The organism is uncultured Kordia sp. (genome assembly GCF_947496985.1).
GTDB lineage: Bacteria > Bacteroidota > Bacteroidia > Flavobacteriales > Flavobacteriaceae > Kordia.
Window position 1 is genome coordinate 1 of record NZ_CANMEZ010000012.1, and the last position, 115,343, is coordinate 115,343.

Annotated in this window: 117 protein-coding genes (1 of these 117 running past the window's edge); 54 read left to right on the top strand and 63 right to left on the bottom strand. The window is 33.1% G+C overall.

The features are described 5' to 3' along the window. Positions 1-103: 103 nt before the first annotated feature. Entirely contained in the window at positions 104-2,074 is a 1,971-nt protein-coding gene (locus Q0828_RS21560) for a putative porin (RefSeq protein ID WP_298426438.1), read from the bottom strand. 205 nt (positions 2,075-2,279) lie between these two features. On the opposite strand from Q0828_RS21560, the gene Q0828_RS21565 reads away from it, so the two are divergent. From Q0828_RS21565 to Q0828_RS21575, 3 genes are all read left to right on the top strand, one after another. Next, positions 2,280-2,876: a ribonuclease HII gene (locus Q0828_RS21565; protein ID WP_298426441.1), complete on the top strand. Its 597-nt coding sequence runs from the start codon at positions 2,280-2,282 to the stop codon at positions 2,874-2,876. A 68-nt stretch (positions 2,877-2,944) separates the two neighbouring features. Beyond that, on the top strand, positions 2,945-3,322 hold the full coding sequence (locus Q0828_RS21570) for a hypothetical protein (RefSeq protein WP_298426444.1): 378 nt from the start codon (positions 2,945-2,947) through the stop codon (positions 3,320-3,322). Positions 3,323-3,362: 40 nt separating this feature from the next. Continuing rightward, positions 3,363-3,686 carry a hypothetical protein gene (locus Q0828_RS21575; protein ID WP_298426446.1) on the top strand — a complete coding sequence of 108 codons (324 nt, stop codon included), beginning with the start codon at positions 3,363-3,365 and terminating at the stop codon, positions 3,684-3,686. A gap of 64 nt (positions 3,687-3,750) precedes the next feature. On the opposite strand, the gene Q0828_RS21580 is transcribed toward Q0828_RS21575, so the two are convergent. Beyond that, complete coding sequence (locus Q0828_RS21580) at positions 3,751-3,951, bottom strand: hypothetical protein (RefSeq protein ID WP_298426448.1); 201 nt, start codon at positions 3,949-3,951, stop codon at positions 3,751-3,753. Between the two features lie 213 nt (positions 3,952-4,164). On the opposite strand from Q0828_RS21580, the gene Q0828_RS21585 reads away from it, so the two are divergent. Continuing rightward, positions 4,165-6,615 carry a hypothetical protein gene (locus Q0828_RS21585; RefSeq protein ID WP_298426450.1) on the top strand — a complete coding sequence of 817 codons (2,451 nt, stop codon included), beginning with the start codon at positions 4,165-4,167 and terminating at the stop codon, positions 6,613-6,615. Here Q0828_RS21585 and Q0828_RS21590 read toward each other — a convergent pair whose 3' ends face one another. The 8 genes from Q0828_RS21590 to Q0828_RS21625 all read right to left on the bottom strand — a co-directional run bounded on the left by Q0828_RS21590 (position 6,616) and on the right by Q0828_RS21625 (position 10,880). Beyond that, positions 6,616-7,089 carry a hypothetical protein gene (locus Q0828_RS21590; protein WP_298426453.1) on the bottom strand — a complete coding sequence of 158 codons (474 nt, stop codon included), beginning with the start codon at positions 7,087-7,089 and terminating at the stop codon, positions 6,616-6,618. An 11-nt stretch (positions 7,090-7,100) separates the two neighbouring features. Then, positions 7,101-7,583: a hypothetical protein gene (locus Q0828_RS21595; RefSeq protein ID WP_298426458.1), complete on the bottom strand. Its 483-nt coding sequence runs from the start codon at positions 7,581-7,583 to the stop codon at positions 7,101-7,103. 16 nt (positions 7,584-7,599) lie between these two features. Continuing rightward, the gene (locus Q0828_RS21600; protein ID WP_298426461.1) at positions 7,600-7,980 is read right to left on the bottom strand and encodes a hypothetical protein; all 381 of its coding nucleotides are present in this window, start codon (positions 7,978-7,980) and stop codon (positions 7,600-7,602) included. 85 nt (positions 7,981-8,065) lie between these two features. Next, on the bottom strand, positions 8,066-8,494 hold the full coding sequence (locus tag Q0828_RS21605) for a hypothetical protein (protein ID WP_298426464.1): 429 nt from the start codon (positions 8,492-8,494) through the stop codon (positions 8,066-8,068). 64 nt (positions 8,495-8,558) lie between these two features. Then, positions 8,559-9,035, bottom strand: a complete 477-nt coding sequence (locus tag Q0828_RS21610; RefSeq protein ID WP_298426467.1) for a hypothetical protein — start codon at positions 9,033-9,035, stop codon at positions 8,559-8,561. A gap of 1 nt (position 9,036) precedes the next feature. After that, positions 9,037-9,753: a lipoyl(octanoyl) transferase LipB gene (gene lipB / locus Q0828_RS21615; RefSeq protein WP_298426918.1), complete on the bottom strand. Its 717-nt coding sequence runs from the start codon at positions 9,751-9,753 to the stop codon at positions 9,037-9,039. Positions 9,754-9,941: 188 nt separating this feature from the next. Then, positions 9,942-10,700, bottom strand: a complete 759-nt coding sequence (locus Q0828_RS21620) for a hypothetical protein (protein WP_298426471.1) — start codon at positions 10,698-10,700, stop codon at positions 9,942-9,944. Between the two features lie 21 nt (positions 10,701-10,721). After that, the gene (locus Q0828_RS21625; protein WP_298426474.1) at positions 10,722-10,880 is read right to left on the bottom strand and encodes a YqaE/Pmp3 family membrane protein; all 159 of its coding nucleotides are present in this window, start codon (positions 10,878-10,880) and stop codon (positions 10,722-10,724) included. 173 nt (positions 10,881-11,053) lie between these two features. Here Q0828_RS21625 and lysS point away from each other — a divergent pair, with 173 nt between their 5' ends. Beyond that, positions 11,054-12,742: a lysine--tRNA ligase gene (gene lysS / locus Q0828_RS21630; RefSeq protein WP_298426477.1), complete on the top strand. Its 1,689-nt coding sequence runs from the start codon at positions 11,054-11,056 to the stop codon at positions 12,740-12,742. A 122-nt stretch (positions 12,743-12,864) separates the two neighbouring features. Here the strand turns inward: lysS and Q0828_RS21635 are convergent, their stop codons facing one another. Continuing rightward, positions 12,865-14,274 (bottom strand): SMI1/KNR4 family protein, encoded by a 1,410-nt coding sequence (locus Q0828_RS21635; RefSeq protein ID WP_298426480.1) that lies wholly within the window; start codon positions 14,272-14,274, stop codon positions 12,865-12,867. 532 nt (positions 14,275-14,806) lie between these two features. On the opposite strand from Q0828_RS21635, the gene Q0828_RS21640 reads away from it, so the two are divergent. Beyond that, a complete protein-coding gene (locus Q0828_RS21640; protein WP_298426483.1) occupies positions 14,807-15,856 on the top strand; it encodes a hypothetical protein in 1,050 nt (349 codons plus the stop codon). Positions 15,857-15,889: 33 nt separating this feature from the next. Here the strand turns inward: Q0828_RS21640 and Q0828_RS21645 are convergent, their stop codons facing one another. Then, a complete protein-coding gene (locus Q0828_RS21645; protein WP_298426486.1) occupies positions 15,890-17,392 on the bottom strand; it encodes a hypothetical protein in 1,503 nt (500 codons plus the stop codon). Between the two features lie 179 nt (positions 17,393-17,571). On the opposite strand from Q0828_RS21645, the gene yiaA reads away from it, so the two are divergent. The 9 genes from yiaA to Q0828_RS21690 all read left to right on the top strand — a co-directional run bounded on the left by yiaA (position 17,572) and on the right by Q0828_RS21690 (position 22,756). Continuing rightward, positions 17,572-18,045 (top strand): inner membrane protein YiaA, encoded by a 474-nt coding sequence (gene yiaA, locus Q0828_RS21650; RefSeq protein ID WP_298426489.1) that lies wholly within the window; start codon positions 17,572-17,574, stop codon positions 18,043-18,045. 95 nt (positions 18,046-18,140) lie between these two features. Next, a complete protein-coding gene (locus Q0828_RS21655) occupies positions 18,141-18,626 on the top strand; it encodes a hypothetical protein (RefSeq protein ID WP_298426492.1) in 486 nt (161 codons plus the stop codon). Between the two features lie 55 nt (positions 18,627-18,681). Beyond that, on the top strand, positions 18,682-19,971 hold the full coding sequence (locus Q0828_RS21660) for a DUF2157 domain-containing protein (protein WP_298426495.1): 1,290 nt from the start codon (positions 18,682-18,684) through the stop codon (positions 19,969-19,971). Further along, a complete protein-coding gene (locus Q0828_RS21665) occupies positions 19,968-20,522 on the top strand; it encodes a GDYXXLXY domain-containing protein (RefSeq protein WP_298426498.1) in 555 nt (184 codons plus the stop codon). Before Q0828_RS21660 ends, Q0828_RS21665 begins: the two co-directional genes overlap by 4 nt. A 12-nt stretch (positions 20,523-20,534) precedes the next feature. Continuing rightward, complete coding sequence (locus Q0828_RS21670; protein WP_298426501.1) at positions 20,535-20,750, top strand: hypothetical protein; 216 nt, start codon at positions 20,535-20,537, stop codon at positions 20,748-20,750. Between the two features lie 142 nt (positions 20,751-20,892). After that, positions 20,893-21,054 (top strand): hypothetical protein, encoded by a 162-nt coding sequence (locus Q0828_RS21675; protein ID WP_298426504.1) that lies wholly within the window; start codon positions 20,893-20,895, stop codon positions 21,052-21,054. Positions 21,055-21,060: 6 nt separating this feature from the next. Continuing rightward, a complete protein-coding gene (locus Q0828_RS21680; RefSeq protein WP_298426506.1) occupies positions 21,061-21,663 on the top strand; it encodes a hypothetical protein in 603 nt (200 codons plus the stop codon). Positions 21,664-21,845: 182 nt separating this feature from the next. Continuing rightward, on the top strand, positions 21,846-22,319 hold the full coding sequence (locus Q0828_RS21685) for a hypothetical protein (RefSeq protein WP_298426509.1): 474 nt from the start codon (positions 21,846-21,848) through the stop codon (positions 22,317-22,319). Between the two features lie 104 nt (positions 22,320-22,423). Then, complete coding sequence (locus Q0828_RS21690; protein WP_298426512.1) at positions 22,424-22,756, top strand: hypothetical protein; 333 nt, start codon at positions 22,424-22,426, stop codon at positions 22,754-22,756. 77 nt (positions 22,757-22,833) lie between these two features. On the opposite strand, the gene hemL is transcribed toward Q0828_RS21690, so the two are convergent. The 7 genes from hemL to Q0828_RS21725 all read right to left on the bottom strand — a co-directional run bounded on the left by hemL (position 22,834) and on the right by Q0828_RS21725 (position 33,601). Further along, positions 22,834-24,117: a glutamate-1-semialdehyde 2,1-aminomutase gene (gene hemL / locus Q0828_RS21695; protein ID WP_298426515.1), complete on the bottom strand. Its 1,284-nt coding sequence runs from the start codon at positions 24,115-24,117 to the stop codon at positions 22,834-22,836. 6 nt (positions 24,118-24,123) lie between these two features. After that, positions 24,124-24,639 carry a hypothetical protein gene (locus tag Q0828_RS21700; RefSeq protein ID WP_298426518.1) on the bottom strand — a complete coding sequence of 172 codons (516 nt, stop codon included), beginning with the start codon at positions 24,637-24,639 and terminating at the stop codon, positions 24,124-24,126. A gap of 1 nt (position 24,640) precedes the next feature. Continuing rightward, entirely contained in the window at positions 24,641-25,483 is an 843-nt protein-coding gene (locus Q0828_RS21705) for a glucosaminidase domain-containing protein (RefSeq protein ID WP_298426521.1), read from the bottom strand. Between the two features lie 4 nt (positions 25,484-25,487). Next, positions 25,488-26,399, bottom strand: coding sequence for a pyridoxal-phosphate dependent enzyme (locus Q0828_RS21710; RefSeq protein ID WP_298426524.1), 912 nt, complete (start codon positions 26,397-26,399; stop codon positions 25,488-25,490). Positions 26,400-26,535: 136 nt separating this feature from the next. Beyond that, on the bottom strand, positions 26,536-30,012 hold the full coding sequence (locus Q0828_RS21715; RefSeq protein ID WP_298426527.1) for a VIT domain-containing protein: 3,477 nt from the start codon (positions 30,010-30,012) through the stop codon (positions 26,536-26,538). 188 nt (positions 30,013-30,200) lie between these two features. After that, complete coding sequence (locus Q0828_RS21720) at positions 30,201-33,107, bottom strand: glycoside hydrolase family 2 TIM barrel-domain containing protein (protein ID WP_298426530.1); 2,907 nt, start codon at positions 33,105-33,107, stop codon at positions 30,201-30,203. Between the two features lie 170 nt (positions 33,108-33,277). Beyond that, a complete protein-coding gene (locus Q0828_RS21725; protein WP_298426921.1) occupies positions 33,278-33,601 on the bottom strand; it encodes a hypothetical protein in 324 nt (107 codons plus the stop codon). A gap of 47 nt (positions 33,602-33,648) precedes the next feature. Here Q0828_RS21725 and Q0828_RS21730 point away from each other — a divergent pair, with 47 nt between their 5' ends. The 6 genes from Q0828_RS21730 (at position 33,649) to Q0828_RS21755 (ending at position 39,571) form a co-directional block, all read left to right on the top strand. After that, positions 33,649-33,801 (top strand): DUF5522 domain-containing protein, encoded by a 153-nt coding sequence (locus Q0828_RS21730; RefSeq protein ID WP_298426533.1) that lies wholly within the window; start codon positions 33,649-33,651, stop codon positions 33,799-33,801. Between the two features lie 137 nt (positions 33,802-33,938). After that, on the top strand, positions 33,939-35,927 hold the full coding sequence (locus Q0828_RS21735) for a urocanate hydratase (protein WP_298426536.1): 1,989 nt from the start codon (positions 33,939-33,941) through the stop codon (positions 35,925-35,927). 43 nt (positions 35,928-35,970) lie between these two features. Then, a complete protein-coding gene (locus Q0828_RS21740; protein WP_298426539.1) occupies positions 35,971-36,516 on the top strand; it encodes a DUF4136 domain-containing protein in 546 nt (181 codons plus the stop codon). A 320-nt stretch (positions 36,517-36,836) separates the two neighbouring features. Beyond that, positions 36,837-37,964, top strand: a complete 1,128-nt coding sequence (locus tag Q0828_RS21745; RefSeq protein ID WP_298426542.1) for an alpha/beta hydrolase-fold protein — start codon at positions 36,837-36,839, stop codon at positions 37,962-37,964. Between the two features lie 266 nt (positions 37,965-38,230). Continuing rightward, positions 38,231-38,452 carry a hypothetical protein gene (locus Q0828_RS21750; RefSeq protein ID WP_298426545.1) on the top strand — a complete coding sequence of 74 codons (222 nt, stop codon included), beginning with the start codon at positions 38,231-38,233 and terminating at the stop codon, positions 38,450-38,452. Between the two features lie 390 nt (positions 38,453-38,842). Further along, positions 38,843-39,571 (top strand): phosphatase PAP2 family protein, encoded by a 729-nt coding sequence (locus tag Q0828_RS21755; protein ID WP_298426548.1) that lies wholly within the window; start codon positions 38,843-38,845, stop codon positions 39,569-39,571. A gap of 154 nt (positions 39,572-39,725) precedes the next feature. On the opposite strand, the gene Q0828_RS21760 is transcribed toward Q0828_RS21755, so the two are convergent. Beyond that, a complete protein-coding gene (locus Q0828_RS21760) occupies positions 39,726-41,303 on the bottom strand; it encodes a hypothetical protein (RefSeq protein ID WP_298426551.1) in 1,578 nt (525 codons plus the stop codon). Between the two features lie 113 nt (positions 41,304-41,416). On the opposite strand from Q0828_RS21760, the gene Q0828_RS21765 reads away from it, so the two are divergent. Next, positions 41,417-42,241, top strand: coding sequence for a toxin-antitoxin system YwqK family antitoxin (locus Q0828_RS21765; RefSeq protein WP_298426554.1), 825 nt, complete (start codon positions 41,417-41,419; stop codon positions 42,239-42,241). Positions 42,242-42,298: 57 nt separating this feature from the next. On the opposite strand, the gene Q0828_RS21770 is transcribed toward Q0828_RS21765, so the two are convergent. The 4 genes from Q0828_RS21770 to Q0828_RS21785 all read right to left on the bottom strand — a co-directional run bounded on the left by Q0828_RS21770 (position 42,299) and on the right by Q0828_RS21785 (position 47,716). Beyond that, positions 42,299-42,778 (bottom strand): hypothetical protein, encoded by a 480-nt coding sequence (locus Q0828_RS21770; protein ID WP_298426558.1) that lies wholly within the window; start codon positions 42,776-42,778, stop codon positions 42,299-42,301. Between the two features lie 2 nt (positions 42,779-42,780). After that, the gene (locus tag Q0828_RS21775; RefSeq protein ID WP_298426561.1) at positions 42,781-44,853 is read right to left on the bottom strand and encodes an alpha-ketoacid dehydrogenase subunit alpha/beta; all 2,073 of its coding nucleotides are present in this window, start codon (positions 44,851-44,853) and stop codon (positions 42,781-42,783) included. Positions 44,854-45,273: 420 nt separating this feature from the next. Beyond that, positions 45,274-46,332 (bottom strand): branched-chain amino acid aminotransferase, encoded by a 1,059-nt coding sequence (locus Q0828_RS21780; protein WP_298426564.1) that lies wholly within the window; start codon positions 46,330-46,332, stop codon positions 45,274-45,276. A 67-nt stretch (positions 46,333-46,399) separates the two neighbouring features. Beyond that, positions 46,400-47,716 (bottom strand): dihydrolipoamide acetyltransferase family protein, encoded by a 1,317-nt coding sequence (locus Q0828_RS21785; protein WP_298426566.1) that lies wholly within the window; start codon positions 47,714-47,716, stop codon positions 46,400-46,402. A gap of 198 nt (positions 47,717-47,914) precedes the next feature. Between Q0828_RS21785 and Q0828_RS21790 the strand changes: the two genes are divergently transcribed. The 3 genes from Q0828_RS21790 to Q0828_RS21800 all read left to right on the top strand — a co-directional run bounded on the left by Q0828_RS21790 (position 47,915) and on the right by Q0828_RS21800 (position 49,928). Further along, a complete protein-coding gene (locus Q0828_RS21790) occupies positions 47,915-48,382 on the top strand; it encodes an Lrp/AsnC family transcriptional regulator (protein ID WP_298426571.1) in 468 nt (155 codons plus the stop codon). Positions 48,383-48,571: 189 nt separating this feature from the next. Beyond that, positions 48,572-48,982: a VOC family protein gene (locus tag Q0828_RS21795; protein ID WP_298426574.1), complete on the top strand. Its 411-nt coding sequence runs from the start codon at positions 48,572-48,574 to the stop codon at positions 48,980-48,982. Between the two features lie 10 nt (positions 48,983-48,992). Beyond that, positions 48,993-49,928 (top strand): hypothetical protein, encoded by a 936-nt coding sequence (locus Q0828_RS21800; protein WP_298426577.1) that lies wholly within the window; start codon positions 48,993-48,995, stop codon positions 49,926-49,928. A gap of 67 nt (positions 49,929-49,995) precedes the next feature. Here Q0828_RS21800 and Q0828_RS21805 read toward each other — a convergent pair whose 3' ends face one another. Together Q0828_RS21805 and Q0828_RS21810 are read right to left on the bottom strand one after the other, a co-directional pair. Beyond that, positions 49,996-50,943 carry a hypothetical protein gene (locus Q0828_RS21805; RefSeq protein WP_298426580.1) on the bottom strand — a complete coding sequence of 316 codons (948 nt, stop codon included), beginning with the start codon at positions 50,941-50,943 and terminating at the stop codon, positions 49,996-49,998. 85 nt (positions 50,944-51,028) lie between these two features. After that, positions 51,029-52,138: a helix-turn-helix domain-containing protein gene (locus Q0828_RS21810; RefSeq protein ID WP_298426583.1), complete on the bottom strand. Its 1,110-nt coding sequence runs from the start codon at positions 52,136-52,138 to the stop codon at positions 51,029-51,031. Between the two features lie 342 nt (positions 52,139-52,480). Here Q0828_RS21810 and Q0828_RS21815 point away from each other — a divergent pair, with 342 nt between their 5' ends. Continuing rightward, the gene (locus Q0828_RS21815; RefSeq protein ID WP_298426586.1) at positions 52,481-52,897 is read left to right on the top strand and encodes a DUF2007 domain-containing protein; all 417 of its coding nucleotides are present in this window, start codon (positions 52,481-52,483) and stop codon (positions 52,895-52,897) included. A 5-nt stretch (positions 52,898-52,902) separates the two neighbouring features. On the opposite strand, the gene Q0828_RS21820 is transcribed toward Q0828_RS21815, so the two are convergent. From Q0828_RS21820 to Q0828_RS21895, 16 genes are all read right to left on the bottom strand, one after another. Then, entirely contained in the window at positions 52,903-53,499 is a 597-nt protein-coding gene (locus tag Q0828_RS21820; protein WP_298426589.1) for a transferase hexapeptide repeat family protein, read from the bottom strand. 138 nt (positions 53,500-53,637) lie between these two features. Further along, complete coding sequence (locus tag Q0828_RS21825; RefSeq protein WP_298426591.1) at positions 53,638-54,390, bottom strand: enoyl-CoA hydratase/isomerase family protein; 753 nt, start codon at positions 54,388-54,390, stop codon at positions 53,638-53,640. Positions 54,391-54,488: 98 nt separating this feature from the next. After that, positions 54,489-56,981 carry a phenylacetic acid degradation bifunctional protein PaaZ gene (paaZ, locus tag Q0828_RS21830; RefSeq protein WP_298426594.1) on the bottom strand — a complete coding sequence of 831 codons (2,493 nt, stop codon included), beginning with the start codon at positions 56,979-56,981 and terminating at the stop codon, positions 54,489-54,491. Between the two features lie 282 nt (positions 56,982-57,263). Then, the gene (pcaF, locus tag Q0828_RS21835) at positions 57,264-58,475 is read right to left on the bottom strand and encodes a 3-oxoadipyl-CoA thiolase (RefSeq protein WP_298426597.1); all 1,212 of its coding nucleotides are present in this window, start codon (positions 58,473-58,475) and stop codon (positions 57,264-57,266) included. 84 nt (positions 58,476-58,559) lie between these two features. Then, positions 58,560-58,922 carry a four helix bundle protein gene (locus tag Q0828_RS21840; RefSeq protein WP_298426602.1) on the bottom strand — a complete coding sequence of 121 codons (363 nt, stop codon included), beginning with the start codon at positions 58,920-58,922 and terminating at the stop codon, positions 58,560-58,562. A gap of 42 nt (positions 58,923-58,964) precedes the next feature. Beyond that, entirely contained in the window at positions 58,965-59,372 is a 408-nt protein-coding gene (locus Q0828_RS21845; RefSeq protein WP_298426603.1) for a hotdog fold thioesterase, read from the bottom strand. A gap of 67 nt (positions 59,373-59,439) precedes the next feature. Next, the gene (locus tag Q0828_RS21850) at positions 59,440-60,624 is read right to left on the bottom strand and encodes a 3-hydroxyacyl-CoA dehydrogenase NAD-binding domain-containing protein (RefSeq protein ID WP_298426605.1); all 1,185 of its coding nucleotides are present in this window, start codon (positions 60,622-60,624) and stop codon (positions 59,440-59,442) included. 72 nt (positions 60,625-60,696) lie between these two features. Then, positions 60,697-61,482 carry an enoyl-CoA hydratase-related protein gene (locus Q0828_RS21855; RefSeq protein WP_298426608.1) on the bottom strand — a complete coding sequence of 262 codons (786 nt, stop codon included), beginning with the start codon at positions 61,480-61,482 and terminating at the stop codon, positions 60,697-60,699. A gap of 54 nt (positions 61,483-61,536) precedes the next feature. After that, positions 61,537-62,037, bottom strand: a complete 501-nt coding sequence (gene paaD, locus Q0828_RS21860; RefSeq protein ID WP_298426611.1) for a 1,2-phenylacetyl-CoA epoxidase subunit PaaD — start codon at positions 62,035-62,037, stop codon at positions 61,537-61,539. 67 nt (positions 62,038-62,104) lie between these two features. After that, entirely contained in the window at positions 62,105-62,857 is a 753-nt protein-coding gene (gene paaC, locus Q0828_RS21865; RefSeq protein WP_298426614.1) for a 1,2-phenylacetyl-CoA epoxidase subunit PaaC, read from the bottom strand. Between the two features lie 111 nt (positions 62,858-62,968). Further along, complete coding sequence (paaB, locus tag Q0828_RS21870; RefSeq protein WP_007096629.1) at positions 62,969-63,253, bottom strand: 1,2-phenylacetyl-CoA epoxidase subunit PaaB; 285 nt, start codon at positions 63,251-63,253, stop codon at positions 62,969-62,971. Positions 63,254-63,362: 109 nt separating this feature from the next. Further along, positions 63,363-64,349 carry a 1,2-phenylacetyl-CoA epoxidase subunit PaaA gene (gene paaA, locus Q0828_RS21875; RefSeq protein WP_298426620.1) on the bottom strand — a complete coding sequence of 329 codons (987 nt, stop codon included), beginning with the start codon at positions 64,347-64,349 and terminating at the stop codon, positions 63,363-63,365. Between the two features lie 265 nt (positions 64,350-64,614). Further along, entirely contained in the window at positions 64,615-65,688 is a 1,074-nt protein-coding gene (paaE, locus tag Q0828_RS21880) for a 1,2-phenylacetyl-CoA epoxidase subunit PaaE (protein ID WP_298426623.1), read from the bottom strand. Positions 65,689-65,833: 145 nt separating this feature from the next. Beyond that, positions 65,834-66,013 carry a hypothetical protein gene (locus tag Q0828_RS21885; protein ID WP_298426626.1) on the bottom strand — a complete coding sequence of 60 codons (180 nt, stop codon included), beginning with the start codon at positions 66,011-66,013 and terminating at the stop codon, positions 65,834-65,836. A gap of 121 nt (positions 66,014-66,134) precedes the next feature. Beyond that, positions 66,135-66,710: a TetR/AcrR family transcriptional regulator gene (locus tag Q0828_RS21890; protein ID WP_298426631.1), complete on the bottom strand. Its 576-nt coding sequence runs from the start codon at positions 66,708-66,710 to the stop codon at positions 66,135-66,137. 3 nt (positions 66,711-66,713) lie between these two features. Next, entirely contained in the window at positions 66,714-67,589 is an 876-nt protein-coding gene (locus Q0828_RS21895) for a hypothetical protein (protein WP_298426634.1), read from the bottom strand. A 194-nt stretch (positions 67,590-67,783) separates the two neighbouring features. Between Q0828_RS21895 and Q0828_RS21900 the strand changes: the two genes are divergently transcribed. Beyond that, the gene (locus Q0828_RS21900) at positions 67,784-69,523 is read left to right on the top strand and encodes an aromatic amino acid hydroxylase (RefSeq protein ID WP_298426636.1); all 1,740 of its coding nucleotides are present in this window, start codon (positions 67,784-67,786) and stop codon (positions 69,521-69,523) included. A gap of 79 nt (positions 69,524-69,602) precedes the next feature. Here the strand turns inward: Q0828_RS21900 and Q0828_RS21905 are convergent, their stop codons facing one another. The 5 genes from Q0828_RS21905 to alaS all read right to left on the bottom strand — a co-directional run bounded on the left by Q0828_RS21905 (position 69,603) and on the right by alaS (position 74,481). Beyond that, positions 69,603-69,839, bottom strand: a complete 237-nt coding sequence (locus Q0828_RS21905; protein ID WP_298426639.1) for a hypothetical protein — start codon at positions 69,837-69,839, stop codon at positions 69,603-69,605. 132 nt (positions 69,840-69,971) lie between these two features. Then, positions 69,972-70,157, bottom strand: coding sequence for a hypothetical protein (locus Q0828_RS21910; protein ID WP_298426642.1), 186 nt, complete (start codon positions 70,155-70,157; stop codon positions 69,972-69,974). Positions 70,158-70,225: 68 nt separating this feature from the next. Continuing rightward, positions 70,226-71,176 carry a GSCFA domain-containing protein gene (locus tag Q0828_RS21915; RefSeq protein WP_298426644.1) on the bottom strand — a complete coding sequence of 317 codons (951 nt, stop codon included), beginning with the start codon at positions 71,174-71,176 and terminating at the stop codon, positions 70,226-70,228. Positions 71,177-71,358: 182 nt separating this feature from the next. Beyond that, entirely contained in the window at positions 71,359-71,751 is a 393-nt protein-coding gene (locus Q0828_RS21920; RefSeq protein WP_298426646.1) for a hypothetical protein, read from the bottom strand. 117 nt (positions 71,752-71,868) lie between these two features. Further along, positions 71,869-74,481 carry an alanine--tRNA ligase gene (gene alaS / locus Q0828_RS21925; protein WP_298426649.1) on the bottom strand — a complete coding sequence of 871 codons (2,613 nt, stop codon included), beginning with the start codon at positions 74,479-74,481 and terminating at the stop codon, positions 71,869-71,871. Between the two features lie 267 nt (positions 74,482-74,748). On the opposite strand from alaS, the gene Q0828_RS21930 reads away from it, so the two are divergent. From Q0828_RS21930 to Q0828_RS21950, 5 genes are read left to right on the top strand one after another with little or no spacing between them, the layout of a single operon-like run. Continuing rightward, entirely contained in the window at positions 74,749-75,723 is a 975-nt protein-coding gene (locus Q0828_RS21930; RefSeq protein WP_298426652.1) for a M23 family metallopeptidase, read from the top strand. Beyond that, positions 75,723-76,052, top strand: coding sequence for a MerR family transcriptional regulator (locus Q0828_RS21935; RefSeq protein ID WP_298426655.1), 330 nt, complete (start codon positions 75,723-75,725; stop codon positions 76,050-76,052). The genes Q0828_RS21930 and Q0828_RS21935 overlap by 1 nt, the downstream gene beginning before the upstream one ends. A 49-nt stretch (positions 76,053-76,101) precedes the next feature. Then, positions 76,102-76,701 carry a LemA family protein gene (locus tag Q0828_RS21940; protein ID WP_298426658.1) on the top strand — a complete coding sequence of 200 codons (600 nt, stop codon included), beginning with the start codon at positions 76,102-76,104 and terminating at the stop codon, positions 76,699-76,701. 18 nt (positions 76,702-76,719) lie between these two features. Then, complete coding sequence (locus tag Q0828_RS21945; protein WP_298426661.1) at positions 76,720-77,160, top strand: TPM domain-containing protein; 441 nt, start codon at positions 76,720-76,722, stop codon at positions 77,158-77,160. Beyond that, positions 77,160-78,047: a YgcG family protein gene (locus Q0828_RS21950; protein WP_298426664.1), complete on the top strand. Its 888-nt coding sequence runs from the start codon at positions 77,160-77,162 to the stop codon at positions 78,045-78,047. Before Q0828_RS21945 ends, Q0828_RS21950 begins: the two co-directional genes overlap by 1 nt. A 110-nt stretch (positions 78,048-78,157) precedes the next feature. Here the strand turns inward: Q0828_RS21950 and Q0828_RS21955 are convergent, their stop codons facing one another. From Q0828_RS21955 to Q0828_RS21980, 6 genes are all read right to left on the bottom strand, one after another. Continuing rightward, positions 78,158-80,545, bottom strand: coding sequence for a T9SS type B sorting domain-containing protein (locus tag Q0828_RS21955; protein WP_298426667.1), 2,388 nt, complete (start codon positions 80,543-80,545; stop codon positions 78,158-78,160). Between the two features lie 125 nt (positions 80,546-80,670). Next, complete coding sequence (locus Q0828_RS21960) at positions 80,671-81,573, bottom strand: hypothetical protein (protein WP_298426670.1); 903 nt, start codon at positions 81,571-81,573, stop codon at positions 80,671-80,673. Between the two features lie 17 nt (positions 81,574-81,590). After that, complete coding sequence (locus Q0828_RS21965; RefSeq protein WP_298426673.1) at positions 81,591-82,517, bottom strand: hypothetical protein; 927 nt, start codon at positions 82,515-82,517, stop codon at positions 81,591-81,593. 17 nt (positions 82,518-82,534) lie between these two features. Continuing rightward, positions 82,535-83,428, bottom strand: coding sequence for an alpha/beta fold hydrolase (locus Q0828_RS21970; RefSeq protein ID WP_298426675.1), 894 nt, complete (start codon positions 83,426-83,428; stop codon positions 82,535-82,537). A gap of 32 nt (positions 83,429-83,460) precedes the next feature. Further along, positions 83,461-84,036 (bottom strand): hypothetical protein, encoded by a 576-nt coding sequence (locus Q0828_RS21975; protein ID WP_298426678.1) that lies wholly within the window; start codon positions 84,034-84,036, stop codon positions 83,461-83,463. Between the two features lie 131 nt (positions 84,037-84,167). Continuing rightward, positions 84,168-86,939 (bottom strand): outer membrane beta-barrel protein, encoded by a 2,772-nt coding sequence (locus Q0828_RS21980; RefSeq protein WP_298426681.1) that lies wholly within the window; start codon positions 86,937-86,939, stop codon positions 84,168-84,170. 395 nt (positions 86,940-87,334) lie between these two features. Here Q0828_RS21980 and Q0828_RS21985 point away from each other — a divergent pair, with 395 nt between their 5' ends. Then, the gene (locus Q0828_RS21985; RefSeq protein WP_298426684.1) at positions 87,335-88,942 is read left to right on the top strand and encodes a helix-turn-helix transcriptional regulator; all 1,608 of its coding nucleotides are present in this window, start codon (positions 87,335-87,337) and stop codon (positions 88,940-88,942) included. 96 nt (positions 88,943-89,038) lie between these two features. Further along, a complete protein-coding gene (locus Q0828_RS21990; protein WP_298426688.1) occupies positions 89,039-89,269 on the top strand; it encodes a hypothetical protein in 231 nt (76 codons plus the stop codon). A gap of 65 nt (positions 89,270-89,334) precedes the next feature. Here the strand turns inward: Q0828_RS21990 and Q0828_RS21995 are convergent, their stop codons facing one another. Continuing rightward, entirely contained in the window at positions 89,335-89,598 is a 264-nt protein-coding gene (locus tag Q0828_RS21995; RefSeq protein WP_298426691.1) for a hypothetical protein, read from the bottom strand. Between the two features lie 183 nt (positions 89,599-89,781). Here Q0828_RS21995 and Q0828_RS22000 point away from each other — a divergent pair, with 183 nt between their 5' ends. Beyond that, positions 89,782-90,009: a hypothetical protein gene (locus tag Q0828_RS22000; protein ID WP_298426694.1), complete on the top strand. Its 228-nt coding sequence runs from the start codon at positions 89,782-89,784 to the stop codon at positions 90,007-90,009. 111 nt (positions 90,010-90,120) lie between these two features. On the opposite strand, the gene Q0828_RS22005 is transcribed toward Q0828_RS22000, so the two are convergent. From Q0828_RS22005 to der, 3 genes are all read right to left on the bottom strand, one after another. Continuing rightward, entirely contained in the window at positions 90,121-91,671 is a 1,551-nt protein-coding gene (locus tag Q0828_RS22005) for a choice-of-anchor I family protein (protein WP_298426696.1), read from the bottom strand. 105 nt (positions 91,672-91,776) lie between these two features. Next, positions 91,777-92,376 carry a hypothetical protein gene (locus Q0828_RS22010; protein ID WP_298426699.1) on the bottom strand — a complete coding sequence of 200 codons (600 nt, stop codon included), beginning with the start codon at positions 92,374-92,376 and terminating at the stop codon, positions 91,777-91,779. Continuing rightward, a complete protein-coding gene (gene der, locus Q0828_RS22015; protein WP_298426702.1) occupies positions 92,377-93,684 on the bottom strand; it encodes a ribosome biogenesis GTPase Der in 1,308 nt (435 codons plus the stop codon). Between the two features lie 177 nt (positions 93,685-93,861). Here der and Q0828_RS22020 point away from each other — a divergent pair, with 177 nt between their 5' ends. Together Q0828_RS22020 and Q0828_RS22025 are read left to right on the top strand one after the other, a co-directional pair. Then, entirely contained in the window at positions 93,862-94,395 is a 534-nt protein-coding gene (locus Q0828_RS22020; protein WP_298426705.1) for a GTP-binding protein, read from the top strand. Between the two features lie 259 nt (positions 94,396-94,654). Further along, positions 94,655-96,208, top strand: a complete 1,554-nt coding sequence (locus Q0828_RS22025) for a rhomboid family intramembrane serine protease (RefSeq protein ID WP_298426708.1) — start codon at positions 94,655-94,657, stop codon at positions 96,206-96,208. Positions 96,209-96,261: 53 nt separating this feature from the next. On the opposite strand, the gene Q0828_RS22030 is transcribed toward Q0828_RS22025, so the two are convergent. Further along, positions 96,262-97,758, bottom strand: a complete 1,497-nt coding sequence (locus Q0828_RS22030) for a choice-of-anchor I family protein (protein WP_298426710.1) — start codon at positions 97,756-97,758, stop codon at positions 96,262-96,264. A 3-nt stretch (positions 97,759-97,761) separates the two neighbouring features. Further along, on the bottom strand, positions 97,762-98,646 hold the full coding sequence (gene era, locus Q0828_RS22035) for a GTPase Era (RefSeq protein ID WP_298426713.1): 885 nt from the start codon (positions 98,644-98,646) through the stop codon (positions 97,762-97,764). A 233-nt stretch (positions 98,647-98,879) separates the two neighbouring features. Here era and Q0828_RS22040 point away from each other — a divergent pair, with 233 nt between their 5' ends. The 11 genes from Q0828_RS22040 to Q0828_RS22090 all read left to right on the top strand — a co-directional run bounded on the left by Q0828_RS22040 (position 98,880) and on the right by Q0828_RS22090 (position 107,953). Beyond that, positions 98,880-99,548: a TetR family transcriptional regulator gene (locus Q0828_RS22040; protein ID WP_298426716.1), complete on the top strand. Its 669-nt coding sequence runs from the start codon at positions 98,880-98,882 to the stop codon at positions 99,546-99,548. A gap of 30 nt (positions 99,549-99,578) precedes the next feature. Then, entirely contained in the window at positions 99,579-99,878 is a 300-nt protein-coding gene (locus Q0828_RS22045) for a hypothetical protein (protein ID WP_298426719.1), read from the top strand. 197 nt (positions 99,879-100,075) lie between these two features. Then, positions 100,076-101,671 carry a SulP family inorganic anion transporter gene (locus Q0828_RS22050; RefSeq protein WP_298426722.1) on the top strand — a complete coding sequence of 532 codons (1,596 nt, stop codon included), beginning with the start codon at positions 100,076-100,078 and terminating at the stop codon, positions 101,669-101,671. Positions 101,672-101,698: 27 nt separating this feature from the next. Beyond that, entirely contained in the window at positions 101,699-102,526 is an 828-nt protein-coding gene (locus tag Q0828_RS22055; protein WP_298426725.1) for a universal stress protein, read from the top strand. A 53-nt stretch (positions 102,527-102,579) separates the two neighbouring features. Then, positions 102,580-103,206: a carbonic anhydrase family protein gene (locus tag Q0828_RS22060; protein ID WP_298426728.1), complete on the top strand. Its 627-nt coding sequence runs from the start codon at positions 102,580-102,582 to the stop codon at positions 103,204-103,206. A gap of 2 nt (positions 103,207-103,208) precedes the next feature. Then, positions 103,209-103,907 (top strand): DUF2490 domain-containing protein, encoded by a 699-nt coding sequence (locus tag Q0828_RS22065; protein ID WP_298426730.1) that lies wholly within the window; start codon positions 103,209-103,211, stop codon positions 103,905-103,907. Between the two features lie 275 nt (positions 103,908-104,182). Beyond that, a complete protein-coding gene (locus Q0828_RS22070; protein WP_298426733.1) occupies positions 104,183-104,344 on the top strand; it encodes a Lacal_2735 family protein in 162 nt (53 codons plus the stop codon). A gap of 149 nt (positions 104,345-104,493) precedes the next feature. Then, positions 104,494-105,129 (top strand): Crp/Fnr family transcriptional regulator, encoded by a 636-nt coding sequence (locus Q0828_RS22075; protein WP_298426736.1) that lies wholly within the window; start codon positions 104,494-104,496, stop codon positions 105,127-105,129. A gap of 71 nt (positions 105,130-105,200) precedes the next feature. After that, the gene (locus Q0828_RS22080; RefSeq protein WP_298426739.1) at positions 105,201-105,998 is read left to right on the top strand and encodes a sulfite exporter TauE/SafE family protein; all 798 of its coding nucleotides are present in this window, start codon (positions 105,201-105,203) and stop codon (positions 105,996-105,998) included. Positions 105,999-106,088: 90 nt separating this feature from the next. After that, positions 106,089-107,495, top strand: coding sequence for an MBL fold metallo-hydrolase (locus tag Q0828_RS22085; protein ID WP_298426742.1), 1,407 nt, complete (start codon positions 106,089-106,091; stop codon positions 107,493-107,495). Positions 107,496-107,608: 113 nt separating this feature from the next. Continuing rightward, a complete protein-coding gene (locus Q0828_RS22090; protein WP_298426745.1) occupies positions 107,609-107,953 on the top strand; it encodes a rhodanese-like domain-containing protein in 345 nt (114 codons plus the stop codon). A 69-nt stretch (positions 107,954-108,022) separates the two neighbouring features. Here the strand turns inward: Q0828_RS22090 and Q0828_RS22095 are convergent, their stop codons facing one another. The 3 genes from Q0828_RS22095 to Q0828_RS22105 all read right to left on the bottom strand — a co-directional run bounded on the left by Q0828_RS22095 (position 108,023) and on the right by Q0828_RS22105 (position 109,554). Continuing rightward, positions 108,023-108,316: a DUF1330 domain-containing protein gene (locus Q0828_RS22095; protein ID WP_298426748.1), complete on the bottom strand. Its 294-nt coding sequence runs from the start codon at positions 108,314-108,316 to the stop codon at positions 108,023-108,025. A gap of 174 nt (positions 108,317-108,490) precedes the next feature. Further along, on the bottom strand, positions 108,491-108,826 hold the full coding sequence (locus tag Q0828_RS22100; protein ID WP_298426751.1) for a helix-turn-helix domain-containing protein: 336 nt from the start codon (positions 108,824-108,826) through the stop codon (positions 108,491-108,493). 131 nt (positions 108,827-108,957) lie between these two features. Beyond that, positions 108,958-109,554, bottom strand: a complete 597-nt coding sequence (locus tag Q0828_RS22105) for a class I SAM-dependent methyltransferase (RefSeq protein WP_298426754.1) — start codon at positions 109,552-109,554, stop codon at positions 108,958-108,960. 223 nt (positions 109,555-109,777) lie between these two features. Between Q0828_RS22105 and Q0828_RS22110 the strand changes: the two genes are divergently transcribed. From Q0828_RS22110 to Q0828_RS22135, 6 genes are all read left to right on the top strand, one after another. Then, the gene (locus tag Q0828_RS22110) at positions 109,778-111,163 is read left to right on the top strand and encodes a cytochrome ubiquinol oxidase subunit I (protein WP_298426757.1); all 1,386 of its coding nucleotides are present in this window, start codon (positions 109,778-109,780) and stop codon (positions 111,161-111,163) included. A 6-nt stretch (positions 111,164-111,169) separates the two neighbouring features. Continuing rightward, on the top strand, positions 111,170-112,207 hold the full coding sequence (cydB, locus tag Q0828_RS22115; protein WP_298426760.1) for a cytochrome d ubiquinol oxidase subunit II: 1,038 nt from the start codon (positions 111,170-111,172) through the stop codon (positions 112,205-112,207). Positions 112,208-112,306: 99 nt separating this feature from the next. Next, positions 112,307-112,864, top strand: coding sequence for a YeeE/YedE thiosulfate transporter family protein (locus tag Q0828_RS22120; protein WP_298426763.1), 558 nt, complete (start codon positions 112,307-112,309; stop codon positions 112,862-112,864). Positions 112,865-112,867: 3 nt separating this feature from the next. Further along, positions 112,868-113,281, top strand: coding sequence for a DUF6691 family protein (locus tag Q0828_RS22125; protein ID WP_298426766.1), 414 nt, complete (start codon positions 112,868-112,870; stop codon positions 113,279-113,281). A gap of 81 nt (positions 113,282-113,362) precedes the next feature. Beyond that, positions 113,363-114,496 carry a hypothetical protein gene (locus tag Q0828_RS22130; protein WP_298426769.1) on the top strand — a complete coding sequence of 378 codons (1,134 nt, stop codon included), beginning with the start codon at positions 113,363-113,365 and terminating at the stop codon, positions 114,494-114,496. Between the two features lie 23 nt (positions 114,497-114,519). After that, a complete protein-coding gene (locus Q0828_RS22135) occupies positions 114,520-114,930 on the top strand; it encodes a hypothetical protein (RefSeq protein WP_298426772.1) in 411 nt (136 codons plus the stop codon). Positions 114,931-115,028: 98 nt separating this feature from the next. Here Q0828_RS22135 and Q0828_RS22140 read toward each other — a convergent pair whose 3' ends face one another. Beyond that, positions 115,029-115,343: the 3' end of a response regulator transcription factor gene (locus Q0828_RS22140; RefSeq protein ID WP_298426775.1), read on the bottom strand. It continues 336 nt past the right edge of the window; 315 of the gene's 651 nt are visible here — the last part of the coding sequence; its start codon lies off the right edge, out of view — the gene reads right to left on this strand; it ends in the stop codon at positions 115,029-115,031.

The window sequence follows — 115,343 nt, forward strand, 5'->3', positions numbered from 1 at the left end:
GAGCGACTGACGAAAGCGTGACCGTTTTTTTCTTTTAATTATCAAAAGAAAAAAACGGAAAACCCAAATTCAGTAAATTCCGTGAATGTATTTTGAAAAATATTTATGAGAAAAAGTTCCAAACGAGACCAAAACGCACTATGAAATCGCGATATGGATAGTTTGGCGCAGAGAAAAAGTTGTATCCAGTTATGGATGAATTTAGATGTTCTGCTTTGAGATAGATACGTGTTCGTCTAACTTTCGCATTAATGAACACATCTATACGTGGAAAGTTTCCAATTTTTTGCTGGTTTTGACTATAGAATTCTCCTAATAAAGGATTGTAGCCGTCCGCATTGTATTCTGTAAAGTAACTAAATGTAACTCCCGTTTGGATGAATAATGCTTTTTTGAACCATTGATCTGTAAAGTAGAGCGTATTTCGTGTTACAATTTCAGGAACATTAAATATGTCTCCCGTTTGCGTAACGTTTTGATACATTATTGTATTGTTTAATGCAAATTTCCCATAACGGAATTCTTTCCCCACTTTTACTTTTAAATAGGTTATAGCATCTGTTGATTGCAATGGAGTTATTTGCTGACTTGTATCCAGCCCTGAAAAGTATGCGTAGTTATCCATTGATGTAAAGCTCACATCTGCATTTAACCATTTTTTAGATTTGAAACTAAAATTAAGGCTTTGTGTACGCTCTTTATCGAAGTTAGTTCGCCAATTGTAATTTGTGTAAGCACTTTGATTGATAATGAAATTGAAGTTTGGCGCTTTAGAGTTGATTACGATAGAGGCTTCCACATTTGCGTCATCATTAAATTTGTACTTGGCTTGTCCTTTAAAATAATTCCCGCCGAGTTCTCCTGATATATTTGCTAGTAAATCTGCGCGCAAATCAATTCCTCCTATTTTATGTCGCCATTCTCCTCCTAACGCGATGACATCTCCTTCTATTCTGTTTGGAAGTACATTATTATTAATATATAGTATAGAATTAAAGAAGTAATTGTATTTGGTATGATTTGCTTTGAATTTTACATCACCAAAAGTTTTGGTTCTGTAACTTACACTACCTTCATTGGATAGTTTTCGAAGTTGTGCTCTATCACGCAAGTCTCTCCCCACAAAACTATCTCCAAATAATTCATTTGCTGAACCTTGATTGTATATGTAATATTTGGTTTCATAGTTAAATGTATGACCAACTCTTAAGTTTGAATCGCGCAACGAATCTTTTTGCTTAAATATTTTATAGTCGTGCTCTAAGTAATAACGTTTTCCTACTAATATATTTTCAGCATCAGTAAATTGTATTGCAAGTCGTGATCTATCTGTGAATTCTGCTACACCATTTTCAAAATCAGCTAATCCAACATCTGTTAAACCACCGTTTTCATTATTCAGCACATCTTGCGAATAGAAATGTCCGCGAAGTGCATATCTATCATTTTTCGTTTTGTAATTCGCAGTAAATCTAAAATTCCCTGTACTACTAAGTATGTTTTGATATTTCCCAAGCGATCGCATTCCTTTATAAGCAACGGAAAGATTCATACGCTTCGAAGTATTCATCGTAATAAACGCATCTATTAATTGACCTTGCTCCATAGCCGTTTTGAAAAACAATTCAGTTGTTGGTGTTGGCACATTAAAGTAACGTACATCTTCTACTTCATCATAGTTAAAATGTTTTGCGCGCATTCCAATGCTTGGAAAAGCTGCAGGTCTATCAAATGAATACCCTAAACGGTTGTAGGTTTGTCCTAAGTTAGAAAACGGCAACAATTCAAAATCGTCTTTACGTAAGTAATTGTATTTGTATTCTTTTTCAATTGTTAATGTAGTATCAAGAATTGTAGTATCACGTTGGTGTGTGATTATTTTATACAAATTGATATCGTATTCTTTTCGTTTCCCTGTTTTGTCTTTTTCAGAAGATCCGTTTACATTATTAATGTCTCGTTCTCCTTGTTGATTAATCTTTTCTTTTTTCCCTGCTACAGGATTCAATTTGGTTTGTGCATTTACAGAAGAAATGGAAATACATAGAAATATAACGAAAAGGATATGCTTCACTTGTTTTGTTTTTTTAACCTGTAAATGATTCACAAATAAGTATCTCTTACATGTTTTGTTGACAAAAGTATACTTTTTGAACGAAATAAAAAGCCTAGAATTGTTATTGAAATCATAAATTGTGTTTTTTAGCTGTAAACTGTTTCTATTTTCTATTTTGATTTGAATACAAGATAGAATAGTTTTGTTTGATACGAATTTACTTATGTTAGCATTACAATTACTTGATGGATTAGAAGCAGGAACCGATGAAGCTGGTCGCGGATGCCTTGCCGGGCCTGTGACTGCCGCAGCTGTTATTTTACCCAAAAATTTTAAAAATGACATTTTGAATGACTCCAAACAGCTAAGCGAAAAGAAACGTGATATTCTCCGTCCAGTAATTGAATTAGAAGCTACCGCTTTTGGTGTTGCTCATATTTTTCCTGTTGAAATTGATCAAATAAATATTTTGAACGCTTCAATTTTAGGAATGCACAAAGCTATTGATCAACTTTCTATTATTCCTGAACATATTGTGGTAGACGGAAATAAATTTAAACCGTATAAAGATATTCCACATCAAACTATTATTAAAGGTGATGGAAAGTACATGAATATTGCAGCCGCCTCTGTATTAGCAAAAACATATAGAGACGCGTATATGGAAAAGATTCATGAAGAATTTCCTATGTATAATTGGAAAAAAAATAAAGGATATCCAACAGTAGAACATCGTGAAGCCATTAAAAAATATGGTACAACAAAGTATCACCGCATGTCTTTTCGTTTATTGCCAGAACAGTATTCGTTAGATTTATAAGTTTTTTTTAATATCAGACGCAACCTTTATATATATATGGTATCTACTAAATATTAAAACCGATTATTATGAAATCTAAGTTATTCCTTTTAGTTATCTGTATTGGATTTTTCTTTTCATGTAATAATGACGACAACGGAACTATTATATTGAACCCTATTAGTGGAACTTGGAAATTGATTGATGTAAGTTGTGAATGTGCTCCGGCAAACTTTCAAGCTAATCATCTTTGGAATTTCAACCTATCTCAAAATGCAGTAACAGTTACCAATGCTGCTGATGAAAATTTACAGATATTAGATAGCGGAACGTACCCTTTTGTAATAACCACAAACACTATTACTATAGAATCTGTAACTTATGATTACTACTTTGAAGGCGAAATTTTATTTTTAGCTGATGAACCTGAAAGTGATGGCCCTTTAATGAAGTTTGAAAGACAATAGCATAGATTTTATTATACTATTTTAGACTAAAAAACATATTATGTGGGAAGAACGACTTAAAATTTTTGACGCTATTGTAGCAAAATGTCCTCGCTTTGAACGCAAAGGAAAAAATATGATTTACACATCTGCTAACGGGCACATGTTTGGATTGCTTAACAAAGCAGGCGAAATTGGCTTTCGATATGGAAAAGAAGTTCAAGAAAAATATATTACAGCATTTAATTCCGATTATTACAAATCGTATGGAGCTACCATGAAAGGTTATGTATTAATTCCTGAAGAAATGCTAACTGATTTAGATAAGCTTGCCAACTATTTAAATGAAAGTTACGATTATGTAATGTCGTTAGACCCGAAATAAAAATTACACATAAAAAAACGCTTTCACCTTAGGTAAAAGCGTTTTTCGACATTCATACAATTTCCTATCCACGACGGAAGCAACCTGCACTACCATGACAAATAACTGGAAGTGTAAATGGTGCGCAACCTAATGTTGCAGGAACAGTAACTCCTCCTGATGGTTGACAAGCTCCTCCGCTAATTCCTCCAACAACGGCAGCTGCTCCTAATTCAGAAACTGTACGTTTACTTAATGTCAATTTTTTTAAATTTCGTTTTTTCATAATAATAAATTTTTATGTTATACCTATATGGGTATTATTTCAATTTTCATTACCCAAAAAATGTATATTTATATAAATCACTCGTTTGATTGTTAATAACAACTGTAATTATATCCTGCCTACAATAATTTACAATCGCGTAAGTTTTATACTTTTGTAACATTCATTCAACAAAGAGCCACAATAGCTTTACTGTTTTTAAATAGATTTTTTATGAAAAGAATTCTGCTGTTAATTCTTACCATTTTTAGTATTGGTTGTACAACCGAAGAAACTCCAAAAGAATATGCTTTATTAAAATTTGCTCCGCAAAATGCAGCTGTCATTTTACAGATTAATGATTTTGAAGGATTTCAGAGTGAGCTTAAAAACAATCAACTATTACAATCATTTAAAAAACCAAAGTTTAAGCAAGACTTTACTGTGTTTGTTGACTATTTGAAATACATTAAACCAAATTCAAAATCGTTGTTATGTTTTAATGAATTAGGAAAAGATAGTTTTGAATATACATTCATTACCAAATCACATCCTAATTTAATTGTATCAGACTCACTTCAAAAAGCAGCAACGAAGAAGATTACATATAATGACACGTCTATTATAGAAACAACAATTGGCGAACAAGTAAATTATTCTTTTTTTGCAGATAGCATTTTTGTGAATTCTTCTTCAAAATTATTGATTGAAAATTGTATCCGATCCTACAAAAAAGCAATCATTCCAGAATCATTACAAAAAGTATACGCTACTATTGATGAAAGCAAATCGGCAACTTTATTAGCAACTCCAAAAGACATTTCACCTTTAATTCAGCATATTTTCCCTAATGCAAACACCAAATTTGTAGCAACTTTTGCAGAGCAAATGGCACTTGATATTGATATCCTACAAGATGAAATTAGTTTTACAGGAATCATCACCGAAAACGATTCGTTGTCGCATACATTGAGCCCTTTAAAAAATACGTCGCCACGTGAACATAAAATGGCAAAAGTAATTCCGCCATTCTTCACATATTTCACTTCTATTACATTTGATTCATACACTAATTTTCATCCTGAAAAGGAAAATTCATTATTAGATGCTTTGGAAGAAGTAAGTACATTTTCATTTAATGGAAATACATTTACAGGTTTACGTTTTATATCTTCCAGCAATGAAGCCGCTACACAGTTAAAAAATAATCGTATTCAAAGTAATGCTAGAAATAGTTTTATACGTGAAAATGAAGATCCAGACCTTTTCAAAGAACATTTCACTCCTTTTATAAAAGAATTTAACAATCAATTTTTTTTAATTCTGGATGAATATATCATTTTCACAAATATTGATGGTGTGAAAGATTTGTTGATTTTATCACTCTTATACAGAGATGAACAAACATTACTATATCAAGATAATTACCAAGAAACGATTGGTAATTTAAGTGATGAGTCATCTATATTAACATTCATAAACACTAAAAAATTTAAATCGACAATAGCTGAAAGCACGAAAAAATCGTATCAGAAAGAAATCAAAAGTATTAATCTAGATGATTATCCATTTGCTGCGCTGCAATTCATTAATGAGAAAGGAAGCAATTATGCGCATGTTCACGGCCTGTTGAAACGAAATGATGTAAAACCAACTAAGAATTCAGTATCTCAATTTTTGAATATTGTATTGGATAATCCTGTAGCGACTGATCCACAGTTTGTAAAAAATCATATTACCAAACGAAAGGAGATTGTTGTACAAGATGAATCAAATGTATTGTATTTGATTTCTACACAAGGGAAAATTCTATGGAAAAAACAGTTAAATGGAAAGATATTAGGTGATGTTTCTCAGGTAGACTTATATAAAAACGGACGTTTGCAGTTAGCAATCACTACGCCACAATTTTTTTATATTTTAGATAGAAATGGAAATGATGTAAAACCATATCCAGCTAAAGCAACATCAGGATATACGCAAGCTGTTGCTATTTTTGATTATGATAAATCAAAGAATTATCGTTTTGTATTTACGGAAGGAAATAAAGTTGCTATGCGTGATAAAGCTGGTAAAAAAGTAACAGGGTTTAAATTTTCAGGTTCTGAGAATGATTTCATCAATTCGCCGCAACATTTTAGAGTCATCACAAAAGACTATATCACATTTCAAGAAAGCAACGGAAAGCTTCATATTTTATCACGAACTGGCGCACCAAGAATTACGGTAAAGAAAAACATTCAATTTTCAGACAATAAAATATACATTCATAACAACTTATTTACGACATCTGATCGCAATGGAAATTTGATTCAGGTAGATAGTAAAGGACAGATTGACAAAACAAAGTTGCCTGTAGAAGCAAATCATGATGTAACTATGACAAGTAAAACTTTGGTGAGTTTCTTTGAAAACAAATTACGCATTAAAGACAAAACTATCGAACTTGATTTTGGTTCATATAGCAAGCCTGAAATTTTCTTTATCAAGAATAAAATTTATGTAGCTATTACAGATGTTGATGCGCAGAAAGTATACTTATATGATAGTAATGCAAAATCAATTCCTGGTTTTCCAGCTTTTGGAAGTTCGGCAATTGATTTAGGAAATTTTGACAAAGATCCAAAATTAGAGTTTGTAACAAAAGGAGAAAAAAACACGCTTTTAGTGTATAAGTTAAATTAATTAGTTTCCTATAGTTGCTATTTCATCTTTGGTTTCTTGTTCTTTTTGCAATTGGTTTATCTGTTTGCGTAAAAAGACAGTTTCGTATATACTTAAAATTCCAAATAAAATAACAGGCACAAATACTACTGCTGAAATGATATCGTCACTTCTGTCATTCGTTGTAAAATTACCAATTATGGATAATATTCCAAATAGTATACAATAAACACTATGCGCTATTGCGCAAATTTTTAAAACGGCAATCGTTTTATTTGCTTCTTTATAAGGCTTTGATTTTCTATAATAACGAAAACTTTTAATATGATAAATTAGTGTAAACGCGCTTAATAAAAATCCCAAAACGACAAAAAGTAAGGCAATAATATATCCAGACTTGTTTCCAAATACGTCTTTAAGAAAAATCAACGCAAGTGACATAAAGAATAATAAAAAAATTGTAATTAGAATTAGTATAATTTTAAGTATGCGCATGAATCGTCTTTTTATAAATTTAAACCAATTGTTTCAATATCGTTTTTAGTTTCGTGCTCTTTCTTGAGTTTCTTGATGCGTTTTTTTAACAAAAACAGCTCTAAGAAGCTACACAATGCTGTGCCCAAAAAAAATAACACAAATAATATCTGCTTTAGATCAACATTATATCTCACATAACGTATAACACTATACAATCCTGCACCAGTAACATAAAGTACAAAACTAGAGAAACAGATTGCTCCTACCCATAAAACTTTCGGTAGTTTTTTATTAAGATTTACATTTTCTTTCCGTCTGGAATATTGAAAACTTACAATATGATATACAATATTGATTGTAGCCGTAATAAACCCTAAACTTAAGTATATAAATGCTTCTAAAGGAGCGTTAGAATTTGGCCGACCAATGATTTCATAAAAAAACACGTAGAGTATCATTCCTATCAAAATAATAGAAGCTATTGTTAGCAATATTTTTAATAAGCGTAGCATTATTAGTGACTATTTTTTAAAGTGAAGAAATACCGATATCGTCAATTTCATTTGTTAATAATACTTTTTCTTCTACCCTTTTTATCATTCCGTGTAACTGTATAATTTCAAAAGCTCCCAAAACCGCAAAAATAAAAATGACACAATCAATAAATATACCTGAAAATGAACCATAAGATCCTATAATTCTATCAAATATTGAAAAGAATGTTTCATAAATAAGGTACAAATTAAAGCCAAGCGCACAAAGACCTAATACCAATAAAACCTTTTTTCCGAAACTCTTTAAAACCTTTTCATCATAATAAGTATAGCTTTTATAGTGATATATGACAACAGCAATCATCAACATCAATAAATAATAAATTCTTATTAATACTATATCTCCAACTGCCATTAAAAAAAAGATAGTACCTATCAAGAATAAACAGAGTAAAATTGTAAATACTATAAGTAGATTTTTTATAATTCGCATATCAGTATTATTTTTCTACACCTCTAATATCGTCAATTTCTTCTTTAATGCCGCGCTTAATTTTTAATTGTTTGATACGCTTTTTTAAGAGAGATACTTCTAAAAGGCCTAACAAGGCAGGGAAGAAAATGATGCTCATAAACAAGAAATCATCTGATTTATAATCTAAAGACAAATATCTATTCCAATTATTATAGATTCCTTGTGCAACAAGAAATAGTAAAAAAGCATTAAAACTAGCACTTCCTATCCAAAGAAACTTAGAAAGTTTTTTGTCTAAATTTTGTTTGCTTACTTTTCTGTAAAAACGGAAACTTCTAATTTGATATATAATATTAATTATAGGCAATATAATAGCCAAAACAATGTAGGCATACACCAACACAGGAATCTTATTTTTTGAAAATTCAGCATCTTCTACAATTACAAAAGACATGGATACTATAATAAGTATTGAGAATAATATCAGGAAGATCTTTATAAATCGCATGGATTAAAAGTTACGAATCTGTATCACCACCAATCTCTTCTATATCTTCTTCAAGTTCGCGACGTTCTTTGTATGTTTCTACAAATTTATTGAGTTTATACGTTTCAATGAGTGTTAGCATTCCAAAAACCAAGAACCCAGTTCCGCCAATTAAACCATTTTGATTTAGTGCCAAATCATTCGCTTTTATTGCAGGAATGATCATTCCCATTCCTAATAAAAAAATAATAACACCAAAGGAAACATGAAGCGCCCAATACTTTTTAGAGAGTTCCACAATGGTTTTTTCAAAATCTTGTAATGGATAATACACGAATGTTTTCATGTGAAAAAAAATACTAAACGCACTTGTACATGCTAAAAAGAAGAATGCAGAAGACGCTCCTTGAAAACTACGGCTACTGCTATACATTATAAAACTAAATACAAATAATAATATTGTAATGGCAATCGTAAAAACAAGCAATGCAATTTTTACAACTTTCATATTACGACTGCATTTTTAATTCAGCTTCAAATAATGTTTTAAAATGACGCAATAGTTTTTCTTTTACTTCATTTTCATCTACATGAGTTTTGCCAAGTTCTACTTGTAAAGAAGTTACTGCTTTTCCACGAATTCCACATGGAATGATATTGTCAAAATAACCTAAATCAGCATTTACGTTTAACGCATAACCATGCATAGTTACCCAACGACTTGCACGAACGCCCATAGCGCAAATTTTACGCGCAAACGGAGTTCCTACATCTAACCAAACGCCTGTTTCACCTTCGCTCCTATCAGCTTTTAAACCGTATTCAGCCAAGGTTAAAATAATCATTTCTTCAAGTAAACGTAAGTATTTATGAATATCTGTAAAGAAGTTTTCTAAATCTAAAATTGGATAACCCACAATTTGTCCCGGTCCATGATAAGTAATATCTCCACCACGATTAATTTTATAAAATGTAGCACCTTTTGCAGTAAGTTGCGCTTCATCTAACAATAAATTAGAAATATCACCGCTTTTCCCAAGTGTATATACATGCGGATGTTCTACAAATAAAAAATGATTCGACGTTTCTAAATTTGCATCTTCACGCCTATTTCTAATTTTAGTATCTAAAATTTCCTTAAATAGTTCTTCTTGAAAATCCCAAGTTTCTTTATAATCTTTCGTTCCTAAATCCTGTACTTGTATTGTTTTGTTCAAAGCATGTATATTTTCAACTACAAAAATACGACATTATCAAAAAAGGAGATTCCTTTTAACAAAACTATTTGAAAAGTATAAATTCATTTTCTTTGCTTTACCAACATTTCGAAAGCACTGAATGTGACAAATAAAAACAAAAAAGCGGAAACACTATAATCGTATTTCCGCTTTTATATATAATGTATTACGTTTTATTATTTCTCTAACTCAACTTCTACATTTAGCATTTCTGGGTTTGTAATATATTGCAAAAAGTTCACTTCTAACGTAAAGCTTTTTCCATCTTCATTAATAGTTGCACCTTCTAAAGATACAGACTTAATTTTCTTAGGAAAATGATAGTTTAATGTATAACCAGATGAAGCAAACATCATTTTAGCTTGCCCTAAACTATCTTTTACAGCTGCTAATTTGGCTTTATCTAATACGACTACTTCACGTTTAAAAACATTTCCTTTGAAAGAGTAATTTGTCTCAGTTACACCTTCCGAACCTAAAGCCGACATAGGATTTGCAGCTGCTTGCGAGTTAGGGTTTTTGTTTTTATCTACCTTTCCTGCTGCGTTCATTGCTGAAAACATATCTTGCAATTCACTCACACTATTAAAGTTAGCAAACATATCCATGCCCATTTTCTTTTTTTCAGCATCCATAACCATGTGCATCTGAAAAGCTTCTAAATTCTTTAATTTATCCTGCTCTGCTTGCGACAACTTAGAAATACTATCTTGTTGATCTTTAAAAAGATCTTTAAATGAAATAATAGAATCAATTCTTTTTCCATCATTACTTTTCATCATTTCTTCGCCCATTATGTCCATTAATTCGGCTCCGTCCATGTTAAAAGAAACTTTTCCTGTTCCATCGTCATTGATGTAAATGTTTTCAGAAAATTGACAACTTGTAAATAATGTTAGAAACGCAATTACTGCTCCTAAATAGATTTTTTTCATGTGTTTTAATTAAATATTTATTTATTTGTTTGGATTATTTAAAATAACTAGTGCCGCAATGGTTCCAGGAACCCAACCGCATATCCACAAAAGAAAGACAATTAATATTGATCCACAACCTTTATCTAATACTGATAACGGCGGGAATATAATTGCTAATAATACTCTCCAAATACTCATAATGTTTTTTAATTTGATGATTGATGATAACTATATGACTCATAAACAAGTAAAATGTTACACCAACTACATATCATATAAAATACCATACTGCAAATATTTCAAGATGAGTTCATTGGTATACTAATGAAATGTATTTATCTTTGCGAACTTAAAATTTACACAAAAATACTATGCAATTATCAGAACAAGAAATCGTTCGTAGAGAAAAACTATCAAAGTTGCGCGAACTAGGCATTAACCCGTATCCTGCAAATCTTTATCCTGTAAATCATACTTCGAAACAGATAAAGGAAAAATTTGCTGAAGGTAAACAGGTGGTAATTGCTGGTAGATTGATGTCGCGTCGTATTCAAGGTTCGGCTTCATTTGCAGAATTACAAGATGCTGACGGAAGAATTCAAGTGTATTTTAATAGAGATGAAATTTGTCCTGGAGAAGATAAATCTCATTACAATGATGTCTATAAGAAATTACTAGATATTGGTGATTTTATCGGAATTGAAGGAGAATTGTTTACAACGAAAGTTGGTGAAAAAACAGTAATGGTAAAAGGATTTACTTTATTAAGCAAAGCTTTAAAACCATTGCCACTTCCTAAAGAAAAAGATGGAGTTGTCTATGATAAGTTTGATGACCCTGAACAACGTTACCGTCAGCGTTACGCTGATTTAGTGGTAAATCCAGAAGTGAAAGAAGTGTTTGTAAAGCGTACAAAATTATTCAACGCTATGCGTAATTTCTTTAATGAAGCTGGCTATTTTGAAGTAGAAACGCCAATTTTACAACCAATTCCTGGTGGAGCTGCGGCACGTCCGTTTGTAACACATCACAACTCATTGAATATTCCATTATATATGCGAATTGCCAATGAATTGTATTTAAAAAGATTGATTGTTGGTGGATTTGATGGTGTTTATGAATTTTCTAAAAACTTCCGTAACGAAGGAATGGATCGTACGCACAATCCAGAATTTACAGCTATGGAAATCTATGTTTCATACAAAGATTACAACTGGATGATGGATTTCGCAGAATCTTTGTTAGAACACTGTGCTATTGCCGTAAACGGGACAACAACAGCGACATTTGGTGAACATACAATTGATTTTAAAGCGCCTTATAAGCGTGTTACTATGACACAATCAATCATTGACTTTACAGGATTTGACATTACTGGAAAATCTGAAGACGAATTACGTGAAGCTGCCAAAGGCATGGGAATTGACGTTGATGAAACAATGGGTAAAGGAAAATTGATTGATGAGATTTTTGGTGAAAAATGTGAAGGAAATTATATTGAACCAACGTTCATTACAGATTATCCAAAAGAGATGAGTCCGCTGTGTAAAGAACACCGTGAAAATCCTGAATTAACAGAACGTTTTGAATTAATGGTTTGTGGAAAAGAAATTGCAAATGCATATTCTGAATTGAACGATCCTATTGATCAACGTGAACGCTTTGAACACCAATTAAAATTAGCTCAAAAAGGTGACGATGAAGCAACTGAATTTATAGATCATGACTTTTTACGTGCGTTAGAATACGGAATGCCTCCAACTTCTGGAATGGGAATTGGTATGGATCGTTTGATTATGTTTTTAACAAACAATCCTTCAATTCAGGAAGTATTATTCTTTCCTCAAATGAAACCTGAACGCAAGCAAGTTGCTTTGACTGACGAAGCAAAAGCAGTGTTAGAGATTTTAAAGAAAACTGAAAAATTGCCATTAGCCGATTTAAAAGTGCAAGCTGGATTATCGAACAAAAAGTGGGATAAATCTATAAAAGAACTGACAAAAAACAACTTAGCAAAAGTTGAGAAAAACGATGATGGACTTTTTGTAGAAATCGTCTAATTTCAAATTAACTCAACTTAGTAGTTAAAGTATATTATAAAAAAGCGGTCAAAAACATACTAAAAGCCTCATTCTGAATTTAATTCGGTTTGACGAAAATGTTACCTTTTAGACCGCTTTTCTTAGTTACGCCAAGCTTCAAAACTTGTAGGTACTTTTTCGTCGTGAAATAGCTTTAAGAACTCTGTCATGTTTTTTGCAATATATCTCGGCTTCATTCTAGGTTTTACTAAAATGATTTGACCTACATGTCCTTTTTTTCCTGGAAGCATATCTACAGCATAGGAAAATGTGTCATCATCATAAAAAGGAATCCAATACGGACTTGCGTATACAGGCAATAATCGTTCGTCAATTTCATCTTTTTTCGTAAGTGCATCAAGGGTTGCGTACTCATACCTTGCATATGATTTTTTTGTCTTTGAATAGAAAAAATTCCAATTAAGAAACGGACCATTTCCATCATGTCGTTTAAACATTCTTCTCAATTCATCTGGAAGTATATTGCCCGTTTCCAACGTAAATTTACATTCATACAATCCTCTTCTCTCTTCATTTGCTGGTCTTGAGCTATATGAAAATCTAAATTTAGCACGCATCTTTTCCCATGCTTTTTCTTCTTTAACAAGATCAACTGCTGCAATTTTTTCATCTTTTTTACCGTAGTCAGCAAATAGTTGTAGTTTTTCTTGCTTGTTTTTAAATACATCTTCACTTTTTTCATAATACCAATCATTTGCATAAAAACCATATAGCGGAGTTGGCGACTTGTATTCTGTTTTATATGCTTCAGCAGGCGTATGCAACAACTTCAAGTTATCATTTTCATAGAGTGCAATGAAGTAATCATAATACTTTTTTGGATATTTCTGTATTAAAAAGTTTTTAATTTGACTTACCAATACACAACCTTCTGCTCCTTTTAACTTTCCTGTTTCCTTTACGTCAATTAGCAACAATAACTTGTGATCTTCAATTTTAGATAAAAGTGCAACTTGATCTGTGTTTAGGTGATATTCAGAAAACTGAAACTCTTCTTTTATGGTATACGAGATAGAATCTGTAGCAAAACTAGGTGTAAGCTGTATACTTTGTTTATCGTTTGCAAACACTTCTTTCCTTTGTTCAACTCTTACCGCTTCTGCCGCTTTTTCTTCTTCGTATTTTGCTTCTTGCATCACTTCTTCTACATAAGCAGATCCGAAAAAGAGTATAGCAGAAACTAGTTTATACAAAATAAATATTGGCGCAATTAAATGCCATATTGGTCTTCTGATTTTCTCCTGTTGTACAGCTTTTTTAATGTCTTCTGGGAAATTTTCCTTCGCGACCGTATTATGACAGTCTATACATTTTACATATAGTTCCTTTCGCAAAGGAATTACAGGAATCCAAAAGAAATGAAAATAGTGCGCTCTCCCTTTTAACATGTATGATTTTTTTCCCTGACAATAGGAACAGTTTGTATTTGCGTTCAAGTATTTTTCGGTAAGCTTCGTTGCTCTGGATCCAAAAATTAAGAAATATGGCATGCTCTTGTGTAAAAGTGAATGAATTTCAAAACTAATTTTTTTGATTCAATTAAAATAAAAGTTTATTGATAAATTTTCTAAAGTACAATTCGATTTTTGGCAACAATTTCTCAGTTTTTAATTCCTTCTTTTATCGTTTACACTCGCTAAATTGCGACCACAACTCTTTTGTTTCATTTTTGATGTTTGATACTTTTACTTCATTATTAAAACAAACTTTTATATTATGAAAAAGAAATTTAAACAACTTGATATTAAACAAAAAGTCAATTTCTAATCTAAGCGAAAAATTTGTAATTATTAGGTGGAAGAAATAAAATGTCTATCATTATTAAATGTCTAATTGGGCCATCAAATGATACTTTAGATCGCGACTGCCCATCTTCTTGGTGTCAACCAATACAATTTAATCAAATTATAAAGAAGCCTAGGAAACTATTTACTTGAGCTTTTTTATTTACAATACATCTCGACTAACTAGAATTGTATTTTTCATATCTTTAACACAAATTAAAACTCAAACTACAATTAGGTGAAGCGTTCTCGAGATTCCAGATATGATAAAAAACGTTCGCGCGACAAGAAAGACGATAAGCGAAAATTAAAATTTAGTACGAAAAGTACTGAAAGTAGAGATAAAAACGAACGCTCTCGATCTAGTAATAAGGATGAAAGAAGAAAACTTCCTGAAAAAAGAACGCCAAAATCTGAAATTCAGAATGTTCCTAAAGAACAACCTATACTTCAAGAAAAAGTACTTCCAACGCCAGAACGTTCTGTAGATTATGAAGTTTTTTCACAAGGAGATAAGAAGTATCAAGAACGTACTACACATCGGAAAAAGAAAAGTGGTTATCCTAAAATTGCATTGCCACTTGCTGTTGTTGGGATTCTTTTCCTTTTTAGAATTTTATTAAATATTGGCGGTTCTGATTCTGGATCAAGTTCTACTAATATTCCTGAAAGGTACGATCCTGTATATGAAGATAGAGTCACAACAACGACAACGACACCCACAAGAAAACGCAAAAAAATCAATGCTGCTGCCTTTATCATTGGAAAAGGAAAGCGTTTACGAGAGATTACACAACTTGAAAAAGATTCTACCATCCCTATTATTCCGAATGTAAAAGTTCGTTTATTTAAAGGATTTCATGTATATGATTCGAAAGAGTTTCCTAGTATTCCAATACTAGCTTCGTATTCTAAATATCACTTTTTCTATGATGTTCAAAAGAAAAATCCTGAGCAATCCATGAGTGAACAATGGAGCATTATACGTGAAAAACTTGCCGAAAGAGCGTATAAGGGATATTTTGTATATCAATATCCTAAAGAATATAAAGTTGACGATTTGTTAATAAACGAAACTGAGTTTTCAATTTCGACAAAAGGCAATATTGTATATGGTGTAGCTACGCTTGTCGAATATAAAAACAAACGTTATTTCTTTCAATTTATCTCCAAAGAAAAAGAAGATAAAGAGCCTAATTATAATTATCTACGAAAGTACCTCAACTATTATTTAAAGATCAAAGCTGCAAATGGATCATATGATAGCGCTGATGATTTGAGTAGTTAATATCTATTTGAGATAGCTTCATTTACTTTCAGACTAACTTGCTTTCACCAATGCTAACGTAGTTTGATATAAATCGGTTTTGTTCATTTTGGCTTTTAGCCAAGCATAAAAACTCATCACAAAAATATCTTCTTGTTCTGGAGATTTCCATTCAAAAGAAGCTTCTACTGTTGACAAAAATTCTTCAGAAGTTACATTTTCTGGTGTTTGATAATAACTTTTCACAAACTTCAAAAAAGTAATTACACGTTGTTCTCCAGATTTTTTTAAAAATGGATAATACTTGCGTTGGAAACTTACAAAACGTGAATCGACATAGGAAATATTTCCTAATTCAATATGTAATAAGAGCTCAATTAAGTTTTTCTTAATCACCCATTCAACTCCTGCTTTTTCTTCATACCATTTGTCTGTATGATAGAATTTTGAAAATACTTGTTGTGCTTTTTTAAATTCTCCTTGTTGAAAGTAAAATACAATCAAACTCAAATGCACATCTAGCATCACTTCTAAATCAAACTTCTTTACTTGACTTATGGTTTCCAAAATTGAAATAGCCTCTGTGGCATTTCCTGAATAGTTATGATTTAGCGCCACCAAACATTGATATGGCAACAACGAAGCTTTGTAAAATTTTCGCTTTTGCCGTTCCATTTCTTGATGCATCAAGTCTAAATACTCCAAGCTTTCCGCGAATGCTTTCTTCCTAAAAAAGATATTCGCAATAATATATAATACTTTTATATGATAAAATAAATGCTTGTCGGTTTGTTTCAATCGGTTGGAAATATCTTTGTAGTTCTCCAATAAAAATGGTGTAATTGTAAAAAAGTCTTTCGTTACTGAAGCTGCCGAACTTACCATTTGTGCTAATTGATACAACGATTTATAGGTTAATCCTATTTCTTGTGAAATTCCAAAACGCGTATACGTTTCTTGAATCAATTGCTGAAATGAGATAATTTCACCTTTATACACCACTTTTTGTACATTTTCTTTTATCACAGCATATGCCATGTTCAACTTTTCTTCTTGTAGAAAATCTTTTTGATTTGCAGTAAACTTTTCAATTAATTTTTCTAATGGCGGTGCAAACGAAGTTGTGTGTGCATATTGTATTTGTGTATGATATACTTCATTTAACAATGAAAAATGCAAAATATCGCGTGCTTTCTTTTCTGCTTTGTTTAATACTTTGAAAGCCGTTTTGTACTGTTTCTGTAATAATAAGTTACGAGCAACCAACACTCGCTTGGTAATATCGAGTTCATCTGAAACTTCATGCGTCAAACTTTGTGTTGCCATAAAATCAAGTAATGAACTCCACAAACGTTTCCGCAAAGCATGATACGCGCTCTTATTATCCTTTCCATATAGCTTTTTAGGAATTTCCTTAGCAGGATAATTTACTAATAACAACTTAAACAATTGTACATTTTTCGTATCGTGTCGCTTGTTTTTATAAGTAAGATATTTTACAAATTCTTGTTGTTCTTCTTTAGAAAACTGAGAAATCATCACATCAATTGCAATCATTATATCGTTTGTTTTAAAATATTCAAATGACTTATAATCAATAAATTAAATTATTTATATCAATATAAATATAGTCCTTTTTATTGAAAAATTGAATTTTGCAACTAAAAATCTCACCGCATATTTGTCCTGTAATCAAAAACAAAAATTAAATCAAGTAACATTTAAATTATAGTATTATGGAAAATCAAACATTTTTAAATTCAGAAGAAGAAAAAAAGAATTCTATAAACATTAAAAAAGAAGAAAAAAACCCTTTTAAACCAACACCTGCATTTATTTCAGCATCATGGGCAGCCTTATTAATTGGAATGGTTGCGTATTGTGTAGGATTGTGGAATGCAGGCATGGAACTCAACGAAAAAGGATACTACTTTACTATATTATTATTCGGATTATTCTCGGTAGTTTCTGTTCAGAAAGCCGTAAGAGATAGAATGGAAGGAATTCCAGTCACAGACATTTATTATGGAATAAGCTGGTTTACAACTTTAGCCTCTGTTCTATTATTAATTGTCGGATTGTGGAATGCCGAATTAGAATTGAGTGAAAAAGGATTTTACGGAATGTCATTCGCCTTAAGCTTATTTGCTTCCGTAGCCGTACAAAAAAATACCAGAGATTTACACGCATTAAAACAACAAGAAGCTTAAATGTTGGTTGATTACCAAGAACCTCGTAACGATATGATTGTCGATTGTTGCGAGGTTTGTTTTTAATAAAACGCTTTCAACCTAAATTTAACACAATGAAATATCTCAAACTATTTTTAGCACACATACTAATATTCGCATTATCTAATTTCATTTTTATTTACTTTCATTCATTCTATGAAAATACGCTTTTTGAAATTACAGCTATTGTTTTTCATCTAGCATTAGTTATAGTGATTTATATAGGAAGCGGTTATTATGCTACAACTAAAACAGAGAAATTTAAACCTCTGAGTTATTCAATTATTGCAATTATTGGCATCTGTATTTGGCTTATTGCTTTTATAGATTCACCAACAGACTTAAATTGGAAAAATGGAAATGGAGGCTTATTCTGGCTACTTTATAGGATTTATATAATTCCTACTGAGCTACCTTTTTGCTTTTCTGATTATGTATCAATTGATAAATTTAATATTATCATGAAACATATCAGCTTGGTTACTTTTACGATACTGCCTTCAATCTTTCAAGCATATGGTGGATTTTTAAAAACAAAAAGAAATATTAAACCAGCTTAACAAAGCATTTTATAATGTATTGACTAACTTAGTTTTACTTATTAATATTCAACATATGAGTTCAAAAATTAAACAAGCACTTCCGGAATTGGTCGAAAACGGCATCATTACGGAAGAAATTGCTCAAAATATAAAAACCTATTACCAAAAAAATGAAGCATCTGGCTCTAGTCGATTGTTTACAGTTTTTGGAACTTTAGGAGCTACCTTAATCGGATTAGGAATTATCTTAATTATGGCGCACAATTGGGATAATTTTTCACGCTTAACAAAAGTATTTTTAGCTTTTCTACCCATGCTAATTGGGCAAGTTGGATTAGGTTATAGTATCTATAAAAACAAAAGTAATACTTGGAAAGAAACCGCTACTGTGTTTCTGTTTTTCAGTGTTGGCGCGTGCATTTCTCTAGTAAGTCAAATTTATAATATTCCTGGAGATTTGGAATCGTTTTTACTCGCCTGGATTGTGTTGTGTCTTCCTTTATTATATGTTACCAAGTCTAGATCAGCAATCATTTTACACTTAGTATTTATTACATATTACGCGTTTGAAGCAGGTTATCGTTTTTACGGACATAATTCTACAATTCCGCACACGTACTTTTTATTGCTCTTGTTTCCATTGTTTAGCTATTTTAAAATGATGCGAAACCACGTGAAGTCATCAATCTTACCTATTTTACATTGGTTATTTCCGTTGAGTATAATTATTTCTTTACCTGTTTGTATTGATAGAAGTGAAGGTGTTGGATTCTTAATGTATATGTTTTTATTTGGAATACTATATAATATTGGACAACTTTCGTACTTTAAAAACAACTCATTACTTCAAAACGGATATCGCTTTTTAGGTTCATTAGGAACTGTAATTGTATTGCTTATTTTAAGTTTTCGCTATATCTGGAAACATGAATTTAATGATGTAAATTTTTACTCTCTAGAGTTTTGTTGTGCTGTAATTTTGTTTTGTATTGCGAGTATTGCCTTGTATACCAGTGTCAGGTCTAAACAAGAGAAAGGTGTGAATTTATTTCAATATGTATTCCTCATATTTAGTGTCATCTTTATGCTTGGCCTTTTTGACGATGTAATGCCTACTATTTTAATAAACATTTTGTTATTCATTTTAGGAGTGATGGCTATAAAAATTGGCACAGACTCATACAGTTTTGGAATTCTAAATTACGGAATGCTCATTATTGCCGTATTAATTGCATGTCGATTTTTTGACGACACCATTCCTTTTGAATTAAGAGGATTACTATTTGTATTGGCTGGTGCAGGTTTTTTCACTGCAAATTACATCATGCTAAAAAAACAAAAATCTAAACAACAAGAACAATGAAAAAATCATATATATACGCACTTTTTGGTTTAATGGTATTAGCTCAAATCGTGGCTTCCGCGCAAATTGTTTACAAATACGAACGCACTATTGCTTCTAATAATGTATACAAATTCAAAACAGCTCCAGTAGATCCAAATGATCCATTTAGAGGAAAATACATTACACTAGATTATCAGATCAATTCTTTTAAAACCTCAGACGAAAGTTGGGATGATTATGACGTTGGTTATGCCTATTTTTCAAAAGATGAAAATGGTTTTGCCGTATTAGAAACGCTCGTTAAAGAACCGTATTCAGCTAGCAAATTTGATTATATACAAGTAGAAATCAACAATCATTATGATGGTTATATTCATTTCGATTTACCCCTTGATCGTTACTATATGGAAGAATCAAAAGCCTATGATGCTGAAGTGCTTTCCAGAGAGTTAAATCGTAATGGTACAACAGATGACATCTATGCGGTTATACATATTGAAAGTAATATCCACGTATTAACGGATGTTGTTGTAAATGGCGTTTCTATGAAAGATGCTGTTGCCAAATAATTTTTGATTGTTATGAAAGAACTCTTAAAAAAACAATGGAAATACACTTTATATGTCAATGAAGTTGGCGCATACATTTTAACAGTAATTTGCGGAACTATTGGTTTGTATGAAGTAGAACATGTGTTAACAAACGAACAATTACTAAAATACAAAAACCAAGGAGAAACTTTTATAGATGCTTTGGCAAATGATATTAGTTATACTCCAAAGAAGTATTTAAAGTAAAGTCATAGAAAATCTTGCATACTTAAATAGTAATCAAAAAATGGAATTGTTATTTGACATTAGTAACTTCTACATTGAATTACCAAATGACTCAATGCAATAAGGTTATTCATCAAAACGAATCAGATCTGTTGATGATATCATGTTTAACGAGCTTACTACAACATACACGTTAAAAAAAATCATAAAAAGATTCACTAGTCTATATCAATCATTTTCAGATCTTAAAGGAGAGAAACTAGAAATTATCGGATTTAATGGTTTTTCTAATATTTCTGGCGATATTCGTATCTACAAAAAATAATACCAAATGCAAAACCTCTGGACATTTCCAAAGTCTACTGATAACTCATTAATCTTTATAAAGGATAATACAATCTATATTAGTATAAAACAAGGAGAAACATTAGTCAATCAACTCAAAAGTATTAAAGCGGATCGACTTCCTAAAGATTTAACTGAAATTCATTTTGAGGATATTGAACAGGTTATTTTTCACAAAAACAAAATCGAAATTCACCAAAAAGATGCTAAAAAGACTCTTTTTATTGATGATAATGATCAAATTAATGAAGTCTTTTATTCCCTAAAAGAAGAAATTCTAGCATTAAAATACACAGTTACACAATCAAGTGTCATAAGTCATATTAAAATTCATTTGTTATTTGCCATTTTAGTTTTTGCTCGTTTGATGTATTATCTATTTGAAATTGCAGACATTGGTCAAAGAGCAGAATTATCGTCTTTACAAGAATACTATGGTGTTGCGTATGGTAACTTTGTTCATGGTTTTGCAAGTTTTGGGCTTACTGGAGTTGTTATAATTGGAATTGTATATATCTTAATTGCGTTATTCTTTTTAAATAATTCTGCAGAAAAAAGACCGTATACAAAAACACTAAAGCGTGTATAAACTTTTAATCTTCTAATCCTTTTATTGAATCAATAATAGCAAGAATACGATCATTATTTACGAGCTGAATTACGATTTAAAAACTATTAATTGCTTGTTAAACAAATCCTAAAATCATTTTTTAATTAAACCTTCCGAAATGTTTTAAGTCATAGAAGCAAATAATTTAAAACAACAGAAACATGAAAAACATTGTATATGTACTCGCTATAATTTTCACATTAAATGTAGCTGCACAAGAAGGAACGGATCAAACAGATCGTCGTGAACGAAAGGAAATGAAGAAAGGAAAAGGTAAAAAGTTTATGAAAGATTTGACGCCTGAACAAATGGCCGAATTGAAAACAAAACAACTAACATTAGCGTTAGATTTATCTAAAAATCAACAACAACAAATATTGGCATTAAATACCGCTACAGCTAAAGTTAGAAAACAAAAAATGGAAGCTCGCAAAGTAAAAAAGGACAAAAAAGAAAAGCCTACAAGCGAAGAAAAGTATGCCATGATGAATGAACGCTTAGATGCTAAAATTGCATATAAGCAAAAAATGAAGCAAATTCTATCAGAAGATCAATATCAAAGATGGGAGAAAATGGCGGCACGCAAAGGCAAAGGAAAGCAGCGAAAAAAAGGAAAACATAGCAAAAGAAAATAACGAATATCAACGAAGAGAAGTTAAAAAGCTTCTCTTTTTTGTTATTTCTCTACAATTTTAGTATTATTGAGTTATTATTTAGCTAACACCAACCAACAACAGTTATGAAAAAATATATTACACTATTCACTTTTGTATGTGTATTGTTTTTAGGAATTCAAACAGCAAGTGCACAAGAAAGTGCTGAATTAAAAGCAAAGAACAGAACAGTTCAGTTACAAAAAACACTAGAACTTGACACAGATCAATCAAAGAAAATTTACGAAATCTTCTTAGCATATGAAAAAGAAAATCGTGTGTTAAATGCAGATGCGCTTGACGCAGCAAGAAAAAAAGTTAGTGAACTTTTAGAACCTGCACAACGTATTGAGTTCAAAAAATCTTTCATGAAAGAGAAAATGAGACATGAAAAGATAAAAGGTGCTCGCGCAAATTAAAAAGATAAATACTCTTTATATATCAAAAAAAACTCGGCAAATTGCCGAGTTTTTTTATAACTATATTTTTCTATCATTTATAATGTTTTAGCCACATCTTCTATTGCTGTAATGGTTTTATCTAAATCCTCATATGATAAGGCATCTGACAAAAACCATGTTTCAAAAGCTGATGGTGCAATGTACACTCCTCTATCTAACAATCCGTGGAAAAACTTTTTAAACGTATCATTATTTCCTTTTGCTGACGAAGCAAAATCAACAACAGCTTCTTCACAAAAATGTACTGAAATCATAGAACCGATACGATTGATTTGATATGTAATTCCTGCTTCAGTTAAAACTTTGTCGATTCCTTTGTGTAGATATGCTGTTTTATCATGTAGCCTTTGAAAAACGTCACCTTCATTCAGCTCTTGCAACATTGCCAATCCTGCGGCCATTGCCAAAGGATTCCCGCTTAATGTTCCTGCCTGATACACAGGTCCAAGCGGTGCTAAATGCTCCATAATTTCTTTTCGGGCTGCAAAAGCTCCTACAGGTAATCCGCCACCAATTACTTTTCCAAAGCAAACAATATCAGCATCAACACCTAATAACTCTTGCACACCTCCTTTTGCCAACCTGAATCCTGTCATCACCTCATCAAACACTAATAATATATTGTGCGCATCACATAACGTGCGTAATCCTTCTAAAAATCCTTCAACTGGTGGAATACAGCCCATGTTTCCAGCTACAGGTTCGATAATAATACACGCTATTTCGCCTTCATTCTGGGCAATAATTTCTTTTACATTTTCTAAATCATTGAAACGAGCCAACAAGGTATCTTTTGCAGTTCCCTGTGTAACACCTGGACTATTTGGACTTCCAAAAGTAACGGCTCCACTTCCTGCTTGAATCAAGAAAGCATCACTATGCCCATGATAACAACCTGCAAATTTGATCATTTTATCTTTTCCTGTAAACCCTCGCGCCAAGCGAACAGCACTCATACACGCTTCTGTTCCACTATTTACAAAACGAATCATATCAATATTTGGCACCATAGAAACCGCTAATTCTGCGATCTCCGTTTCAATTGCAGTTGGCATTCCAAAGGAAGTTCCTTTTTTAGCTTTTTCTACAACGGCATCAATAACAGGTTTGTGTGCATGCCCCAGAATCATTGGACCCCACGAATTGATGTATTCTATATATTGCTTATCATCTTCATCAATGATATAAGCACCTTTGGCTTCTTTTGCAAAAATTGGTGTTCCGCCTACGGCTTTGAACGCACGAACAGGTGAATTTACACCACCTGGAATCACTTTTTGTGCTTCTGCAAATAGCGCACTGCTACGTTTATATTCCATTCTATTTTATAATTTATATATTTCAACATCTAAAGAAGTTATAAGCTCTTCAAATGTATCAGCATTATTTATTGTATTAATCAGTTCTTTTATTATTTCCTCCTTTTCAGGATATAAATCTTCTATAAACTCTTTCAAACTGTCATTAACAGTTCTTTTAAACTTCGGCAATTCTACACAACCTGCAATTTCTCCTGCATAAGAACAACCTTGCGCAAATTTTGCACTATATATTTTGTGATCTACAGTATATTGAATCCCGTTACTATCCGTAATGAGTTCATTATTATCATTCACATCTTTCTCTCCTGACAAATCCCAGCCCCAATGTCCACTCATTGATTCTGTCACTATTTCTTCACTATTATAAAATACTCTAAATTCATTAGGAAAGTCATCATTCCTATGCAGAATAGGAAACTGAATTCCTAATGAATGATTTTGTGAATCAACAGTTTTCTTTTGTGATATGAGTTGATTATTTTTTGTTGTAAAGAAAAATTTCCTCAGTTGACTGAACATTTTAAAAGTCCTTTGGAAGTGGTTTTATAAATAAAACTTGACCTACGAATATCTCATTCGTTTCAAGTCCATTTAACGATTTTAATTTGTCTACAGACAGTTTATGTTTTTTAGCAATACTGTACAAAGTATCTCCTTTCACAACCGTATAACGATCGTTGTGTGTTGTTACTTTTTTTGCATCTTCTGGTTTTTTTCCCAAAACTTCTGCATCATATTTGTATAATTCGTAACGTTCTATTAAAGCAATTAATTTTTTAGGATACTTACGATCTGTAGCGTAACCTGCTTTTTTCAAGCCTCTCGCCCAACCTTTGTAATCGTCTTTTGGTAATTTGAATAATGATGCATAACGCGATCTTCCTGTTAGGAATAAGGAATGATCTGTGAATGAGTATGCTGGATTTGCATATTTTCGAAAACATTCTTGATCTTCGTCATCATCATGATATACACGTTGTCCTTTCCAACCTCTGTGACATTTGATTCCAAAGTGATTATTTGATTTCATTGTCAATTCTCCTTTTCCTGAACCCGATTCTAAAATTCCTTGTGCAAGTGTAATACTCGCAGGAATCCCATGACGTTCCATTTCTTTTTTGGCAACTTCACTATAGGTTTCTATATACAATTCTGTTTTGCTTTTTGTAGACGTTTTTGGAGTTTTCACCTCAACTTTCGGAGTCGTTTTTACAACTTCTACAGGTTCGGTTTTTGGAGTTGTCGTTTTGACTACACGCGTTGTTTTTTTAGTTTTCTTTTTTGACTTTGCTACACGGTTTTGCGTTCCGCAACTTGCTAATAAGAATAAACCTAAAAGTGTATATATTATGTGCTTTTTCATATGACTATAGGATTGTTTTTTGTCCTTTTCTTTGTAGTTTTCTGTTCATACCTTCAATACCCTGCAATCCACCTGTATGAATTGCTAAAATACGGTTTTGTTTGGCAAAATGCCCTTTTTTGATTAAATCTATGATTCCATACAGCATTTTCCCTGTATATATTGGATCTAATGGAATTTCAGTTTGATTTTTAAAGGTATTGATAAATTGAATTAATTCATCCGTTACTTTTCCATAACCTCCAAAATGATACGCATTGATCAATGTCCAATTATCTGTAGAAACGTATGGCTTTATTTCTTCCTGTAAAAAATCACCTTTCAACGCAGGAAATCCTATTACTTTTTGATGCGCATACGCACCTTTACTTATTCCTGCAATTGTTCCACCAGTTCCTACGGCACAACAAATGGTATCAAAATCTTTTTCAGTTTCAGTAATGATTTCAGCACAACCTTTTACAGCCAAACTATTTGTTCCACCTTCTGGTATGGTATAAAAACGTCCAAACTCTGCTGTTAATTGTCCTAAGAATTCTTTTGATGTTTTTTTACGATAATTTTCACGGGTTATAAACTTTAATTGCATTCCGTTATCGACAGCAAATTGTAATGTAGGATTGGTTTCTACTTTAGAGATTAATTCCTCTCCTCTAATAATTCCGATTGTTTGAAATTTATGAATTTTTCCTGCTGCCGCAACTGCTGCAATATGATTAGAAAATGCACCACCAAAGGTTAGTAATGTTCTTTGATTTTGTTTATTGGCTTCCGCCAGATTGTACTTAAGTTTTCTAAATTTATTCCCAGAAACAAACGGATGAATCATATCTTCCCGCTTGATAAACAAACGGACGTCTGCATCAAAATTGAGTAGAACTTCTTGAATAGGTATATGTGCTGTTTCAATCTGCATTGAGTCTACAAAAATACTGCAAATTTGGCAATTCTCAAGTGTTTATAAAACATAAAAAAATCACTCAGAAACAACAAACCAAATTGTTACTTAGAGTGATTTTCAATCCAATAAACATAATTTTATAAACCGTATGCTATTGAATTTCTTTTGTGAAGAATAAACTTCCTATTTCCAATTCACCTGACGCATCTGCCAATCGGACAATGGATACTTCTTTTTGCTCATCTTTTGTTCCGTAATTTTTATAAAGTGTCACTTTTAAAATAGTCGGCCCTGATATTTTCTGAACATTATTTGAGTAGTGATTTACGTATACTTTATATTCTCCTTTGGAAGCTTTCTTCAATAGGAATTCTTCCGGACCATATCCTTGTGTCAAATCATCAGACATACGTCCACCAATTACTGTTTCTTTATGACCATAGAATGCTTTTTCTCCATTTGGGTCAAATACCCACAAATCTATATCGGTATTATTATGATTCCAATCGATTGTAATACGAACATCTACAGGCATTTTAGTAAATTTATTTTTCACTTCTGCAGGTATATTCAGTTTATTCCCATACATAGTGATCAATCGCGTAAGCTCTATAAATACAATCTTCTCAATTCCTGTAAATCGACTTCCTTCATCTTTTCCTAGCAATTGCCCATCGTATAATTGGAATAATAAATCATAACTTTTCTGGTAGGCACCAACCTGTTCATACGCCAATGCCAAATCGCGATACGATTGTGGTTCTTCAGGACGTAATTCTAATACTTTTTCATATGCAATCACAGCCATATCATAACGTTTGAAATATTCTAACTTGTACGCCATTGCTTTTAACAATTCATAATTATTCAACTCTACTTCCATCAAATTTGTAATGACAGTTGTAGCGATTGCTGATGCTTTTCTTTCGTTGAAAAAATCAGCAACATCTAAATAAAATGTTGGCATGTTTGCATACGATTCTCTTATTTTTAAATATTTATTGTAAGCGTCCTCAATAGTAGTTTCTTTCTCTAATTCTATAATATACGGTTGATTTGCGTTCCAAGGTTTCATTTCTATAGTATTGGCAATTTTTTCTTCTAGAGCTTCTATTGCTGCTTTATTTTCTTCAAAACCATTTTTAGTAGTAATCACCATTACGCCATTTGCGCCCCTATTTCCATATAATGCTGTAGCTGATGAATTCTTTATTACAGACATTTCCTTAATATCCTCTTGTTGTAATTTTTTAAATGTACTTGCATCAGAAGGGACTCCATTAATAACATATAATGGCTCTGCATTTCCGCTGATCGAAGCTCTTCCTCTAAGTACTACATTATCACTGTGCCTTGGTTGCCCTGAGTCTTCAGAGCCATTTGAAATTCGGAGTCCAGCTGCTTGTCCTTGTAATATTTGCTCCCTTGAAGCAGTTGGAACTTGCTCTATAGATTCAGATTTTACAACAGAAACCGCAGAGGTGACACTTCTACTACGTTTTTCTGTTCCGTAAGCAACCACCACAACTTCTTCTAAAGTGCTACCAGGTTTTAATTCCATATGTAAAGTATTTTCAGTTGCATCAACAGTATGCGCTATCGTTAAATATCCAACATAGCTAAACACAATAACTTCTCCTGTACGCATCCCAATACTGTATTTCCCGTCAAAATCAGTAGTAACTCCAACGGAAGTTCCTCTAATATTAATGGAAGCGCCAGGCAATGGCAAACCAGATTCATCTGTAACAGTTCCTGAAATAGTACGCAATGAATTGGCATTATTTTGTTGTGTATTATTTTCAGCACGAGTAGTTTCTGTATTTGTATTTTCTTGCACTACTACTTGTGTTCTTTCTTCAGTTTGTTTTTTAACTTCCTTTACAGTTTCTTTTACTACATACTCTTTATCATACCATCTTAAAAGATCATTGTATTTCTTTGTCAACGCTCTTTTTTGATACGCAATTCGCTCTTTTTTAGCGGTTTCTCTATTTTTATCATTCGCCAAACGTTGTTTGTACTGCTCCATCAATTCTTTTGGCGGCTCTATTCGGTAACGCACATAATCTTGTAACCTGTCTAAAATTAACATTGATGTATAATCTGTGATTAAATCATACTGTTTCCCTAATGAAATAATTTGTTGTTTATTTCGTTTTTTATTTCGATTTAAATCAATCAATTTTTGTTTTGCCCACAAACGTTTTACAACTTTAGTTCCTCGTCCTCTTAATATCTTTACAGAAACTTTCTCAGTAACTTTTCCACCATAACCAAATAACAATTCAACTGTAGTTGATTCTTTAAACTTTCCTGTAATGACAAAATCTTGATATACATTTGTACGCTGTTTAGGGTATATTTCTCGTACTGTTTCATCATGATTGGCGCCTAAAAACTGATAGATTTCTTCTTTTAACATTTTTGTTGCTTCTGATGCTGCCACACGTGTTAGGTTGATATAGCTTCCGCCAGATTGTGTTGCCACGTCAATTAAGTGTTGATGATTGGAAGAAACCAATGAATTTATTGTATATACAGGTACTTTTTTATGTAATAGAAATTCTCCTAAATTCCCCAAGCCATCTGAAAACAATAATACTTCGTCCGCCTTTATTTTTATATTTTTAAAGACATCTAGCTTTGTTCCTCCATCATATTGGACACTTTTTATACGATCAATTAATGTTGAAACACCTCCTTTTCTAATTCGGATTTCTTCTGTTTTCTGAATTGTATTATTAAACGTAATCAAAGTCACCTTTAGATTTTGTAAATAGTCAATATAATCTGTTAGTACCTTTAACTCATTATCAAGGTTTCTATTTCGCAAAGAATACGACGCATCCCAAAGTATGGTTACTTTTTTTGGCTTCGATTTTAATCGGGAAGCTGGTGTTAATGCTTTGTAATATTGAAAATATCCATTGTATGTAGAAAGACTTTCTTGATTTTCCTTGTTTGGAATTTGCACTACAATTGGTTTTGTAGGCGCATGAGTTGTTTGCGTAATTTTGGCAACATACGATGCATTGCTTTTCTTAAAAAAGAAATCTTTATACGGCGTTTTGCTTACTATAGGTTGCTGTGCATTGAATACTGAGATAGCTACTGAAAAGTTATCTAACGTTTCAGTAATACCCAAAGGCAACTCATATGTTTGCATTCCATTTAATGTACTAAGCTCTTGTTCAAATTTGATGACAATATGCTTGTGTTTCTTGGCAAATATTGGATATACACGTGCTTTGTAATTGTTACCTTCTGTTTTTTCTAACAAGCCAGGATCTATTTTTCTTCTAATTGTAGTTTCAAAAGCAACTCTTGCCAATTCTTTTTCTACAATTACCGCGTCTCGCAGCTTACCATTTACATCCATGGCAAACCCTGAAACTACTTGTCCTTCTCCCAATGGAAATACTAATTGTCCTTCTAAAGTTCTATCCAATTCATTATAAAACTTCATGTCATAAGTTGTTACTGCGAGGTTTCCAACAATATCAACATGTACTTTTAAATCTGTTAGCTTTAGTTCTTTATCACCTGAAAGTGTAACTTTAGGTAGTTGCTGTGCCAACACCGTTAAGCTGATGAAGTAGAACAAGAAATGTAACTTTGTTTTCATGAGTCCTTATTTTATAAGTTCGTCACAAAACTCCTGATTAATAAGACGCTAGAAAAGGGATAATGAGTAGGCAGGTTGTTTGAATGAGTTAATGGTGTTTTTCTTTACCAAAAAAGTGAAATGCTTTATTTAATTAATAAAGCCCTCATTTCTTAAAACAATGAAGGCTTATATTTAGTACCATTAATTTACTTAGTCCAAGCAATAGAAATTTGTAGCCACTCCTGATTCCAACCTTTTAACCACAACTCTGGAGTTCCTTCTTTTCCATCGTATTGAAATTCTATCTGATTAGATTGCGTTTCTATACTTTTTAAAGAAAAATAATTATGCTCATAAAATACTGGCAATACACGTTCTCCTACTTTTCCTGATGCTACAGGTTTTCTAACTTGAAGTCTATTCCAGAAAGAAAGTTGGTCTGAATTGTTTTTAAAGCTTGTTTGCAACACATAATTACCGTTTGCGTCTTTGCTTCCTTTCGCAATTGTCATTATTGATGGTGTTGCGTATTGCCCTATTTCTTGGTAATGCCCAGTTTTACTCAACCAATACATGTTTCTAGAAAGTACTTTGCCTTCTTGCTCCAGTTCCAACACTACAAAATAGATATCAGAAGTCAATTCTGATAGAATTTTAGTTAAATCTAAATCGCCAATTTTAGTGGTCGAAGATCCTAAACTCTTGATTTCGGCTAGTATCTTTCCAGAACCAATAGCTCCTTTCAGTCCATAGGCATTCCAATTCAATTTTAGGTTCCCTAGTTCTTGTAGTGTATGGTTAACCACGTTTACTTCATATGAGGTTTCTTTAGGATAATTGATAAAGTTCAATTGTACATGAATGGGTTCACAAGCATCTTTAACGCCCCAATATCCACCATTTTGTTCTAAAAACCAATCATAAAGTTTAGCCCTTACGCCTGTCCAACAACCTTGGGATTTCCAAATAATTAAACCTGTATACCAGTCCCACATGTTCGTTAAATATCCTTCCCACAATCCTTTATATTGCATGTAATTAGTTAACTGTGCCTGATCGCAAAAGGCATCTATATCTTTAGGGGCTCCATAAGTATACAATTGATCATCAAAATCTTTAGTTTGACCACCTACATTAAAATCAACAAAATATTGACTGTATTTTAATTGTTGCCAACTTTCATTTACAACAGGCAAATCTATGTGATAAGCGCTATATTGAGCAAACTTTTTGGGAGGTTTGGTTAAACTAGTTCCTCGTATCATACGCCGAATACTTTCAACAGGTGGAATTCCCAAAGACCCAATTTCTGGGTTTAAAGGATTCGTCCAACCATTTGGCATTTCTTTAAAATAGTTATTCAACTTTAAAATTCCATAAGGTCCATCTGTTCCGACAAAATCTCCATGAACCATTAATGAGTTTTTAACTAATAAACGAGTATCCAATGCTTGCGTTCCTTGACCGATATATCCTTCTAATTTAGTCATTAATGAAGCAGGTGGTTGCGATTCATTGGCTGCGCACCAAAATAACAAGCTAGCATGATTTCGTAACATCAAAATAGTATCTTGAGCACATTGAGCAAATAGCTTTTTATAGCTTTCGGGCAATAACTTATAAGGTCCTCTATAACCTGGATTCGGATTTACATATTTTGGAGTTGCTTGCTCACTAAAAATAAACTCACTAGAAAACCAAAATTCCTGCATTACCATAATTCCTAATTCATCGCACGCCTGGTAAAACTCAGGACGCTCTATAAGTCCGCCACCCCAAACACGTATCATATTCAGATTCATCTCTTTGTGCATACGAACTTCATTTCTGTATCGAGTAGCATCACCTCTAAACAAGGTATCCATGCCCATCCAATTTCCTCCTCTGATAAATACTGGTACTCCATTCACTAAGAACTGACGTTTTTTAGGAGCATCCAAAGGTATCATCGTATGTGTAAATTCTCTCATCCCAACACGAAGCGTATGTTGATCAGATAGCGAATCTGTATTCACTTCATTTGTCATTGATGCGTACAAATTCAATGTATATAATTCTGGAGGATTCTTGGGGTTTTTAGGATCTGTTCCATTCGGCCACCACAAACGTGCATTTCCAATTTCGAAAGGATCAAATTGTACTGAAATTGTTTTACCCGCGGCAACTGTTATGGATTGTTGATGTGTATTTCCTTCTAATTCATAGCTAACAAAACCTGTTTGTACTACAGCTGTTGAATTATGCACCTGGATTTGAATAGTAACATTAGCCGTAGTTCCTTTTATTTTTGTGGTAACTTTCGGGTTCTTTAGCTGTAATGCCTTCGTAGTAGACACAGAAACTTGATCCCACAAACCTGTACTTCTGTCGGGAATAGAAATGGTCCAATCCCAACCAACAGTATGACGTATAGCTATATGCTCTCCAATATTGGGTTTACCAGGATCGCCACCATTTCCTCCATTTGGTGTACCTGGTGCGTCTGGTGGCACAATTCGAATTGCAAGTCGGTAAATCCCATCTTTGCTTGGATACTCGGTAATATCAAAAGAATTACGCAAAAACATTCCTTGCAATTGTTTTTCTTTATTTAATTGAACTCCATTTATAAAAACATTTGCTGTATAGTTGATTCCTCTTAGGTTTAACCAAAAACGTTGATTTTTAGCGAACGTGTCTAACGTAAACTCTGTATAATACCAATAGGTATAAAGATCTACACCTCCATCAATGGAAGCATCTGGTATAAATTTTTGATTGATATCGAAAAACGGATCAAAGAAATCGGTATCAATACTTGCAGCTCTTTCCTTGAACGGATGTACTGTACCATCTTTGTCTGTATATGATTTCTTTATATTCGCTTTCAACCAATTCCTATCTCGTAACAATGTATTTAAGATAGTTCCAGGAACAACAGCTGGAATGGTATTTTCTGTTCCAACTCCATGTATAGAATAGGCTATCCCTTGTTTTGTAATCGCTGGCAAATCTTGATCTCCCGATGGAGTCTTAGAAATTTTGTCCTTCACCACTACCCAGTTATTATTGGTTGAATTCAAAAGATGTGGCTTTGTAATTTTAGGACATACTGACTCCATTAGTATTGGCATCTGCTAGTAGTTTATAAGGTGATTAATAAGTATGGTTTTGCCCTAATATAAGTTTAATAATTTCATTTGAGACAAAAATTAGAAAAGAAAGCGGTTGATAAATTATGATCATGAAATTATTGAAAAATCACTTTGAGACTAATGACATTGTATATAAAACTCATACATTCTTATAAATAACGGAGAAACTGAAACCATTTTCGTTGTTTCAAATACTCTAAATTAGCTTCGTTTTGATAGGCTTCACGTTCAAAACTAAGGTTTTTATATGCCATATATCGATTTCTGTAATAACATAGTTTTACCAACCATTCTAAAAAATAGAAAATATAGAAAGGAAGTATTAATAACTCTAATTGTTGTCGTAAATGAATCCGTTCATGATGTATCAAAATCGCATTGCTTTTATCTTTAACTTCACGTATAAAGATAAAAGGATACAAGGTTATTCCTCGAAAACCTCTCGGAACTAGATATTTTGACACAAAAACCATAGCTAAAGCCATTCAAAATTCAAGCCAATTTAAGTACCTTTGTAGAAATGAAGAAATTAATTCCCATTGAAGAAGGTGATTTTTATCTTTCGCCTGAAGGTTATAAGGTGTTTACAGAACAATTTCACCTTAAAAGAGGCTACTGTTGTGAAAGCGGTTGCCGTCATTGTCCATACGGATTTAACAAAAAAAGAAACTAATTATTTATGGATCATATCTTTATGAAATATAAAAAAGCTACTGCACATTTTCATCGTGTAGATATTCGCTATCCCTAGCATATGTTAAAACATCTATTTTTTTAACATCATGAATAACTACATAATTTTAAACAGAAATGACAGTACAAGAACATATTTTACAAGGAATACCAGATACATTACCAAATCTGAAACCATACGATCCTGCTATCAATCACGCGCCAAAGCGTAAAGAAATATTATCTCCAGAAGAAAAAAAGCTAGCATTGCGAAACGCACTGCGCTATTTTGACAAAAAACATCACGAAGTATTATTACCCGAATTCAAAAACGAATTAGAAACTTATGGAAGAATCTATATGTATCGTTTTCGTCCTGATTATAAAATGTATGCACGTCCGATAGATGAGTATCCAGGAAAGACGAATCAGGCAAAAGCGATTATGTTGATGATTCAAAACAATTTGGATTATGCAGTCGCACAACATCCACATGAGTTAATTACCTATGGTGGAAATGGCGGTGTGTTTCAAAACTGGGCACAATATTTATTGGTCATGAAATATTTGGCTGAAATGAACGAAGAACAAACTTTGGTCATGTATTCAGGACATCCATTAGGTTTGTTTCCTTCGCACAAAGATGCCCCGAGAGTTGTAGTTACCAATGGAATGATGATTCCCAACTATTCGCAACCTGATGATTGGGAAAAGTTTAATGCACTTGGTGTAACACAATACGGGCAAATGACTGCAGGAAGTTACATGTACATTGGTCCTCAAGGAATTGTCCACGGAACAACGATTACGGTTTTAAATGGTGGTCGAAAAATTTCTAAAAATGGTGAAGGCTTAGCTGGAAAACTATTCTTAACTGCCGGATTAGGTGGAATGAGTGGTGCACAGCCAAAAGCTGGAAATATTGCAGGTTGTATTACCGTTTGTGCTGAAGTAAACCCGAAAGCTACCGAAACGCGTCATTCACAAGGTTGGGTTGATGAAGTAGTGTATGATTTAGACAAATTGGTCACAAGAGTAAATTCTGCAAAAGCAAACAAAGAAATCATTTCCATTGCTTATCAAGGAAACATTGTAGAGGTTTGGGAAAAGTTTGATGAAGCAAATGTATATGTTGATTTAGGAAGTGATCAAACATCCTTACACAATCCGTGGGCTGGCGGTTATTACCCAGTGGATTTGTCATACAAAGAATCTAATGAAATGATGGCTAATAACCCTGAACTGTTTAAAGAAAAAATACAAGAAACTTTACGCAGACATGCAGCTGCCGTTAATAAACATACTGAAAAAGGAACCTACTTTTTCGATTATGGAAATGCTTTCTTACTTGAAGCTTCACGTGCTGGTGCCGATATTATGGCGAAAAACGGTATTGACTTTAAGTATCCTAGTTATGTGCAAGACATTATGGGACCTATGTGTTTCGATTATGGTTTTGGACCTTTCCGTTGGGTTTGTGCTTCTGGAAAAGCTGAAGATTTAGCAAAGACAGATCAAATTGCTTGTGAGGTTTTAGAAGAAATCATGAAAGTTTCTCCTCAAGAAATTCAACAGCAAATGGCGGATAATATTCGTTGGATTAAAGGCGCGCAAGAAAATAAATTAGTCGTAGGATCGCAAGCACGTATTTTATATGCAGATGCTGAAGGGCGTATGAAAATTGCACAAGCATTTAACGAAGCTATTGAACGTGGAGCTATTGGACCTGTAATTTTAGGACGAGATCATCATGATGTCTCTGGTACTGACTCTCCATATAGAGAGACTTCTAATATTTATGATGGCTCAAAATTCACAGCAGATATGGCTATTCACAACGTAATTGGTGATAGTTTTAGAGGTGCTACTTGGGTTTCCATTCACAATGGTGGAGGCGTTGGTTGGGGCGAAGTTATGAATGGTGGATTCGGCATGGTTCTTGATGGTACTAAGGAAGCGTCAAGACGTTTACATTCGATGTTATTTTGGGATGTAAATAATGGAATAGCAAGAAGAAGTTGGGCACGAAATGAAGAGGCTATATTTGCTATAAAACGTGCTATGGAAGTAGAACCAAATTTAAAAGTAACACTTCCAAATATCGTTGATGATGCTTTGTTAGAGTAGTATATGAAAAAGAAAAATACATTAACCCAAAAAAAGCAGTGATATGAAAACAATTAAATTACTTTTCCCGGTAGTCGCGTTACTACTTGTTACCTCTTGTGTCTCGATCAGAGTTGCCTCTGATTACGATCAACAAACTGATTTTAATTCATACAAAACATTTGCGTTTTATAAAACTGGAATTGACCAAGCTGAGATTTCAGATTTAGATAAGAAAAGAATTCTTCGTTCTATTGAGAAAGAAATGTTAGCGAAAGGTTTTGTCAAATCGGACAATCCAGACCTTTTGGTAAATATAATGACAAAAGCGAATAAGCGAATTAATATAAATAACAATGCCTGGGGCGGCTGGGGCTGGGGAATTAATCCTTGGTTTTGGGGCGGTGGTCCAATGATGAATACCGTGAGTACTCGTACCGAGGGTGTATTGTATATTGACTTGATAGATACCAAACAAAAAGAATTGGTTTGGCAAGGAAAAGGAACAGGAACATTGCTTCGTGACGATAGAGAAAAGAAGACAGAACGTATACAAAAGTTTGTTTCTGAAATTATGAAAGAATATCCCCCAATGGCAGAAGCTAGATAACTAGATTCACATATGAAAATTGAAACCTCGAAGTTAAAACTTCGAGGTTTTTTTATGCATATACCTCAATTCTACACCGCTGCAGAGATTTTGAGCAGCCGTGCAAAAAAAGTGCTACACCTTTACTCTGATTCTGAGCTGCTGTACTCAACACTTTTTCCTCCTTTACTCATGAAAACGAGTTTCTGAGCGCATAAAATCCTCTTTTTTTAACGCAAAATTTCCTTTTATTCGCTTTGATTTTGAGCAGAATTCGTTTAGTTTTAAAAACAAGATTTCCTATTATATATACATTATAGAACTTGATAAAAATCTAACACATGAAGCTATTATTTCTTTTCGTTACTTTCTCTTTTCTAACTACAATATCTCTAGCACAAGAAAACAATTCTCAAATTACTGTTGGGACAAATCATATTATTAAAACACCTTTTTTGAATGAAAAAATAGCAATTCAAGTGTATACACCAGATGGATATTCTAAATCAAAACAAAAATACCCAGTACTATATATATTAGATGGCGAACGATACTTTTTAAGTGGCGTAGGTATTCAAAAAGCCTTACATAGACCTCGTGCTATTCCGAAAATGATCATTGTAGGTATTACCAGTAAAGAATCATTAAGGTGGTCATGGTTTGGAGATGAAAAAGAGAAGTTCTCAAACTTTTTGATTGATGAAATTACACCTTTTATCGACACTAATTATCGAACAAATGAAGTCCGTATTATTTTTGGTAGAGAAGCAGCTGCTTATTATGTTAGTGAATTGATTTTAAAACACCCTGAAGTTTTTAATGGGGGAATCACAAGTAACGGAGGTTATGCTTCTAAAGAATTACTCAAAGATTTCAATACTGCCAAAGCTACTTATTTATATGTAGCTAATTCAAAAAAAGACATTTATAACATAAGCTACACCAATGAATTTCATGAGATTTTAAAAGAACATAGTCCACAAAACCTTGTTTGGAAATACCATTTAGACAATGAAGAGATACATGAAAGTTTAGCACACTCGGCACTATATAAAGGGTTGAAATTTTACTACCACAACTATAATTCACTCGTTTTTGAAAGTATACAACAGTACATTGATTTGGGCGGAATGGATTATTTAAAAACATACTTTAAAGAACGAGCAAAACGATTTGGTAAAGACGAAACCATAGACGATGGCACAAAAAACTCATTAATTTGGTTGGCATGGAACAGAGATAATTTTGAACACTTCAAGCTGTTTATGACTGAATTCAAAGATGTGTTAACAACAAAAAGATATGCTTCTGCATATTGGCAAAATCGTTTTGGACAATTCTACTTAAAACATAAAGACTACCAAAATGCTATTAAATATTTTAATGCAGGACTTACTACATATCCAAATTCAAGATTTGAAAAGCAGATGAAAGAAGGACTCATTGAAGCAAAAAACAGGAAAGATTAATAGAAAGAAAATATACTATTAGTGCTATGGATAATCTTCGGGTTTATTTTTGTAAATGCCGTTGATTCAATATTATATTTCATTATTTATTTGTTTTATTTTGGTTTAGCGGAATTGGAAGTTTCATATACTATAATGACATATCTCTTTCCTGTAGCTTCGCTGATCCTATATTCTCTTACAGCTTTCTTTTAAAGAAATTCAAAACAAAATCAAAAGCTTCTGGAATTTATCTTACTGAATTCCCTAAAAAGTCAATCATTATATTGAGCATTGTAATTTTCACACTGACACCTTTGACAAATAAATTATCTGGAATGTATGCCAAATATATTTATGAAAACACAAATATAGAAATGACAGAATATTTAATGTTTTATGGTTGGTTTAATGTCGGGTTTGTTATTTCTCAGGCACTTGTATTAATTACTATTTTCGGGTTTTTAATAACAAAACTGGATGGTATGAAAATTGACAAAGTCACATAAAGAAGTCAAAAGAAATTATCTAACTCATGAACCCTATTACATCATTAAGTATCTTCTTCTTTATATTTACTTCAATTCAATTGAATGCGTACGAATCCGTTTCTAATCAAATGATGTTATTATTGCTTCTGTAACTGAAGTCATATCTAAAGGACAGCATATTGGAATTATTCATGGAGATTATGACGGCATAAGTAAACTTAAAGTTTGTTCTAAAAAAATAAAAAAAGAATGAAATTCCTAAGGATGAATTGTCTGAATGGGAAAAGATTGAAACCTGAAAATAAAGAATTTGATTATTCTCAGTATCAAATTTCTTTCATTTACTTTGATTTTGAGCAGAATTCGTTTAGTTTTAGGACAAATCAATCTTATCATACATAAATTGAAATGAATAAAATAGCTAAAGTAATTTCAATTGTAGGGCATCCTTTATTATTTTTACCCATACTGATCGGATTAACATTAATTTCATTAGAAGGTATTAGAACAAGTATTCAAAGCCTTGGAATATTGGCTGGTTTGTCTATAATTCCCACTACAATTTGGGTATTTATTAAAACAAAGAACGGATCGTATACAAATTTTGATGTTTCTAATCAGCGACAAAGAAGAACACTGTTTCCTTTTATAATTATACTTCTCACACTCACAACATTCGTATTATATATTACAAACATGCCTGAATATTTATGTTTAGGGCTTCTTATTTGCACAGGACTTATTCTAATTTCGTTCTTTGTTAATTTTAAAATTAAAAGCTCTTTACATGTTTCTATGACTGCATACGCAGCACTCTGTATTAGCTTTATAAGCATTTCTTTATCAATAGGATTGTTTCTTTTTACTATTAGTATAGCTTGGTCTAGAGTCGTATTAAAAAGACATAGCGTTCTTGAAGTATGCACTGGATTGCTATTAGGTAGTATTGCAGGATTTATTTTCATAAACATGTATCAAGCTGAGAATCCTCAAGGAAAATTATCAAATTCAGCTATTACTTCTTGTACTTTTATAGAAACGATATCGACATCAGCACCTGTATTTAAAGTATTTCCTAAAGAATCATTTATTGATGAACCTGTAAACATAAGCGTCTCAAGATTAGCTTCTTTTTAAGTGGTTACACTATATATAAAAGTAACTAACGGAATGGTATACAGTGGAATTCAGAAGCATGTTACAAAGCTGACAAACTACCCAAACGGGTAAAAAACAAAAACCTCGAAAGCTGTACTTTCGAGGTTTTTTTATGTTAAAAAAAGTAAGTCTACTATAATTCTAACTTTAGAATCCTAGTTTTCTTTTTCTTTTTCCCTAATAATATAATTTCAGCACCATTAGCACTTACTTCACCTTGATTTACTTTATAATGTACTTTAGACTCTTTATCATCTACTAGTTTTTTATAACTAATTTCCCCGCTTTCATCTATTTTCAACATATATAAATTTGATTTTTTAGGAGTTGCCTGTTTAAAAAACAAACGTCCATCTTTCTTTTTCTTAATTTTATCTGCACAATTAATAAAGAAGTAAGATGATCCACCTATTGATGTTGAGGTAAAAGAACTATTGTTAGGATTGGTTTGTGCTTTGTTTATGTTTCTAGCCCATTTTAGGTTTCCTTCTTTATCCATACGGATAGACATGATATCATTAAAATGAAATCTTGTTCTTGTATTGGTAAAACCACTACTATTGGTTGTAGTGTAAGTTGTAACAAAAAACTCTTCAGCATTTACAACAACATCTCCATTACTTAAAACATGTAAAGATTTAAAGTCCATATTGTAAATCCCTTTATCTTTTTTTCTTTTCTTCTTACCTTTTCTATCTCCATATTTATCCGATAAAAACTGATCAGAAAATTCGTTGAATTTCTTGTTTTTTATAGTCAATGTCTTCGGGTCAATATCAAACAAACACACTCCGTGGTAGCGCCCTACATCTTTTTTCGCATAAAACCCAACACATGTTAGCTTATCATCATTAAACAATAAAGTCATTGAATTTATTAACTTTTCAGACGTTTTAAAATTAACTTGTGTCTCTCCGTCTTTGTTAATTTTATTCAACTCATAATGATAATTGACTTTTCCTTTTTTCTTTTCTCTTCGTGATTTATTTTCATACGCCTTTCCTAAAAAGTATAATGTTCCATCATTGTCATCAATATCAACACTATTATAAGAGAAAAGTTTATCCTTTATATCTTTTACAATCAGTTTCTCATATATTTTATTAAAGTCAGTATCAAATACAAATACTTTATGTGATTCTTTTTCTTTGTTTTTGAAATCAAAGTTAATCGCAACATACTTCTTATTTTTCGATATGATTACTTCTCCTAAATGATCTCCATCCGCCTGATTAATTCCATTGGTGATGAAAACTGGGATCAAAATCGCAAATCCAAAGTATTGTTTAACGTTGTCGTCTGAGAAGGTTAGCAACTCCTTTTTGGTAAACTTTAGGTCATTCAAATTTGCAGTTGCAGCAGACATGGTAATTCTATCTTCTTTTTTGATATGCTCAAACTCTATCAAATTTAATTTTCCATCTTTTATAAAGGCATTTCGGATACTGTTTCCTTCATACTTATAATCCAATTCTTTTATTAAATTCAAATTCGAATCAAAATATTGGATGTAATATCCTTTTAACTTTTTAAACAAGCCACCTCTATAGCTTCGGATGGTTACCAAACCTCCATTATCATCAGATAGTGCAAATGATAAATAACTGTGTTTCTTTTTGTCTTTAAATATATCACTTTTCGTTATTTTCACTTCTTGCCCAAAAGAAATAGAAAAAACAAATAATAATATAACTAGTAATTTACTTTTCATATTTATAAACGGTTTTTATTTGTGGCACAATAATAGAAAATTATTATCATTGTATATTATAATTCCGATTCAAATTACTATACACTACACTGTTTTTATAAACTATAAACGCTATGACTAAAAAATTCTTACTTTCTTTAACCGTATGCTTTATATTTACAACTTTTTTATTTGCTCAAAATGAGTTTTATATTAAGCTTGATAGGAAAAATCGGGTACGAGAAGCTGGTTCGTTGGTAAATGATAAAAAAGAAGGGGTTTGGTTTTCGTTTAAGCGCAATGGAAAACATAAGAAGAAATATTACATAAACGGAAAAAAGCAGCAACTTTCAGATGTTACCATTGAAAAACGACATGATATTGAAAAAGATGAGAACAGCTTCGGTATTTTCAAAAATGGAAAGAAGGAAGGTATTTGGTTTTCGTTTAATGCTGACAATGTAATATCAAGTATTCAATACTACAAAGCAGGAATTCTTGAAGGCGTTTCTTATCGTTTTCATTCTGATGGAGAAGTACTCGGCATTGACAACTATGCAAACGGCAAGAAACATGGTATTTGCAAAGAATTTCATAGTGGTCGTGTGTTGCATTATAGTACTGAATATATAAACGGAGAAATTGCAGATGGAAAAAACATCTACTATTATCCAAGTGGAAAGATCAAGTTTGTCGACTATTATAAAAACGGATTTAAATTTGGCAGAAGTACTTCTTATTATAAATCAGGTGCGCTTGAAATAGAAGGACAATATGGTACTGATGGTGTTGAAGAAGGACTTTGGAAAGAGTATTTTGAAAACGGCACTATTAAAGAAGAATATAATTATAAGAACGGACTTTTTCATGGAAAATATACAATTTATGATGAAAAAGGAACAATTACGCAACAGTATTTATACGAGAATGATAAGTTGATTAAAACAATTGTGGAGTGACTCGTTGCGCTTTTGATATTCATTTCTAAAATGCCGTACTAAGTTTGATTCAGCATCTCAATATTTCATAAAGTCATCTATCTTATTCTTTAAAAAGTTTACGAGTTTTATCAAATTATTATTGATCTCAAAATCCGAATTCCAATTGATTTTTTTCTCCTTAGTGGCAAATTGACAATAAAAACCATCTAACATAATTCCCTTAAATTCAACTAAATCTAATTTCTTAGCCAACAATACATTCAATTGATTTGATTCAGTTTGACTCAAAACGATAGTATGCTCACGAATTGCCAAGCGATCTAAGTTAAAAACGCCTGTTTTAAAGCGATTCCAATCGTAATCAGCATCCCAAATTTTCACAAATAATTCAGTTGCGTTTTTTTCAAAACTACTTACAGAAAGACCATAGGTCATAAAATGAGGAATCTCCAAATAGGTAAATCGTGGAGAAATACCTTTTGGAGATTTAACTGTTGAGAGTTCCGTTTTTATTTGATTGAAAAATTCGTCTTTGTTATTTGTAAAACGTTCCATTCTTAATAATTCATCAACTCTGCTATTTTTGCTTTTACTTTTTCCGTAGACGGAATCATGGTTTGTTCTAAAGTACTATTTAATGGAATTGCTGGCATGTTTTCTGAACCAATAATCATTACTGGTGCGTCTAAATATTTGAAACATTTTTCCTGAATCATTCCACATAAAGCTCTTGCAAACGAATTGTTTACAGGTTCTTCTGTAACAACTAAGCATTTTCCTGTTTTCTTTACAGATTCGATGATTGTTTCTTCATCTAATGGAAATAATGTTCGTAAATCAATAATTTCAATGTTTTCACGCTGTCCTTCCGAAGCGTTCATCGCCCAATGTGTTCCCATTCCATACGTAATGACTGTCATGGTTTCTTTTTCGTCCTGTTTCCAAATTTCTTGCAATACATTTGCTTTTCCAAATGGCAACATATAATCTTCTGATGGTTCTACCGAAGTTGCTCCTTTGGTTCCTGGTACTTTAGACCAATACAAACCTTTATGCTCTAAAATTACTACCGGATTTGGATCGTGATAGGCAGCTTTCATCAAACCTTTTAAATCGGCTCCATTACTTGGATAGGCAATTTTGATTCCTCTTATATTTGTTAATACAGATTCTACCGAAGAAGAATGATATGGTCCACCACTTCCATAGGCACCAATTGGCACACGTAAAATCATGGAAACTGGCCATTTTCCATTTGATAAATAACATGAACGACTTACCTCTGTAAATAACTGATTGAGTCCTGGCCAAATGTAATCGGCAAACTGCACTTCTACAATTGGCTTCAATCCTACAGCGCTCATTCCTACGGTTGAACCGACAATAAATGCTTCCTGAATTGGTGTATTAAATACACGATCGTCTCCAAATTTTTGCGCTAAGGTTGCTGCTTCACGAAAAACTCCTCCTAAACGCCCACCAACATCTTGTCCGTATAATAAACATTCTTTGTGTTCGCGCATGAGTTCCTCTACGGCAAATAAAGCACAATCAACCATGACTACTTTTTCTTCACGCTCTGGACTTCGTTCTCCTACTTCTGAAGTTACAGGCGTTGGTGCAAAGTCATGTGTGAATAAATCAGCTGGTGTTGGATCTTCTGCTTTTACTGCTTCATCAAAGTCTGCTTGTACTTGTGCAATTGCGTCTGCTTCTATTTCTGAAACATCAGCTACTGAGAAACCATTATCTAATAATTGTTGTTTTATTACTGGATACGGATCACGTGAACGCGCTTCTTCCAAATCATCACGATACCATTCCATACGTACACCAGAAGTATGATGATTTAGTAATGGAACTTTGGCATGTACCAAGATTGGTCGACGCTCTTCACGAATTGTTTTTATCACTTTTTCAAGTGTTTCATAGCTTTCTGTAAAATTAGCCCCATCAATAGAAACGGCATCTAATCCTTTGAAACCTTCTGCATATTCAGCAGCGTTTTGCGCTCTAGTTTCTGCGGCATTCGCCGAAATATCCCAGCCATTATCTTGTACTAAGTATAATATTGGCAATTGCTTCAAAGCTGCCATTTGAAACGCTTCTGCAATTTCTCCTTCTGTCACCGATGCATCTCCTAATGAACATACCGTAATTGGATTCAAATCACGTGTTTCATCAAAGGGAGAATCTTTTGCCGCCTGATCTGCAATGCCTTGCATTTCTTTGTATTTCATTCCCATAGCAACTCCTGTAGCAGGAATGGTTTGCATTCCTGTAGCTGAAGATTGATGTGGAATTTTTGGTTTATCAGCATCTTTTAAACTTGGATGCGAATAATAGGTTCGTCCACCCGAAAAAGGATCTTCTTTTTTTGCTAAAAGTTGCAACATTAAATCATACGGACGCATTCCTATAGATAATAACATAGCGTCATCTCTGTAATATGGAAATGCATAGTCTTGAGGAACTAATTGCATTCCTAACGCACACTGAATTGCTTCATGTCCGCGCGATGTTGCGTGTACATATTTAGATACTTGCTTGAAGTTGTCTTCGTATAATGTTGCCATTGCTTTAGCTGTGCAAAGCAATGAGAATCCTTTTTGTAGTGTGTTTTTGTTCATATTATTTTATAGTAGTGAGATTTTAGTAGTGAGTATTGAGACATTATTCTCGACTGCGCTCGAACTGACATTATCGTATTTGAATAATCGCAGTGTTCAATACTTAATACTAATAGCTCATTTCTTTTTACTTTTCCTTCTAAGTTCTTCTCAATAGATACTGAATCAAGTTCAGCATGACGGTTTTTGTTTTGATTTGCCTCAATACTCAATTCTAATATCTCATATCTCTTTTCCGCGTTAGCGATTGAGGCGGCATCCTTTTTTGCTTTGCTACGTTATTACGAGGAGTTAGCGACAAAGTAATCTGCTTCTTTGTTAGAGATTGCCACAACATAATTATAAATTTGTCTCGCAATGATTTCTTTAAAAAAAGATATAGCCGAAAGCGCGACCCGCAAGGGAAGCGCCCAAATTATATTATTTCACAACGGAAACCATCCAATTGTGCTTGTCTTCTAGTTTTCCTGAACGAACGCCATTGATGGTATCCATTACAAGTTGCCCTACAGGACTTTCGTCAGATACGTGAATTTCATCCTCTTTGTGTCCTATAGTCTGAATCATAGCAATACCAACCGCCGTTCCTGTTCCAAACGCTTCTTCTAGTGTTCCGTTTGCTGCAGCTTCTTTTATTTCTGAAAGTTTTATTGGTCGCTGTTCTACTTCATAGCCATTGTCTTCTAAGATTGTTATGACACTTTTGCGCGTGATTCCGTCTAAGATAGCGCCGTCTAAACTTGGTGTGATGAATTTCCCATTGATTTTAAAGAAAATATTCATCGTTCCTACTTCTTGTATGTATTCAAATTCGTGAGCATCTAACCATAATACTTGATCAAATCCTTTTGATTTTGCAATTTCTGTTGGACGAATGGCCGCCGCGTAGTTTCCTGCTGCTTTTGCTTCTCCTGTTCCTCCTTCGGCTGCACGAATAAATTTTGTTTCAGCATATAGTTTGATGCGTTTTGTAAAGAACGGTCCTGCTGGTGATGCAATAATCATGAAATGATAGCTTGTTGCTGCACGCATTCCAATAAATGGCTCTGTTGCATACATAAAAGGTCGTAAGTATAAAGCGCTTCCTTCTTGTGGAGGAATCCAACCGCGTTCCATATTGACAATTCTTTTTAACCCTTCTACAAATAATTCTTCTGGGAATTCTGGCATTCCCATACGACGTGCACTAAAGTTTAATCGCTTTGCATTTTCTTCCGGACGAAATAACAATGGTTCACCTGTTGCATTTACCGTTGCTTTCATTCCTTCAAAAATAGCTTGTCCGTAATGCAATGCCATTGCTGCAGGATGCGTAGGAATCATTCCTAATGGTTGAATTTTTGGTGTTTGCCATGCACCATCTTCATAGGAACAAATAAACATATGATCTGTAAAAGTTCTTCCTAGTGGAATGTTGTCAAAATCAAGTTTTGATACATTTGATTCCGCTGCTTTTGTGATTTCTATAGTTTGTGTCATTTTTTGTTGCTTGTTGTTGGTTGTTAGTATTTAGGGGTTAGGTCGTTTTCTTCCTATTTTTGAACTTTTATATTTTCCTTTTTGGATCGAATTCTTCTAGGTAATCTCCAACTTTTCTTAGGAATGATCCTCCTAAGTAACCATCAACGACTCTGTGGTCAAATGATAATGAAAGATACATCATGCTACGAATAGCAATTTCATCGCCTTTTTCGGTAGTGATTACTTCTGGGCGTTTTTTGATGATTCCTAAGGCTAAAATTGCAACTTCAGGTTGGTTAATGATAGGTGTCCCCATTAAACTACCAAAGGTTCCAACATTAGAGATTGTGAACGTACTCCCTTGAATTTCTTCTGGTTTAAGTTTGTTATTACGTGAAGCATTTGCTAAGTGATTTACTTCTGCAGCTAATCCTTTTAGATTTTTGTCATCTGCATTTTTCACCACAGGAACAATTAGGTTTCCACTTGGTAATGCCGTTGCCATTCCTATATTGATGTCTTTACGTTCTATGATTTTCTTTCCATCTTCTGACACCGAAGCATTGATTCCTGGGAAATCGATGACTGCTTTTGCAACAGCTTCTACAAATAATGGTGTAAACGTAAGTCGTTGATTGTATTTTTCTTGAAAAGGAATTTTATTAGCATTTCGCCAATTTACCATATTGGTTACATCTATTTCAATGTATGCTGTTACGTGTGGCGATGTATGCTTTGAATACACCATATGATCTGCGATCATTTTTCGCATACGATCCATTTCAACTACATTGTCATGTCCTTCTACATATTTTATTGGTGGTGGATTGTAACTACTTTTAGCAACTTTTGGAGTTGCTTGTGGGCGACTTGTTAATGGATATTGTCTATTTTTTAAATAGTTAAACACATCACTTTTACGAATACGTCCTTCTGCACCAGTTCCAGGAATGCTTTGCACTTCCTCAATGGTCATGTTTTCTTTTTTTGCGATACTTACAATAAGTGGCGATAGGAATGCATCTGGGTTTCGTATAAACTCCGTATTTCGAGCATTCAATTCAGAATTACTCGAAGTTGACTTACTTGCCGTTTTTGGTTCTTTTGAAGATTCTTTTTTTACTTCTTCATTCGATATTTCTTGTTGAATATTCGAAATTTCAGAAGCGTCAATTAATGCAATCGTTTCTCCAACAGGCACTACATCATTTGGCATAAAGAGTAGTTCGGTAATGACACCTGTACATGGTGATGGTACTTCTGAATCAACTTTATCTGTCGCTACTTCTAAAATGGTTTCTTCAATTTCAATCGTATCTCCTACATCTTTCATCCAACTTATGATAGTGGCTTCTGAGATACTTTCTCCCATTTTGGGCATTTTCAGCGGTATTATAGGCATGAGCGCGTGTATTTAAATTTATTCCTGCTTTGAAGTAAAAAGCGAACAAAAATACTAATTTTCTACTTTATCAAAATGAATACACTATAATTGATTCTTATTTGTAGTGTTTTTTTCTTTATTTTTGACTTTTAAATGTATTTTTTTCTTTTAGAAGCTATTTGATATGGTTTTTATATAATTTTTATCCGAATCCTTATGAAATTAGATCAAGTCGATTTGAAGATTTTGAAATTATTGCAACAGAATAGTAATCGGACAACCAAAAGTTTGGCTGAAGAATTGCAAATGTCAACAACTCCTGTTTTTGAGCGAATTAAAAAGCTTGAAAAAGAAGGTTATATTGACGATTATGTTGCTTTGCTAAATGCTAAAAAATTAGGTTTAAAACAAACCGTTTTTATTGGAATTACGCTACAAGGTCATACACGCAGTTATTTGGAGAAGTTTGTAAAACAAATAAACGATTTCCCTGAAGTGGTAGAATGTCATCGTGTAACAGGAAATTTTGATTATTTGTTGAAGTTAATTGTAGAAGATGTAGAAGCGTATGAGAAGTTTATTATTACCAAACTAACACTACTTCCGTATTTGGGAAGTGTACAAAGTTACATTACGTTGTCAAAAGGAAAACAAACGCACGAGTTGAATTTGGCTGATTTATAATATTCTTTTTCATTTTTGGTTTGATTCAAAAATGAAAAAATTAAGTTTTAGATAGAAAATCGCTACGTATCATTCATACTAAAGTTACATGCGTTAAACTCCGCTTCGTGCTTTCACTTTGTTGTTCATTATTTCTTACTAAAACCATTACATGCTCATTATATTTGGAATAAATAGTATTTTTAAGTTATGGTAAACTTTAAACTTGATTTTTTGGATCATGTTGCGATTCGTGTAGAAGATATGGACGCTTCTGTTGCTTGGTATAAAAAGGTTTTAGGATTGAAACGGTATCGACTTCCTAAATGGGGCGATTTTCCAATTTTTATGTTGTCTGGAAAAACAGGAATTGCACTGTTTCCTGCAAATACGAACGATCCGAGATTTGACAAAATATCTAAGAATGTAAAGATTGATCATTTTGCGTTTCAGGTAAGTCAGGAAGCATTCGCGAAAGCACAAAAGCATTATCAAGATTTAGGACTCACGTATTCTTTTCAAGATCATCATTATTTCCATTCAATTTACACCAAAGATTTAGACGAACATGTTGTTGAATTGACAACATTGGTCGTAAATGAAAAAGAGTTTTATACGTAAAATTTAATCCATGAAATTCTCTTTAATAACTATTTTAAGTTTTTTTTCAATTCATTTCACGTATTCACAAGTTACAAACACAAAAGAAGCAATCGTAAAAAACAAAGTGAAATCGTCTACAGAAAGATATTGTTTTACTAATTCTTCAGAAAGCTGTACTACGGTTTATCAAGCATATGATAAACGCGGAAATACTGTTGAATGGGATATGCAACGTTTAGGAACTAAATATAAATATGTGTATGATTCCAAAAACAGAAAGATAGCTAAATTTTGGATTAACAAATCTGCTACTACAAAAATTGACACTACACAGTATATCTATGACACATACAATCAAATTATTTCTAAAAAAACTCCTGAGTATAACAAGGTTTACAAGAATAGTTATGATGAAAAAAATCGCCTAGTCAAACGAATTTATACATTTACAAATCAAGATAAAGATTCTACAGCAGAAATAGAAATTTATACATGGACGTCTTTTAATAAAATCAAATCTGAATATTTTTTCACCCTAAAAAAAGGGCAAGAAAAAGACACTTTGCATTCGACCTTTAACTCTTTTGAATATGATATTTATGAGAATTTGACACGTGAAATACATTATAAAGACAACAAAATCATAAATACAATTTGTTATGATTATGACACTTCTTTAAGATTGAGTGAACAAAAAGAATATGATGATGAAAGTATTGAATTTTGGAACAGTGAGTATGCTGAATATAAAGATCGAATTGAATATTACGTAACTAAAATAACCTACGATTCTAAAGGAAGAATTGAAGAAAAATACACTTATTTTAATGATCCTTGTATGAGTTTGGACGATCATTTTACGTTTAAACATTTTTATAAGAAAAATGATTTATTACAAAAAATAGAAGTTATTGCTAAAGATAAAATTATGTTTACAATAAGTTTCACATATACTTTTTATTAATTACTTCCATATAAAATCAGACCATAAAAAAGCCATTTCTAAAGAAACGGCTTTTGCTTTTGAATGTTTAAAAACCAGTAATCATACGAATGCTACCTGAACCACCTTGCGCTACATATAAGGTATTTCCATCTGCGGAAGCCACAATACCATTGGGCGTATTGAATGTTGCTACATCACCATTACCATCTACGCCTCCTGCAATGCCTTTTTTTCCGGCAATGATTTCCGCGACTCCTTGCATATTAATCTTATAAATAACATTATCTGTAATAGCCGTTGTATAGAAGTATCCATTGGAATATATAATAAAACCTATTCCTCCATTTATTGGTAGGTTTACAAATGTAGATTTAGCACCACTTATTGCATCAATTTTAATAATTTTCCCAGAAGCATAATCAGAGACATATATGTTATTATCTGCATCTAATGTAACACTGCTATTGTTATAAATGGAATGACTTATAGTGGCTTTTGTTCCGTTAGGATCAATTTTTGTTACTGCACTATTTACATTGTTGTTTGTGTACAGGTTTCCATCTGAATCAAATGCCAATGCTATTGTTCCTAACACATTGTCTGCAATGGTTTGTATTACGGCTCCTTGACCTGAAATTTCAACAATATCTGATACATTGTACCTTGCTAAATATAATTTCCCTTCATCGTTAAATACCATGCCTGCAGCTCCATGCTGATTTTGAGCAAATAGAGAAACCGATTGATTTGTGTCTATTTTATATACTTTAGAATCCCCATAATTGGATGCAAACAAATTTCCGTTGCTATCAATTGCTAATCCATCTGCAGCGAATAAAGAAACATATGTAGAAACTTGTACAGAAGACGTTGGTGGGTCGACAGGATCAACAGGATCTGGCGGATTTTCTCCAATATCAGGATTTTGAGGCATTATACTTATATCATCCGAACTGCCATCAGAACAACTTAATATTGGTACAAGAAAGAGAAGTAAAATGACGGTTTTAGTTACTGTTAATGTGTTTTTCATAATTGCATTTTTATAGTTTTAATACCGCAATTATATAAACTCATCTAGTGGAAATCGTTCAAAATCATGATTTGGAACCCATTATTTACTCTTTTTCTTGTTCTTTCACGAATTGAAATGGTGTTTTCCCCATATACTTTTTAAACTTTGTATTGAACGTTGTTTTTGAATTAAATCCAGCTTCATACGCTAAAGCTAAAATTGTCATTTTTTTACTTTCTCCTTTTCTAACAAGACTCATAAATTCTTGAATACGATATTCATTTACAAAATCATTAAAGTTTTTTTTGAATTCTTCATTAATAACATACGAAACAATATTGATCCGAACATTCATCATTTCTGCTAATTCTTGAAGTGTTAATCTAGGTTTTAGATATGGTTTTTCAGCTAACATCAAAGCAGTCAATTTTTCCTTTAATAATGTAGATTCACTACTACTCAACAACAGCTGTTTCTCCTTTTTAGTTACTACTGGCATTTTGAATAATTTAGGTTGAATCATTGCAAAAAATGCCAATACATACGTCAAGAACACCATTGTAAACCATATAACTATATATCCATACATACTTAACGGATTGTAATATCCCGAAACCCAAGATATATAGGAAAAAAGCCAAGCTGTTAAACACACTCCTATTAATATCAGAATTACCGAAAGATAGGTTGGAGATTGTTTAAAAGAGAAGTTATTATGAGTGCTTTTTTTGTAACGACGTAATTGTATTATATTTAACAGTAAGTAAAATATATTTAAGAAAACAGCAGCACCTTCTATAATAATAAAGCGAAGTCGAATATGCTGTGACCATAGTATTCGCAAGGGATTTGACTCTTCTAACAGCAATGGAATTTCAGACAGCAAAAATATACATGCTGGAATCAAGTGAATTAAGAATTCTTTCTTATTAAAGCTATAGGTTGATAAGAGTTTTTTAAAATAAAAATATAAGATTGGCCCATATAAATATATAATTGCATCTGGTAGTGCTAAAAAATTTGGTAGTTTTTTTATTAGGTTTGTATCAATAACAACTCTGCCCAACATTGTACAGACGAGCATACATATAAATACAGATAGAAACTTATTTGCTTCTTTGTTTCTATCTTTAATTCTAAATAAAAGTATGACAAAAATGGAACCTTGTAAGATCCCTAAAATCAATAATACAGTAAAAAAAGTAAATTTCATAGCACTCAAATATACATTAAAGTATATGTGCATATTTTATAACAATTGTTAAAATTTATCAGAAAAGAGCTTCTTTAGCACTTCATGAAATCGTGTAAGGTTTTGTAAAATGCATCTTGCTTAGGGCAATTATTTTACGCTTAAATATTTTTATAAGAGAAGTGATATACTAGATAGAATAGAGGTTTTTGAAGAAAGCAAATCAAGATTTATGATTAGCTACGAGCATCCTTTTTATTTAACATTTGGTTAAATTGACATCTTGGCTTGAAACAAAGAAATAATTCTTTTTTGTAACAAGATTATTTTTACAGATACATATACAATAAAGCCATTTAAAAGATGAATTTGATAACACTAAAAACATTTGATAATTTTATTGACGCTCACTTACTAAAATCTAAATTGAAAAGTGAAAACATTGATAGTTTTTTATATGATGAAAACATTGTCACTTTAGATCCTGTTATGAGCAATACTTTTGGTGGAATCAAACTTAAGATTAATGAATTTGATTTTGAAAAAGCTAATGAAATCATATCTTTTATTGAGAACAAACCTTTTATCGATGATAACAAAAAAGTGTTGATTTGCCCAAATTGTAATTCTCAAAAATTATATGCTGGATTTAAATCCATGAAAGGAATTAAAGGAGTCTTATCCATTATTGTTTCATTTGTTTTGCTAGTATTTCCAATCTATCAAAAATCTGTATTTAAATGTAAAGATTGTGACACTGAGTTTACCTACAAGAGATAATTATACTACTTCCCCATAAAATCACGCAGTGTATCATAAAACGCTTCTTGTGTTGGACGATCTTTTGGAACTTCGCGTAAAGGCTGAACTTCGCGTAAAGTTTCATGACAATCTTTTGGCAATTGTTGATAGAGTTGTGTGCCTTTGGTTTTCCAAGCAATCATTTCGTCGCTTACTTGCTTGATCACTTTTGCAGGATTTCCAACTACTAAACTACGGCTTGGAATCTCAGTCTTCGCTTTCACAAATGCCATAGCACCAATGATACTTTCATCTCCAATTTCGGCATCATCCATGATTACAGTATTCATTCCAACCAAAACATTACGACCAATATTTGCACCGTGAATGATAGCACCATGACCAATATGTGCACTTTCTTTTAGTACAATAGATTTCCCCGGAAACATATGTACCGTACAATTTTCTTGCACATTTACGCCATCTTCTAAAATAATTTCTCCCCAATCGCCACGAATTGCCGCTCCAGGACCGATATAGCAATCCTTTCCAATAATTACATTTCCAGTAACTGCCGCTAATGGATGTACAAAACTACTTTCGTGTACAACTGGTATGTATCCTTTGAATTCGTAGATCATGTTTTTAGTATTGAGATTTTAGTAATGAGTATTAAGACATCGTAATATGAAAAAAGATTTCGCATCAAGTGCGAAATGACAATTTGTATTGAGTAGTAAGAAAATCTTAATTCTCCCTACTCAATATTAGTATCTATTTTACGCAAATCGCTTCAAAGTCTCTTTCGTAAACTCAGAAAGTACCAAACGTCCTGAGATTGCAGCGCGTTCCGCCAATAAGTTATCCCAATCTTCCGTTCCTGTCCAAAATGCTTTTTTCATTTCTGCCATCGCTTCTGGGTTGTACGTACATAAATGGTTTGCAAAAGCGGTTACAGCTTCATCTAATTCTTCATTGGTTTCGTATACTTTCATGTATAAACCTTTGCTTCTCGCCCATTCTGCATCATAGAAACTGTTGGCATCAATAGCAATTTGCGACATTCCACTTAAGCCAAGTTTACGTTCTACGGCTGGTCCAACCACAAAAGGTCCAATTCCCACATTTAACTCACTTAGTTTGATGGATGCAAATTTAGATGCCATGCAATAATCTACAGCAGAAGCTAATCCAACGCCGCCACCAACTGTTTTTCCTTGCACACGCCCGATGATAAATTTTGGACATTTACGCATCGCGTTGATCACATTTGCAAATCCTGAAAAGAAGATCCTTCCAGTTTCTGCATCGTTGATATTGATGAGTTCTTTGAAACTTGCGCCTGCGCAAAATGTTCTATCTCTTCCGCTTTTTAGGACGATCACCTTGATCTCATCGTTGGTTCCCGCATCAGTAATAGTTTGTGCTAGTTTAGCTAGTATATCTCCTGGCAACGAGTTGTGCGCTGGATGAAAAAATTCGATGGTTGCTACACCGTTTTGTATGTCTTGTTTTACGTATGGATCACTCATAATTTAGATGTTAGTAGTGAGTCATTAGTATAGAGACTCGCTACTTGTGTTTATGTTATCTTTTTTCTTTTTCAATTCTAACTACTCAATTCTCAATACTATAAAAGATTGAATTGTTCGAAATGGTGGTTGAAGTGTTTCGTATTCATCAAACTCCACTCAAATTTATCTAAGTTTCCAAAAACTGCATTTTTCGTAGTTGCTTCAGGGTTTTCTTTGAAGTATAACTCAAATGCATCGTATGCTTCTAACAATTTCGTTTTGGCTTCCGCCAGATTTTCATAACGCGATTCACTAATTAATCCTTCTAATAGTTTTGGCGCGTCAAAGTTTCTTGGCATTTTATCGTGCGTATACAAACTGTCTTGTACTTTTTCAAGATATTTTTCTGGTGTTTCTATTTCGAAATCTTGGATTTCTCCAGAAGCAACTTTCAACGTATATTCTAAATGTTCTACCATTTGTTGCGCAGACATTGTTCCCCAAACTGGTTTTGTGTCTTCTGTCAATTTTCCTAAGTAGTTTTGAATTGTTTTTTTGTTGATCGTTGCAAACGGGTTTTTCTTTTGAACCATTGTCAAAATCGTCGCAATGGCAACTAATTCATCTTCCTGATCGAATACCTCAACGAACCATTTTACAATTCCACTTGGCAATTCTTTCCCACGTGAATCTCTATCAATTCTTTCTTTACATGTCAAACGTACATAAATGGTATCATTATGATAAATTGGACGTAAGAAACGACATTCTTCTAAACCATAATTTGCAGCTACTGGACCTTTGTTTGGATATACAAATAATCCTGCGGCAGCAGCAATGATAAAGTATCCGTGTGCTGTACGTTTTTCAAAAATACTTCCCTCTAACGAAGTGATATCTGTATGTGCATAGAAATGATCCCAAGTCAAGTTTGCAAAGTTGATAATGTCTGTATCAGTAACTGTACGCTTGTGCGTTTTTAAAGACATTCCTGCTTCGATATCTTCCCAATGATATGCAAATGGATGTTTTGGTGTTTCTTTGTATTCGGCATTCGCCTGATAGATTCCTGTGACTTCTGTTAATGTGGTTGGCGAACCTTGAATGGCGCAACGTTGCATGTAATGTTTGATGCCTCGCATTCCACCCATTTCTTCTCCTCCACCTGCACGTCCTGGACCACCATGCACCAATAATGGTAATGGCGAACCATGACCTGTACTTTGTTTTGCCATGTCGCGATTTCCGACTAAGATTCTTCCATGATGTGAAGCCGCTCCAACTACATATTCTTTTGCACGTTTGTCATCATTTGTGAAGATTGAAGATACTAAAGATCCTTTCCCCATTTGTGCTAATTCAATAGCTTCATCCATGTTTTTGTACGGCATAATGGTACTTACAGGTCCAAATGCTTCTATTTCGTGAACTGCTGTATTTTTGAATGGATTGTTTTCTCTTAGTAAGATTGGACTTAAGAAAGCTCCTTTTTCTCCATCCGCACCAACGGCATCAATGGTATCTAAACTTCCGTATACGATATCTGCAGTTTGTGCTAGTTTAGACACTTGGTCTTTTACAGATTGCACTTGCGCTTTGTTGATTAATGCGCCCATACGTACTTCTTTCAGTCTTGGATCACCAATCGTAACTTTATCTAACTGTTTTCCTAAAGCAATTTGCACATCTTCTACTAAGTTTTCTGGAACGATAATTCTTCGAATAGCCGTACATTTTTGACCTGTTTTTACGGTCATTTCTTTTCGAACTTCTTTGATAAACAAATTAAATTCTGGAGTTCCTGGCACTGCATCTTCTCCTAAGACTGAACAGTTTAAGGAATCGGCTTCCATTGTGAATGGAACTGCTTCTTGTGTCAATCTTGGATGTGCTTTTAAGATGCGACCTGTATGTGCAGAACCTGTAAAGGTTACTACATCTTGCGATTCTACGGTATCAAGAATTGATCGTGTCATTCCACTTAGTAACTGTAGTGAACCTTCTGGTAAGATCCCAGAATCAACAATAACTCTTACAACGGCTTCTGTTAAATATGCTGTTTGTGGCGCAGGTAACACAACTGCTGCCATTCCTGCCATCCAGTTTACGGCACATTTTTCTAACATTCCCCATACTGGGAAATTGAATGCATTAATATGAACTGCAACTCCACGTTTTGGTACTAGGATATGATGCGCCATGAATCGTCCACCACGAGAAAGATCGATTGGGTCGCCTTCTACGTGATATGGCTGATTTGGAAATAGTTTACGAAGCGATGCATTTGCGAATAAGTTTCCGAATCCACCTTCAATATCTATCCAACTGTCTACACGCGTTGCTCCAGTTTTGTAACTGATATCGTAGAATTGTTCTTTTCGTTTGTTGAGATATAAAGCTAATTTTTTAAGCATGTTTCCACGCTCTTGGAAGGTCATTTTTCGAAGTTTTTCGCCTCCTTTTGTTCTTCCATACGCAAGTGCCGCTGGAATATCAAGTCCTTCTGTAGTTGCAAATCCGATAGTTTCTCCTGTTACGGCATCAAACATTGGTGAACCGTCGCCAGTTCCTTGTGTCCATTGTCCGTTGATATAGCTTTGTAGAATCATGTTTGTTGTTAGTTTTTTGTTGTTGGTTGTGTCGCTTACTCAGATGTTTTTTGTCACGAATTCACAAATTGTTTTGTTTCTCTTTATTTTAAATTGACTCGAATTGCGCTTTGAAACCTCTCAATACTCAATACTAAACTCTCAATTCTAGTTTCTCGCGTTAGCGATTGAGGTTTTGTTGGAGCTCCTCACTTCGACTCCGCTCAGTGAACTCGTTTATTTAAGAGTTGTGAGAGCGACTACCGAAAGCGCGACCCTTGCGGTAACGCCCAAATTTATATTTTAATTATTTACGTTTTCAATGATGGCAGCATAGCCTTGTCCGACACCAATACACATGGTAATTAGTGCGTAACGTTTGCCAGTTTCCTGCAATTGCAACGCCGCAGAATAGGCAATACGCGCGCCTGTAACTCCGAGTGGATGACCAATTGCAATGGCACCACCATTTGGATTGATTCTGGCATCATCGTCTGCCAATCCCCATTCGCGAATACAGGCTAAACTTTGCGCTGCAAAGGCTTCATTGAGTTCTATTAAGTCCATGTCATCCATGGTTAACCCTGCTTTTTCCAATGCTTTGTTGGAAGCATTTACAGGACCAATTCCCATGATACGCGGTTCTACACCAACAACTGCCGAACTTACAATTCGCGCCATAGGCTTGAGATTGTATTTTTTGACGGCTGCTTCGGAAGCCACGATTGTTGCTGCTGCTCCATCGTTTAAACCTGATGCATTTCCTGCCGTGACACTTCCACCTTCTTTTTTGAACGCCGCTCTTAGTTTTGCTAAGATTTCTGGTGTTGTGGTTGGTTTTATGAATTCATCTTGATTGAAGATGATTGGATCTTTTTTACGTTGTGGAATTTCTACCGCTACTATTTCTTTGGCTAATCGTCCCGAATTTTGTGCTGCAGTTGCTTTCATTTGACTTCTGTAGGCAAACGCATCTTGATCTTCACGAGAGATGTTATATTTCTCAACTAGATTTTCCGCCGTTACGCCCATTCCGTCTGTTCCATAAGCCGCATGCATTTTTGGATTGATGAATCGCCATCCGAAACTCGTATCATACATTTTAGCATCCGTACCGAAAGCGCTTGAAGGTTTTGCTATTGCGTATGGTCCGCGTGTCATATTTTCCACTCCGCCAGCAATGAATAGATCGCCGTCGCCAGCTTTGATTGCTCTATTGGCATGAATGATGGCAGATAATCCAGAACTACAGAGTCTGTTTACCGTTTCGCCAGGAACCGTATATGGCAATCCTGCTAATAGTAACGACATACGTGCTACATTTCGATTGTCTTCTCCTGCTTGGTTTGCACAACCGATAATGACATCGTCATACGCATCTTTTGGAATGCTTGGATTGCGATCCGTAACTTCTTTGATAACTATAGCTCCTAAATCATCGACACGTGTGGTTGCCAATGTTCCTTTGAATTTTCCTATGGGAGTTCGAACTCCGTCTATGATGTATGCTTCCATTTTTGAAATGTAAAACTCTAAATGTAAAATTTTAAAGTGTTTGTTTTGATTATCAAACTGTATTTAGTGTTTTATCTTTGATATTTATTTTTTGTTTGACGTTTTTATGCTTGTTGTAAAGATAGCTACTAATTCGCTACACTCTTTTTGATTTTTTTCAAACTCAATCTTGTTACTTACTAAGTTTGCCGCTACCATGATCTCCATGTTGACTTGAGATTCTCTTAATTCTTTTAAGCAGATTTTCATTTTATGGATGAAATCTCTTTTTGATTCAGCTGATTGTGCTTCTCCATAGTTTAAAGCTGCTGATGTAGACGAACGAATCAATTGTTTAATTAAATGCTCGGATGCATATTCTTTTTTTAAAGCGGAAGAATTTACGATAACATTTGCTGAAAATTTCACCAAACGTTTTTGTAAATCATATTGTTTCTTTTTTTCCACTTTATAATTTTTAATTTAAAATTTTACATTTAGCATTTATTTTTATTCTTCCCAATCTTTTTGTGTTCGGTATACAACGCCTTTGAATAGTGCAATGAGTTCGTCACCACGTTTGACTTCAATGATGTTGAAACCGAGTTTGTTTTTTACTTTTTCTATGACTGATTCTGCTACAATGAAATCGCCTTCTTCCAAAGCTTCTATGTGATTGATAGATGTTTCTATAGATACTGCATATTTACCGTGCGTATTTGCGGCAAATCCAAATGCTGTGTCTGCTAAAGAATAACTGATTCCTCCATGCGCTTTCCCCATACTGTTGAGCATGTCTTTTTTGACCGTTAACCCAACTTTGCATCTTCCGATTTCACATTCTAATATCTCTATTCCAAGCCATGTACTGAATGGGTCGAGACTAAGCATTTTATGTGGTATTTTGTTTCCTTGCATTTATGTATTTTAAATGTTGAATGCTAAATTTTAAATTAAACATTTTACATTTTGACTTTTAGATTTATTATTGAAAAAACTTCGTTCCTTCTCTATTTAATTTCCTAAGCAATGGCGAACAACGATATCTATCTTCATGGTATTCGTCGTATAAAGCATCTAATGTTTTCACGCACCAATCGATTCCTTTTTCATCTGCCCAAGCGAGTAATCCTTTTGGATAGTTGACACCTTTGGTCATTGCATTGTCAATGTCTTCCGCGGAAGCAATGTTTAGGAATAATGCATCGGCAGCTTCGTTGATTAACATAACTAAGACACGATCGAATATTTGATTTGCTAGCTCATTGTTATTTGATTCTGAATCAAGTTCAGAATGACGTGTTATTTGTTTACCATTTTCATCATAGTCATAGTATCCTTTTCCAGTTTTTCTACCTAAATATCCAGCTTCAGATAAACGTTTTTGCGTGAATGATGGTTTGTATCTTGCATCAAAATAGAATGCTGTAAAAACCGTTTCTGTTACCGTATAGTTTACATCGTTTCCAATGAAATCCATGAGCTGAAATGGTCCCATGCGGAATCCACCAAGTGTTCGTAATGCTTTGTCAATCGTTGCGAAATCAGCTAAACCCTCTTCGTAGATTCGTAATGATTCACCATAGAAAGGACGTGCAACTCTGTTTACAATGAAACCTGGTGTGTCTTTTGCGACAGCAACTACTTTTTTCCAATCGGCAATCGTTTGTGTTGCTTTATCAAGTACTTCTTGTGAAGTTTGAATCGCTGGAATGACCTCAACTAATTTCATCAATGGTGCTGGATTGAAGAAGTGAATCCCGATACAACGTTCTGGTTTTTGTAATGATGAAGCGATAGAAGCTATAGATAGTGACGATGTGTTTGAAGCAATGATTGCCTCGTCTGAAAGATATGTTTCTAGTTCTGAAAATACTTTTTGCTTGATATCCAGATTTTCAATGATTGCTTCAATCGTAAGATCTGAATCGCCTAAATCCTTAAGTGAATCTACATAGGAAATATTTCCTTGAATTCTACTTTTTTCAGCTTCATCGATACGTCCTTTTTGAATGAGACGATTTAATATTTTTTCTAAAGCAGCTTTACTTTTGTCCAAAGCAACTTGTTTTGTATCGTATAGTTTTACAATGCATCCTGCGGTTGCAGCTACTTGTGCAATCCCGCTTCCCATTGTTCCTGATCCAATGATCCCAACTTTTTTGATCATAAATTTTAAATGTTAAATTATGAATGTTAAATGTAGTTTTACATTTAAACTTTACATTTTACTGTTTTGTATTTATTTCCCTTTGAAGTTTGGTTTTCTTTTTTCAACAAATGAAGCTACACCTTCACGATAGTCTTCTGATTCACTTGCTTCTATTTGATGTTTTGATTCTAAAGCTAATTGTGATTCTAAGTCGTTTGAAAGTGATTGATTCAATACTTTCTTCGTTAAACCTAATGCTTTTGTTGGCATTTTTGCTAGTTTTTCAGCTAAAGCTGTAACGTCTTCTTTGAATGTTTCTAGTGGCAATACTTTGTATAGCATTCCTAACTTTTCTGCTTCTTCTGCACCTACTTTATCGCCTAACATCATGAGTGCTGATGCTTTCTGAAATCCGATTAATCGTGGTAAAAAGAATGTTCCTGCACTATCAGGAATTAGTCCAATTTTACTGAATGCTTGAATGAAACTTACTTTTTCATGTGCAACTACAATATCACATGCTAACGCAATGTTTGCTCCAGCTCCAGCAGCTACTCCATTTACAGCACCAACAATTGGCTTTTCAATGGTACGAATTCGCTGAATGATTGGATTGTAATGTTCTTCTAGTATTTTTTTGAATCCTGGATTGAGTTCTGGATGTGTGACTTCTTTTAAGTCTTGTCCTGCACAAAATGCTTTTCCTTCTCCAGTTAATACAATCGCTCGTACTTCATCATTTTGCTCACATTGATCTAGTGTATCTTGTAAACGCAATGCCATTTCACGATTGAAACTGTTGAATACTTCAGGACGATTTAGCGTTATATACGCTACATTGTTTTCAATTTTTAATTCAATTGAATTGTTACTCATACCTTATTTTTTTATTTCTATTTTAAATAGAGATTCCCACTTGCGTGGGAATTATTATTTTAAGCATTTAAAGTAATCAAAAGGCTCTAAACAGTCTTCGCATTTGAATAATGCTTTGCATGCCGTGGAACCGAATTGACTGACTAGTTTTGTATTTGTTGAATTACAGTTGGTACATTTTACAATGCGCTTGTCTCCTAGCAACGCATCTTTGTCTGCATCTGGATTTAGTGGCGGTGCAATTCCGTATTCTCTGAGTGCACTTCTTCCGCGTTCTGTAATCCAATCGGTTGTCCAAGCTGGCACTAAAATTAGTTTTACTTTGGAATCATATCCACTTTCTTTTAATGCTTTTGTGATATCATCACCGATTACATCCATTGCAGGACAACCTGAATATGTTGGTGTAATACTTACTTCTGCAATTCCATTAATCAACTGAGCTGAACGCACAACTCCCATATCCATAATAGAAAGCACAGGAATTTCTGGATCCGATACTTTTTCTAAGATTGGAATTAGAATTTCGTCTATATGTTGATTAGTTGCGATCATAGTTAGATAAATGTCGAATACTGATTTTTGATTGATGAGATTCCGCATCAAGTGCGGAATGACGTTGTCACCACTTCATATTCGGATAGGTTCTTTGCATGTATTGCATGTCTGAAAGTAAATATCCCATATGTTCTGTGTGAATCCCTGCTTTCCCTCCTTTTTGGAAATATTTTGACTCAGGAACTGTTAAAGTTCCTTCTTCCAATAAAGCTGTTACTTTTTCGTAATATGCTTCTTTTAATGTTGAAACATCAACTGCAATTCCTTCTTCAGCCAATTCTTTTGCTTCTTCAGTCACTTCAAACAACTCATTTGTGTATATCCAAAGTCCGTCAATAGCTGTTTGCATTTTCTCATGACTTATTTCTGTTCCATCACCTAAACGCTTGATCCAATCACCTGTAAAACGCACATGATACGATACTTCTTTGATTGACTTTTTTGCAATTGCACTTAGTGTTAAATCTTGACTAAACTGAAGCTTTTCTAGTAATAATAAATGAAAAACATCAAATAAATATTGTCTTGCTATTGTATATGCAAAGTCGCGATTTGGCTGCTCTACTAGTAATATATTTTTATATTCACGTTCGGTACGTAAAAACGCAATGCTATCTTCTGTAGCATCTTTACCTTTGATTTCAGCTGCATATTGAAAATAACTACGTGTTTGTCCAAATAAGTCTAAAGAAATGTTTGTACATGCAATGTCAGTTTCTAAACTTGGTCCGTGACCACATAATTCTCCTAATCGCTGACCTGCTATTAAACAGTTGTCTGCTAGCTCAAGTATGTAGTTGTATAGATTTGTTTTCATATTTATTTCCCGTGAAAACGGGAATCTTTTTGTTGTTAAACTTTAGAGTACACTTCGACTCGTTCAGCGTACAGATTTGGATTCCTGCCTTCGCAGAAATAACGCAAATCGTTACATATGTTTTATCTCGTCTGGTAACGTATAAAAAGTTGGGTGACGATATATTTTGTCTTGTGCTGGTTCAAATAATTCTCCGTTATTTTCAGGATTTGAAGCTGTAATATTTTTAGATTCTACAACCCAAATACTTACACCTTCGCTTCTACGTGTGTACACATCTCTAGCATTTTCTAATGCCATTTCTGCATCTGCAGCGTGTAAACTTCCAAAGTGTCTATGTTCTAATCCGTTTTTACTTCTTACGAATATTTCCCAAAGAGGCCAGTTTTTTTCCATTTTCTATGCCCACGTAAGTGGGTAACTTTTAGTTAGTTTTCTATTTTTTAGTAGCTGTATCTGTCTTGATGTGTCTCGACTGCGCTCGACATGACATTTACAGTAATATTTATACCGCTTTCGCTGAATTTTCTTTTTTGATTTTTTGTTTTTCTGCGTAGCTCATTGCTGCATCACGAACCCAAGTTCCACGTTTCCATGCGCCAACTCTGGCGTTCATACGTTCTTTGTTACATGGCCCATGACCTTTAACTACTTGCCAGAATTCGTCCCAGTCGATTTCTCCAAAATCATAATGTCCTGTTTTTTCATTCCATTTTAGGTCTGGATCTGGAACTGTTATTCCTAAAATGTCTGCTTGCGGAACGGTTTGATCTATGAATTGCTGACGTAATTCGTCGTTTGTTTTACGCTTTAGTTTCCACTTCATAGATTGTTCTGTATGTACAGATTCTGAATCAGTTGGCCCTAACATCATTAATGATGGCCACCACCAACGATTTAGTGCATCTTGTGCCATTTGCTTTTGTTCTTCTGTTCCGTTGCATAAAGACATCATGATTTCAAATCCTTGACGTTGGTGAAAACTTTCTTCTTTACATACACGAATCATTGCTCTTGCATATGGTCCATATGACGTGTTACACAATGGTACTTGATTGATGATTGCTGCACCATCTACCAACCAACCAATTGCTCCCATATCTGCCCAAGTTACTGTTGGATAGTTAAAGATACTAGAGTATTTTGCTTTTCCTGAGTGTAATTGCTCGTATAATTCGTCACGAGAGATTCCTAAGGTTTCACAAGCGCTGTATAAGTATAATCCGTGACCAGCTTCATCTTGCACTTTGGCTAGCAAAGCTACTTTTCTACGTAGTGAAGGTGCTCTGGTAATCCAGTTTCCTTCTGGTAGCATTCCTACGATTTCAGAGTGCGCGTGTTGCGATATTTGACGGATGTGTGTTTTCCTATATTTTTCAGGCATCCAATCTTTTGGTTCAATCTTTTCGTCATTTGCAATGCGTTGTTCAAAGATTTCTTCTAAACTTCGACTGCGCTCTGCTCCAGTGTTTTTTAATTGTGCTTCACTCATAATTATGAATTTTAAATTAAAAATGCTAAATGTAACTTTTTGAGGTTTTCATTTAGACTTTATGTTTTTTGTATCATACTGAATCGAGTTCAGCATGACGTTTGATTTTTTTTTTTGACTTCCGCTTTCGCGGGAAGTTTGGCGTTAGGGATTGAGCAATTTGTGTGAGCTACTTGTGAGATGCTGAATCAAGTTCAGCATGACGAACAAGAGCGAGTTGCGAAAGCCCGACCACTTTTTCAGTGGTAACGCCCAAATTATTTGGCTACACATCAAAGTCTACAACGACTTTTTCTGTGGTTGGAACGGCTTGGCACGATAGTACTAATCCGCTTGCTAGTTCTGATTCCACTAATGCATAGTTGATTTTCATTTCTACTGAACCTTCTAAAACTCTACATTTACATGTACTACAAACACCTCCTTTACAAGCAAATGGCAAATCGGCTCCTGCAGCTAATGCGCCATCTAGAATGTTATCGTATTCATCTTCCATGATGAAGTGAAATTGTTTTCCACCATCAACAATGGTAACATCTGTTCCTTCTACTTTTTTCTCAAGTATTTCAGCGATGTGTGCGTTAGACTCTTTTTTATCTCCAGAGAAAAATAATTCGTAATGAATATTTTCTTTTGGCAATCCAGCCGCTTCTAGTTCGTCTCTGATGAGAAAAATCATTTCTTCTGGTCCGCAGATGAAACAATCAGCTGTATCATTGATATCTATAAACGTTTTTGTGAGTGTTTGAATTTTTTCTGGCGTAAATCGTCCATTTAAAAATTCGATATCACGTTGTTCTTTCGTTAAGAAATAAAAGATATTGAAGCGCTGTAAGTATTTGTTTTTCAGCTGTTCTATTTCTTCCTTAAAGATAATGGATTTTACCGTGCGATTCAAGTAAAACAGTTTGAACGTGCTTTCTGGCTCTAGTTCTAAGTGTGTTTTTATGATGGATAGCATTGGTGTAATTCCACTTCCTGCCGCGAATGCGATATAGTTTTTCTTTCCGTTTGGATCAACTTCTACATAAAAACGGCCTGCTGGCGCCATTAAATCAAGTGTATCACCTGCTTTTAATTCTGTATTTGCATAGGTTGAGAATATACCTCCTGGAATTTGCTTTACTGCCACTTTCCATTGGTTGTCAACGGGACTTGAACATAACGAATATGATCTACGAATGTCTTCGTCGTTGATTATTTTGCGTAAGGTTAGGTATTGTCCTTGAATATATTTGAATTCTTCCTGAAGATGCTCAGGAATATTGAATGTAATTACGGTACAATCTGAAGTTTCTTTGTATACTTCAGCTACTTCGATTTCATGAAACTTTGCCATGTACTTTTTTAGTTGTTTTACACAAAACTAACGATTGTTAGTTTGACTTGCAACTAATTTCTTGTTAAATATTACATGTCAGCTAATTACCAAAGAAAAAGAGCACAACATTGTGCTCTTTAGTATTTAAGATTGTTTATATAAATTAACATGCGCGACCACATGTTTCTCTTTCACATGTTATTCCTTCACAGGTTACACATGTTTGTTCTTGCACGCAAGTGTTACTTCCAGGTGGCGTTGGTGGTCCGCCAGCAATAATAGTGTTAAGGTTTGAGATTAGACTTTTTTTAAATCTCAACTTGTTCATGGATTCGTTCTTCATAATGGTAGGTTTTTAAAAGTTTATAACTACCAATTTACAAATTATACTTTACAAAAATTTAATGCTTTTCATTAGTTCTATTAACGCATTTATTTGCTTATTCCCGTTAGTTTTCACTATTTTATAGAGTAATTCCTTTTAGTAATACATTACTCAATGAAGATATCAGGTCTTGTTGATCAATATCTTCTTTTTTGGGAAGCCAAAGATATAACGAACGTAATGTGGAAAGAATAGAGAATAGTATTATTTCAGGATTTACTGTTTTCAGTTCACCTTTTGAGATTCCTTCTTTTAAGATTTGCCGAAAGCTTTCCTCATAGTTTCTACGCAACGTAAGGTAATAGTCAATTTTTTCTTCTAGATGCATCCAATCGTTATTCATCGTTGCCATTCTGGAAGGATTTTTCATGGTAATGTGTACGTGCAATCCAATAATTTGCTCTAGTTTTTCAATACTTGTATTTTCTGTTGCAACAATTGTAGCCATTCCTTCTGTAAATTCTTCTCCAATAGCGATGATAATTTCAGAAAGGATTTTTTGTTTGGATTGAATGTGGTTGTATAAACTTGCAGCTTTGATTCCCATTGCTTGCGCAATATCTCTCATGGTTACCGCACTGTATCCTTTTTTTTTGAAAAGCATTTCTGCAATTCGCACTATTTCTTCTTTTCGAGTTTCAGGTTTTAATGACATGTGTTAAAAATAATCAATTTTTCTATTGAATGTAAACGTTTCATTTTCAGTTATGTTGTTGTATAACATTTGCGTCCAATTTCCTTTTCCATCATATGTATATGCAATTATATATTCTCTTTTTAATAATGGTTTTTCAAGATATATGTTATCTTTTTTCCAATCTAACTCTACAATGTTAATGATATTTTTTTGTGAATCATATTTGTATATAACTTCGGAATAGATACCTCCAGCTTGACTGTAAACAATTTGTATTTCCTTTTTTTCTTTGTCATGATTTATCTTTTTCCGATGCCACATGAGGTTTCCTAATCGGCTATATATTTCATAGCCATTTTGCGTGTCTGTACAAGTTGCAGTAGTTGTATTTCCTACCATTTTGACATAGTCTATAAGTTTTTCAACTTTATTGTCTTTTATAAAGTATTTATTAACTCTTTTCATCAAATTGGTATCTTCTTCTCTTTCAAGTATAATTATTGAATCTTTATAATGCATTAATTCATATAAATATTCATATTTCTCTATTTTTTTATTGTCTAGATATATTTCTTTGATCTCTATACGCTGTAATTTTTGCTCTTCATTATATGTGAATTTTGTCTTTTTAGCAGAGTCTGCATCAGTATCTTCTCTAGTTATTAAACTTTTTTCCATGTTAAATTGATCAATTCTAGTACCAGAATGTTTTTTTTTAGACGTTTCTGAATCAATTTTAAAAACAGTTGTTTCTATTTTTGAGATATTTCCGTAACGCTTTTCATTATGTAATAAGAAGTTTTCAAAATTATGCCCAAGGAAGAAAAAGTAGTCATATATATCCAATTCATCTAAATAAAAATCTTTCTTAAAATCATTTAGAGATGTATTATTCATGAAAGGATTTGGATTTTGAGATACTACCAAATTACTTATTAGCATGAAAATACTAAGGAAAATAAAACGAATTGAAAATCGCATTGTATATTTTTATTTTTTGCTAAGATAGTATTATTGCTGAACTGTGTTTACTAACAAAATAGAATACAATTGTTATTGTATATTTTAATAGCTTTGTCCAAAATTGCAGTATGAATCAGAATATTGAAACGAATCCTTTATTGGATAGACTTCCTCCGCACTTACAACAGTATATAAAACCACAAGATTATAACGAATATACAGCTATTAATCAAGCAGTTTGGCGTTATGTAATGCGAAAAAGTGTTTCATATTTGAGTACAGTAGCGCATCATTCATACTTGGATGGTTTACAAAAAACTGGAATTTCTATAGATACTATTCCAAGCATGTATGGCATGAATCGTATTTTAAAAGAAATTGGTTGGGCAGCTGTTGCCGTTGATGGTTTTATTCCTCCAAATGCTTTTATGGAATTTCAAGCATATAAAGTTTTGGTGATTGCAAGTGATATTCGTCAATTGGAACATATTTCGTACACGCCAGCACCTGATATTATTCATGAAGCTGCTGGGCATGCGCCTATTATTGCAAATCCTGATTATGCAGAATATTTACGTCGTTTTGGAGAAATTGGCGCCAAAGCAATTTTATCCGCGCATGATAATGATATGTATGAAGCTGTTCGAAAACTTTCTATTGTAAAAGAAGCGCCTGGAAGTACAGAGTCTGAGATTGAAGCCGCAGAAAATCGCGTAAACGAATTACAAGCAAAAAAAGTAGAATTGTCCGAAATGGCAATGATTCGAAATTTACATTGGTGGACTGTTGAATATGGTTTGATTGGAGATGTGAATGATCCCAAGATTTATGGAGCTGGCTTACTTTCTTCTATTGGCGAGAGTAAATGGTGCATGACAGATGAAGTGAAAAAGATTCCATATTCCGTAGATGCAGCTTATAAAGAGTTTGATATTACACAACCGCAACCACAATTGTACGTAACTCCTGATTTTTCATATTTGATGCAAGTTTTGGAAGAATTTACAAATACGATGGCATTGCGCAAAGGAGGTTTTAGAGGGTTACGCAAGTTGATTGAATCTAAGAAGATTGGAACTATTGAACTAAGTACTGGCTTGCAAGTTTCGGGTGTTTTTACGGAAATGATTACAAATGAAGATAATGAAGTTGTATTTTTTAGAACAGAAGGACCAACGGCTTTATCCAACCGAGAAAAAGAATTAATCGGTCATGGTGTTGCTACACATCCACACGGTTTTAGCTCTCCTTTAGGAAAACTGAAAGGCATCAATTTGGCTATTGAAGATATGAGCCCAAGAGATTTAAAAGCCTATAGTTTTTATGATGGTGAGCGTATTGCTTTTGAATATGAAAGCGGTATTAAAGTAGAAGGTTTGAACGTTACTGGAATTAGAAATATTAACGGAAAGCTGATCTTGATTCAGTTTACAGATTGCACAGTTACTTATAAAGATAAAGTATTATTTAAGCCCGAATACGGAACGTTCGATTTGGCTTTAGGTAAAAAGATTGTCTCTGCCTATGCTGGTGCTGCAGATTATAATTCGTTTGATGCCACACATTTTATCTCAGAAACTCAAACCGTAAAAGCGGAAATTTCTCAAGAAGATCAAAATTTGGAAATGTTGTATGGAAAAGTTCGTGATTTCAGAACAGAAAAAGATACTTCAATTGCTTTAGAATCAATTTTTGAAACACTGGTAAATGAACACCCAAAAGATTGGTTATTATTGGTAGAATTGTATGAATTGACAAAAAACGAAGAAGATTTACATCAAACTATTAAAAATCGTTTGTACCATTTACAAGAAACGCGTCCTGAAATTGCAGATTTGGTTACTGATGGAATCGAGCTGATTGCTTAAATCTTAGGTTGTTTTGAAAATTGTATAAAAAAAGCGAACCGAAGTTCACTTTCCATTTTTACGATCAAACTACTTATACTTAACAAAGAGCTTCTGTATCTGTGTTTACTTGATATGTATTTGGTACACATCCGCTCACTTTTGTATGCCAACAATTTTTGTCGGTTTTATAGCAAATATTTTGTCCTTGTATATATTTTGATTTATAACAAATATTCACTGTATTTACATTTCCTCCTATTATGTTTTGAGGAGTTTCCAATGCAGAAATTGACTTTTTATTTAATACTAAGTTTTTTAAATTTTTCTTTTTCATATTAATTAAATTTTGAGTTTATATTATTATGGGTGACATTCTGAAATTCATTACCCATAAAGCATAAAAAAAAGCAAACCGAAATTTGCTTAATCACACAAAGACATAATAATCAGTATTAAAAAGATCATATTATTTACGCTTTTCATTAGGCACTATACAAATACGAGGTTGTGTAAGATTGTGTCGCACATCTTCATCTTCATCATCATTATCCAAATCATTAATTCCTCCTGTAACTGCAGAAATCACTTGCTTATTTAATATATACCTCGTGAAATTTCTTGTGCCGATTGTTGTAATTTTTTGTTTTTTCATAATCATTTGATTTTATGTTATGATTATTAGGGGAAAATTTCAAAATTCATTACCCATAAATCATTACATTAAAATTTCATGAAAGGATATTGCTGTTGAAGTTTCGTGATTTTAGCTTGGAGTTTTACTAAGAAATCTTGATGTTTTATTGAATTTGGATTGAACGGTTTGTGTGCGAGTCCTTTTTGAATGGTTTCTATTTCTGCCATTGTCATTTCACTTTCGCGCGCTATCCAACCTGCTTTAAATTTCTCCCAAATGTAATTAATGGCTGTATTATTGGGATGAATCATATCTTCCGCATAGAAACGATAATCACGCAATTCGTCCATCATAATTTCATAAGAAGGGAAATAATGAATTTGATGTCGGACATCCACAAATTGATGAATTCCTGCCAATAAATGTGCTTTACTTTGTTGATTTTCTACAAAACCATCTTTTAAATGTCGTACTGGTGAAACCGTAAAAATGGTTGTTATTCTCGGATTGACACTTTTTAGCAAAGCGATACAATTTTCTACACTTGCCGAAACTTCTTCTACAGACAATAATTCTTTAAGAAATTTCTTTTGTGGCACTTTATGGCAATTTGCAACAATTGCATCTGTCTCAATATATCGATACGTCCACGCCGTTCCTAAAGTGATAATAATATGTGATGCTATTTGTAATGTTTTATAGGTTTCCTTTACTGCGGTATTTAAACTTGCTAACAAAATCTCTTTATCGGAATTACTTAATGCTGAATGCGCTTCAAAACAATGCCAACGTTCATTTATGTAGAAAAGATCATCAGTTGTAAATTCTTCTTGATTGATCGCTTTTATTAATAAATTTTCAATTGCATTTGGATGAAATAGAATTCCAAATGGATTTTGAAACGTGTCAAATTTGTAATATGACAACTTTTCCCCAATATGTTCAGAAAAACAAGAACCTAGCAAACATATTTTTTTAGTATGTATTATTGGATGATACAATTCTTTTTTAAACGAAATATTGGTTTGTAATATCATACAGTATTATTTTTCCTTTTTTTTACAAATAACATGATGTCCCTATTAGAACTTCTAACATAGGACTATTGCTCGTTTTTCAAAATTCTAAGTTACTTAAAAATTAAGAACCCAATAACATAACTTTAAAAGTGTGTTATTGGGTTTTGTATGCTTCTTTAGAATAGAATATTTAGCTTGTATTATTGCTTGCCTTCTTGTGCGCGTTTTGCAGTGTAATATGCTAAAATCAATCTATTTTTCATTCCTTGTGTAATTCCTGTCAATTCATTTGTATTATACGTAACGCCTCTTGCTTTTTCCATCCTTAAGATCGCATCACTTGTTGCTCTGTTAAAAACACCTCTTTCTGTAACCTCTTCTTTATCTAACAATTCAAGATAGATTAATTTATCCTGAAAATCAGCAACTTCTCCTGGTGTTGGTATCTTTAGCGTAAGCCATTGTCCTTTGTTCTTTCCTGGCATAGTGCACAATACTGAAACTTCTCTTGGAGTTTCTTTCTTTTTTGTCTCCTGTGCCAAAGCCGGTATAGAAAAAAGAAATGCTAAGATGATAATATAAACGTTTTTCATTTGTTTGTTTTATTAGATTATTTTGTCAAATGTAATTTACCAATTGTCATATCAGTTGTAATCAACTTATAATTAGTCTGGCTTATTTCATAAGGCTATTTATAAATTATTGTTACATTATTTCACATAGTCTTTTACACGCTCAATCGCTTTTGGAATTCCACCAGGGTTTTTCCCTCCAGCAGTTGCAAAAAACGGTTGTCCGCCGCCGCCGCCGTGGATAAGCTTCCCTAATTCACGAACCACTTTTCCTGCATCATATCCGCGTGCTGCTACTAAATCTTTCGAAATATAGCAGGTCAACATTACTTTGTTTTCGTTTGCTGTAGCGAAGAATAAAAATAAATTATCCATTTCACCACCAAGTTCAAACGCTAAGTTTTTGATTCCATTTTGATCTAAGTCCACTTTTTGTGCCAAAAAGTTAACACCATTGATTTCTTCTAGTTGATTTTTTAAATCTCCTTTTAAGTTTTTGGATTTATCTTTTAGTAAACTTTCAATTTCCTTACGCAATTTAGCATTGTCTTCTTTTAAATCAACAACTGCTTTTACAGCATCCTTCGGATTATTTAGAACATCTTTTATTTCGTAATACGCTCTGTTATTTTCAAAGTAAAATTCTTTGGTAGCGTCAAATGTAATCGCTTCAATTCTTCTAATTCCTGCAGCAACTGCACCTTCCGATTTTATTTTAAAATGCCATATATCTGCCGTGTTTTGCACATGTGTTCCTCCACATAATTCAATTGATTGTCCAAAACGAATAGAACGCACTGTATCACCGTATTTCTCACCAAATAAAGCCATTGCACCATCTGCCATTGCTTCTGCAACAGGTCTGTTTCGTTTTTCTTCTAGTGGAAGTTTGCCTTCTATTCTTGCGTTTACAAAGTTTTCCACATCGCGTAATTCTTCTACAGTCAATTTTGAAAAGTGAGAAAAGTCAAAACGTAAATATTTTGAATGTACTGCCGAACCTTTTTGCTCCACATGTGTTCCTAGTATTTCACGTAATGCTTGGTGTAATAAGTGTGTTGCTGTATGATTTGCAGCTGTACGTTCACGCTGTTTTTTATCAACAACAGCACGCAATGTTTCGTTTAAGTGTTTTGGTAAATTCTTTGTAATATGAATGATTAAGTTGTTTTCTTTTTTAGTATCTAAAATATATACAACATCACCATTTGGCACTTCTAAATATCCTTTATCTCCAACTTGTCCACCACCTTCTGGATAAAATGGCGTAAGGTTAAAAACTAATTGATACTGAACACCTTCTTTTTTGGTTTCAATTTTACGATAACGTGTTAATTTTACATCAACTTCTAAGGTATCATACCCTACGAATTCTTCGTCTTCATCTTCTAAAACAGTTACCCAATCATCTGCTTGAATTGCCGTTGCCTCACGACCTTTTCCTTTTTGTTCTTGTAGCAATTTTTCGAATTCTTCTTTGTTGTATGATAAATCGCGCTCACGCAGAATTAATTCTGTTAAGTCTTCTGGAAAACCATAGGTATCTTTCAATTCAAATACTTTTTTACCAGAAATCACCGTTCCATCTACATTTTCAATCACACGATCAAGCAAAATTAATCCCTGATCTAGTGTACGTAAGAATGATTGTTCTTCTTCTTTTATTACATTCTGGATTAGTTGTTTTTGCTCTTTCAATTCAGGAAATGCTTTCCCCATTTTTTTATCTAATACATCTACTAAACGATAAATAAACGGTTCCTTTTTGTTTAAGAATGTAAATCCATAACGAATTGCTCTACGCAAAATTCTACGAATTACATATCCAGCCGCATTGTTACTTGGCAACTGTCCGTCAGCAATAGAGAAAGATACAGCACGCACATGATCTGCGATCACACGAATAGCGACATCTATTTTATCATCATTTCCGTATTCTGTATTTGTAATGGCCTCAATTTCACGAATAATTGGCGTAAACACATCTGTATCGTAATTCGATTTTACATCTTGTAATACCATACATAAACGCTCAAACCCCATTCCTGTATCTACATGATTTGCAGGCAGTTTTTCTAGCGACTTGTCTGCTTTACGATTATATTGCATGAATACTAAATTCCAGATTTCCACTACTTGCGGATGATCCATATTTACTAAATCGGCACCTGGTGTTTTTGCTTTTTCTTCATCTGTACGAATATCTACGTGAATCTCAGAACAAGGTCCGCAAGGTCCTTGACTTCCCATTTCCCAGAAATTATCTTTCTTATTCCCCATCAAAATACGTTCTTCTGGAACAATTTCTTTCCATAAGTCATATGCTTCTTGATCGAGTTTTAAACCATCTTCATCACTTCCTTCAAAAACGGTAACATATAAAATGTCTTTATCTATTCCGTACACTTCTGTCAATAACTCCCATGCCCAAGCAATGGCTTCTTTCTTAAAGTAATCACCAAAACTCCAGTTTCCAAGCATTTCAAACATTGTATGATGATATGTATCATACCCAACTTCTTCTAAGTCATTATGTTTTCCACTCACACGCAAACATTTCTGCGTATCAGCGATACGATTGCTTTTTGGCGTTCCATTTCCTAAAAAATATTCTTTAAAAGGTGCCATTCCAGAGTTGATAAACATCAAAGTTGGGTCATTTTTCAAAACCATTGGCGCCGAAGGCACAATTTGATGTGTTTTAGATTTATAAAACTCTAAAAACTTAGCTCTAATATCCTGAGATTTCATGTGTTTATATATTATTGACTTTCAACGGTTACATGCTTTTCATTATTCATTATTTAGTTAACTAATGATACTTTTAACATGCTCGTTTCATGTATTTATACTCCTATATTTACTGTGTAAGATAATTCGTGAATCACTCATAAATTTATCTTAACCTACTTTAAAAAACTTAAAAACTGTAAAACAATAGCTATATTTGTTCGTTTTTCAGCTATTTTATGATCTAATTTCATAAATAATCTGTGCAAAAATAGTATAATTTAAGGAATGAGTAAGGTAAAATATTATTACGATTCAGAAACATTATCATATCGAAAGATTGAAAGCAAGCGTGGACGCAAAATCGGGTATGTAATTTTGTTCATTACATCTGTTGTTTTATGCTCTTTTTTACTGTTAACTGTTATGTTTAATACGACTTTAGAAACGCCAAAAGAGAAAGTATTACAACGTGAATTGGCTAACATGAAGTTTCAATATGATTTATTGAATAAAAAAGTAACACAAGCTGAAACTGTACTTGCGAATATAGAAGAAAGAGATAATAATATTTACAGATTATATTTTGAAGCGAATCCAATTCCGGAAGAACAACGAAAAGCAGGTTTTGGAGGAGTAAACAGATATGAAGCGTTGTACAATTATGAAAATTCAGACTTAATTGTTGAAACCACAAAACGCTTAGAAATTTTACAAAAACAATTGGTTGTTCAGTCTAAATCTTTAGATGAGATAGCTAAATTAGCTGAAGATAAAGAAGAGTTTCTAGCCTCTATTCCCGCTATTCAACCTGTTAACAACGAAGACTTAACACGTATGGCTTCTGGTTACGGATTTCGAAATGATCCGTTTACGAAAGCTCGAAAAATGCATTGGGGAATGGATTTTACAGCACCAAGAGGAACGCCAGTATATGCTTCTGGAGATGGTGTTGTGGTTCGCGCTGATAATTCGGCATCTGGTTTCGGAAAGCATATTCGAATTGATCATGGATATGGATATGTTTCATTATACGCACATTTAAGCAAGTATAATGTTCGAAAAGGAAAAAAAGTAAAGCGTGGTGATTTAATTGGTTTTGTTGGAAGTACAGGTCGATCGCAAGCACCACATTTACATTATGAAATTCGCAAGAATGGCGACAAAATAAATCCAATCAACTTCTACTACGGAAATTTATCTGCAAAGGAATTTGAAGAGTTGTTAAAAAATGCTGCTAAACAAAATCAATCGCTCGACTAATGCATATTGATTTACCCGAAAAACGATATTATAGTATTGGCGAAGTCGCCAAGGCATTTGACGTAAACGCTTCTTTGATTCGTTTTTGGGAAAAAGAATTTGACGTAATTCAGCCTAAAAAAAACGCAAAAGGGAATCGTAAATTTACTCCAGAAGACATCAAAAACTTAGAACTCATTTACCACTTGGTAAAAGAACGCGGCTTTACACTTGAAGGCGCAAAAGTTCATTTAAAAGAGGAAAAGAAGAAAACCCTTTCCAATTTTGAGATTATTCGTAAATTACAGCATATTAGAGCTGAACTTGTAAAAATCAAGGACAATCTGTAACGTTTGAACCAAAAATAACACTATACTAATACAATAAACCCGAATAATTATGAAGAAATGGTTAATCCCTTTAATCGTTATCGTACTTATTGGTGTTGCTTTCTATCAATGGTCAGTTAACATCAATAATACTGCTGTAGAATTAGAAGCAAATGCTAAAACTGCTTGGTCTAATGTTGAAAGTGAATATCAACGTAGAAACGATTTGATTGGCGACTTAGTAAAAATAGTAAAAGGAGCCGCTGACTTTGAACGTACAACACTTAGAGAAGTCATTGAAGCTAGAGCCAAAGCTACTGCAACAACAATAGATGTTGGCGATTTAACACCAGAAAACATGGCAAAGTTTCAACAAGCACAAGCTGGACTTTCAGGTGCTTTAAGTAGACTATTAGTTTCTGTAGAGCGATATCCTGAATTGAAAGCTAACGAGAATTTTTTAAAGTTTATGGACGAAAGAACCAGTACTGCAAACTCCATAAGAACAGCAAGAAATAGGTACAATGAAGCTGTAAATAAATATGATATTTACACTACACAATTTCCTAACAAACTTGTCGCAGGAATGTTTGGGTTTAAAGAAATGGCACGTTATAAAGCTGACCCAGGCTCTGAAAAGACACCTGATATTGATTTAGATTTTAACTAGATAACACATAACAAAAACATGTCTAAAGTAGAAGATTTCCTTTCTGTTCAAGAAGAGCAGGAAATCATAACTGCTATCAGAAAAGCAGAGCGAAGTACTTCTGGCGAAATCAGAATACATATCGAAACACATACAGATATTGATCATTTTGATCGCACGCTGGAAGTATTTCATTTGCTTAAAATGGACAATACACGATTGCAAAATGGTGTATTAATTTATGTTGCTGTTGATGACAAAGCATTTGTTATTTATGGTGATGAAGGTATTAACAAAGTTGTACCTCCTTATTTTTGGGATACAACTCGCGATGTTATACGCAACCACTTTTCGCAAGGAAACTTTAAACAAGGACTTATTGAAGGTGTTTTACAAGCTGGACGCGAATTAGAAAAGCATTTCCCTTGGGATGTTGACACGCATGAAGATGAACTACCAAACGAAATTTCTAGAGGCTAATGCATATCATTCCCAAAACATATATTAAATCATTACTCTTTATTTTAGGAATATTTTTCTTGAATGCTGCCCATGCGCAGTATAAAATTCCTGAGAAACCAAGTGATGAAGATCAAAAGTTTGTATATGATTATGCAAAACTACTTTCGAAAGGTGACAATTCTTTTTTAGAGTCTAAGCTAAATAGATATGCCGATAGTACTTCCACACAAGTAGTGATCGTTATTATTGAATCACTTAAAGGTGAAAGTATTGGTATGCTGACTCCTAAATGGGGACATAAATGGGGAATTGGGCAAGCGGAAGATGATAATGGCGTTATTATTCTTTTAGCAAAAAATGAACGTAAAATATGGATTTCCCCTGGTTATGGAGCTGAAAATAAACTAACTGCAGGAATTACAGGACAAATCGTTCGTAATAGAATTATCCCACATTTTAAACGCGGTGATTATGCAAGCGGTTTAAATGCTGGAATTAATAGTATTATTGAGGTGCTTAGTGGTGAATTTAAAAACACCCGAAAACGTACCAGACAGAGTAATAGCAATAGTGATGGAATTCCGGCTGGCGTTGTTATTTTCTTAATTATATTTTTTATAATTCTCATCTCTATTTTAGCCAATAATAAACGAAACGGCGGCGGTGGAAATCATGGTGGCGGACGCCATTCTACAGGAAGCGACTTACTCGATATTATTATTTTAAGTAACATGGGACGTGGCGGATTCGGTTCTGGAAGCAGTAGCAGAGGCAGTAGTCGTGGTGGTGGATTCGGTTCTGGAAGCAGTAGTCGTGGTGGTGGATTCGGCGGTGGCGGAAGCTTTGGAGGAGGCGGTTTCGGCGGCGGCGGATTTAGTGGTGGTGGTGCTGGTGGAAGCTGGTAGCTTCGACAAGCTCAGCTACCGTATTCAAAAGGCTCAGCTATCTTATATTCAACAGACTTTGCTTATTTCAACGATTTAAAATTCAATGATTTAAGTTTTTTTTATTAAAATTATCTTTTTAGTGTGAAATGCCCTGTAAATGCTCTTCCATCTTCTAATTGAACAGAAAACCAATAATCACTTGATGGCATTTTTGCACCTTTATTGGTTCCATTCCAAGCATCATCAGCATTTATTAATACTCTAAGAAGTTTCCCGAAACGATCGTAGATGTATACTTGTGTTTTTGATTGAAACATGTCTGATATTCCTTTGATTTGCCATGTATCATTTACACCATCATTGTTTGGTGTGAAAAATTTCGGGTATCCTATTACTGCGATTTCTTCGTTTACAATTCCACAATTATTTTTTACATCTTTTATATATACCGTATGAAAACCTGCTCCTACATTTTCAAATATATTTGATTCTTGATAGACTCCATTTGGATTATCTAATGCATATACATATTCACCTTCTCCAGAGACCAACACAGTTACTAGGTTTTCATCTGAAATGTCATCAACTTTAATCGTATTGATCGTTGCTACATCTGAAGGTTGTACCATAATTGTATTCGTTTTGGAACAACCGCCAATTTTTGTAACTGTTACAGTATAATTTCCAATTTGATTGACTTGAATTCCGGGTGTTGTTTCTCCTGTAGACCACAGAAATGTATATTCACTATAGTTACTAGTAATTCCGCTTTGTAATGTTATCAATTGTGGTGTATAGTTGACACAATAGTATACTGTATCCGAAGTTGGAATATTTGGCAAGTTAATTACATTTAACATCACTTCTCCGATTCCGTAACATTCTCCATTAAGTTCCACTCGCGCATAAATGGTTTGTGAATATGCTTCTGTATTAGAAAAATTTGTGCCTAACGGATTCGTCAACAATAGTGCATTTTGAAGTGTTTCATAATACGCCACAGTAGTTCCTGCTGGCAAGCCATTTAAGATTTGCCCGTCTGCCAATGATAAATCAAATATTGTTAGTCCGACTTCTTCTTCCGCATCGCAGGCATTTAGACTTGCATTGTTTATTGCATTCGAACTTACTGATAAGACGACTTCAGCTGTATGTACACAGCCAGAAACTAAATCGGTTACTTCGGCATATACCGTTTGCGGATTGGACAGATTTGTATACGCATTTGTTGTGATTTCTTGCGTAAGCGTACTATCTTCATAATAACGCACTTGACGTTCGGCTAAAATTCCTGCTGCAACTTCTTGCGCATATTCAAATAGATTGAAGACTGTTGCTCCTGTTGTTGATCCACATTGCACTATTGAGATGTCCTCTGTAGTTGGCAATCCGTAAATGGTTGCCGTAATTGGACTTCGAACACCACCAGTACATCCTGAAAATGCTGGCAATACCCAAAACGTAGTAGTTTCCGAAACCGTAACCGTATAACTTTCTCCATTGTGAATTGGTGTCGTTGCCGTTTCTGAATCGAACCATAAAATAGTATCTGCATTGGTATCCACATTTAAAACAATTGTATCTTCATCACAACTTGCGCCTTCTGTCAATGTTGATTTTGGTGTTTCAATTCGTGTACTTGCAGATAGATTAATCATTGGTTCACCTGGCATTCCTCCATATTCTATAATGTATCCTTGCGGATGATATGGATTGTTTGGATCCATTGAACCTGCATTTGGCAAATCGTTCCAAGAACCTAACAATCCTATACTTGGATCTGTAATATGCGCATAATGTTCTTCTCCAAAGTTGTTTGGCTCACCTGAATTCCAAAAGGTATATGAACCGTTTTGCGCCGTTCCATTGACTTGCCCTATCCAAAACACCGTACCAGCTTCAGGTCCTGTCACCCATTGCCAAGTTCCTTCCTGATTTACATCTGAAGCGCCAATCCAACCTGTTCCAGAACTTTGCGAACCTGCCAATTCAGCTTCCTCTTCCGTTGTCAGTGTTGCTAGATATCCCTGTAATCCAAAATAGGTTTGTGATTCGGCAGCTGCGCGTGCTTCCGTCCATGTGATTCCTGTGCTTTGCACATAAAAGTAGTAGTGTCCTGTAGATGGCAAATAGTTGGCATCTCCTAGATTTATAGAAAAGAATTTATCTTCCGTAAAGATTGTTTGTGTTGTTTCAAAAACAACAGCTTCTATTGCAGCTTCATATTCTGCAAATGTTGCTGGTCCAACAAGTGCTAATCTTCCTAGAGCTGGTGTCCAAAAAGCATTTATATTTGGATGTATTCCTGTGAGTGATAATTGATCTTGTCCATTAGTGTATCCTTCTGAAATTTGAATATATATAACTGGCAGTGTTGTATCCGCAGGATCTGGGTCAGTGATGGAAACACTTGTAACAATACTCATTGGCATATTTCCACAATATTGCTGATCGCCTTGCGCTGTAATTGTTGGCGGTGTGTTTTGCGCATGCAAAATCATGGTAGTTAATAGCAAAAAGCATGTTAATATTGATTGAGAAAAACTGCGCATGTTAGTCTTAGTATAACTCTAAAAATAGCTATTTTTTCCTAGCATAACAGCTTACTAGTCATTTTTTAACAACTACAACGTTGTAGTTGTTAAAAATTTGTTCGCACGATCTTTTCTGGGTAGATTTTCTTGATTTCTTCCTGAGCAATTTCTGTTAACTCGTTAAATAAAAGTTGATGTTTTTTCATTGCCAATTCATCTCGAAATCCGCTAATGACTTTAGCTATTTGTTGTTTGATCGCTCCAAGAAATTGTTTGGATATATTGTATTCTACTTTTAAAGCGATTAAAGTATTCGAAGTGTTTTTTCGTACATATTTTTTTACTTCTTCAAGCAATTCTCCAAAAGAAACCGTTGTATTTTTTATTATAATTTCATCTTGTGTTTTGATGTGGATTTTTAAGGCATTTTGTAAAGTTTCTTCGCTTAGCTCAATGTTTTCATTAGGTTTTTTTAAACTTTTACTCCCATTAACTTCTAAAAAATTTAGAATTAATAATCTGTAATATATATGATCAAAACTTTCAGGAGTGAGGATTTTTGCCACTTTTGAAGTTACATCTTGTACATTGTTTGCTGTTTTTATTTCCTTTAAAATTTTATCGAGCTGATTCATTTTAGAGCTTTCGTATCCTTCTTGCTTTTCTAAAACAGCTGAACACTCTCTGAATGTATCCATATCAAAATTACCAGCACTCAGTTGTCCCAACATAAAGTTCATGAAACCTAATTTTGAATATTTAATACTTGTGTATCTTCCACTATTTTTTAGAAAATATATGTAGTTTTCACCGCTGGTTCCTTTAAACACATTTGCTTCTGACAGCATTTTTTCTGCTTGCTGTACATATTCACGGAGTGCTTTTCCTTCATCTTTAAAATTACTATCGTAACATTTCATGTATGCATCTTCAAAACTCACATTGTTTGATTGTGCTGAAAGTATTGAAATTGAGCCAAGAAAAATAATGAATAACTGTATTAATTTCATGAGCATTTTGTTTTTCTTTATTTAATAATATCTATAATCTTAACTGGAAACTCTCTATCTATCCATACTTTTTGATCAAATTTCAATTCATTGTATACTGAATTATACTTTTTTATTGATAATTGATCTCTGAGCTCCCAATACACTTTATTTACCTCATCTTCTACTTTTATATAAAATTTTAATAACACACTTTTAGATATTTTAAAAGCAATAATCTTTGCATTTATATCCGTTTGCAAGTATGTTTTAACACTTCCATTCAATTGCTGAAGAGTCATTTTTTTGTTCTTTATGAGAATCACATCTTCTTCTGTTAATTCTATTATCAATGCAGTTTCCATTTCTTTAGCTGAAGGTTTTTTATTTAAATCAACCTCTTCCACTGTTGGTTTTACATGGTATGCTTCTATAAATGTAAAAGCTATCAATTTGTAGTAATCATGAGTAAAGTCTTCAGCTGTGAATCTTTTTAAAATTTCATCTTGTATTTCAGCAATACTCATTGTCACTTTGTTTTCTCTAATAGATTTGATGAAATTCGTATTCTCATTCATACGAGATTCTGTGAACCCTTTTGAATTACGCAGTGCTTTTACACATGGTTCAAATTTACTTTTATCGAATTCATTAGTTCCAATCATAAATTTTATAATATAATCTTGAATTCCTAAACTTTTAACATCGGAGCTCTCGATTTTTTTTAAATTCCGAAAGAAGTTTAGATAACTTTCACCTGAACTATCTCTTAGTAATTTATTTTCAATTAGTGTAGTTTCTGCATTTTGAATAATATTTTTAAACTTAGCGCCATTGTCTCTAAAAGCATTGTAAAAACAATTCAATGCAGCGGTTTCTTTTTCAAAATTTCCTGTTTGCCCAAAAATATTCATTGAACCACATAAAAGCAGTACACATATAAGTTGCTGAAATATTGTTTTCATCATTTTTTATCTTGAGTTTACTTCAATTGCTTCTTTATAAAACTCAGCAGCTTATTTTCATAGTTTTTTCCGCCTTTAGCGTATACATCAAAATGTCCTGCATCTTTTACTAATACAAATTCTTTTTCGGCGGAAGCCAAATTTTCATAAAGTTGTTCTCCGTAGGTGTAGTGTATATTTTCATCATTATCTCCATGCCCAATAAAAATCGGTTGCTGAATATTTGCTACTGAAATTACAGGTTTTACTTCATCAGGAATAAAGTTCGCAATTTTGCCTGCTTCCTGCAATGCAGCATCCGTAATGAAACGCACACCAATGCCTTTACATATCTTTTTTTGATAATCGTATACAGTTTGATTTAATTCTGTAAATGTACTTTCTATAACACCAAATTCAATGCGTTTGTCATGTTCTAAAGCTTGAATTGCAATAGCGCCACCAAGTGAGTTTCCCCAGATTCCAACCGAAAGTTTTGGGTTTTTCTGTTTTATGAAATCTACAATTTTAGAAATATCTTTTTTCTCATAGAAACCATATGTACAGTATTTTCCACCGCTTTCACCATGCGCTCTTCCGTCAAATACAATTGAAGCGATTCCTTTGTTGGCTAAGTTTCCTGCGAGTCCTAAAAAATGTTCTTTACAACCGCCAATTCCATGAAGGAGAATCATGATTCCTTTAGTTTCTGTAGTGTTCGATTTTACCCAATAGCCTTTTAATTGAATACTATCTTCTACTTGTATCGCGAGCGTTTCACTTTCTAAATTGAGCGATTTTGGTGTTATAGCCAAGTTGATTCGTTGCGGCTGTATAATAGCATACGGAGCTATATGAATAGCAAGCACATAACTTGCAATTCCTACGAAAATTAAAAGTCCTAACAGTAGATATAGCAACTTTTTTTTCATGCTATTTACGAATCAAACGTTTTCTGTACATGCTAATTTTGTCCTTTTGGCGGATTGCTTTGCTTTTTGTTTGCAGTATTAAATTTGTCAATTAATGAAAATGTAAGGTATTTGTAAAAGTCGTGATCAAAATCTTTTGCTTCAAAAATTAAAAGTAATTTTTCTGTTATAGCAGTTATTTTAGGGTTGCTACTTCCTGAAGAAGATAGTTGTATCAATTTGCTGAGTTTTGAACCTTCAAAGTTTTCCGATTTCATCATTACCTGCATACAAGTCATGTTTTCTTTTACTTTTACTTTGTCGCTCATTCCTTCAATTACATGATCACTTACACCTAAACTTGAAATGCGTCCGTCCACTGCTTTTTCTATATTTTTAAATAATGCTATGTAACTTTCGCCACTTGTATCTTTTAAAAGCTTTGCTGCTACTAGTTTTTGTTCGGCGTTTTTGATGAGCTCTTTTAATTCAGCTCCATCATCTTCAAATATTCCATACATACAGTTCATGTATGTAGCTTCTAATTCATAGTTTTTATCTTGTCCAAAACTTACACATGAAGTGAATAAGATAATGGCGCATATGATCGGCTTTAGCATTTTATTCATGATTATTTTCTGTTTGACGATTGTTTTCAGCAATTAGTTACATTTTGTTTTCAATATACAAACTCTATTCCATAAAAAAAGCTTTTGAGAATATTCAAAAGCTTTTTTGTATTTGTTAGTTTTTATTTTGTCTAGAAAAATTCCATTCCGCCACTTTTTTTGCCACCTACTTTACTGATTTTATAGGTAAACCCTAACATAAAGTAACGTTGCAATACGGTACTTTGCGAATCTTGAATGTAATCAGCAGTTACCGATCTACGTGTGTTTATATTTTGATTTAATAAATCGTATGCCGTTAGTTTGATGGTTCCTTTTTCTTTTAAGATTTTGATTCCTAAACTCATATTCCAAAATAATGCACTTCGTTCAAAACCTGGCGCTACATTGGTTCGATATGTATAACGTAAATCGTTTCCAAAGACAATGTTTTTTGGCCAAAATGTAGTTGTTTTTAACCCTACATTATGTGTTTGAAATGTTTCATCATTAAAGTTATCCAAGCTGTACTTTGTTGAGTTTAATGATACAGAATATCTCGGTTCTATTTCTAATAATTCTTTGTAATTGTAATTAACACTTGCTCTTGGTGTTAATGCATTTCGTTTTGTTGAAAATTTCACACCATTACTAAAGTTAAATTCTTTATTGTAATTATTATATATTCCAACTCTAAAACGCACTGAAGAACTATCGCGTTTTATTGTTTTATTATATGAAAAGCCTCCGCTTCCTCTTAATACTCCATCAACATTTGTGTAAGTTGTCGTTCTAATTCTGTTTTCATCTGTAACAGATATTGGTACAATTCTATCATTTGTTAGTCCTCCCGAAACCCATAAGAAGAATCCACTTTTACTTTTGAAATCATAGTTGTTATAATTTGCATATAAACGATGATTGAATTCACGATTTAGACTTGGGTTACCAACCGTAATGTTTAGCGGATTACTTACATCTGCAACAGGCTGTAATTGTCGTGCACTTGGTGCTTGCGTGTTCGTATTATAGTTTAACGAAACACTTGTTCCTTGTTTGATACGATAACGAATGTAACTATTAATATTGATATCTGTAAAATTTGATGTTACTTCCGTATTTTGGATGAATTCTTCATTTTTCAATTCAGAGATACGCACACCAGTATTCAAACTTAAATACAGTTTTTCAGTTTCGTAGTTGATTCCAATTTTTGGTAAATGTGTTTGAAAGTTTACTTTTAAATCTGAACTCAACGTTTCATTAAAATCATCATATTGATTTGTTGTATTATCAAAATCAAACACTTTTTTATCATTGCGTTCACGTCTATTACTGAAACTATATCCTACATCTATGAAGAGTTTTTCTTTTAACGGAATTCTATATTCAATATCTGCCGTAAGTGTTCTTTCTTTTGAATCAATATCAGTTAATTGGTCTCTTGTTTCGAGTGATGGAGTTGTTCCAAATATTTCGTTCGTTGTATTTAAAAAGTTCTCAGAAGTATTGTTAATTATTCCATTATTTATATTAAAACTTAAGTATGAACCTTTACTTCCAAACTTTTTGATAATGTCTATATCACTTCCAAAATTACGACGTTCAGAATCTGTTCTGTTACGTGAATCACCTCTGTTTAAAATCGTTCCAGCATCGTCTAATGATTCTTCATTTCGTGATGAAAAGTTTTCTCCTTCTGTAAATCTAAAACTTGGCGCTACTACTACTTTAAATGTAGAATCAATTTCAAATTGCAATTCTGCAGTTGCTCTATGACTATCATTTAAGTTTGTAGATGTACTTCTTGAGTTTGTAAAGAAACTTCCGTCTGGCAAAATGTTTTCACGCTCTACTCTACTTTCGTTTTCCGAATCGGCTCGTGAGAAGAAGTAATCTGCTATAATTTCCGTTTTATCTTTATATTCATCGACAAAACTTGCACCTACATTTGAAGATGTTGTAATTCCTTGTCCGCCACCAAAGCTTAATCCGCCAACAGAAAATGAGCCATTTCTACTCCAAGAAATTCCGCCACCTGCATTCCCCATCATATCATAGATTTCATCAAAACTAAACCCTGAACTGTTGATGTTATTTTTACTTGCTAATACGCTTACTCGTTGTTTATCATTAAAATAGTTTCCTATTCCACTCATTGCATAGCGTTCATCCGTTCCACCACTAATAGTACCACGTCCAAAGAACCCTTTGTTTTGGTCTTCTTTGAGTTCTATGTTTATCGTTTGTTCTTCTGAAGTCCCTTGTTTTCCGGTAAATTCTTCAGATTCACTTTTTGTAGTCGTTACTTGAATTTTATCAACGATTTCTTTCGTTAAGTTCTTCGTTGCAATATTTGGATCATTCCCAAAGAATGGCTTTCCGTTTACTAAAATTTTGTTTACTTCTTTACCATTTACCGTAATTTTTCCGTCACTATCCACCTCAACACCTGGTAATTTTTTAATTAAATCTTCTACTGTTGCATCTGGTCTAGCTTTAAAAGAATCTGCATTAAATTCCAGGGTATCTTTTTTTACCGTAATTGGTGCACGCACAGCTACCAATTGTACAGCGTCTAACTCGTTTGAAGCTGGCTCCATAATAATATCTGGTAATTCAATTACTGATTTATCCAACGTAATTTTTTGCTTGTACGTTTGAAATCCATTAAACGTTATAAACAAGTTCACTTCTTTGAGTTTGGTCCGTGTACCCAATTCAAACATTCCTTTTTTATCACTAATTGTATATGTGATTAATGTAGTGTCTTTGATGGATTCTAAATATACCGTTGCAGATTCTAACGGTGTTTTTGTAGTGTTGTCAATAATTTTTCCTTTGACTTCGTATTCCTGTGCAGCAATTTGTCCAGAAAATAAACTGATCATAATAACCAGTAGCGTAATAAATGGTTTATTCATTTTAATTTTTTGATTGATGGTAATCGGTTTGTCCCACAAACAAACAGAAAAAAAGGTTATTTATTATTAAAATAATCTTAAAAATATTTTTTAAATCTTAAAATATAGGAATACATCAAAGCTAAGCTTACATTTTAACGTTTTTGCAAGTATTTTATGTCATTGAATTTTTATTTTTTAAATTAAAGTTCGTATTTACACATCGCTGATTTACTTTTTTAATTTGATTTTCTTTATTGATTACTTTTGTTTGTCAGCTATACGTTTTAATTCCTACTTTACTTATGATAAAATATGTCCTTTTAGTTTGTTCTTATTTTTTATTTTCTTCATTTCTGTATGCACAAGAAAACATTATACAAACGGACAGTTTAGCTCAGTTTTCTTATGAAAAATTGAATAATCAATATGATTTTCATAAGAATACAAATCCAATCATTGCAAAAGTATATTTAGACCAAATGCTTTTGAAAGCAACAACTTTAGAGCAACGCGTAACTTCACTTTTATTGGCTTGTAGGCATGAAACTTTCTATGGAACATCAGCAAAGGCATTTTCACATGTTGATGCAGCAATTTTAATGTTACAGACTCAAAAAAACGCAACACTATTAGGGAAAGCATATGAACGAAAAGGGTTTGTTTTTTATCATAGAAAGATAGCATATGATACTGCATTAGAATTCTATTCGAAAGCACTGAAACTTGCAACAGAAACGAATGACCAATTATTGATGATTACTGTAGAACATAAAATTGCAGCCTTGTATTTTATGATTGATAATAAAAAAGTTGCTTTACAAAAGTATCGTGCTTTATACCACAAAGCCTATGATAAAAAAGAGATTCCATATGCTATAAAGATTCTTTTCCTGAAGAGTTTGAGCAATGTGTATTTAAAAAAATACACCATAGACTCTACCGCAACAAAATTTTTAGATTCTTCAAATTTTTTTTCTGAGAAAGCATTAAAGCTCGCTTTCGCAGAACAGAATAAAAAAGATATTGCGTATTTAACCAATTTGCTAGGAATTGCTTCTTTTACAAATAAAGCATATGATGAAGCCTTGACTCATCTCGCGAAAGCGGAAACAATAGCCACCGAAATAGGTTTGAAAGAACGTTTGAAATCTGTTTATCATTATAAAGGAATCGTATTTTTAGCCAAACAACAATCGGATTCGGCTATTTATTATTTTCAAAAGAACGCTGTCCATTTAGCAGATACTACAAAGTTGTTTCTGTATCCAAACACTTATTCTCTTTTGTCAGAGAGTTATAAACAACAAAACAATTTGAAAGAGGCATTGCATTATTCTCAACTTGCTATTGAATATACAACAAATACATATTCTAAAAGAGCTGAATTGCAATATACGTTAGATACTAAATACGACATTCCAAAGTTGAAAGAGAAGTCGAAACAGCTACAGCAAGCATTACTACAAACATCGTATACAAAGAATATTTGGACAGTTTTAGCATTGTTTTTAGTGGTTATTTTAATCGGTAGTTTTTTGTTTTTTAGAAGAAGAGAGCGTATAAATAGAACTAATTTTGAAAAAACAGTAGCAAACTTATCAAAAGTAGAAAAAGTAATCTCAATTCCTAAAAATTCGGCAAGTACTCATGTTTCAGAAGCGCAAACTGAAAGTATTTTGAAAGCATTGACTCAGTTTGAGCAAAGTGTTTTGTTTGTAAATCCTGATTGTACTTTGTCTTTTTTAGCACAAGAATTAAATACAAACACAACGTATCTTTCTAAAATCATAAATACACATAAAAAACAAAGTTACACTGAGTATTTAGTAAATTTACGTATTTCGTATGCATTGAAACGATTGAAAAATGAAAAACGTTTTAGAGCATATTCTATTGCTTCTATTGCTGAAGAATGTGGCTTTAAGAGTGCAAAATCATTCTCTAGAGCTTTTAAAAAGCATACTGAAATTTACCCTTCATATTACATTAAAAACATAGAAGCAAAAATGTTATCAGTGTAAATTATTTGTGGTCAATTTATAAATGGGCACTAGTACTTTTTATACCATGAAGGTTTTACTAATACATTTGAGAACACATTTGAAAACATTAATTTTATGAAAAGAAAACTCGTATTGAAGAAACGTTTAATTTCTAATTTGAATAGTTTTAAAATTGCTGGTGGAACTGGCGGAAACTCTTTGGATGATGAAACAAACCAACAACCTACAACGCAGTGCACCCCTAACCCTACGCAAAATCAGAATACCTGTGTTTATACAGATTGTCATGATACTTGTAGCATAGATCCTATGCGATGTATGGTAGATCCGCCTACACATCCATAATTTTTTTATGATGAAAGGCAATTCCATTGTCGCTATTATTTAACGACAATGGAATTATTTATAAATTATGGTCCCATTGGTTCACACATACCATTGAAACATGATTCTGCACAGCTTACTGCTGTTGGACAATTGTTATTTGTTGGACATGTTACCGTACAATTAGCTGCTGATGGACAATTTGCCACACTTAGGCATACAAATATTAGTGATGTATCACAATCAACTGCTGCAGTGAAGACTGTTCCTCCTTTTAGCTGTGAAGCGTTAAAGTTGGATACTGTACTTTTGGTCAATAAAAGTTTTGCTTTAAGATTTCTCTTTTTCATGGTTATAAATTTAATGTTATATACTTTGAACTTCGTTTATGCAGTCAAAGTTTCTGCATTTAAACGCAAATGATTCTGAACGAATTTAGCTATTCAGCGTCCACTATAAAAGAAAAAGGTGCGCCCATTTATAAATGGGCACTACAAACATATCTTTAAAACCTTATGATACATTACATTTGAATGAATCGTATAAAAACATTCTATATCATGAAGAAAAAACTTGTATTGAAGAAAACTTTAATTTCCAGTATGAATACTCAAAAAATATTAGGTGGAACTGACCGCGGAAATTCTTTAGAAGATGAAACCAACACAGATGCGACATACATTAATTGTCTTGAAACTGAACAACTTAATTGCAGTGCAGATCCAAGAAAATGCATGGTAGATCCACCAACGCATCCTTAATTTTTTCATATTAATAAACAATTCCATTGCCGCTATAGTTTAACAACAATGGAATAAATTATAGTCTCATTGACTCTAATATACTATTGAAACATGATTCTGCATAGTTTACTAGTTTTCATTTTCATAGATAGAAACGGTTCCACTATCTTCATATGAAATGATAAGCAATGCATTTCCTGTTGGACTATCTTCTGCTTTGATTGCTAATAAACCTTCAGGTGCATAATCTGTATCACGTTGTAAAAATTGTAAAAACTGTGGCGCAACTGGGTTTGTAATGTCGTATACCATTACCTGACTGTTACGCTCTAACCCTACAAATAAGATGTAACGTTGGTTAGCTATGTTTAAGATTTCTACAGATTCAGGTTCAGCTCCTTTGTCATCACTTCTCTTGTCTGTTTCATTGTCTTCCCAATCCCAATTGAAACGATTTGGTGTATCTGCTAATACACGTGTTGCAATTTCGTTTCCACTATCATATAGTAAGTTTCCATCAGCAGACCAAACACTGAATGAACGCGCTCCATAATTGTAAAGTTTATCATAATCGCCATCATTATCTGTATCACCTAAATCTAAAGCAATTTTTAATCGTCCAATATTTTCATTGGCTTGATAGTCTTCTGCTACAGGAAAAGCAATTTCATCCAATGTAATATCTTTCACACGATCTTCTCCAACATATCCCGGAGTTCCTTCGTATTCTCTTGAATCGCCTTCATTTGCAGAAAAGATATATTCTATTCCATTGATATTTACAGAAGTGATTGCGTCAGGCTGATACATTCCGTATACAGGCCAATTTTTGAGTTCATTTACACCATCTTTATCACTTGCATCGATAGCATTTCCCGAAACACTATAATCTTTATATCCTAATGGATAGATAGCTTCAATTGTTTTCGTTAATAAGTTAATCTTGGCAATTCCATTGTTTTCTTGTAATGAAACCCACGCATATTGTGAATCTTCTGAAACTGTAATATATTCTGGCTCTACATCCGCAGCCAAGTTTGCATTTGGTCCAAAAACTCTAAAACCTTGACTTTCTAATGTTGCTTCTTGCGAATTGAACGCTGCGAAGTTTAAGGTAGTTACGTTATTATTTACGACATCTATAATACTAACTGTTCCATCTGGATCTACCGTATAATCGTCATTTGGTTCTCCTTCATTTGCTGACAGAATAAAGTTTCCGTCTTTTGTGAATGTTACCATATCTGGTAATGCACCTACTGTATATTCATTTGCTAAAGAAGCATCTGCTGTATTGTATACATATATTTTCCCCGAAGCTTGTTTGTTTGCAGCCTCTACTGCAATTGCGAGTTTTCCGTTGTGAACAGCAACACTATTTGGCGCTCCAAAACCACTTACATCAATAGGCGTTTTTTGAATTGGCAATGTAATGTCTGAAATATCATAGATTGATATTTGATCAGCTTCTGTATTTACGGTAAAAATTTGATTTGTTATTGGGTCAAATGCAGAGATTTCTGCTGAACCTTCTCCACCTACATTGATTGTATTTTTGAATTGAAAGTTTACAGAAGTATCTACAGATGTGGTTGAATTTTGACTATCGTCATCATTTTCACAACTTTGAAAAGCAACGATTGTCATTGCTATAAGAAGTGATTGTTTTAAGATTTTCATTGTGTTGATTTATGTTTATTTCAACAAAGATGAATCTCGTATTTTATTGGAATGTTAGTGAATTATGATAGAATTATGTAGCTTTTGATAATTTAATGTAAAGTTTTACTTCGCAGTTAACGCAAACGTAATGATATCTTTTCGTTTAGTTTCAATAGTAGCTTCCATAGCTGTCAATTGTGTATATACAGCTATCGCTGGAAAGTCTTTAAAATTGTACACTAGCCAATCTTTAGTTTTGTCTGTATTACGTAGTTTTGAGGATGTCGTTTTCGTTTCTGGAAATTCTAAATTTACAATAACAAGCATATTTTCATATGCTTCAATTTTTGTCATTAAGTTATTTCCTTTTTCAGTATATCCATTTGAACCTTTTATGAAGAGGATTTCATTTTTATGCGCATCCATTTCTTCATAATTATCACTCTTAGCTATATAATCCTTTTTTAAATTCTGGATATATTCGAGTAAGTCTTTTGCTACTCTCTCGTATTGTTGTATAATTTCCGGATACGTATCAGCAGTAGCTTCAAATTGCCTTTCTTTTTCTTGTTCTAACGAAGTATTTGTATTTTTAAACTCTTCTTCCATTGTAGAAAAATCGTCCAATATCGTATTCATTCTCACATCTGCAATCAATAACATCAATCCTAATAATAGAAGACTGACAATAAATACAGTTATGAGAAATACCTTTTTAGACATTTATTTTTTCCTAAAGTATACCGTTACAGGTACACCGTTAAAGTCAAACTGTTCACGGAGTTTGTTTTCTACAAATCGTTTATATGGATCACGTACATATTGCGGCAAGTTGGCAAAGAAGGCAAATTGCGGATATCCTGTTGGTAATTGCGTACAGAATTTAATTTTCACATATTTTCCTTTGTGTGCTGGCGGTGGCGTACGTTCGATAATATCTAACATAACGTCATTCAGCTTGCTTGTCGGAATTCTGTTTGATCTGTTTTTGTATACTTGAACTGCCGTTTCAATAGCTTTGTAGATACGTTGCTTTGTTAAGGCAGAAATAAATACAATTGGCACGTCTGTAAAAGGTTCTATTTGTTGACGAATGTGTTTTTCAAATTCTTTTACTGTAGATGTTTCCTTTTCTACTAAATCCCACTTATTCACTAAGATAACAACTCCTTTGTTGTTCTTTTCTGCTAGCCAAAAGATATTTTGTACTTGCGAATCAAATCCACGTGTGGCATCTACCACTAACAAACATACATCACTGTGTTCAATAGCACGAATAGAACGCATTACTGAGTAAAATTCTAAGTCCTCTTTTACTTTTGCTTTTCTACGAATCCCTGCGGTATCCACTAAATTGAATTCAAATCCAAAACGATTGTAACGTGTATCAATTGAATCACGTGTAGTTCCAGCAATGTCAGTTACAATGTATCGATCTTCTCCAATTAAAGCATTGATTAAAGATGATTTTCCTGCGTTTGGTCGTCCAACAACTGCAAAACGTGGTAGTTTTTCTTCTTCCTCTTCTTCAACATCATCAGGTAATGCTTCTACCAAAGCATCTAATAAATCACCTGTTCCACTTCCATTGATACTTGCTATTGGGAAATATTCGCCTAAACCTAAGGAATAAAATTCCGTAGCATCGTGTAAACGATTTGCAGCATCTACTTTGTTTACTACTAAAAAGACAGGCTTGTTAACTCTACGAAGTAGGTTTGCTACTTCTTCGTCCATTCCTGTAATTCCAGATTCAACATCTACTACAAAAAGAATCGCATCTGCTTCATCAATAGCCAATTCTACTTGTTTGTCAATTTCAGCTTCAAAAACATCGTCACTTCCTATGACATATCCACCTGTATCGATTAATGAAAATTCTTTTCCATTCCAGTCTGATTTCCCGTAATGTCTATCTCTTGTTACACCACTCACAGCATCAACAATGGCTTCTCTACGTTTGATCATTCGATTAAACAAGGTCGATTTTCCAACATTTGGACGTCCAACTATGGCTACTATATTACTCATTTCGTTCTTTTTGTGCCTGCAAAGGTACGTTTTCTGTTGATGAGTAAAAAGTAATTTTAAGTAAGTCTTTCGTGAAGTTTATATTTTGATACGCTTATTGCCAATTATCCTTGTTTTTAATTGTATTTTAATAGTTATCTACTACAATTGATATGATATTTATCAGTTCATATATATATGAAAAACAGTATTATTGAAATTAACAAATACTGTATCATGAGTTTAGGAGAAGAAATTGTATTACGTCCACGATTTAAGCGAACGATTTCCGAAAGTAACGAAACAATTCTGAAACGTTTGGAAAGTTCAAAAAACACACAAAAAGATTTTATTGTTACACGTGTGGACAATCATGTTTTTATCAAAATTCCGAAAAATAAACAACATTTTTGGTCGCCACAATTACACGTAGAAGTGGATGAAATTGACGCACAAAGTTGTGAATTAAATGGTTTATTTGGTCCAAGTCCGACAGTTTGGACATTTTTTATGTTTCTTCACTTTTTAGTAGTTTGTTTATTTATCGGTTTTGGTATTTGGGCATATACCAACGCTACTTTAGGAAACTCATATGCAATACAAGTAGCCTTGATGATTTTTATGATATTTGTTTGGTTTGTGCTTTATTTTGGTGGACGAATGGGAAAAGCTACAGGAAAACCTGAGATGATTGATTTGTATACGTTTTTGAAAACAACAATTAATATCTAAAAAATACACCTTTAACACTTTCAGGTTTCCCCGAAAGTCTATTGCATAACTGCGAAAAGGTTTCGGAAGCGATTTTATCGAGAATTATTTAATGAAATTACTGAAAATTTAATTTTTATTACGAGTTTCGCAAAAATACCTTTTTAAAGCATTTCATTATATTGCATTAAAAACTTCTGTTACTTTTGATTGCGTCATATTGTAACAAAATTACCATGATGCATACTGATATACATACAACTCAATCATTCCCTTTTCATTGCAAAACCTCAAATTAAAGTTTTTTAAAATTTACATTCCCTTTCTGACAATTGCCTTTGGCTGCATTCTTTTTTATTATGGCTTTCGATTGTTGTTTGATATCAAGCTTGGTTTATTACCTCTTAAGGAAGATGTACTCAACATTTGGATCCCAATAACTTTCATATGGATTCCTGTATTTATTTGGCTTCGCAAACCCATACGAATTGTAAATCTAAGAGGAAAAAATGGTGATGGTCACTTTTTGACACTATTACTTATGTGTATTGTAATTGTGATTCCGACAGTTATCAGTCAGAAATACTTAGAAAAGAACGCCTATAGTATAAACGAAATTGCCACGAGTGTTGAGTTGGATGAACTTCCCAATGAAAAGTATTTTAAGATTAATCAGTTTGAAGTAGTCAATACTTTAAATCACACTTATGTATCGACACGTATTTCTGGCAAGTACAATGAACATTTGAATGTTACTATGTACATTGCATGCCCTTTTAATAAATCAAGTCTTGCTTGGTATGGCATTCAGTATGATTTACAACTCAGAAATAAGGATACCGAAACGAATAAAAGACAGGCTATTCGACGGTTTTTAGTCAATTCTAATAAAGATTTCAAATCGCATGACTTTCAAGATGTTACTTATTTTGAAAAGCTTAACCATTCTGATAATAGAGACGGATTTATTAGAGCTATCAAGGAAAAAATACCAATTATTAATGAAGATGAGGAAATTATTTTAATTCCAAAAAAGAAACTTTTTGAAACGCGCTTTGGAAGTTCCATTTCAGCTGGTTTTATCATTTTTGGTATTGGTCTGTTGATCATTTTATTGTTAGTCATGATTCCTAAGATTGACAAAAAAGAATTAGCCAATTTTAAAAAAAATAAACCACCTAAAGATGATGATTTCACAGATACGCTAAGTTATTTTAATCCATTTGGCGCACACAAAGCCACGGCTATTTTACTAATTTCGAACATATTGGTTTTTATTATCATGGTTTTAAAAGGGATCAGTGTTGTCTCGCCAACTGCTGTCGAATTACTTGAATTTGGTGGAAATAGGCAATCTGAAATCGCAATTCATGGAGAACTTTGGCGTTTGTTTACCTCAACATTTATACATGCTGGCTTTATGCATTTGGCATTAAACTTATTTGGGATTGCAGTATACAATAGCTTTTTGGAAAAAATACTATCTCCTACAAAATTGATTTTAGCCTATGTAACTTGTGGTTGTACGGCCAGTATTGCAAGCGTTATGTTTCATGAAAATACTGTTAGTGTTGGTGCTTCAGGAGCTATTTTTGGACTTTCGGGAATAATTTTAGCTTTTATCATTTTTAAAGTTTATCCAAAGTACTCTAGAGGGATGATTTGGACTTTATTAATTGCATACGGTGGTTTGAATCTTGTGATTGGATTTTTGTCTGCAGGTATTGATAATGCAGCGCATGTAGGTGGATTGCTTACTGGGTTTATTATTGGAACTTTTCTTTCCATATTTTGTAAAGAAGAACTTGTACAAAAAGCTTCGAAAAAATATTAATGATTGTCCACAAGTAAGAAGTGTGTTTGATTTTAGAAAACTTATCGACTGTGTTACTTTACTTCAAACAAACTAATAGTTCCACTAATTTCGTTAGAAACGACTAAGATGTTTTCGCCTGTTGGACTTTCCGTAGCTGGAATAACAAATAATCCTTCTGGAGAAATGTCGCCTTCATGATTAATCCATTTTAAAAACACAGGTTTTCTAGGGTTAGAAATGTCATACATCAACACTCCACTTGTACGTTCTAAACCTACAAAAAGCAATGTCTTATTTTTTAATTGCAATGTTGCCAAAGCTTCAGGCTCTGAACCTTTGTCATCGCTTCGTGAATCATTTTGATTAAATGCTTTTGGATTAGTTTGCGTTTGTTTGGCAATATCATTGCCACTATCATAGACTAAATTTCCTTTGGTTGTCCAAATAGAAAAAGATCGTGTTCCAAACATATACAATTCATCATAATCACCATCATTATCAATATCACCTTGTGCTTTTGTAACTTTTAAACGACCTAATTGATCATCTTTTTGTAATTCTGCAGCATTTGGAAATGCTATTGCATCTAATTTTATTTCTGAAACGCGCACTTCTTCTGAAAATCCTGCATAATTTCTTGAATCACCTTCATTTGCGGTTATAATATATGTATCGCCATTTATTTGTGCATTTGTAATAGCGTCAGGCAAATAGAATCCTTTTAGGTTTTTCCAAGTTTTAAACTGTATTTTTCCATCTTTATCGCTTACGTCCAATGCATTTTTAGGCAAACTAAAATCTTTTACACCTAATGGATATATATTATTGAGTTCGGCATTTACAATATCAATTTCAGCAATAGCATTGTTTTCTTGCAAAACAACCCAAGCTTTTGTTCCATCTTTGGAAACAGTTAAATACTCAGGTTCAGCATCTTTGGAAAATGTAGCGTTTTCACCAAAAACTCGCAATCCCTTTTCTTCCAATACGCTTATTTGCAAATCACTTAATTCAAAACCTAGCGTAGTCGCTTTATTTTCTTTTAAATCTATAATCGTAACCGAACCGCTTGGATCAATAGTATAATCATCATTTGGCTCACCTTCATTTGCAGAAATGATATATCTTCCGTCAGGAGAATATGCAACCATATCTGGGAGAGCATCTGCGAAATGCACTTCTATTTCCTCAAGTTTTTTTGTATCGTATACAACAACAAAACCGTATTCTTGGCGATTTGTGTTTTCCACAGCCATAGCAACGTTTCCATTATGTATAGCAACACTATTTACATTTCCTCCATATTTTGAAATATCAATAGTAGCTACTTTTATAACATTTTTCACATCAGACATGTCATATACTAAGACGCCTTTATATAAAGTGCTTGCCGTAAACAAACGCTTCGTTTTAGCACAATAGGCGCTAATTTCGACAGCGTTCATTCCGCCTGCATTAATTGTATTCAAATGTGTAACCTGAACCGTTACGGAAGTTTCATTTTTTGGCTGCGAGGCACAACCAATTAATAAAAGAAAACTTAGGAAACCAAAAACTTTTTTAATCATGTACTACTTATTATTGTAACCAAAACGGCGTAATTGCTTGGAATTACTACGCCAATTTTTATTGACTTTTACGTATAATTCAATATGAATTTGCTTTCCAAAAAACTTTTCTAAGTCTTTTCTGGCTTGCATCCCAACTCTTTTTAACGCGCTTCCTTTATGCCCAATGATGATTCCTTTTTGCGTTTCGCGCTCTACCATTATTACAGAACGAATACGAATAATGTCTTCTTCTTCAAAAAACTCCTCTGTTTCGACTTCTACGGCGTATGGAATTTCTTTTTTGTAATTAATTAAGATTTTTTCACGAATAGATTCGTTAACAAAGAAACGTTCTGGTTTATCGGTTAATTGATCTTTTGGATAGAATGCTGGTGAAGCTGGTAACAGTTCCAAAATCCTTGAAAACACTTGTGACACATTGAAGTTTTCCAATGCTGAGATTGGATAAATTTCTGCCGTTGGCACTTTTTCTCTCCACAATTCCATTTGTGTTTCTAGTTCTTCTTGCGAAGACTTGTCAATTTTATTTAATAATAAAATCACTGGAATTTTTGAATTGATGATTTTTTTGAAGAACGCTTCATCTTTTAAGCTTTTTTCTCCAATTTCAACCATATAAATCAACACATCAGCATCTTCAAAGGCCGACTTTACAAAATCCATCATAGATGATTGTAATTCGTATGCTGGTTTTATGATTCCTGGTGTATCTGACAAGATTACTTGAAAATCATCTCCATTGACAATTCCCAAAATTCGATGTCGTGTTGTCTGTGCTTTTGAAGTAATAATGGAGAGTTTTTCTCCAATAAAGGCGTTCATCAATGTTGATTTTCCAACATTTGGATTCCCTATAATATTTACAAATCCTGCTTTATGTGTCATGTATTTTTATGGTCATCAAGCATATACATAGCATTATTGCGCCGTATACACTTGTCATTCGCAGGCAAAAGTACATATTATTTCAGAATAACATATATCCTCATTCTTACAAAACAGTGCTTTTCAAACCTTTTCACAGTATTACCAATAATATTTAATACTATTTTTTTCAAAAAAATTAGTTAAACTTTTATTTTTTGATAGTATTACTATTATATTTGTAGTTACTGAATATGGAAAATCTTCAAATACATATTGTCATTAGCGATGAGCTTTACACTAAAAATCCTGAGTCATCAGAATTAGGAAAGAAAATTGTATCGCGAAGCATTGAAATGATTGATGAATTAGGTTTTGAATGTTTTACATTTAAAAAATTAGGGCAATCAATTGGCTCTAATGAAAGTTCTATTTATCGTTATTTCGAAAGTAAGCATATGCTTTTGGTATACTTAAATTGTTGGTATTGGAGTTGGGTTGAATACAAATTAGTTTTTGCAACTACCAATTTACAATCAAAGGAAGATAAGCTTTCTTCGGCTATCAATATTTTGACAAGAAAAGTAGATGTAGATAATTCGTTCTCATACATTAATGAAGTTATTTTAAACAGGATTATCATTGCCGAATCTTCAAAAGCGTATCATACGAAAGAAATTGATTCTGAAAATGAAAAAGGATACTACAAAGTTTACAAACGTGTTGTACAACGTGTTAGCAATTTTGTTTCAGATATGAATCCGAGTTTTGAATTTCCTCACATGTTAGTTTCAACAGTTATTGAAGGTGCGCACAAACAGCGTTACTTTTCAGAACATTTACCATCGTTAACAGATGTAAAAGAAGGCGTTGATGTAATTGTAAAATTTTACACCGATCTAGTTTTTAAAGCCATAAAATAAATGTCGTATAAAGATTCACAAATATTTAATATGTTGAAGCAAATTTCTTTTGCTTTGGTACTTTTTGTGATGGTTTTACAACCTATTTCACAGGCTTTTTCTTCTTACACATATATAAATTATGAACTTGTAGATACTGATTGGGAAGATGATACTGATAATGAAGAAACCGAAGACAAGCTTGAAGAAGATCAAAAAGTTAGACCGTATGCAACTAGTTTTGCTGTAACTGACACAGATCTTTCCCATTACACAACACATTTTTACATACTACAAACAGATGCTTCTCATAGCATTGAAATATTAATTCCACCTCCGGAATTCGTATAAAAATACAAACTCATAAAAAATACACGTACGTCTTTCAATGAAGTATGCGTTTTAGAATGTTCTCCACTCATCACAAATTAAATGGGGAATTGTTCTTCTATTCTATTATAAATACAACAAAAATTAGCTAACAACGAATTAACTTAAAGCAACTATAACATTGCTTTTCCAATTCAAAAAAAAACATTATCACTATCATGAATAGTTCAAACCCATTCAAAAACTTAAAAGCGGATTTCCCCGCAAGTATTGTCGTTTTCTTTGTCGCCCTTCCTCTCTGTTTAGGTATTGCCTTAGCCAGTGGTGCTCCATTATTTTCTGGTTTAATTGCCGGTATTATTGGAGGTATTGTTGTTGGAGCCTTTAGTGGCTCGCAAGTTGGTGTCAGTGGACCAGCAGCAGGTTTAGCTGCAATTGTATTAACGGCTATTACAGCTTTAGGTGGTTATCAAAACTTTTTAGTTGCCGTGGTAATTGGTGGTGTAATTCAAGTTGTTTTTGGTGTTTTAAGATTTGGAATTATAGGATATTTTTTCCCATCATCTGTAATTAAAGGAATGCTTACCGGAATTGGAATCATTATTATTTTAAAACAAATTCCACACTTCTTTGGTTACGACTCTGACCCAGAAGGAGATTTTGCTTTTGCACAAGTAGACGGACAAAATACTTTTTCAGAAATTTTTGACACTATAAACCATATTAGTCTTGGTGCTACAACAATTGCAATAGTTGGATTGGGAATTTTAATACTTTGGAATACCGTTTTATCTAAAAAAGGAAAGATATTTCAATTAGTACAAGGTCCATTAGTTGCAGTAGCTTTAGGAATCATTTACTATATTTTAACAAAAGATAGCGAAACATTTGCTATTTCATCTGAGCATTTGGTTAAAGTACCAGTTCCTGATAGTTTTGACTCTTTTGTGGGACAGTTTAGTTTTCCAAATTTTGCTGTCATTGACAATCCTGCAATTTGGGTCACTGGTTTTACAATTGCATTAGTAGCAAGTTTAGAGACGTTATTATGTGTGGAAGCTACAGATAAGTTAGATCCATTAAAACGTGTAACACCAACAAATAAAGAATTATTAGCACAAGGAACAGGAAACATTCTTTCTGGATTAATTGGTGGATTACCAATTACACAAGTAATTGTAAGAAGTTCGGCTAACATACAATCAGGTGGAAAAACAAAAATGGCTGCTATTGTTCACGGTTTCTTATTATTGATTTCTGTGATTTTAATTCCAACATTATTAAACATGATTCCACTTTCGGTACTAGCAGCAATCTTATTAATTGTAGGATACAAACTAGCAAAACCAACACTATTTAAAAAGATGTACAACGCAGGTTGGAAACAATTTGTTCCGTTTATCATCACCATTTTAGGAATCGTATTTATTGACTTGTTATGGGGAATTGGTTTAGGATTAGCTGTTGGAATTGTAGTAATCTTAATCAAGAGTTTCCAAAATTCACACTTCTTACATATTGAAGATAAGAGTAATGGGAAGCATAAAATTAAAATGACATTTGCCGAAGAAGTTACTTTCTTTAATAAAGGTGCTATTTTAAAAGAATTAGACAGTTTACCAAGAGATACATTCTTAGAATTGGACGTACGTAAAACACGCTTCTTGGATAATGATATTATTGAAATATTGGAAGATTTCTCAGAAAAAGCACGTAATAGAGACATTGATATTAAGTTGATTTCTGAGCGTGGAACTGTTGAAAACCCAAAAAGTTTTATTGAGTTTTTCCAACTCAGACCAAAAAGTGCCTAAAAATTTTAACCATTAAAATTAAGCATCATGAGCAACCCGAAGTATAAATTACTTGTTTTAACTGATCTATCTAAATCATCTACCAGAGCTTTAGATAACGCTGTAAATCTTGCAAAGATTATAGACGGAAGTATTGACGTTTTTCATGTATTAAAACCTTCGGATGTTGCTGAATACGAAAACCAATATTCAGCTATGCGAACGATTGATGAAGAACGCTACTCAACCAAACATAAGCTAAGAGCATTAGTTAGAGAGATTGCCAAGCGAGAAAATATAAAGATAAATGCAAGTTTTCGTTTGGGTCATTTAAAAAGCGAAGTACTTGATGAAATTGAAAGTACAAAACCTGATATCATTGTATTAGGAAAACGCACAAAAAAACTCATCAACTTTTTAGGAGATAGTTTTACAAAATTCATCTTGAAAAATTTTAATGGTTCTGTATTAATTTCTGGAAAAAACACTGCTATACATACTACAGAAGAAATGTCTTTAGGTTTATTAAATACAACGACAGCAGATTTACCGCAAGGAATTACTGCCGATTTACAACGACTTGTTAAAAATCCGATTAAGCAATTTCATGTACGTAAAGCTTCAGAAAAAAACTCTGAAAAAGCAATACCAAAAGCAGAAAACGTAATAACTTATGTATTTGAAAATAGTTCTAATGCTATGGATAATATTGCAACTTACGTCGCAAAAAACAATATTGGGATATTATGTGTGAATCAACAATCAAAAACAAATTCACGCTTCAAAAATCTTAAAACAAACATAAAAGAAGCCATTCATAAAATTAATGTACCTATTCTAATTGTAAAGAACTCATCAACTATACAATTACAATAATAACGGTACATAGTAATATATTAACAACAAAAAACTAGATTAAACAAAGCTATATGAAAGCACAAACAAAAGAAACACAAGCTGTAATGACTCCAGATTCATCTTTGCAAGCATTAAAAGATGGGAATGAAAGATTTGTACAAAGTACACAAGTAAGTCGTGATTTATTAGATCAGGTTTCTGACACAAGTACAGGACAATACCCGTTTGCTACGGTATTGAGTTGTATTGATTCTAGAGTTTCTTCAGAATTAATTTTTGATCAAGGAATTGGAGATATTTTTAGTGTTCGTATTGCTGGAAACTTTGTCAATGAAGACATTTTAGGAAGCATGGAATTTGCTTGTAAATTGGCAGGAACAAAATTAGTAGTGGTCTTAGGACATACTGCCTGTGGAGCGGTAAAAGGAGCTTGCGATCATGCACGCCTTGGGAATTTAACTGCTCTAATTAACAAAATTGAACCTGCGGTAGAAGCTGTTACAGAACCAACAGATGAAAGTTTACGTAATTCAAAAAATATTGATTTCGTAAATAATGTAGCTGTTAAAAACGTAGAAATGACTATTGAAAATATTCGCAAGCAAAGCCCTGTATTAGCAGAGCTTGAAGCTAATGGAGAAATTAAAGTTGTTGGCGGAATGTATGATATCAACAATGGTAAAGTAACGTTTTTATAGGAATGAATTTAAAACAGAAACTAAGTATCGTTTTACTGGTACTTTGCATGATTCCGTTCGCAAGTTGGAGTCAAGATGAAACAGGTAACTGGCTCATGTATTTTGGTTCAAACCGTATTAGCGAGAAGTTCAGCATACATACTGAAGTACAATTTCGTAATCACACCGTTTTTCCAAACAATACAGAACAATGGTTATTGCGTACAGGACTAAACTATCATTTTACCAAAAATGCCTTTGCTACTGCTGGTTATGCATACATTGGAAGTTTTGTATATGATAGTGAACGTGACAGTCCAGAAACGGAAGAACATCGTATTTGGCAACAATTAATTACAAATAATAAGTTAGGACGCGTAAAATTTGAACATCGTTACAGAGCTGAACAACGTTGGGTTGAAGACGATTTTAAAACACGTTTTCGTTACCGATTAATGTTATTTATTCCTGTAAATAAACCTGTTATAGAAAAAGGAACATTTTTCTTCGGAGCGTACAATGAAATTTTTGTAAACGGACAAGAAGAACTGTTTGATAGAAATCGTTTGTATGGTGGTATTGGATATCAATTAAATAAAAATATAAACCTACAATCAGGAATGCTATATCAACGTGTAAGCACAACTGGAAAAGGATATTTACAATTTAGTATTGTGTACAACACTGATTTACGCAAAAAACAAAAAGAAATAAAAAAATAAAACTTTAGTTAGTTTATTTTTTGTTGTTACGAAAAGCTACAACAGCAAATGTTGAAGTTGTAGCTTTTCTAACACGCTAAAATAGTTTACAAAAACCACATTATATGATGTGGTTTTTTCATTTCTAAACAGCACACAACTTCTTTGTTTATAATGTTTTAACAATTGTTGTTAAAATAATAATAAACTATGCTATCTGCAGAACTTCATGCTAGCAATCGTAGTTTTTAAGTCGTATTTTTACAGTATAATAAAAATTAAGAAAAAGATAAATTATGTTCGGATTATTCAAAAAGAAATCAGTAAAAGATAAACTTTACGATCAGTATACAAAATTGACCAAGCAAGCGTTTGATCTTTCTACTTCCAACAGAAAACTTAGTGATCAAAAAACAGCAGAAGCAGAAGCTATTATGAAACAAATTGAAGCGTTATAAAAAATTTTCCCGAATCAAGTTTGATGACTTTATATTGAACGGCATTTGTAACCATTGTTACTGAGTACTTTTACAAAAAACTATAATTTTGGATTTTAAATACTTTCAGTATTTTTAACTCAAAATAGTGAAGCTCAAAAACGCAATTCATGATTCAAGAACTAAAAGACAATTATGGTCATCTTTTTGAAGAAGATTTACTAAACGAAATTGCACAAGTTGGCACGTATAAAGAAGTTCCTGCTGGCTTTACCATGATGTCTATTGGCGATTATGTACGTGGAATGCCATTGCTCATTTCTGGCGCTATTAAAATAATGCGAGAAGACAAAGAAGGTGATGAACTACTATTGTATTATCTAGAAAGCGGCGAAACCTGTTCTATGACGATGAATTGCTGTATGGGACAAACCAAAAGTGAAATAAAAGCAGTTGCCGAACACGATACAAAACTGATCATGGTTCCTGTTCAAAAAATGGAAGAATGGACCGCAAACTATAAAACATGGCGAAATTTTGTCTTTCAAAGTTATCATACACGCTTAAATGAAGTATTACACATTCTAGACAGTGTTGCTTTTGAAAAGATGGATCAACGATTACTCAACTACCTAAAAGAGAAAGTTCGTATCAATAAAACCATGACAATTCACAATACACATCAAGAAATTGCCTATGATCTACACAGTTCCAGAGTAGTAATATCAAGGCTTTTAAAAAAATTAGAACAATTGGGTAGCATAGAATTGCATAGAAATCATATTAAAATTATAAATTTAGCCTAAATATGTAACTTTGGTTACTGCTAGCTCATTGCATGTACTGTATTTTGCACTGACAAACAACGAAAATAACTATGGAAATACTTGGCTATGCTAGTGCCTTGATTATTGGAATTTCATTAGGTCTTATCGGCGGCGGCGGCTCTATATTAGCAGTCCCTGTACTCGCCTATTTATTCTCAGTTGACGAAAAAGTAGCAACTGCATACTCTCTCTTTATTGTAGGTACAAGTTCACTAGTTGGAGGACTAAAACAACATCTAAATAAAAATGTTGATTGGCGTACAGCAATTGTTTTTGGAATTCCTGCCATTGTTGGCGTTACGCTAGTTCGTTACTATGTAGTTCCCGCGTTACCTGACATATTATTCACAGTAGGAACATTTGACTTTACTCGTCGTATGGGAATGTTTGGCTTGTTTGCTATACTTATGTTTCCCGCTGCATTGTCTATGCTCAAAAAACGAAAAGAAAAGGAATCTGCAGGAACTATCCGCTACAATTACCCACTTATCTTAATAGAAGGATTAGTCGTTGGTGGAGTTACCGGACTCATTGGCGCAGGTGGTGGATTCTTAATTATTCCTGCATTGGTCATATTAGCAAATATAGAGATGAAAGTTGCCGTAGGAACTTCACTTATTATCGTTGCTTTTAAATCCTTATTAGGTTTCTTTCTTGGCGATGCACAAACCATTGAGATCGATTGGCAATTCTTAGCATTATTCACAAGCATTTCATTAGTTGGAATCTTTATTGGAAGTTATTTAGGAAACTTTATCGATGGCAAAAAACTTAAAAAGGGATTTGGCTATTTCATCTTCGTCATGGCAATTTTCATCTTCTACATGGAGTTTTTTGTAAAACAATAAACACACCAAAAAGGGAGTTGTTCTGTAACTCTAGTTACTGTGTATCTTTCTGTTATAACGTAATTTTATATCATATTAAAATTACATATTATGAATATTGAACAAATATATACAGGCTGTTTAGCGCAAGGCGCTTATTATATAGAAAGTAACGGCGAAGTTGCTATTATTGATCCATTACGTGAAGTACAATCTTACATTGACAAAGCTGTAAAACAAAATGCTTCTATCAAATACATTTTTGAAACACATTTTCATGCCGATTTTGTTAGCGGACATGTAACGCTAGCCAAAAAAACAGGTGCTCCAATTGTATACGGACCTAACGCAAAACCATCTTTTGATGCTATTATTGCTGAAGACTTTCAAGAATTTCCGCTTGGAAACATAACGATTATTGCATTGCATACGCCAGGGCATACAATGGAAAGTACAAGCTATTTATTAAGAGATGAGAATGGAAAAGATCATGCATTATTTAGTGGTGACACGTTATTTTTAGGCGATGTTGGACGACCAGATTTAGCTCAGAAAGCGGGAGAAATTACTGTAGAAGATTTAGCTAGTTATTTGTATGATAGCTTACGCGAAAAAATAATACCCTTAGCAGATGATGTGATTGTGTATCCTGCGCATGGTGCTGGTTCAGCTTGTGGTAAAAACATGATGAAAGAAACGATTGATACACTCGGAAATCAAAAGAATGTAAATTATGCATTGCGAGCAGATATGACTAAAGAAGAGTTTATCAAAGAAGTCACAGACGGATTGTTACCACCTCCAAGTTATTTTCCCGAAAATGTAAAACTTAACAAAGAAGGATACGCAGATATTTCAGACATTTTACTACGTGGAACAAGAGCATTATTACCAACAGAATTTGAAATGATCGCCAATGAAACAAATGCTATTATTTTAGATGTTAGACATCAAAATGATTTTGTAAAAGGACACATTCCACGTTCAATTTTCATTGGGCTTAACGGAAATTTTGCTCCTTGGGTTGGTGCCTTAATTGCCGACATTCAACAACCAATTTTATTAATTACTCCACAAGGACGTGAAGAAGAAACGGTAACACGATTATCTAGAGTTGGTTTTGATCATACACTTGGGTATTTACAAGGTGGATTTGATTCCTGGAAAAAAGCTTCTAAAGAGTATGATACCATAAGTTCGGTCACAGCCGAAAAATTCAAAGAAGATTATAACGATCATCTTCAAATATTTGATGTTCGAAAAGAAAATGAATTCAACTCAGAACATATGTTGAACGCAAAAAACACACCGTTAGATTATCTAAATAATCATTTAGCAGAATTTCCAAAAAATGACCCATTTTACGTGCATTGTGCTGGTGGATATAGAAGTGTCATTGCAGCTTCTATTCTAAAAAGTAGAGGAATTCATAACCTCATTAATGTTGAAGGTGGATTTAAAGCAATAAAAGAAACAAACATTCCTATCTCAGATTTTGTTTGCCCTTCTAGCTTATAATAAATAAAAGCTTTATGAAGTTTTAGAACTTTGTAAAGCTTTGTTATGTAACTAAAGTTACTGCGTCTAAATCAACAACAATCTATTTTTGTATTAAAATAAACCTAAAACATATGTCTTTCATAAATGCGCTATTTGGCAAAAAAGAAACGCCTTCAGATCATATAGAAATTCTAGATTCTACAACATTTAAAGAAGCTATTACTGCTAAAAAAGTACAATTAGTGGACGTTAGAACTAGTTTAGAATATAAAAGCGGACATATTGAAAATGCTGTTAATATTGATTTTTTTGACCGTGCACATTTTAATGAAAATTTTGCAGGATTTAATAAAGAACAACCTATCTATTTATATTGTCGTTCGGGAAATAGGAGCCAACGAACTGCCAAAAAATTACTTCAAATCGGTTTTAAGAAAATCTATGATTTGAAAGGTGGCTACAAAGCTTGGAAGTAATAAAAAATTTGTTTTAAAATAAAAAGCGACTCAAGTTTTAACTCGAATCGCTTTAATTTTATGCGTTATCTATTCACTAATATAAGCTTCCAATTTTGAAAAAGCTTTATCACGGTATGGAATTAATTCTTGATATGCAGCACTTTCAAAAACATCATGTAATGCATTCATATCAGGAAACTCCATAATGGAAACTATAGTAGGTGTATAAGTACCGATTAATGGTTTTGACACTTTAAATTTATTGACTGACTTAGCTTGTACTTTCTTATAAAGATCACCTACTTTTTCAATATAATGTGCTAATTGTTCTTTTCCTTCCGGATTAACTGTTGCAACGATTGTTACATGTACTTTACTCATTATTTTATTTTTAATTGTTTAACTATTTTGTATTACCCATAGCGTTATCATATAATTTGAAATAGAATTTTTTCTAGATAGTAAAAGTGTTTTTACTTTCTACCATTCCATTAATTTCTTTAATAGAAAACTATTGCAATTCTTTAACTTCAACTGGGTTATTGAAATTATATGTTATACAGCTGTTTCAAAATTTTTAGCCCATACTCTAGCCCAAGATTCTAAAGGCTCAAGGAGTTCAAAAATTTCTTTTCCTTTAGCAGTTAATGCATATCCTTCAACTGTTCTTTCTATCAAAAAAGCTTGAGTTAACTCTTTTAATCTTCTATTAAGTGTTGTTGGTGAGATAGATTCACATCTTTCTTGAAGCACTCTAAACGTACAAGAACCTTCTTGTAACCTCCAAATGATTCCCATAGCCCAACTTCTTCCTAATAAATCAAAAAGAGCCATTAAATGGTTTCCTGACTTTGATCCTCGTACTGGTTTTCCTGGAATTGGTAATGACATAAAATTATATTTGCTACATTTTCGATAGCAAAGCTACACAAAATGTAGCAAACTACAAATAAAAATAAAGTCTGTTTATTTAAAAAGAGCGAAACAAACATTTCAAAACACTAAATATCAATAACTTGAATTTATTTTTTCAACACCAACGTCGTCATACTTCGTAAATCGTTTACATTGGTGCTTTTTACATGTTCTAATAATGAAAGTTGATGTGTTGAAAGTATTTCGTTCAATAATTTACGCGTCAATAAAAAACGTTTGGATTCATCAGGCAAAAAATATACGCCATCTTGTACGTGTGTTGGTTTTCCTTCAATACCAATATCAGAAGTCATCCGTATAAATAAACTTCCTCCTTGCTTTAGTACACGTACCAATTCTGCAAACATATCTTTAAAATGTGTTTCGCTTTGCGCGAAATGTAACACGGCATTACATAAAATATGATCAAAAGTAGCATTTGTATATGGTAACTTTTCTAATGTGGCAACTTGAAAATTAGCAGAAAGTTTAGGATAGCGTTTTTGAAGATGCGCTATATGTTCAGTATTTATATCAATTGCATAAAAAGTAAAACCACTCTCGTGGAAATAATGCAAATTTCGACCACTTCCACAACCTGCATCTAAAATGACATCATTTTCTTGATAGCGACCTTTTAAAATTTGATCAATTAAATAAATATCTGCATTTCCTGAAATTTCGGTCAATACGTGTTGTTTCATTCGTTAAAATTTTGAACCAAGATATCATTTTTATACCGACAAAAATAATTCCTTTAGCGGTATAAATATTTCTCAAAAAAGCAGTCTTTATCTGTTAGAATTCACTATTTTATATAGTATAATATACATAAAAAATAATTCTTAAAAAAACGTTTTATGTAACCTTAATCACCTCTTTTTTTGAGCTTTGTACTGTATCTTTGTTATATCAAAACACTTCGTTATGGATACAGAAATTCTCGCTCGAATCCAATTTGCTTTCACTATTGCCTTTCACTACATTTATCCTCCTTTAAGTATCGGCCTAGGACTTTTAATGGTCATTTTTGAAAGCGCATATATGCGTACTAAAAACAAACAATATCATATTCTTGCTAAATTCTGGACAAAAATATTTGCGCTTACATTCGGAATTGGTGTCGTAACTGGAATTGTTATGGAATTCGAATTTGGAACCAATTGGGCTGTCTATTCACGCTATGTTGGTGATGTATTTGGAAGTGCGCTTGCTGCAGAAGGAATTTTTGCATTTGCTCTAGAAAGTGGATTTTTAGGAGTCTTATTATTTGGCTGGAATCGTGTAAAACCTTGGGTACATTTGGTTTCTACGATTGGCGTTTTTCTAGGCTCTATGTTTTCTGCCGTTTGGATTGTAGTTGCAAACAGTTGGCAACAAACACCTGCAGGGTATCATATAGTTGGGGAAGGAATCAACGCACGTGCCGAAATCACCGATTTTTGGGCAATGGTATTCAATCCTTCAAGCGTAGATAGAATACTGCATGTGTGGCTTGGTGCTTTATTGGCTGGTGCGTTTTTAGTGTTGAGCGTACATGCTTATTATATTGTTAAAAATCGTTTTGTAAACATTTCAAAACGTGCTTTTAAAATTGCTTTGGCAGTTGCAGCTATTTTTTCATTAGCGCAATTAGCTACAGGACATAGCTCAGCCGAAGGCGTTGCCGTGAATCAACCTGCAAAATTAGCAGCTATGGAAGGACACTTTCCTGCAAGTGCTTCCGCTGATATGTATTTGTTTGGTTGGGTTGATAAAGAATCACAAGAAGTAACTGGTTTGAAAATTCCTGGCGGGCTTTCGTTTTTATTACATTATGATTTTGAAACACCCGTAACTGGTTTAAATGCTTTTCCTGAAGAAGACAGACCTGGGCAAATTAATGCTGTGTTTCAGTTTTATCACATTATGATCGCTATTGGAATGTTACTGATTGTTTTATCATTATACGGCATGTTTTTATGGTGGAAAGGAAAACTTTTTAAGAAAAAATGGGTTTTATGGACATTTGTATTTGCCGCTATATTACCACAAATTGCAAATCAAACAGGTTGGTTTGCTGCCGAAATGGGAAGACAACCTTGGGTGGTTTATGGACATTTACGAACCAATCAGGCATTCTCACAAGCTGTCACAGATAATCAGATATTGTTCTCGTTAATTCTGTTTTTGATCGTATACACGTTGCTGTTTTTACTCTTTATCTATTTATTAAATAAAAAAATTCAACATGGACCGTATGAAACATCAGAAGACGAACATAGTGATAGACCGCATACCAAAGAAATTACACAAATAGTAACTGGAAATTAAAAACGTATGGAAACTTTTTTAGGCTTAGATTATCCCACATGGTGGTTTTTAGTAATTGGCGGATTATTCTCTGGATATGCGATTTTAGATGGTTTCGATTTTGGAGCTGGTGCTTGGCATTTGTTTTTCAAAAAAGATCATAGTAGACGTATTGCCATGAACGCCGTTGGTCCAGTTTGGGATGGAAACGAAGTTTGGCTGGTGATTGGTGGCGGTGCTTTATTTGCTGGTTTCCCTGTGATGTATGCAACGTTTTTCTCAGGAATGTATATTCCATTTATGCTATTTTTAGTCTTTCTTATATTAAGAGGAATTTCTATTGAAGTTCGCGGAAAAGAAGAATGGCCTTGGTGGCGAAACATGTTTGATATTATTTATAGTGTTTCTAGTATTATGCTTGCATTTTTACTAGGAGTTGTACTAGGAAATGTATTGCAAGGCATTGCTATTGGTGAAAATTATCAATATCAGGGCGCTGGTTTTTTTGAGTTTTTAAATCCATATTCGCTACTTACTGGTTTTACAACGTTGTTTTTATTCATGACACATGGCGCTATTTATTTATTACTAAAAACAGAAGGACGATTGTTTGCAAAACTGACACTTCTCATGAAAAAAGGAATGATCCTGTTTATGGTGTTTTTCGGAATCACAACCATGTATACATTATTATATATTCCACACTTGTCAGATGATTTTAAAGCAAATCCAATCTTATTTTTAGCACCATTAATTACATTTTTAGCAATTGCCAATGTTCCGCGTTTAGCTAACAAAAAAAGATACAGATTAGCTTTTATTTTTTCATCTTTAACTATTGCTTCTATGCTTGTTTTGGTAGCAATAGAATTGTATCCTACTTTACTATTTTCAACAGTAGATCCTCAATATCATATTGATATTTATAATGCAGCTTCTTCTGAAGGTTCAATGGAAAACATGTTGATTATTGTTGCCATTGGAACACCATTAGTACTTGGATACACTTATTTTGTATACCGTACATTTAGAGGAAAAGTACAATTGGATGAAACGAGTTATTGATTAAAACATACTTCTTAACTACTTTTTAATGCTCTGTAACTAAAGTTACTTTCCACATCATATGATTTTCTTTTTTTTGTTAAAAATGATAGATAATATATGGATTGGATATATGAACCGTGGCCTTGGTATGTTTCTGGTTTTATGATTGCATTGATTATGGTTTTATTAATCATGGTTGGAAAAAACTTTGGAATATCTGGAAACCTAAGAACGATTTGTAGTATTTGTGGAGGTGGAAATAAAGCTGATTTTTTTCGATTTGACTGGAAAACACAACGTTGGAATTTAGTGGTTGTGTTCGGTGCAATTATTGGTGGATTTATTGCAAATCAATTTTTAACGATTGATACTTCCGTTGCTATAGATCCTAAAACTATTGACAATTTGCAACAATTAGGATTTGAAAATGCAGGCAACACATATATGCCTGAAAAATTATTTTCTACAGCAGTATTTTCAGATATAAAAAATCTTTCTCTTTTAATCATTGGCGGTTTTTTTGTTGGTTTTGGTTCACGTTATGCTGGTGGTTGTACTTCAGGACATGCTATTTCTGGACTAAGTAATTTACAACTTCCATCTTTGATCGCTGTAATTGGCTTCTTTATTGGCGGCTTAGTTATGATACATTTAATTTTCCCTTTACTTTTTTAAACTATGAGAACTCTTATTTATTTACTGATTGGAATTGTATTCGGAATAACCATGTTTAAATCGGAAGCAGCTTCTTGGTATCGTATTTATGAAATGTTCCGATTTGATTCATTTCATATGTACGGAATTATAGGAACTTCTTTATTTTTTGGCGTCATCGTTACTCAACTCATAAAACGTTTTCAAATAAAATCATTTTATGGTGAATTTATAAAGTTTCCTCCGAAACAAAAAAGTTTTGCTCGTTATGCTTTTGGAGGAATCCTATTTGGACTTGGCTGGGCTTTAGCTGGCGCTTGTCCTGGACCAATGTTTACTTTAGTTGGCGCAGGATTTTCACCTATTATCATTACGATTCTAGCAGCATTGCTAGGAACTTTCGTCTATGGTTTATTAAAAGATAAGTTACCACATTGATTGTTTTAGTTTTTTGACCTTATCTCTAAAATATATTTGAAAAGCCTTCGTTTCATTATTTAGAAAACCAAACAGCCAATTATGAAACAAGCTTTACTTTTATTTTTTTTAATTGTAAATACCATTGGACATGCTCAAAATCCGACAGATTTTGAAGTAAAAATTGATACAAATGTTGAAAATGCAAATGATCCTGAAGAAAAAGAAATTATTGCACTTTGGACAGCCTATTTAAAATCTGGTGAATATGAAAATGCAGAAACTACGCATTGGGACACAAGTCAATATAGGATTCCTGATAATTTTTTGTGGATGGTTAACATCAAAACAGTACGCACTAGAACTCCAAAAGTTCAATGTACAATACTTGGTATATTTCCTGTAGAAAACGGTCATTATGCAATTAAAACTTCTTTAGCACATTTAGATGAAAATAATACTATTGTATTGGAAGCTATCCTTTCCGTGTATGCTAAAAAAGTGAATGGAAAATATCTATTGATCAACAGCTCTCAATATCACAAAGATATTTGGCAAAAAAAGAAAGTTGGTAACATTACGTATTACATTCATCCAATGCATCAATTTGATGAGAAAGATGCTATTCGGATGAACGTTTTTAATGAAGAAATTTCAAAAATGTTTACTACCTCACCTATTCCTTTTGATTATTTCCTTAGTAGCTATTCTAGAGAAATTGTCCGTTTATTGGGGTACGACTATATGTCTAAAATTTATATCCCAGGACAAACTGGTGGTGTAGCCGACATACGTAATCGTTCTGTTTATGCAGGAAATAATTCAGCATATTATGCGCATGAATTGGTTCATATTTATACGCACGAATTGTTCCCTGATGCTGATCATTTTTGGCTAAATGAAGGTTTTGCAACTTATATGGGCGGAAGTGGTGGCAATGAATTGGATTGGCATATTGAAAAATTAAAAGCGTATGTTTTAGAAAATCCTGGTCTTGAAATTTCACTTCAAAATTTACGTGGTTACATTCCGAATGGAGAACATCACACAGAATTTCGTTATGTTATTGGTGGACTTGTTTGTAAAAAGGTTTTTGAAAAACATGGAATGCAAGGTATAATTGATGGCTTGCGAACTGTTGATACAGATGAAGATTTTTTTAGTTTCATCAAAGAAAAGTTAGGCGTAAGCCAAGAAAACTTCTCAACTTATATTAAAAAGATTGTTATTGAATAGTTATTTTTAATATCAAAATTATATTGATCGCGAAACCAGAGATTAAGTATATTGAATTAAAGAGTGATTACAGCTATGGTAGTCCTGCATGGATTGGAAGCGTTTCTTTTTCAAAAAGTGGAAGAACAATTTATTTCAACAATACTGCTTTTCAGAGTTTAAATGGAAATGGAATTTCTGGGAATTATTTTGATCTGGAAACTGGTGATGGATATTGGATTTCAAACTTGAAAAGGAATAAAAAGCTAGAAAGTACTGAGTTTGGTGATGAAATGTATGCAAAACAACCTAATAAACTTTCTACGAAAGAACTTGAGTTTTTGATTGCCAAATTGGTCGAAAATGAAGAGAATACACTATATAATAAAGGGCGAAGAACCATTAAAAGAGAACGTATTGTACTCAAAACAAAATTGAAAAAACGCTTAGAATAAACTTTGTGCTATTTTACATACTTTATAAGATACTGAATAAAGTTAAACATTACATACATAAGAAATTTCACTGCTCATTACTAATTCTCACGACTAAACTATATAAGTTTTTGCGATTTTGCTTTTTGAACGGCTTCCATTTTGTTATGTACTTGTAGTTTTCGGTAAATATTTTCTACATGTTTTCTAATTGTCCCAGAAGAAATGAATAGGTTGTTTGCAATTTCGTTATAGTTTAAACCTTTGCTCAATTGTAATAAAACATCTGTTTCACGTTTGGTCAACTTTACTTTTTCAATTTCTTCTTCTTTTGTCAACGTTAATGGGTTTCGAAGTAACTTCAAGGCTTTTAACGCAATACTTGGCGACATAGGTGCGCCATCATTGACAACTTCTAAAATTGATTTATGAAT

Bases quoted from the DNA above. Each gene is read 5' to 3' on its own strand.
- Q0828_RS21660 (WP_298426495.1), top strand. From the start codon at position 18,682: ATGAGTTCAAAAATTAAACAAGCACTTCCGGAATTGGTCGAAAACGGC.
- Q0828_RS21980 (WP_298426681.1), bottom strand. From the start codon at position 86,939: ATGAATAAACCATTTATTACGCTACTGGTTATTATGATCAGTTTATTT.
- Q0828_RS21625 (WP_298426474.1), bottom strand. From the start codon at position 10,880: ATGAGTATTTGGAGAGTATTATTAGCAATTATATTCCCGCCGTTATCA.
- Q0828_RS21580 (WP_298426448.1), bottom strand. From the start codon at position 3,951: ATGAAAAAACGAAATTTAAAAAAATTGACATTAAGTAAACGTACAGTT.
- Q0828_RS22030 (WP_298426710.1), bottom strand. From the start codon at position 97,758: ATGATTAAAAAAGTTTTTGGTTTCCTAAGTTTTCTTTTATTAATTGGT.
- Q0828_RS21785 (WP_298426566.1), bottom strand. From the start codon at position 47,716: ATGCCTATAATACCGCTGAAAATGCCCAAAATGGGAGAAAGTATCTCA.
- Q0828_RS21930 (WP_298426652.1), top strand. From the start codon at position 74,749: ATGAGTAAGGTAAAATATTATTACGATTCAGAAACATTATCATATCGA.
- Q0828_RS21725 (WP_298426921.1), bottom strand. From the start codon at position 33,601: ATGGTTTTTGTGTCAAAATATCTAGTTCCGAGAGGTTTTCGAGGAATA.
- Q0828_RS21700 (WP_298426518.1), bottom strand. From the start codon at position 24,639: ATGTTCAGTCAACTGAGGAAATTTTTCTTTACAACAAAAAATAATCAA.
- Q0828_RS21960 (WP_298426670.1), bottom strand. From the start codon at position 81,573: ATGAAATTAATACAGTTATTCATTATTTTTCTTGGCTCAATTTCAATA.
- Q0828_RS21565 (WP_298426441.1), top strand. From the start codon at position 2,280: ATGTTAGCATTACAATTACTTGATGGATTAGAAGCAGGAACCGATGAA.
- Q0828_RS21895 (WP_298426634.1), bottom strand. From the start codon at position 67,589: ATGAATAATACATCTCTAAATGATTTTAAGAAAGATTTTTATTTAGAT.
- paaB (WP_007096629.1), bottom strand. From the start codon at position 63,253: ATGGAAAAAAACTGGCCTCTTTGGGAAATATTCGTAAGAAGTAAAAAC.
- Q0828_RS21815 (WP_298426586.1), top strand. From the start codon at position 52,481: ATGAATTTGATAACACTAAAAACATTTGATAATTTTATTGACGCTCAC.
- Q0828_RS21820 (WP_298426589.1), bottom strand. From the start codon at position 53,499: ATGATCTACGAATTCAAAGGATACATACCAGTTGTACACGAAAGTAGT.
- Q0828_RS21850 (WP_298426605.1), bottom strand. From the start codon at position 60,624: ATGATCAAAAAAGTTGGGATCATTGGATCAGGAACAATGGGAAGCGGG.
- Q0828_RS22010 (WP_298426699.1), bottom strand. From the start codon at position 92,376: ATGTCTAAAAAGGTATTTCTCATAACTGTATTTATTGTCAGTCTTCTA.
- cydB (WP_298426760.1), top strand. From the start codon at position 111,170: ATGGAAACTTTTTTAGGCTTAGATTATCCCACATGGTGGTTTTTAGTA.
- alaS (WP_298426649.1), bottom strand. From the start codon at position 74,481: ATGAAATCTCAGGATATTAGAGCTAAGTTTTTAGAGTTTTATAAATCT.
- Q0828_RS21585 (WP_298426450.1), top strand. From the start codon at position 4,165: ATGAAAAGAATTCTGCTGTTAATTCTTACCATTTTTAGTATTGGTTGT.
- Q0828_RS21950 (WP_298426664.1), top strand. From the start codon at position 77,160: ATGCATATCATTCCCAAAACATATATTAAATCATTACTCTTTATTTTA.
- yiaA (WP_298426489.1), top strand. From the start codon at position 17,572: ATGGAAAATCAAACATTTTTAAATTCAGAAGAAGAAAAAAAGAATTCT.
- Q0828_RS22090 (WP_298426745.1), top strand. From the start codon at position 107,609: ATGTCTTTCATAAATGCGCTATTTGGCAAAAAAGAAACGCCTTCAGAT.
- Q0828_RS21570 (WP_298426444.1), top strand. From the start codon at position 2,945: ATGAAATCTAAGTTATTCCTTTTAGTTATCTGTATTGGATTTTTCTTT.
- Q0828_RS21905 (WP_298426639.1), bottom strand. From the start codon at position 69,839: ATGAAAAAGAAAAATTTAAAAAACTTAGTATTAAATAAAAAGTCAATT.
- Q0828_RS21795 (WP_298426574.1), top strand. From the start codon at position 48,572: ATGGTAAACTTTAAACTTGATTTTTTGGATCATGTTGCGATTCGTGTA.
- Q0828_RS21805 (WP_298426580.1), bottom strand. From the start codon at position 50,943: ATGAAAAACACATTAACAGTAACTAAAACCGTCATTTTACTTCTCTTT.
- Q0828_RS22080 (WP_298426739.1), top strand. From the start codon at position 105,201: ATGGAAATACTTGGCTATGCTAGTGCCTTGATTATTGGAATTTCATTA.
- Q0828_RS22020 (WP_298426705.1), top strand. From the start codon at position 93,862: ATGAAAAACAGTATTATTGAAATTAACAAATACTGTATCATGAGTTTA.
- Q0828_RS21810 (WP_298426583.1), bottom strand. From the start codon at position 52,138: ATGAAATTTACTTTTTTTACTGTATTATTGATTTTAGGGATCTTACAA.
- Q0828_RS21825 (WP_298426591.1), bottom strand. From the start codon at position 54,390: ATGAGTGATCCATACGTAAAACAAGACATACAAAACGGTGTAGCAACC.
- pcaF (WP_298426597.1), bottom strand. From the start codon at position 58,475: ATGGAAGCATACATCATAGACGGAGTTCGAACTCCCATAGGAAAATTC.
- Q0828_RS21855 (WP_298426608.1), bottom strand. From the start codon at position 61,482: ATGAGTAACAATTCAATTGAATTAAAAATTGAAAACAATGTAGCGTAT.
- Q0828_RS22110 (WP_298426757.1), top strand. From the start codon at position 109,778: ATGGATACAGAAATTCTCGCTCGAATCCAATTTGCTTTCACTATTGCC.
- Q0828_RS22085 (WP_298426742.1), top strand. From the start codon at position 106,089: ATGAATATTGAACAAATATATACAGGCTGTTTAGCGCAAGGCGCTTAT.
- Q0828_RS21685 (WP_298426509.1), top strand. From the start codon at position 21,846: ATGAAAAACATTGTATATGTACTCGCTATAATTTTCACATTAAATGTA.
- Q0828_RS21945 (WP_298426661.1), top strand. From the start codon at position 76,720: ATGTCTAAAGTAGAAGATTTCCTTTCTGTTCAAGAAGAGCAGGAAATC.
- Q0828_RS21780 (WP_298426564.1), bottom strand. From the start codon at position 46,332: ATGACACAAACTATAGAAATCACAAAAGCAGCGGAATCAAATGTATCA.
- Q0828_RS21620 (WP_298426471.1), bottom strand. From the start codon at position 10,700: ATGAAAAAAATCTATTTAGGAGCAGTAATTGCGTTTCTAACATTATTT.
- Q0828_RS21975 (WP_298426678.1), bottom strand. From the start codon at position 84,036: ATGAATAAAATGCTAAAGCCGATCATATGCGCCATTATCTTATTCACT.
- Q0828_RS21845 (WP_298426603.1), bottom strand. From the start codon at position 59,372: ATGCAAGGAAACAAAATACCACATAAAATGCTTAGTCTCGACCCATTC.
- Q0828_RS21600 (WP_298426461.1), bottom strand. From the start codon at position 7,980: ATGGCAGTTGGAGATATAGTATTAATAAGAATTTATTATTTATTGATG.
- Q0828_RS21590 (WP_298426453.1), bottom strand. From the start codon at position 7,089: ATGCGCATACTTAAAATTATACTAATTCTAATTACAATTTTTTTATTA.
- Q0828_RS21890 (WP_298426631.1), bottom strand. From the start codon at position 66,710: ATGTCATTAAAACCTGAAACTCGAAAAGAAGAAATAGTGCGAATTGCA.
- Q0828_RS22105 (WP_298426754.1), bottom strand. From the start codon at position 109,554: ATGAAACAACACGTATTGACCGAAATTTCAGGAAATGCAGATATTTAT.
- paaA (WP_298426620.1), bottom strand. From the start codon at position 64,349: ATGAGTGAAGCACAATTAAAAAACACTGGAGCAGAGCGCAGTCGAAGT.
- Q0828_RS21920 (WP_298426646.1), bottom strand. From the start codon at position 71,751: ATGAAAAACGTTTATATTATCATCTTAGCATTTCTTTTTTCTATACCG.
- Q0828_RS21730 (WP_298426533.1), top strand. From the start codon at position 33,649: ATGAAGAAATTAATTCCCATTGAAGAAGGTGATTTTTATCTTTCGCCT.
- Q0828_RS22120 (WP_298426763.1), top strand. From the start codon at position 112,307: ATGGATTGGATATATGAACCGTGGCCTTGGTATGTTTCTGGTTTTATG.
- paaZ (WP_298426594.1), bottom strand. From the start codon at position 56,981: ATGATTCTACAAAGCTATATCAACGGACAATGGACACAAGGAACTGGC.
- Q0828_RS22045 (WP_298426719.1), top strand. From the start codon at position 99,579: ATGTTGAAGCAAATTTCTTTTGCTTTGGTACTTTTTGTGATGGTTTTA.
- Q0828_RS21745 (WP_298426542.1), top strand. From the start codon at position 36,837: ATGAAGCTATTATTTCTTTTCGTTACTTTCTCTTTTCTAACTACAATA.
- Q0828_RS21635 (WP_298426480.1), bottom strand. From the start codon at position 14,274: ATGCCATATTTCTTAATTTTTGGATCCAGAGCAACGAAGCTTACCGAA.
- Q0828_RS21715 (WP_298426527.1), bottom strand. From the start codon at position 30,012: ATGAAAACAAAGTTACATTTCTTGTTCTACTTCATCAGCTTAACGGTG.
- Q0828_RS22000 (WP_298426694.1), top strand. From the start codon at position 89,782: ATGAATCGTATAAAAACATTCTATATCATGAAGAAAAAACTTGTATTG.
- Q0828_RS22100 (WP_298426751.1), bottom strand. From the start codon at position 108,826: ATGTCATTACCAATTCCAGGAAAACCAGTACGAGGATCAAAGTCAGGA.
- Q0828_RS21770 (WP_298426558.1), bottom strand. From the start codon at position 42,778: ATGGAACGTTTTACAAATAACAAAGACGAATTTTTCAATCAAATAAAA.
- Q0828_RS22060 (WP_298426728.1), top strand. From the start codon at position 102,580: ATGAAAGCACAAACAAAAGAAACACAAGCTGTAATGACTCCAGATTCA.
- Q0828_RS22095 (WP_298426748.1), bottom strand. From the start codon at position 108,316: ATGAGTAAAGTACATGTAACAATCGTTGCAACAGTTAATCCGGAAGGA.
- Q0828_RS21575 (WP_298426446.1), top strand. From the start codon at position 3,363: ATGTGGGAAGAACGACTTAAAATTTTTGACGCTATTGTAGCAAAATGT.
- Q0828_RS21885 (WP_298426626.1), bottom strand. From the start codon at position 66,013: ATGAAGAACGAATCCATGAACAAGTTGAGATTTAAAAAAAGTCTAATC.
- Q0828_RS22065 (WP_298426730.1), top strand. From the start codon at position 103,209: ATGAATTTAAAACAGAAACTAAGTATCGTTTTACTGGTACTTTGCATG.
- Q0828_RS21940 (WP_298426658.1), top strand. From the start codon at position 76,102: ATGAAGAAATGGTTAATCCCTTTAATCGTTATCGTACTTATTGGTGTT.
- Q0828_RS21900 (WP_298426636.1), top strand. From the start codon at position 67,784: ATGAATCAGAATATTGAAACGAATCCTTTATTGGATAGACTTCCTCCG.
- Q0828_RS21610 (WP_298426467.1), bottom strand. From the start codon at position 9,035: ATGAAAGTTGTAAAAATTGCATTGCTTGTTTTTACGATTGCCATTACA.
- Q0828_RS21995 (WP_298426691.1), bottom strand. From the start codon at position 89,598: ATGAAAAAGAGAAATCTTAAAGCAAAACTTTTATTGACCAAAAGTACA.
- lysS (WP_298426477.1), top strand. From the start codon at position 11,054: ATGCAATTATCAGAACAAGAAATCGTTCGTAGAGAAAAACTATCAAAG.
- Q0828_RS21970 (WP_298426675.1), bottom strand. From the start codon at position 83,428: ATGAAAAAAAAGTTGCTATATCTACTGTTAGGACTTTTAATTTTCGTA.
- Q0828_RS21740 (WP_298426539.1), top strand. From the start codon at position 35,971: ATGAAAACAATTAAATTACTTTTCCCGGTAGTCGCGTTACTACTTGTT.
- Q0828_RS21965 (WP_298426673.1), bottom strand. From the start codon at position 82,517: ATGAAAACAATATTTCAGCAACTTATATGTGTACTGCTTTTATGTGGT.
- Q0828_RS21800 (WP_298426577.1), top strand. From the start codon at position 48,993: ATGAAATTCTCTTTAATAACTATTTTAAGTTTTTTTTCAATTCATTTC.
- Q0828_RS22055 (WP_298426725.1), top strand. From the start codon at position 101,699: ATGAGCAACCCGAAGTATAAATTACTTGTTTTAACTGATCTATCTAAA.
- Q0828_RS22050 (WP_298426722.1), top strand. From the start codon at position 100,076: ATGAATAGTTCAAACCCATTCAAAAACTTAAAAGCGGATTTCCCCGCA.
- Q0828_RS21735 (WP_298426536.1), top strand. From the start codon at position 33,939: ATGACAGTACAAGAACATATTTTACAAGGAATACCAGATACATTACCA.
- Q0828_RS21605 (WP_298426464.1), bottom strand. From the start codon at position 8,494: ATGTCTTTTGTAATTGTAGAAGATGCTGAATTTTCAAAAAATAAGATT.
- era (WP_298426713.1), bottom strand. From the start codon at position 98,646: ATGACACATAAAGCAGGATTTGTAAATATTATAGGGAATCCAAATGTT.
- Q0828_RS22070 (WP_298426733.1), top strand. From the start codon at position 104,183: ATGTTCGGATTATTCAAAAAGAAATCAGTAAAAGATAAACTTTACGAT.
- Q0828_RS21675 (WP_298426504.1), top strand. From the start codon at position 20,893: ATGTTTAACGAGCTTACTACAACATACACGTTAAAAAAAATCATAAAA.
- Q0828_RS21655 (WP_298426492.1), top strand. From the start codon at position 18,141: ATGAAATATCTCAAACTATTTTTAGCACACATACTAATATTCGCATTA.
- Q0828_RS21775 (WP_298426561.1), bottom strand. From the start codon at position 44,853: ATGAACAAAAACACACTACAAAAAGGATTCTCATTGCTTTGCACAGCT.
- Q0828_RS21765 (WP_298426554.1), top strand. From the start codon at position 41,417: ATGACTAAAAAATTCTTACTTTCTTTAACCGTATGCTTTATATTTACA.
- Q0828_RS21720 (WP_298426530.1), bottom strand. From the start codon at position 33,107: ATGCCAATACTAATGGAGTCAGTATGTCCTAAAATTACAAAGCCACAT.
- Q0828_RS22005 (WP_298426696.1), bottom strand. From the start codon at position 91,671: ATGAAAATCTTAAAACAATCACTTCTTATAGCAATGACAATCGTTGCT.
- Q0828_RS21915 (WP_298426644.1), bottom strand. From the start codon at position 71,176: ATGATATTACAAACCAATATTTCGTTTAAAAAAGAATTGTATCATCCA.
- paaE (WP_298426623.1), bottom strand. From the start codon at position 65,688: ATGGCAAAGTTTCATGAAATCGAAGTAGCTGAAGTATACAAAGAAACT.
- Q0828_RS21710 (WP_298426524.1), bottom strand. From the start codon at position 26,399: ATGCAGATTGAAACAGCACATATACCTATTCAAGAAGTTCTACTCAAT.
- Q0828_RS21645 (WP_298426486.1), bottom strand. From the start codon at position 17,392: ATGATTGCAATTGATGTGATGATTTCTCAGTTTTCTAAAGAAGAACAA.
- Q0828_RS21760 (WP_298426551.1), bottom strand. From the start codon at position 41,303: ATGAAAAGTAAATTACTAGTTATATTATTATTTGTTTTTTCTATTTCT.
- Q0828_RS21935 (WP_298426655.1), top strand. From the start codon at position 75,723: ATGCATATTGATTTACCCGAAAAACGATATTATAGTATTGGCGAAGTC.
- Q0828_RS21705 (WP_298426521.1), bottom strand. From the start codon at position 25,483: ATGAAAAAGCACATAATATATACACTTTTAGGTTTATTCTTATTAGCA.
- paaC (WP_298426614.1), bottom strand. From the start codon at position 62,857: ATGAAAACAAATCTATACAACTACATACTTGAGCTAGCAGACAACTGT.
- Q0828_RS22040 (WP_298426716.1), top strand. From the start codon at position 98,880: ATGGAAAATCTTCAAATACATATTGTCATTAGCGATGAGCTTTACACT.
- der (WP_298426702.1), bottom strand. From the start codon at position 93,684: ATGAGTAATATAGTAGCCATAGTTGGACGTCCAAATGTTGGAAAATCG.
- Q0828_RS21790 (WP_298426571.1), top strand. From the start codon at position 47,915: ATGAAATTAGATCAAGTCGATTTGAAGATTTTGAAATTATTGCAACAG.
- Q0828_RS21690 (WP_298426512.1), top strand. From the start codon at position 22,424: ATGAAAAAATATATTACACTATTCACTTTTGTATGTGTATTGTTTTTA.
- hemL (WP_298426515.1), bottom strand. From the start codon at position 24,117: ATGGAATATAAACGTAGCAGTGCGCTATTTGCAGAAGCACAAAAAGTG.
- Q0828_RS21755 (WP_298426548.1), top strand. From the start codon at position 38,843: ATGAATAAAATAGCTAAAGTAATTTCAATTGTAGGGCATCCTTTATTA.
- Q0828_RS21910 (WP_298426642.1), bottom strand. From the start codon at position 70,157: ATGAAAAAACAAAAAATTACAACAATCGGCACAAGAAATTTCACGAGG.
- Q0828_RS22125 (WP_298426766.1), top strand. From the start codon at position 112,868: ATGAGAACTCTTATTTATTTACTGATTGGAATTGTATTCGGAATAACC.
- paaD (WP_298426611.1), bottom strand. From the start codon at position 62,037: ATGATCGCAACTAATCAACATATAGACGAAATTCTAATTCCAATCTTA.
- Q0828_RS21595 (WP_298426458.1), bottom strand. From the start codon at position 7,583: ATGCTACGCTTATTAAAAATATTGCTAACAATAGCTTCTATTATTTTG.
- Q0828_RS21990 (WP_298426688.1), top strand. From the start codon at position 89,039: ATGAAAAGAAAACTCGTATTGAAGAAACGTTTAATTTCTAATTTGAAT.
- Q0828_RS21670 (WP_298426501.1), top strand. From the start codon at position 20,535: ATGAAAGAACTCTTAAAAAAACAATGGAAATACACTTTATATGTCAAT.
- Q0828_RS21665 (WP_298426498.1), top strand. From the start codon at position 19,968: ATGAAAAAATCATATATATACGCACTTTTTGGTTTAATGGTATTAGCT.
- Q0828_RS22075 (WP_298426736.1), top strand. From the start codon at position 104,494: ATGATTCAAGAACTAAAAGACAATTATGGTCATCTTTTTGAAGAAGAT.
- Q0828_RS21680 (WP_298426506.1), top strand. From the start codon at position 21,061: ATGCAAAACCTCTGGACATTTCCAAAGTCTACTGATAACTCATTAATC.
- Q0828_RS22130 (WP_298426769.1), top strand. From the start codon at position 113,363: ATGAAACAAGCTTTACTTTTATTTTTTTTAATTGTAAATACCATTGGA.